This window comes from Pseudomonas sp. T8, assembly GCF_024610635.1.
Lineage (GTDB): Bacteria > Pseudomonadota > Gammaproteobacteria > Pseudomonadales > Pseudomonadaceae > Aquipseudomonas > Aquipseudomonas chlororaphis_I.
The window spans coordinates 4,725,058-4,837,475 of sequence record NZ_CP102374.1; the positions used below are offsets into that span (position 1 = coordinate 4,725,058).

The 112,418-nt window shown below is 64.1% G+C and carries 103 protein-coding genes and 1 riboswitch (2 of these 104 only partly in view); of the genes, 47 read left to right on the top strand and 56 right to left on the bottom strand.

The features are described 5' to 3' along the window. The 6 genes from metW to NRG23_RS21305 all read right to left on the bottom strand — a co-directional run. Positions 1–55: the start of a methionine biosynthesis protein MetW gene (gene metW / locus NRG23_RS21280; RefSeq protein WP_007921185.1), read on the bottom strand. It extends 566 nt beyond the left edge of the window; the window shows 55 of its 621 coding nt (coding positions 1–55); it begins with the start codon at positions 53–55; its stop codon lies off the left edge, out of view. A gap of 7 nt (positions 56–62) precedes the next feature. Then, positions 63–1,202 carry a homoserine O-acetyltransferase gene (locus tag NRG23_RS21285; protein WP_009051317.1) on the bottom strand — a complete coding sequence of 380 codons (1,140 nt, stop codon included), beginning with the start codon at positions 1,200–1,202 and terminating at the stop codon, positions 63–65. A 173-nt stretch (positions 1,203–1,375) separates the two neighbouring features. Next, the gene (locus tag NRG23_RS21290; RefSeq protein ID WP_028683556.1) at positions 1,376–1,669 is read right to left on the bottom strand and encodes a DUF167 domain-containing protein; all 294 of its coding nucleotides are present in this window, start codon (positions 1,667–1,669) and stop codon (positions 1,376–1,378) included. Between the two features lie 13 nt (positions 1,670–1,682). Next, a complete protein-coding gene (locus NRG23_RS21295; RefSeq protein WP_009051315.1) occupies positions 1,683–2,273 on the bottom strand; it encodes a YggT family protein in 591 nt (196 codons plus the stop codon). Positions 2,274–2,283: 10 nt separating this feature from the next. Further along, positions 2,284–3,102, bottom strand: coding sequence for a pyrroline-5-carboxylate reductase (proC, locus tag NRG23_RS21300; protein WP_257372021.1), 819 nt, complete (start codon positions 3,100–3,102; stop codon positions 2,284–2,286). 34 nt (positions 3,103–3,136) lie between these two features. Beyond that, entirely contained in the window at positions 3,137–3,835 is a 699-nt protein-coding gene (locus tag NRG23_RS21305; RefSeq protein WP_009051313.1) for a YggS family pyridoxal phosphate-dependent enzyme, read from the bottom strand. Positions 3,836–3,892: 57 nt separating this feature from the next. On the opposite strand from NRG23_RS21305, the gene NRG23_RS21310 reads away from it, so the two are divergent. Then, a complete protein-coding gene (locus NRG23_RS21310) occupies positions 3,893–4,927 on the top strand; it encodes a type IV pilus twitching motility protein PilT (protein WP_053270126.1) in 1,035 nt (344 codons plus the stop codon). 82 nt (positions 4,928–5,009) lie between these two features. Here the strand turns inward: NRG23_RS21310 and NRG23_RS21315 are convergent, their stop codons facing one another. Further along, on the bottom strand, positions 5,010–5,642 hold the full coding sequence (locus tag NRG23_RS21315; protein ID WP_009046022.1) for a C40 family peptidase: 633 nt from the start codon (positions 5,640–5,642) through the stop codon (positions 5,010–5,012). A 250-nt stretch (positions 5,643–5,892) separates the two neighbouring features. Here NRG23_RS21315 and NRG23_RS21320 point away from each other — a divergent pair, with 250 nt between their 5' ends. Continuing rightward, positions 5,893–6,312: a TM2 domain-containing protein gene (locus tag NRG23_RS21320; RefSeq protein WP_009051311.1), complete on the top strand. Its 420-nt coding sequence runs from the start codon at positions 5,893–5,895 to the stop codon at positions 6,310–6,312. Positions 6,313–6,417: 105 nt separating this feature from the next. Here the strand turns inward: NRG23_RS21320 and NRG23_RS21325 are convergent, their stop codons facing one another. The 7 genes from NRG23_RS21325 to gshB all read right to left on the bottom strand — a co-directional run bounded on the left by NRG23_RS21325 (position 6,418) and on the right by gshB (position 12,568). Next, positions 6,418–7,689, bottom strand: coding sequence for a dihydroorotase (locus tag NRG23_RS21325; RefSeq protein WP_028683559.1), 1,272 nt, complete (start codon positions 7,687–7,689; stop codon positions 6,418–6,420). Beyond that, a complete protein-coding gene (locus NRG23_RS21330; RefSeq protein WP_007929978.1) occupies positions 7,686–8,690 on the bottom strand; it encodes an aspartate carbamoyltransferase catalytic subunit in 1,005 nt (334 codons plus the stop codon). Before NRG23_RS21330 ends, NRG23_RS21325 begins: the two co-directional genes overlap by 4 nt. Before the next feature lie 26 nt (positions 8,691–8,716). Then, positions 8,717–9,223 carry a bifunctional pyr operon transcriptional regulator/uracil phosphoribosyltransferase PyrR gene (gene pyrR / locus NRG23_RS21335; RefSeq protein WP_053270124.1) on the bottom strand — a complete coding sequence of 169 codons (507 nt, stop codon included), beginning with the start codon at positions 9,221–9,223 and terminating at the stop codon, positions 8,717–8,719. 121 nt (positions 9,224–9,344) lie between these two features. After that, positions 9,345–9,782 (bottom strand): Holliday junction resolvase RuvX, encoded by a 438-nt coding sequence (ruvX, locus tag NRG23_RS21340; protein ID WP_009046019.1) that lies wholly within the window; start codon positions 9,780–9,782, stop codon positions 9,345–9,347. Beyond that, the gene (locus NRG23_RS21345) at positions 9,782–10,351 is read right to left on the bottom strand and encodes a YqgE/AlgH family protein (RefSeq protein WP_007929972.1); all 570 of its coding nucleotides are present in this window, start codon (positions 10,349–10,351) and stop codon (positions 9,782–9,784) included. The genes ruvX and NRG23_RS21345 overlap by 1 nt, the downstream gene beginning before the upstream one ends. Positions 10,352–10,543: 192 nt before the next feature. Next, the gene (locus NRG23_RS21350) at positions 10,544–11,443 is read right to left on the bottom strand and encodes an energy transducer TonB (RefSeq protein WP_007929970.1); all 900 of its coding nucleotides are present in this window, start codon (positions 11,441–11,443) and stop codon (positions 10,544–10,546) included. Positions 11,444–11,593: 150 nt separating this feature from the next. After that, entirely contained in the window at positions 11,594–12,568 is a 975-nt protein-coding gene (gene gshB, locus NRG23_RS21355; protein ID WP_007929968.1) for a glutathione synthase, read from the bottom strand. 236 nt (positions 12,569–12,804) lie between these two features. Here gshB and pilG point away from each other — a divergent pair, with 236 nt between their 5' ends. The 6 genes from pilG to NRG23_RS21385 all read left to right on the top strand — a co-directional run bounded on the left by pilG (position 12,805) and on the right by NRG23_RS21385 (position 22,766). Further along, positions 12,805–13,212 carry a twitching motility response regulator PilG gene (gene pilG / locus NRG23_RS21360; protein WP_016704855.1) on the top strand — a complete coding sequence of 136 codons (408 nt, stop codon included), beginning with the start codon at positions 12,805–12,807 and terminating at the stop codon, positions 13,210–13,212. A gap of 43 nt (positions 13,213–13,255) precedes the next feature. Continuing rightward, complete coding sequence (gene pilH, locus NRG23_RS21365; protein ID WP_007929961.1) at positions 13,256–13,621, top strand: twitching motility response regulator PilH; 366 nt, start codon at positions 13,256–13,258, stop codon at positions 13,619–13,621. An 11-nt stretch (positions 13,622–13,632) separates the two neighbouring features. Then, on the top strand, positions 13,633–14,172 hold the full coding sequence (locus NRG23_RS21370) for a chemotaxis protein CheW (protein WP_124314458.1): 540 nt from the start codon (positions 13,633–13,635) through the stop codon (positions 14,170–14,172). 97 nt (positions 14,173–14,269) lie between these two features. Further along, positions 14,270–16,333, top strand: coding sequence for a methyl-accepting chemotaxis protein (locus NRG23_RS21375; protein WP_009051306.1), 2,064 nt, complete (start codon positions 14,270–14,272; stop codon positions 16,331–16,333). Positions 16,334–16,363: 30 nt separating this feature from the next. Beyond that, on the top strand, positions 16,364–22,318 hold the full coding sequence (locus NRG23_RS21380) for an Hpt domain-containing protein (protein WP_257372030.1): 5,955 nt from the start codon (positions 16,364–16,366) through the stop codon (positions 22,316–22,318). Beyond that, entirely contained in the window at positions 22,311–22,766 is a 456-nt protein-coding gene (locus NRG23_RS21385) for a chemotaxis protein CheW (RefSeq protein WP_009046013.1), read from the top strand. Before NRG23_RS21380 ends, NRG23_RS21385 begins: the two co-directional genes overlap by 8 nt. Before the next feature lie 195 nt (positions 22,767–22,961). On the opposite strand, the gene NRG23_RS21390 is transcribed toward NRG23_RS21385, so the two are convergent. Then, on the bottom strand, positions 22,962–24,263 hold the full coding sequence (locus NRG23_RS21390) for an IS4 family transposase (RefSeq protein WP_080577987.1): 1,302 nt from the start codon (positions 24,261–24,263) through the stop codon (positions 22,962–22,964). Positions 24,264–25,032: 769 nt separating this feature from the next. Here NRG23_RS21390 and NRG23_RS21395 point away from each other — a divergent pair. The 10 genes from NRG23_RS21395 to madM all read left to right on the top strand — a co-directional run bounded on the left by NRG23_RS21395 (position 25,033) and on the right by madM (position 32,743). Continuing rightward, positions 25,033–25,293, top strand: a complete 261-nt coding sequence (locus tag NRG23_RS21395) for a hypothetical protein (RefSeq protein ID WP_103331450.1) — start codon at positions 25,033–25,035, stop codon at positions 25,291–25,293. A 147-nt stretch (positions 25,294–25,440) separates the two neighbouring features. Beyond that, positions 25,441–27,117, top strand: a complete 1,677-nt coding sequence (gene mdcA / locus NRG23_RS21400) for a malonate decarboxylase subunit alpha (protein WP_257372031.1) — start codon at positions 25,441–25,443, stop codon at positions 27,115–27,117. Next, positions 27,118–27,993, top strand: a complete 876-nt coding sequence (locus tag NRG23_RS21405; RefSeq protein WP_101283824.1) for a triphosphoribosyl-dephospho-CoA synthase — start codon at positions 27,118–27,120, stop codon at positions 27,991–27,993. It begins immediately after the preceding gene. After that, positions 27,993–28,292 carry a malonate decarboxylase subunit delta gene (locus NRG23_RS21410; RefSeq protein ID WP_007932573.1) on the top strand — a complete coding sequence of 100 codons (300 nt, stop codon included), beginning with the start codon at positions 27,993–27,995 and terminating at the stop codon, positions 28,290–28,292. The genes NRG23_RS21405 and NRG23_RS21410 overlap by 1 nt, the downstream gene beginning before the upstream one ends. After that, on the top strand, positions 28,285–29,133 hold the full coding sequence (locus NRG23_RS21415; protein ID WP_257372032.1) for a biotin-independent malonate decarboxylase subunit beta: 849 nt from the start codon (positions 28,285–28,287) through the stop codon (positions 29,131–29,133). Before NRG23_RS21410 ends, NRG23_RS21415 begins: the two co-directional genes overlap by 8 nt. Continuing rightward, entirely contained in the window at positions 29,133–29,936 is an 804-nt protein-coding gene (gene mdcE / locus NRG23_RS21420) for a biotin-independent malonate decarboxylase subunit gamma (RefSeq protein WP_373922232.1), read from the top strand. The genes NRG23_RS21415 and mdcE overlap by 1 nt, the downstream gene beginning before the upstream one ends. Before the next feature lie 5 nt (positions 29,937–29,941). After that, a complete protein-coding gene (locus NRG23_RS21425; RefSeq protein WP_257372033.1) occupies positions 29,942–30,562 on the top strand; it encodes a malonate decarboxylase holo-ACP synthase in 621 nt (206 codons plus the stop codon). Then, on the top strand, positions 30,559–31,494 hold the full coding sequence (gene mdcH, locus NRG23_RS21430; protein WP_257372034.1) for a malonate decarboxylase subunit epsilon: 936 nt from the start codon (positions 30,559–30,561) through the stop codon (positions 31,492–31,494). Before NRG23_RS21425 ends, mdcH begins: the two co-directional genes overlap by 4 nt. Positions 31,495–31,560: 66 nt before the next feature. Further along, entirely contained in the window at positions 31,561–31,977 is a 417-nt protein-coding gene (gene madL, locus NRG23_RS21435) for a malonate transporter subunit MadL (RefSeq protein WP_028684174.1), read from the top strand. Between the two features lies 1 nt (position 31,978). Then, entirely contained in the window at positions 31,979–32,743 is a 765-nt protein-coding gene (gene madM / locus NRG23_RS21440; RefSeq protein ID WP_009051296.1) for a malonate transporter subunit MadM, read from the top strand. Positions 32,744–32,844: 101 nt separating this feature from the next. On the opposite strand, the gene NRG23_RS21445 is transcribed toward madM, so the two are convergent. Next, positions 32,845–33,762 (bottom strand): LysR substrate-binding domain-containing protein, encoded by a 918-nt coding sequence (locus NRG23_RS21445; protein ID WP_009051295.1) that lies wholly within the window; start codon positions 33,760–33,762, stop codon positions 32,845–32,847. Between the two features lie 154 nt (positions 33,763–33,916). Here NRG23_RS21445 and NRG23_RS21450 point away from each other — a divergent pair, with 154 nt between their 5' ends. After that, positions 33,917–34,534, top strand: a complete 618-nt coding sequence (locus NRG23_RS21450; protein ID WP_009046003.1) for a hemolysin III family protein — start codon at positions 33,917–33,919, stop codon at positions 34,532–34,534. 116 nt (positions 34,535–34,650) lie between these two features. On the opposite strand, the gene NRG23_RS21455 is transcribed toward NRG23_RS21450, so the two are convergent. Then, on the bottom strand, positions 34,651–35,565 hold the full coding sequence (locus tag NRG23_RS21455) for a LysR family transcriptional regulator (protein WP_009051293.1): 915 nt from the start codon (positions 35,563–35,565) through the stop codon (positions 34,651–34,653). Between the two features lie 106 nt (positions 35,566–35,671). Between NRG23_RS21455 and NRG23_RS21460 the strand changes: the two genes are divergently transcribed. The 3 genes from NRG23_RS21460 to NRG23_RS21470 are packed head-to-tail and all read left to right on the top strand — an operon-like array spanning position 35,672 to position 38,221. Then, entirely contained in the window at positions 35,672–36,913 is a 1,242-nt protein-coding gene (locus NRG23_RS21460; protein ID WP_101283818.1) for a D-amino acid dehydrogenase, read from the top strand. 27 nt (positions 36,914–36,940) lie between these two features. Continuing rightward, positions 36,941–37,291, top strand: a complete 351-nt coding sequence (locus NRG23_RS21465; protein WP_009051291.1) for a RidA family protein — start codon at positions 36,941–36,943, stop codon at positions 37,289–37,291. Positions 37,292–37,318: 27 nt separating this feature from the next. After that, positions 37,319–38,221, top strand: coding sequence for a transporter substrate-binding domain-containing protein (locus NRG23_RS21470; RefSeq protein ID WP_009051290.1), 903 nt, complete (start codon positions 37,319–37,321; stop codon positions 38,219–38,221). Positions 38,222–38,328: 107 nt separating this feature from the next. Here the strand turns inward: NRG23_RS21470 and NRG23_RS21475 are convergent, their stop codons facing one another. Both NRG23_RS21475 and NRG23_RS21480 read right to left on the bottom strand, forming a co-directional pair. After that, the gene (locus tag NRG23_RS21475; protein WP_009051289.1) at positions 38,329–39,048 is read right to left on the bottom strand and encodes a 16S rRNA (uracil(1498)-N(3))-methyltransferase; all 720 of its coding nucleotides are present in this window, start codon (positions 39,046–39,048) and stop codon (positions 38,329–38,331) included. Between the two features lie 98 nt (positions 39,049–39,146). Then, a complete protein-coding gene (locus NRG23_RS21480) occupies positions 39,147–40,553 on the bottom strand; it encodes an adenosylmethionine--8-amino-7-oxononanoate transaminase (RefSeq protein ID WP_009051288.1) in 1,407 nt (468 codons plus the stop codon). A gap of 280 nt (positions 40,554–40,833) precedes the next feature. Here NRG23_RS21480 and NRG23_RS21485 point away from each other — a divergent pair, with 280 nt between their 5' ends. Together NRG23_RS21485 and NRG23_RS21490 are read left to right on the top strand one after the other, a co-directional pair. Beyond that, positions 40,834–41,385, top strand: a complete 552-nt coding sequence (locus NRG23_RS21485; protein WP_009051287.1) for a cytochrome b — start codon at positions 40,834–40,836, stop codon at positions 41,383–41,385. Between the two features lie 32 nt (positions 41,386–41,417). Further along, entirely contained in the window at positions 41,418–42,014 is a 597-nt protein-coding gene (locus NRG23_RS21490) for a YceI family protein (protein ID WP_009051286.1), read from the top strand. A gap of 180 nt (positions 42,015–42,194) precedes the next feature. On the opposite strand, the gene NRG23_RS21495 is transcribed toward NRG23_RS21490, so the two are convergent. The 5 genes from NRG23_RS21495 to ahcY all read right to left on the bottom strand — a co-directional run bounded on the left by NRG23_RS21495 (position 42,195) and on the right by ahcY (position 48,763). Beyond that, a complete protein-coding gene (locus tag NRG23_RS21495; protein WP_016704246.1) occupies positions 42,195–44,057 on the bottom strand; it encodes a DEAD/DEAH box helicase in 1,863 nt (620 codons plus the stop codon). A 225-nt stretch (positions 44,058–44,282) separates the two neighbouring features. Then, complete coding sequence (locus NRG23_RS21500) at positions 44,283–45,098, bottom strand: ABC transporter substrate-binding protein (protein WP_038636132.1); 816 nt, start codon at positions 45,096–45,098, stop codon at positions 44,283–44,285. A gap of 55 nt (positions 45,099–45,153) precedes the next feature. After that, positions 45,154–46,236, bottom strand: coding sequence for a hypothetical protein (locus NRG23_RS21505; RefSeq protein ID WP_096375682.1), 1,083 nt, complete (start codon positions 46,234–46,236; stop codon positions 45,154–45,156). A gap of 82 nt (positions 46,237–46,318) precedes the next feature. Continuing rightward, a complete protein-coding gene (gene metF, locus NRG23_RS21510) occupies positions 46,319–47,164 on the bottom strand; it encodes a methylenetetrahydrofolate reductase [NAD(P)H] (RefSeq protein WP_009051282.1) in 846 nt (281 codons plus the stop codon). A 189-nt stretch (positions 47,165–47,353) separates the two neighbouring features. Further along, complete coding sequence (gene ahcY, locus NRG23_RS21515; RefSeq protein WP_009045993.1) at positions 47,354–48,763, bottom strand: adenosylhomocysteinase; 1,410 nt, start codon at positions 48,761–48,763, stop codon at positions 47,354–47,356. Positions 48,764–48,785: 22 nt separating this feature from the next. Then, a riboswitch (S-adenosyl-L-homocysteine riboswitch) is annotated at positions 48,786–48,892 on the bottom strand. Between the two features lie 193 nt (positions 48,893–49,085). On the opposite strand from ahcY, the gene NRG23_RS21520 reads away from it, so the two are divergent. Continuing rightward, positions 49,086–49,490, top strand: coding sequence for an acyl-CoA thioesterase (locus tag NRG23_RS21520; protein ID WP_007932525.1), 405 nt, complete (start codon positions 49,086–49,088; stop codon positions 49,488–49,490). A 138-nt stretch (positions 49,491–49,628) separates the two neighbouring features. Here the strand turns inward: NRG23_RS21520 and NRG23_RS21525 are convergent, their stop codons facing one another. Both NRG23_RS21525 and NRG23_RS21530 read right to left on the bottom strand, forming a co-directional pair. Then, positions 49,629–50,888, bottom strand: coding sequence for a sodium:proton antiporter (locus NRG23_RS21525; RefSeq protein ID WP_009051281.1), 1,260 nt, complete (start codon positions 50,886–50,888; stop codon positions 49,629–49,631). 176 nt (positions 50,889–51,064) lie between these two features. Beyond that, positions 51,065–52,234: an MFS transporter gene (locus tag NRG23_RS21530; protein ID WP_009051280.1), complete on the bottom strand. Its 1,170-nt coding sequence runs from the start codon at positions 52,232–52,234 to the stop codon at positions 51,065–51,067. A 209-nt stretch (positions 52,235–52,443) separates the two neighbouring features. On the opposite strand from NRG23_RS21530, the gene NRG23_RS21535 reads away from it, so the two are divergent. Both NRG23_RS21535 and NRG23_RS21540 read left to right on the top strand, forming a co-directional pair. Then, on the top strand, positions 52,444–53,277 hold the full coding sequence (locus tag NRG23_RS21535) for an EamA family transporter (protein ID WP_038575137.1): 834 nt from the start codon (positions 52,444–52,446) through the stop codon (positions 53,275–53,277). 36 nt (positions 53,278–53,313) lie between these two features. After that, positions 53,314–53,700: an MAPEG family protein gene (locus NRG23_RS21540; protein WP_009051278.1), complete on the top strand. Its 387-nt coding sequence runs from the start codon at positions 53,314–53,316 to the stop codon at positions 53,698–53,700. 159 nt (positions 53,701–53,859) lie between these two features. Here the strand turns inward: NRG23_RS21540 and NRG23_RS21545 are convergent, their stop codons facing one another. Further along, positions 53,860–55,035, bottom strand: a complete 1,176-nt coding sequence (locus tag NRG23_RS21545) for a murein transglycosylase A (RefSeq protein WP_016704239.1) — start codon at positions 55,033–55,035, stop codon at positions 53,860–53,862. A 128-nt stretch (positions 55,036–55,163) separates the two neighbouring features. Here NRG23_RS21545 and NRG23_RS21550 point away from each other — a divergent pair, with 128 nt between their 5' ends. Next, entirely contained in the window at positions 55,164–55,613 is a 450-nt protein-coding gene (locus tag NRG23_RS21550) for a cytochrome c (protein ID WP_009051276.1), read from the top strand. A 52-nt stretch (positions 55,614–55,665) separates the two neighbouring features. Here the strand turns inward: NRG23_RS21550 and NRG23_RS21555 are convergent, their stop codons facing one another. The 4 genes from NRG23_RS21555 to NRG23_RS21570 form a co-directional block, all read right to left on the bottom strand. Then, positions 55,666–56,061 carry a DUF1090 domain-containing protein gene (locus NRG23_RS21555; protein ID WP_009051275.1) on the bottom strand — a complete coding sequence of 132 codons (396 nt, stop codon included), beginning with the start codon at positions 56,059–56,061 and terminating at the stop codon, positions 55,666–55,668. A 97-nt stretch (positions 56,062–56,158) separates the two neighbouring features. After that, on the bottom strand, positions 56,159–57,847 hold the full coding sequence (gene ligB, locus NRG23_RS21560) for an NAD-dependent DNA ligase LigB (protein WP_257372035.1): 1,689 nt from the start codon (positions 57,845–57,847) through the stop codon (positions 56,159–56,161). A 246-nt stretch (positions 57,848–58,093) separates the two neighbouring features. Beyond that, the gene (metK, locus tag NRG23_RS21565; RefSeq protein ID WP_009051273.1) at positions 58,094–59,284 is read right to left on the bottom strand and encodes a methionine adenosyltransferase; all 1,191 of its coding nucleotides are present in this window, start codon (positions 59,282–59,284) and stop codon (positions 58,094–58,096) included. A gap of 19 nt (positions 59,285–59,303) precedes the next feature. Beyond that, positions 59,304–60,299 carry a metalloregulator ArsR/SmtB family transcription factor gene (locus NRG23_RS21570; RefSeq protein WP_009051272.1) on the bottom strand — a complete coding sequence of 332 codons (996 nt, stop codon included), beginning with the start codon at positions 60,297–60,299 and terminating at the stop codon, positions 59,304–59,306. A gap of 272 nt (positions 60,300–60,571) precedes the next feature. Here NRG23_RS21570 and tkt point away from each other — a divergent pair, with 272 nt between their 5' ends. The 6 genes from tkt to fba all read left to right on the top strand — a co-directional run bounded on the left by tkt (position 60,572) and on the right by fba (position 66,938). Then, positions 60,572–62,569: a transketolase gene (gene tkt, locus NRG23_RS21575; RefSeq protein WP_103331612.1), complete on the top strand. Its 1,998-nt coding sequence runs from the start codon at positions 60,572–60,574 to the stop codon at positions 62,567–62,569. 147 nt (positions 62,570–62,716) lie between these two features. Beyond that, entirely contained in the window at positions 62,717–63,772 is a 1,056-nt protein-coding gene (gene epd, locus NRG23_RS21580; RefSeq protein WP_009051270.1) for an erythrose-4-phosphate dehydrogenase, read from the top strand. A 42-nt stretch (positions 63,773–63,814) separates the two neighbouring features. Next, positions 63,815–64,978, top strand: a complete 1,164-nt coding sequence (locus NRG23_RS21585) for a phosphoglycerate kinase (RefSeq protein WP_257372036.1) — start codon at positions 63,815–63,817, stop codon at positions 64,976–64,978. A 31-nt stretch (positions 64,979–65,009) separates the two neighbouring features. Beyond that, on the top strand, positions 65,010–65,228 hold the full coding sequence (locus NRG23_RS21590) for a hypothetical protein (RefSeq protein ID WP_257372037.1): 219 nt from the start codon (positions 65,010–65,012) through the stop codon (positions 65,226–65,228). A 60-nt stretch (positions 65,229–65,288) separates the two neighbouring features. Further along, the gene (locus NRG23_RS21595; protein WP_007922315.1) at positions 65,289–65,618 is read left to right on the top strand and encodes an MliC family protein; all 330 of its coding nucleotides are present in this window, start codon (positions 65,289–65,291) and stop codon (positions 65,616–65,618) included. Between the two features lie 255 nt (positions 65,619–65,873). Beyond that, positions 65,874–66,938, top strand: a complete 1,065-nt coding sequence (gene fba / locus NRG23_RS21600; RefSeq protein WP_003229012.1) for a class II fructose-bisphosphate aldolase — start codon at positions 65,874–65,876, stop codon at positions 66,936–66,938. Positions 66,939–67,100: 162 nt separating this feature from the next. On the opposite strand, the gene NRG23_RS21605 is transcribed toward fba, so the two are convergent. Next, a complete protein-coding gene (locus NRG23_RS21605) occupies positions 67,101–67,772 on the bottom strand; it encodes a polysaccharide lyase family 7 protein (RefSeq protein WP_009051268.1) in 672 nt (223 codons plus the stop codon). 319 nt (positions 67,773–68,091) lie between these two features. On the opposite strand from NRG23_RS21605, the gene NRG23_RS21610 reads away from it, so the two are divergent. The 3 genes from NRG23_RS21610 to NRG23_RS21620 are packed head-to-tail and all read left to right on the top strand — an operon-like array spanning position 68,092 to position 71,087. Continuing rightward, positions 68,092–70,215, top strand: coding sequence for a bifunctional diguanylate cyclase/phosphodiesterase (locus NRG23_RS21610; RefSeq protein WP_016704233.1), 2,124 nt, complete (start codon positions 68,092–68,094; stop codon positions 70,213–70,215). A gap of 42 nt (positions 70,216–70,257) precedes the next feature. Continuing rightward, on the top strand, positions 70,258–70,770 hold the full coding sequence (locus NRG23_RS21615) for a M48 family metallopeptidase (protein WP_016704232.1): 513 nt from the start codon (positions 70,258–70,260) through the stop codon (positions 70,768–70,770). Positions 70,771–70,790: 20 nt separating this feature from the next. Next, a complete protein-coding gene (locus tag NRG23_RS21620) occupies positions 70,791–71,087 on the top strand; it encodes a helix-turn-helix domain-containing protein (RefSeq protein ID WP_016704231.1) in 297 nt (98 codons plus the stop codon). 76 nt (positions 71,088–71,163) lie between these two features. Here NRG23_RS21620 and NRG23_RS21625 read toward each other — a convergent pair whose 3' ends face one another. Further along, on the bottom strand, positions 71,164–71,616 hold the full coding sequence (locus NRG23_RS21625) for a GNAT family N-acetyltransferase (protein WP_016704230.1): 453 nt from the start codon (positions 71,614–71,616) through the stop codon (positions 71,164–71,166). A gap of 273 nt (positions 71,617–71,889) precedes the next feature. Between NRG23_RS21625 and NRG23_RS21630 the strand changes: the two genes are divergently transcribed. After that, positions 71,890–72,627, top strand: coding sequence for an ABC transporter substrate-binding protein (locus NRG23_RS21630; protein WP_257372038.1), 738 nt, complete (start codon positions 71,890–71,892; stop codon positions 72,625–72,627). A gap of 90 nt (positions 72,628–72,717) precedes the next feature. Here NRG23_RS21630 and yccS read toward each other — a convergent pair whose 3' ends face one another. The 9 genes from yccS to betI all read right to left on the bottom strand — a co-directional run bounded on the left by yccS (position 72,718) and on the right by betI (position 86,939). Continuing rightward, a complete protein-coding gene (gene yccS / locus NRG23_RS21635; protein ID WP_038636158.1) occupies positions 72,718–74,892 on the bottom strand; it encodes a YccS family putative transporter in 2,175 nt (724 codons plus the stop codon). 242 nt (positions 74,893–75,134) lie between these two features. Next, complete coding sequence (locus NRG23_RS21640; RefSeq protein WP_009051261.1) at positions 75,135–76,313, bottom strand: NAD(P)/FAD-dependent oxidoreductase; 1,179 nt, start codon at positions 76,311–76,313, stop codon at positions 75,135–75,137. Between the two features lie 144 nt (positions 76,314–76,457). Next, positions 76,458–77,795 carry an ATP-dependent RNA helicase DbpA gene (gene dbpA, locus NRG23_RS21645; protein ID WP_231999354.1) on the bottom strand — a complete coding sequence of 446 codons (1,338 nt, stop codon included), beginning with the start codon at positions 77,793–77,795 and terminating at the stop codon, positions 76,458–76,460. Positions 77,796–78,075: 280 nt separating this feature from the next. Beyond that, complete coding sequence (mdtD, locus tag NRG23_RS21650) at positions 78,076–79,503, bottom strand: multidrug transporter subunit MdtD (RefSeq protein WP_110177500.1); 1,428 nt, start codon at positions 79,501–79,503, stop codon at positions 78,076–78,078. A gap of 209 nt (positions 79,504–79,712) precedes the next feature. Further along, the gene (locus tag NRG23_RS21655; protein WP_103331615.1) at positions 79,713–81,050 is read right to left on the bottom strand and encodes a TldD/PmbA family protein; all 1,338 of its coding nucleotides are present in this window, start codon (positions 81,048–81,050) and stop codon (positions 79,713–79,715) included. Next, positions 81,050–82,492 carry a TldD/PmbA family protein gene (locus NRG23_RS21660; RefSeq protein ID WP_009051257.1) on the bottom strand — a complete coding sequence of 481 codons (1,443 nt, stop codon included), beginning with the start codon at positions 82,490–82,492 and terminating at the stop codon, positions 81,050–81,052. The genes NRG23_RS21655 and NRG23_RS21660 overlap by 1 nt, the downstream gene beginning before the upstream one ends. A gap of 396 nt (positions 82,493–82,888) precedes the next feature. Further along, positions 82,889–84,592: a choline dehydrogenase gene (gene betA, locus NRG23_RS21665; RefSeq protein WP_016704223.1), complete on the bottom strand. Its 1,704-nt coding sequence runs from the start codon at positions 84,590–84,592 to the stop codon at positions 82,889–82,891. A gap of 167 nt (positions 84,593–84,759) precedes the next feature. Further along, positions 84,760–86,232 (bottom strand): betaine-aldehyde dehydrogenase, encoded by a 1,473-nt coding sequence (betB, locus tag NRG23_RS21670; protein WP_041984879.1) that lies wholly within the window; start codon positions 86,230–86,232, stop codon positions 84,760–84,762. A gap of 113 nt (positions 86,233–86,345) precedes the next feature. After that, the gene (betI, locus tag NRG23_RS21675; RefSeq protein WP_009051253.1) at positions 86,346–86,939 is read right to left on the bottom strand and encodes a transcriptional regulator BetI; all 594 of its coding nucleotides are present in this window, start codon (positions 86,937–86,939) and stop codon (positions 86,346–86,348) included. 481 nt (positions 86,940–87,420) lie between these two features. On the opposite strand from betI, the gene NRG23_RS21680 reads away from it, so the two are divergent. Next, on the top strand, positions 87,421–89,361 hold the full coding sequence (locus tag NRG23_RS21680) for a BCCT family transporter (protein WP_231999355.1): 1,941 nt from the start codon (positions 87,421–87,423) through the stop codon (positions 89,359–89,361). A 283-nt stretch (positions 89,362–89,644) separates the two neighbouring features. Here NRG23_RS21680 and choV read toward each other — a convergent pair whose 3' ends face one another. The 3 genes from choV to NRG23_RS21695 form a co-directional block, all read right to left on the bottom strand. Beyond that, positions 89,645–90,823 (bottom strand): choline ABC transporter ATP-binding protein, encoded by a 1,179-nt coding sequence (choV, locus tag NRG23_RS21685; RefSeq protein ID WP_038636170.1) that lies wholly within the window; start codon positions 90,821–90,823, stop codon positions 89,645–89,647. Continuing rightward, on the bottom strand, positions 90,820–91,665 hold the full coding sequence (choW, locus tag NRG23_RS21690) for a choline ABC transporter permease subunit (protein WP_007925985.1): 846 nt from the start codon (positions 91,663–91,665) through the stop codon (positions 90,820–90,822). The genes choV and choW overlap by 4 nt, the downstream gene beginning before the upstream one ends. A gap of 70 nt (positions 91,666–91,735) precedes the next feature. Further along, positions 91,736–92,692, bottom strand: coding sequence for a choline ABC transporter substrate-binding protein (locus tag NRG23_RS21695; RefSeq protein ID WP_009051250.1), 957 nt, complete (start codon positions 92,690–92,692; stop codon positions 91,736–91,738). A 426-nt stretch (positions 92,693–93,118) separates the two neighbouring features. Here NRG23_RS21695 and NRG23_RS21700 point away from each other — a divergent pair, with 426 nt between their 5' ends. Both NRG23_RS21700 and NRG23_RS21705 read left to right on the top strand, forming a co-directional pair. Then, on the top strand, positions 93,119–94,495 hold the full coding sequence (locus NRG23_RS21700) for an L-serine ammonia-lyase (RefSeq protein ID WP_009051249.1): 1,377 nt from the start codon (positions 93,119–93,121) through the stop codon (positions 94,493–94,495). Positions 94,496–95,066: 571 nt separating this feature from the next. After that, positions 95,067–96,161 carry a GlxA family transcriptional regulator gene (locus NRG23_RS21705; protein WP_009045963.1) on the top strand — a complete coding sequence of 365 codons (1,095 nt, stop codon included), beginning with the start codon at positions 95,067–95,069 and terminating at the stop codon, positions 96,159–96,161. Here NRG23_RS21705 and aac(6') read toward each other — a convergent pair whose 3' ends face one another. The 7 genes from aac(6') to choX form a co-directional block, all read right to left on the bottom strand. Continuing rightward, positions 96,162–96,608: an aminoglycoside 6'-N-acetyltransferase gene (gene aac(6'), locus NRG23_RS21710; RefSeq protein WP_110177496.1), complete on the bottom strand. Its 447-nt coding sequence runs from the start codon at positions 96,606–96,608 to the stop codon at positions 96,162–96,164. 62 nt (positions 96,609–96,670) lie between these two features. Continuing rightward, the gene (locus NRG23_RS21715) at positions 96,671–96,931 is read right to left on the bottom strand and encodes a hypothetical protein (protein ID WP_007925996.1); all 261 of its coding nucleotides are present in this window, start codon (positions 96,929–96,931) and stop codon (positions 96,671–96,673) included. A 359-nt stretch (positions 96,932–97,290) separates the two neighbouring features. Then, positions 97,291–98,454 (bottom strand): gamma-butyrobetaine dioxygenase, encoded by a 1,164-nt coding sequence (locus NRG23_RS21720; RefSeq protein ID WP_110177494.1) that lies wholly within the window; start codon positions 98,452–98,454, stop codon positions 97,291–97,293. 165 nt (positions 98,455–98,619) lie between these two features. Continuing rightward, complete coding sequence (locus tag NRG23_RS21725; RefSeq protein WP_103331619.1) at positions 98,620–99,096, bottom strand: thioesterase family protein; 477 nt, start codon at positions 99,094–99,096, stop codon at positions 98,620–98,622. Between the two features lie 144 nt (positions 99,097–99,240). After that, entirely contained in the window at positions 99,241–100,206 is a 966-nt protein-coding gene (locus NRG23_RS21730; RefSeq protein ID WP_110177492.1) for an L-carnitine dehydrogenase, read from the bottom strand. 198 nt (positions 100,207–100,404) lie between these two features. Beyond that, the gene (locus NRG23_RS21735) at positions 100,405–101,292 is read right to left on the bottom strand and encodes a 3-keto-5-aminohexanoate cleavage protein (RefSeq protein WP_009051243.1); all 888 of its coding nucleotides are present in this window, start codon (positions 101,290–101,292) and stop codon (positions 100,405–100,407) included. Between the two features lie 73 nt (positions 101,293–101,365). Beyond that, the gene (gene choX / locus NRG23_RS21740) at positions 101,366–102,310 is read right to left on the bottom strand and encodes a choline ABC transporter substrate-binding protein (protein ID WP_101283795.1); all 945 of its coding nucleotides are present in this window, start codon (positions 102,308–102,310) and stop codon (positions 101,366–101,368) included. A gap of 193 nt (positions 102,311–102,503) precedes the next feature. Between choX and NRG23_RS21745 the strand changes: the two genes are divergently transcribed. Further along, the gene (locus NRG23_RS21745) at positions 102,504–103,451 is read left to right on the top strand and encodes a GlxA family transcriptional regulator (RefSeq protein ID WP_016704212.1); all 948 of its coding nucleotides are present in this window, start codon (positions 102,504–102,506) and stop codon (positions 103,449–103,451) included. Positions 103,452–103,549: 98 nt separating this feature from the next. Here NRG23_RS21745 and NRG23_RS21750 read toward each other — a convergent pair whose 3' ends face one another. The 4 genes from NRG23_RS21750 to NRG23_RS21765 all read right to left on the bottom strand — a co-directional run bounded on the left by NRG23_RS21750 (position 103,550) and on the right by NRG23_RS21765 (position 105,193). Then, entirely contained in the window at positions 103,550–103,966 is a 417-nt protein-coding gene (locus tag NRG23_RS21750) for a DUF3010 family protein (protein ID WP_038636180.1), read from the bottom strand. A 33-nt stretch (positions 103,967–103,999) separates the two neighbouring features. Next, positions 104,000–104,368, bottom strand: coding sequence for a helix-turn-helix domain-containing protein (locus NRG23_RS21755; protein ID WP_110177490.1), 369 nt, complete (start codon positions 104,366–104,368; stop codon positions 104,000–104,002). Then, positions 104,307–104,561, bottom strand: a complete 255-nt coding sequence (locus NRG23_RS21760) for a type II toxin-antitoxin system RelE/ParE family toxin (RefSeq protein WP_009051238.1) — start codon at positions 104,559–104,561, stop codon at positions 104,307–104,309. The genes NRG23_RS21755 and NRG23_RS21760 overlap by 62 nt, the downstream gene beginning before the upstream one ends. 230 nt (positions 104,562–104,791) lie before the next feature. Further along, positions 104,792–105,193: a lysozyme inhibitor LprI family protein gene (locus tag NRG23_RS21765; protein WP_009051237.1), complete on the bottom strand. Its 402-nt coding sequence runs from the start codon at positions 105,191–105,193 to the stop codon at positions 104,792–104,794. 227 nt (positions 105,194–105,420) lie between these two features. On the opposite strand from NRG23_RS21765, the gene NRG23_RS21770 reads away from it, so the two are divergent. From NRG23_RS21770 to NRG23_RS21790, 5 genes are all read left to right on the top strand, one after another. Then, a complete protein-coding gene (locus NRG23_RS21770; protein WP_007926352.1) occupies positions 105,421–106,398 on the top strand; it encodes a dipeptidase in 978 nt (325 codons plus the stop codon). A 162-nt stretch (positions 106,399–106,560) separates the two neighbouring features. Then, positions 106,561–107,091, top strand: a complete 531-nt coding sequence (locus NRG23_RS21775; RefSeq protein ID WP_003228980.1) for a DUF5943 domain-containing protein — start codon at positions 106,561–106,563, stop codon at positions 107,089–107,091. A 15-nt stretch (positions 107,092–107,106) separates the two neighbouring features. Beyond that, positions 107,107–109,167, top strand: coding sequence for a dimethylglycine demethylation protein DgcA (gene dgcA / locus NRG23_RS21780; RefSeq protein WP_038575195.1), 2,061 nt, complete (start codon positions 107,107–107,109; stop codon positions 109,165–109,167). 163 nt (positions 109,168–109,330) lie between these two features. Then, positions 109,331–111,280, top strand: a complete 1,950-nt coding sequence (dgcB, locus tag NRG23_RS21785; protein WP_016704210.1) for a dimethylglycine demethylation protein DgcB — start codon at positions 109,331–109,333, stop codon at positions 111,278–111,280. Then, positions 111,280–112,418: the 5' portion of an electron transfer flavoprotein subunit alpha/FixB family protein gene (locus tag NRG23_RS21790; protein WP_257372039.1), read on the top strand. Its footprint extends 82 nt past the window's final position; 1,139 of the gene's 1,221 nt are visible here — the first part of the coding sequence; it begins with the start codon at positions 111,280–111,282; its stop codon lies off the right edge, out of view. The genes dgcB and NRG23_RS21790 overlap by 1 nt, the downstream gene beginning before the upstream one ends.

Here is a 112,418-nt window from a genome sequence, read left to right on the forward strand (position 1 = left end):
GCACGCGGCTGCCGGCGGGGATCCATTCCTGGATGATTTCCAGATCAGCTCTCATGGCTTGTTCACACCGTAATTCGGTTCATGTAATTACCGAACGCCTGCAAGTAGCGCGGGATCGGAATCAGGAAGGCGTCGTGGCCCTGTGGCGCATCGATTTCCAGGTAGCTGACGTCCTTGCGCGCGGCCATCAGGGCGTCCACCAGCTCCCGCGAGCGGGCCGGGGAGAAGCGCCAGTCGGTGGTGAAGGACATCACGCAGAATTTGGCCTTGGCGCCTTCGAAGGTTTTCGCCAGGTTATCGTCGAAGTTCGCCGCCGGATCGAAGTAATCCAGGGCCTTGGTCATCAGCAGATAGGTGTTGGCGTCGAACCGCCCGGAGAACTCCTCGCCCTGATAACGCAGGTAGCTTTCGACCTGGAACTCGACGCTGTGGAAGTCGTAGTTGAGCTTTTCGCTCTTCAGGCCACGGCCGAATTTCTCGCCCATGGAGTCGTCGGACAGGTAGGTGATGTGCCCGACCATCCGCGCCAGCATCAGCCCGCGCTTGGGGATCACGCCCTGTTCCTGGAACGAACCGCCGTGGAATTCGGGGTCGGTGAGGATGGCCTGGCGCGCCACTTCGTTGAAGGCGATGTTCTGCGCCGACAGCTTGGGCGCCGAGGCGATGGCCAGGCAATGGCGCACCCGGTCCGGGTAGGTGATGGTCCATTGCAGGGCCTGCATGCCGCCCAGGCTGCCGCCGATCACGGCGGCCCACTGGTGGATGCCGATCCGGTCGGCCAGGCGTGCCTGGCTGTGCACCCAGTCTTCCACGGTCAGCACCGGGAAATCGGCGCCGAACGGCTTGCCGGTGTCCGGGTTGATGCTGCTCGGGCCGGTGGAGCCGTTGCAGCCGCCGAGGTTGTTCAGGCTGACGACGAAGAACTTGTTGGTGTCGATCGGTTTGCCCGGGCCGATGCAGCTGTCCCACCAGCCCGGCTTGCGGTCGTCGGGGCTGTGGTAGCCGGCGGCGTGATGGTGGCCGGACAGGGCGTGGCAGATCAGCACGGCATTGCTCGCCGTGGCGTTCAGCTGGCCGTAGGTCTCAAAGATCAGATCATAGGCTGGCAGGGAGCGACCGCAGGCCAGGGCCAGGGGCTCGCTGAAGTGCGCCACTTGCGGCGTCACCAGACCAACGGAATCGGCGGGAAAGGCAGTTGGCATCGACCCTGCTCTCGTTTAAATGAGGCGTAAGTCTAAAGACCGCTGCCCCCAGCGGCAAGCAAAGGCCGGGGCTGATTTCATTGCATTGCCAAGCGGGCCATTTATCGCGAGCAAGCTCGCTCCTACAGGGGCTGCGGTGACCTTGTAGGAGCGAGCTTGCTCGCGAAACAGGCTCAGGTCTGGCGCGTCAGGCCAGGCAGATCCGGCAGCTTCTTCGGCGCGTTGATCCGCACCCGTTTCTGCCGGTTCAGCTCGCCGCTGATCAGGCTGACCTGGCTCTTGGACACGCCGAACGCCTTGGCCAGGAACGCCATCAGGTAGGCGTTGGCCTTGCCCTCCACTGGCGGCGCGGTGAGGCGGATCTTCAGGCGCTCGCCATGCAGCCCGGCGAAGTCATCGCTACGGGCCGCAGGTTGCAGGTGACACTCCAGGATCAGGTCGTCGCCGTCCCAGCGAAAGTAGCTCATCACAGAGGCCGGGTCAGATCAGCAGGCGCAGGATTTCCGGCATCATGGTCATCGCTGCCAGGTTGTTGATCACCAGCATGTCGATCAGCTTGAGCACCATGAACGCCAGGATCGGCGAGATATCCAGGCCGCCCATGCTCGGCAGGATGCGGCGGAACGGCGCCAGGGCCGGCTCGCAGATCTGGTTGACCAGTTCGGCGCCCGGGTTATGGCTGCCCGGGGCGACCCAGGAAAGGATCACGCTGATAATCAGGGCGAAGAAGAAAATCTTCATGAACAGCGCAGTCACGCCAATGATCGACCAGATCAGCAGTTGCACCGGGTTGCCGGTGGTGCCGTAGGTCAGCAGCAGGGTCAGGGCCATCAGCAGCAGTTGCACGACGATCGCCAGGATCAGCGACGACATGTCCAGGCCGAACAGGCTCGGGATGACCCGGCGCATCGGCTTGAGCAGCGGCTGGGTGGCGCGCACGGCGAACTGGCACAGCGGGTTGTAGAAGTCGGCGCGTACCAGTTGCAGCACGAAGCGCAGCAGCACGATCAGCAGGTACAGGCTGCCCAGGGTTTGCAGCACGTACACCGCCGCAGTGTTCAATCCAATCATCATTGGCTCCTTATTGGCCCAGTTGTTCGGCCATCTCGGCCGAGCGGTGCGCGGCGGCACCCAATGCTTTTTCCACCAGGGCTTCGAAGCCGCTGGCCTGGAACGACTTGATCGCCGCTTCCGTGGTACCGGCCGGCGAGGTCACGCGGCGGCGCAGTTCGGCCGCGTCGATGTCACTGGATACCGCCATGTGCGCCGCGCCCAGCGCGGTCTGCAGGGTCAGTTGCCGGGCGGTTTCCCGTGGCAGGCCGAGCTTCTCGCCGGCGGCGGTCATGGCTTCGATCAGCAGGAAGAAATACGCCGGGCCGCTGCCGGACACCGCGGTCACCGCGTCCAGTTGCTGCTCCTGTTCCAGCCACAGGACGATGCCCACGGCCGACAGCAGCTCTTGCGCCTGCTGGCGTTGCTCCGCACTCACCGCGGCGGTGGCGTACAGGCCGCTGGCGCCCTGGCGCAGCAGGGCCGGGGTGTTGGGCATGCAACGCACGATCGGTTGCTCGCCGAGCCATTTGTTCATGCTGGCGCAGGTGATGCCGGCGGCGATGGACACGATCAGCTGGTGCGGCTTCAGGCTGGGGCGCAGGGCTTCGCACACAGCCTTCATGGCCTGTGGCTTGACCGCCAGCACCACCACGTCGACGCCGTCGATGGCTTCGGCGTTGTCGGCGAACAGTTCAATGCCGTGCTCGGCCTGGACCTTGGCGCGGGTTTCGGCGCCCGGGTCGCTGGCGCGGATCTGGCTGGCGTCCAGGCCCTTGGCGCGCAGGCCGCCGATCAGGCTGGCAGCCATGTTGCCGGCGCCGATAAAGGCGATACGAGTCTTGCTCATGACAGGTCCTTATTCAGAGGTGGGGCCGCCACGGTCATGGCTGGCCATAATCGCGAGCGCCAAACAGGGCGGTACCGATACGCACCCAGGTGGCGCCTTGGGCGATGGCCGCTTCGAGGTCGTGGCTCATGCCCATGGAAAGTGTGTCGGTTGGCAGGTCCAGGCTGGCGTGCAGGTTTTCGTTCAGGCGGCGTACGGCCGCGAAGGCGGCGTCCTGGGCGGCACGATCTTCGGTCGGCTCGGGAATCGCCATCAGCCCGCGCAGTTTCAGGCGCGGCAAGGCGCCGATGGCGCTGGCCAGGGCGGGCAGGTCGGCCGGCGTGCAGCCAGACTTGCTGGCCTCGCCGCTGACATTGACCTGAATGCAGATGTTCAACGGCGGCAAGTCGGCCGGGCGTTGCTCGGACAGGCGTTGAGCGATTTTCAAGCGATCCACGGAATGCACCCAGGCGAAGTTCTCGGCGATAGCTCGCGTCTTGTTCGACTGAATGGGGCCGATGAAGTGCCAACTCAAGGGCAGGTCGCCGAGTTCCGCCTGTTTGCCCAGGGCTTCCTGCAGGTAGTTCTCGCCGAAGTCGCGCAGGCCGGCGGCATAGGCTTCACGCAGCGCCGCGGCGGGCTTGGTCTTGCTCACGGCCAGCAGATGGATACTGCTTTCGTCACGTTGCGAGGCCTGCGCCGCGGCACGGATCCGTGCGCTAACCAGGGCGATGTTGTCTGCTATCGTGGACATTCGATGTACGCCAGCGGGTCTTGGGTTCGCGGCATTCTACTGGAATTGGGGAACGCTATGGATATCACTGAGTTGCTGGCCTTCAGCGTCAAACAGGGCGCTTCGGACCTGCACCTCTCGGCCGGTTTGCCGCCGATGATTCGCATCGACGGCGATATTCGCCGGATCAACCTGCCGGTGCTGGAGGCGCAACAGGTGCACGAGCTGATCCTGGCCAGCATGACGGACCCGCAGCGGGCCGAGTTCAAGGCCGCGCTGGAGATCGACTTTTCCTTCGCGGTGCCGGGCCTGGCGCGCTTTCGGGTCAATGCCTTCAACCATCAGCGCGGCGCTGGCGCGGTCTTTCGCAGCATTCCGGCCAAGGTGCCGAGCCTGGACGAACTGGGCATGGGCGAGGTGTTTCGCCGCATCAGCGAAGTGCCCCGCGGCCTGGTACTGGTGACCGGACCGACCGGTTCGGGCAAGTCGACCACCCTGGCGGCGATGATCGATCACCTGAACCAGAGCCGGCACCAGCACATCCTCACCATCGAGGACCCCATCGAGTTCATCCACGAATCGAAGAAGTGCCTGATCAACCAGCGCGAGGTGCATCGCGACACCCACAGCTTCTCCACGGCGCTGCGTTCGGCCCTGCGCGAGGACCCGGATGTGATCCTGGTCGGCGAGATGCGCGACCTGGAAACCATTCGCCTGGCGTTGACCGCCGCGGAGACCGGGCATCTGGTGTTCGGTACCCTGCACACCACCTCGGCGGCGAAAACCGTGGACCGGGTGGTGGATGTGTTTCCGGCCGAGGAGAAGGCGATGGTCCGCTCCATGCTCTCTGAATCGCTGCAGGCGGTGATTTCCCAGGCGCTGGTGAAGCGGATCGGCGGAGGCCGGGTAGCGGCCCACGAGATCATGCTGGGCAGCGCGGCGATCCGTAACCTGATCCGCGAGGACAAGGTGGCGCAGATGTATTCGGCGATCCAGACCGGCGGGGCGCAGGGGATGCAGACCCTGGACATGAGCCTGAAGGCGCTGGTGGATGCCGGGCTGGTCAGCCGGGAGCACGCCCGGGAGAAGGCGCGGGCGCCGGAGAGTATTTGAGGGGGAGAGGTATCGGGGCGGCAAATGCAATCGCGAGCCATCGAGCATGGCTGCTCGATGGCTCGCGATCAGGGAAAGCGGATCAGCGCTGGACGATGCGCAGGGTGTTCTGCTCTTTTGGCAGGACCCGCTTGGCCACTACGTAGTTCTTGTCCCAGTACGGCTTCTTCAGGGTATCGATGGTCACCGACTTGCCGCGGCGCGGCGCGTGGATGAAACGATCGTTGCCCAGGTAGATGGCGACGTGGTTGACCCGGCGGCTCTTGAGGTTGAAGAACAGCAGGTCGCCAGGCTTGAGGTCCTTGCGCTCGACTTTCTGCCCGTGGCCGCTGGCCATAGCATTGGAGGTGCGCGGCAGATCGACGGCGGCGACGTCGTTGAACGCGTATTTCACCAGGCCGCTGCAGTCGAAGCCTTTGCTTGGGCTGCTGCCGCCCCAACGGTAAGGGGTACCCAGTACGTTGACGGCACGGCTGAGCACGGTGCTGCTCTGCTTGGCCGCCATCTGCGGCACCGGCTTGCTGCTGACGCTGCTCAGGTGGGTCGGGCGTTTGACCGACAGCTTGTTCTTGGAGCTGTTCTTGCTGACTTGGGTAACGTGGGCTTTTGGAGTGAAGCCGTTCACGTTGGGAAGACGTTGCTCACGATTGGTGGCGTGGGCGGCCAGTGGCATCAATAGGCAAATGGTTAGCCATGTCTTGAAAAATGGACGCATTAGGCAAGGCTCATATGGGTTAGCGCGCAACTTTATAACAGCTTTTTTGTCACTTCTCAGGCCGTTGGTCGATTCAACCTGGAGGTCAAATTCGCTGAAGAGGCGGCAAATTGACGCAATTGTCCGACAGAAGTCAGGCAGTACAAGGGTTTCACGGCAGCGACCTTAACATTTGCCACACGTCGGCTGCCTGTAAAAAAGTCACAAAGAATTAAAGAAAATTTATCTATTGCGTGGAACGAGGTACTCAATGAACACCTATCGCCCGGACGGTTCGACCCATGACACCCACAGCAAGGTGATCGGTTACCTGTTGTGGATTTTCGGTTTTACCGGCTCTCACCGCTTCTATTACGGCAAGCCGATTACCGGAACTATCTGGTTCTTCACCCTGGGCTTGCTGGGCATCGGCTGGCTGATCGACCTGTTCCTGATCCCGGCCATGGACCGTGAGGCCGACCTGCGTTTTACCCCGGGACCGATCGAGTACAGCGTCGCCTGGATCCTGCTGACCTTTCTCGGGATCTTTGGCGTGCACCGTATGTATCAGGGCAAATGGATCAGCGGCCTGCTGTACCTGCTGACTGGCGGGGTGTTCTTTCTGGGGGTCTTGTACGACTTCTGGACACTGAACGACCAGGTGTCGTTGCGTAACGCGCAGCGGCGTTGAATGCAGGAGCGCTATCGCGAGCAGGCTCGCTCCTACAGAAGAAGTACGGCGCCCATGTGGCCTGTGCCGTACCTGTAGGAGCGAGCTTGCTCGCGATCATGGCCGTCAGCCCTTGTGGCTGATCCGCCCATCCACCAGGGTGTAGCGCACCACGCCCGGCAGGCTATGGCCGAGGAACGGGCAGTTCTCGCCTTTCGACAGCCAGTGTTCGCCGGCCACGGTGGACGTGCTCGGGTCGAACAGTACCAGGTCCGCCGGAGCGCCCACCGCCAGCTTGCCGGCTGGCAGGCGCAGGGCGTCGGCCGGGCCGCTGCTCAGGCGTGCCAGCAGGGTCGGCAGGTCGAGCAGGCCGTCTTCCACCAGGGTCATGGCCAGCGGCAGCAGCAGCTCGACGCTGCTGATGCCCGGCTCGGTAGCCCCGAAAGGTGCCAGCTTGGCATCGCGTTCATGGGGCTGGTGATGGCTGGAAATGGCCTGGACCACCCCGGACTTCACTGCTTCACGCAGGCCTTCGCGGTCGGCGCGCGAGCGCAGCGGTGGCTGTACGTGATAGAGGCTGGAGAAGTCGATCAGCGCGTCGTCGGTGAGGATCAGCTGGTACAGCGCCACATCGGCGGTCACCGGCAGGCCACGGGCCTGGGCCTGGGCGATCAGGGCCACACCGCGGGCACTGGTCAGCTGGCTGAAGTGGGCGCGCACGCCGCTTTGCTCCACCAGCAGCAGGTCACGGGCCAGGGCCACGGTTTCCGCGGTTTCCGGAATGCCCGGCAGGCCGAGGAAGCTGGCGGTGGCGCCTTCGTGGGCCAGGCCGCCTTCGGCCAGGTCGCGGTCCTGGGAGTGGAAAATCACCGTCAGGTCGAAGGTTGCCGCGTATTCCAGCGCCCGGCACAGGGTGCGGGCGCTGCGGAAGCCCTCCAGGCCGTTGCCGAAGGCCACGCAGCCGGCATCGCGCAGGGCGATCAGCTCGGCCAGCTGTTCGCCGTCCAGGCCTTTGCTCAGGGCGCCGATCGGGAACACCTTGGTATTGCCGGCTTCGCGGGCGCGATCGAGGATCAGCTCGGCCACCGCCGAGGTGTCCAGCACCGGCTTGGTGCGCGGCGGGCAGCACAGGCTGGTGACGCCACCGGCCGCGGCGGCGCGGGTTTCGCTGGCGATGGTGCCTTTGCGGCTGTAGCCCGGCTCGCGCAGGGAGACGTTCAGGTCCACCAGCCCGGGCGCGGCCACCAGGCCCTTGGCGTCGAGGCTTTCAACCGCGCTGAAACCGGCGGGCGCGGCGCCGATGGCGACGATCTTGCCGGCTTCCAGATGGATATCGCTGACTTGATCCAGGCCGCTGCTTGGATCGATGACACGGGCGCCGAGAATGCTGAGCTTCACTGGGCGTTCTCCTGCTCGAATTGTCGCTGGGCGGTCTGCCCGCTCATGGCCATGGACAGTACGGCCATGCGTACCGCGATGCCGTAGGTCACCTGGTTGAGGATCACCGAGTGCGGACCGTCGGCCACCGCCGATTCGATCTCCACGCCGCGGTTGATCGGCCCCGGGTGCATGACGATGGCGTCCGGCTTGGCGCCGGCCAGGCGCGCGGTGGTCAGGCCGAACAGGCGGTAGAACTCGCCCTCGCTCGGCAGCAGGCCGCCCTGCATGCGCTCACGCTGCAGGCGCAGCATGATCACCACGTCGACGTCTTTCAGGCCTTCGGCCATGTCGGTGTAGACCTTCACCCCGTATTGCTCGATGCCGATCGGCAGCAGGGTCTTGGGCGCGATCACGCGGATGTCCGGGCAACCCAGGGTTTTCAGGGCCAGCATGTTCGAGCGCGCCACCCGCGAGTGCAGGATGTCGCCGACGATGGCCACCGAGAGGTTTTCGAAGCCGCCCTTGTGCCGACGGATGGTGAGCATGTCGAGCATGCCCTGGGTTGGGTGGGCGTGGCGGCCGTCGCCGCCGTTGATGATCGCTACCTGCGGGCACACATGTTCGGCGATGAAGTGCGCGGCGCCGGAGTCGCCGTGGCGCACGACGAACATGTCGGCGGCCATGGCTTCGAGGTTGCGCAGGGTATCGAGCAGGGTTTCACCCTTGCTGGCCGAGGAGGTGGACACGTTGAGCGTGATCACGTCCGCCGACAGGCGCTGGGCCGCCAGTTCGAAGGTGGTGCGGGTGCGGGTGGAGTTTTCGAAGAACACGTTGCACACGGTCTTGCCGCGCAGCAAAGGGACTTTCTTCACCGCCCGGGCGCCGACTTCGAGGAAGGAGTCGGCGGTGTCGAGGATTTCCGTCAGCAGCTCGCGACGCAGACCGTCGAGCGAGAGGAAATGGCGCAGCTGGCCCTGATCGTTGAGCTGCAGCGGGCGCTTGGCGTCTAGAGGCGTCATCGCAATGGACTCTTTAGAGGGGCGAATTAAAGGGCGAGGTCTTGAAGCTCGAGTTGAAGCGGCGCAGGACCGGACAATTTTACCCGCTCGTGGGCGGCCAGCGACAGGGTGGCGCCGACCACGTTCGGGCGAATCGGCAGCTCGGCGGCGTCCAGGTCCAGCAGGCAGACCAGGGTCACGCTGGCCGGGCGGCCATAGTCGAACAGCTCGTTGAGGGCGGCGCGGATAGTGCGGCCGCTCATCAGCACGTCGTCGATCAGGATCAGGTGCTGGCCTTCGATCTCGAACGGCAGCTCGGAAGGGCGCACCTGCGGGTGCAGGCCGTTCTGGCTGAAGTCGTCGCGGTAGAAGGACACGTCCAGGGTGCCCAGCGGCGCGTTGCTGCCCAGTTCCGCGAGCAGGGCCTGGGCGACCCAGACGCCGCCGGTACGGATGCCGATATAGCGGGGCTCGCTGATGGCGCGTTGTTCCAGGTGGGCGGTGAGACGCACGGCCATCTGGCTGATCAGTTCGGCGGGATTGGGCAGGCTCATGATTGCTCCTTCGTGGGCCCGCGCCTGGTTGCGTGCAGCGAGGCGCAGGGTCTTACGGCTGGTGTTGTGGCCAGGAGGCGCGTGGCCGGGGGGTGGCCACGCATCTTCAGGATTCGGCGTTTCAGTTGTTCAACAGCGCTGCGTTTTCGTCGAGCCAGCCTTGCAGCAGCAGGGCGGCGGCGATGGCGTCGACCGGGTTGTCGCGGTAACTGCCTTTCTGGCCGCCCCGGGCCAGGCGTTCGCCCTTGGCCTCGAAAGTGGTCAGGCGTTCGTCATGGGTATAGAAGGGCAGGTTGTAGCGGCCATTGAGGCGCCGGGCGAATTTCTCGGCGCGCACGCACATCTCGCTCGGGGTGCCGTCCATGTTCAATGGCAGGCCGACCACCACCGCGTCCGGCTTCCATTCCTTGATCAGGGCTTCGACCTGGTTCCAGTCCGGTACGCCGTTCTGCGCCTTCAGGGTGCACAGCTCGCGGGCCTGGCCGGTGATGGCCTGGCCAACCGCCACGCCAATCTGCTTGGTGCCGTAGTCGAACCCGAGGATCAGTCGCAGGGCCATCAGGCGTGGCCCGCCTGGCTGGTCAGCAGGGCGAGGTTGATGCCCAGGTGCTTGGCCGCCGCTTCCAGGCGCAGCTCGCTGCTGGTGTTGAACAGGATGTCGGCGTCGAACGGGCAGGTCAGCCAGGCGTTGTCCGCCAGCTCGGCTTCCAGCTGCCCGGCTTCCCAGCCGGCATAACCGAGGGCGATCAGGCTTTTGGCCGGGCCGACGCCATCGGCGATGGCGAACAGCACGTCCTGGGACGTCGACAGCGACAGGCCATCCAGCTCGACCGTGGCCTGGAAGGTCGGGCCGCTGGGATGCAGGACAAAACCGCGATCGGTCTGCACCGGGCCACCGATGAAGATCGGCACATGCTGGCAGAGCGCTGGCGGGTCGATCTCGGGGCGCAATTGCTCGAGGATGTCGGCGAGGTTCAGGTCCTGCGGACGATTGACCACCAACCCCATGGCGCCATTGGCATTGTGCTCGACGATGTAGGTCAAGGTGTGCGCAAAGTTCGGGTCGGCCATGTGCGGCATGGCGATCAGGAAGTGATGCTTGAGGTAGCTGGGGCTGACGTTTTTCATGAGCGCTAGTGTGGCGGTGGAGGGGCGAACTGACAAGCTGGGGATGCGCGGCACCGGGCATTTTGGTCGGCCTTTTGCAGCTGTGTCGGCATCGGGTCCATCGCGAGCAAGCTCGCTCCTACAGGTATTGCCCCGTCCCTGTAGGAGCGAGCTTGCTCGCGATAAGGCTGGGCGGATGGCTTCGCCCTGGAATCAGTTGCTGGACAGCCTGTCGCCGCGGGCGAACTTCCAGGTGCGGATGATCTCCAGCCGGTCGATATCCGACAGGTCGCCGGTAAAGGGCGCGAAGGGCGCCGCCAGGCGCACGATGCGCTGGGCCGCCTGGTCCAGCAGCGGCTGGCCGGAGGACTCCAGCACCAGCACTTCGTACAGCGAGCCGTCGCGGTTGATCGAGACCATCAGCCGCAGGTTGCCGTAGATCTGCTTGCGCCGGGCTTCTTCCGGGTAGTTGAGGTTGCCGATGCGCTCGACCTTCTTGCGCCACTCGTCCTTGTACCAGGCGCCCTTGTCGCGCATGGTCGAGGCCGCGCTCAGGCGGTGGATGCGCGGGCGCTTGGCGTACAGCTGCTGCTCCTGGGCCAGTTCGGCCTCCAGGCTGGCGATGTCGCTGGACAGCTGCTCGCTGTCGAACGTCGGCACGGGAACCTTGGGTTTGGCCTCGGTCTTGACCTCTTCACGCTTGGTGACGGTCTTTTTCGGTTTCGGCGCGGTGGTGGCGACCGCGGCCTTGGGTGCGGCTTCCTTGACTTCGGTCTTGGCTGGAGGCGGCGGGGTGACCTTGTTGACTTTGTTTTCCTGGAACGGCGCCACTTCGGTGGTCTTCGGGATCGCCTTCTTGTCCAGGGTGCCGCTGCCTTGCTGGTTTTCCTGGGCAAGGAAATCGGCCTTCTTCGGCTTGGTCTCGCTCTTGAAGGTGGCCAGGGTGATTTCCAGGGTCTTGCTGATCTGCTTGGGTTCGGCGAAGGAGAAACCCAGGCCGAGAATCAGCGCGATGTGCAGCAGGGCGGCCAGGAACAGGGTAAATCCCAGGCGATCGGCCGGGCGCACGCCGCTGTGGGCCAGCTCGGGGGGCAGATCGGAAGGGAGAGCCATCAGCGGTTCACAACAGTCATCAGCGGTTCAACATCACAAAAAACTTCACAAGACCAACATTGCGGGTTTCACAGGCGGCGCATGATAACGCAATGTTGGTTTCAAGCCGTAAGCCTCGAGCTTCAAGCGACAAGCTGCATGCGACAGCCGTCAAGCTTGTGGCTTGCGGCTCGCAGCTTGCAGCTTCTTCTCGATGGCATCCATCAGCATTGCGCCGATATTGGTGCCGAAGGCGTTGTCGATCTCGCGGATGCAGGTCGGGCTGGTGACGTTGATTTCGGTCAGGTGCTCACCGATCACGTCGAGCCCCACGAACAGCAGGCCTTTCTCGCGCAGGGTCGGGCCGACCTGTGCGGCGATCCAGCGATCTTTCTCGGTCAGCGGCCGGGCTTCGCCACGGCCACCGGCGGCGAGGTTGCCACGGGTTTCACCCTGGGCGGGAATCCGCGCCAGGCAATAATCCACAGGTTCGCCGTCGATCATCAGGATGCGTTTGTCGCCATCGACGATGGCCGGCAGATACTCCTGGATCATGATCTGCTGCTTGCCATGCTGGGTCAGGGTTTCGAGGATCACCGAGAGGTTCGGGTGGCCGGCGGTGTGCCGGAAGATCGACGAGCCGCCCATGCCGTCCAGCGGCTTGAGGATCACGTCACCGTGATGGTCGGCGAATTCGCGCAACACGTCCGGGCGACGGCTGACGATGGTCGGCGGGGTGCACTGCGGGAACAGGGTGGCGAACAGCTTTTCATTGCAGTCGCGCAGGCTCTGCGGCTTGTTGACCACCAGCACGCCGTCGCGCTCGGCCTGCTCCAGCAGGTAGGTGGAGTAGACGAACTCCATGTCGAACGGCGGGTCCTTGCGCATCAGGATCACGTCCAGTTCGCTCAGGGCGCTGTCGGTCTCGGCCTCCAGCTCGAACCACTTGTGCGGGTCGGCGAACACCTTCAGCGGACGCATCCGCGCCCGGGCCACGCCACCGGTCGCCTGGTACAGGTCCCGCTGTTCCATATAGAACAGGGTCCAGCCGCGTTCCTGGGCGGCCAGCAGCATGGCCAGCGAGCTGTCCTTCTTATAGGAGATGCTGGCGATAGGGTCCATGACAATCCCGACGCGAACGCTCATGGGCGGTTTCCTCGAAAATTAGTGGGCGCAATGGCTTGAAAAAGTGGCGTCAGAGTGGCGCTCGGGCGGTTCCCGGTCAAGGAAAAACCACCGCGCCGGTCGGCCGATAGATTGCATGGGGAGAGTATGCTAAAAAGGCTCGCATGCCGTGCTCAGGCCTTGAACATCAAGGGCTTGAGGCACTGGCTACCAGTACGGGCAGAAAATCGATTCGCTGTGGCGATGGTAGAGCAGATATGGAACAGCAATCCAGCGCCCTCAAGGTGATGGTGATCGATGATTCGAAGACGATTCGCCGCACGGCCGAAACGTTGCTGAAGAATGTGGGTTGTGAAGTCATTACCGCGGTCGACGGTTTCGAGGCGCTGGCCAAGATCGCCGACCACCACCCGGACATCATCTTCGTCGACATCATGATGCCGCGGCTCGATGGCTATCAGACCTGCGCGCTGATCAAGAACAACAGCGCGTTCAAGTCCACGCCGGTGATTATGCTGTCCTCTAAGGACGGCCTGTTCGACAAGGCCAAGGGTCGCATCGTCGGCTCTGACCAGTTTTTGACCAAGCCTTTCAGCAAGGAAGAGCTGCTGAGCGCGATCAAGGCCCATGTGCCGGGGTTCGCCGCAGTAGAACAAGCACATTGAGGTCCGGCCAGCGGGCCGCACGCCTATTCGTATGGGGAAGACCATGGCTCGTATTCTGATCGTCGATGACTCGCCGACTGAAATGTACAAACTGACCGGCATGCTGGAAAAGCACGGCCATGAAGTCCTGAAGGCCGAAAACGGCGCCGACGGCGTGGCCCTGGCGCGCCAGGAAAAGCCCGACGCGGTCTTGATGGACATCGTCATGCCCGGCCTCAATGGCTTCCAGGCCACCCGTCAGTTGACCAAGGACGCGGAAACCAGCCATATCCCGGTGATCATCATCACCACCAAGGATCAGGAAACCGACAAGGTCTGGGGCACTCGCCAGGGCGCCAAGGATTACCTGACCAAGCCGGTCGACGAAGACACCCTGATCAAGACCCTGAACAGCGTCCTGGCCGGCTGACCGCCCGCGCCATGGCCGAGTCGCAAACCGCCTTCGAACTGCTGCTCGAGATCGACCAGCGCTGCCGCCTGCTGGCGGCCGATTTGCCCTCCCAGGAAACCCGCCAGCACGGCTGGAGCGGTATCGGCTTTCGCATCGGCGAGCATTGGTATGTGGCGCCGATGGGGGAAGTCAGCGAAGTCCTGCACGAGCCCCGTTACACCCTGCTGCCCGGGGTCAAGCCCTGGGTCAAGGGCGTGGCCAACCTGCGCGGACGGCTACTGCCGATCATGGACCTGTGCGGCTTCTTCGGTCATGAGCTGTCGGCGCTGCGCAAGCAGCGGCGGGTGCTGGTGGTCGAGCACAAGGAAGTGTTCGCCGGCTTGATGGTGGACGAAGTGGCCGGGATGCAGCATTTCGAGCAGAGCAGCCTGAAGATGGCTGCCAGCGGTAGCGAACAGGGCTCCATCACGCCGTACCTGCGCGGGTATTTCCCCTGCGAGCAGGTCTGGTGGGTATTCAGTCCCTTCGCCCTGGCGCAGTCGCCGGGGTTCCTGGATGTGGCGCTGTAGGCGCGAGACCTGCTCGCGATGAATAGTGCGCGATGAACCTGCAGAACCGCGCCGTCCATTGCGCGGGCAACAGAACAACCGGAATTCAGGTGTGCAGATGCTAAAAGCCAACCCAGGCAAGCCAATGGAAGGATCGCGCAGCCGCTCGCAGATCATCGTGCTGTTCATCGCCCTGATCGTGTTCATCATGCTGCTGTTCGCCAACTTCGCTTACCTCAACACCCAGGCCACTTACGACAAGCAGTACATCGGCCACGCCGGCGAGCTGCGGGTGCTGTCCCAGCGCATCGCCAAGAACGCCACGGAAGCTGCGGCGGGCAAGGCCGCGGCCTTCAAGCTGCTGGGCGATGCGCGCAACGATTTCGCCCAGCGCTGGGGCTACCTGAAAAAAGGCGACCCGGCCACCGGGCTGCCCGCCGCGCCGGTGGCGGTGCGTAAGGAAATGCATGCGGTGCAGCAGGACTGGGACAAGCTGCTGCACAACGCCGACGCGATCCTCGCCAGCGAACAGACCGTGCTGTCTTTGCATCAAGTGGCCGCGACCCTGGCGGAAACCGTGCCGCAGTTGCAGGTCGAGTATGAAAAGGTCGTGGAAATCCTCCTGCAGCGTGGCGCTCCGGCCGCCCAGGTGGCCATGGCGCAGCGCCAGTCGCTGCTCGCCGAGCGCATTCTCGGCGCGGTAAATACCGTGCTGGCCGGCGACGAGAACGCGGTGCAGGCCGCCGATGCCTTTGGCCGTGACGCGGCGCGCTTCGGCCAGGTGCTGAGCGGCATGCTCCAGGGCAACCCGACCCTGAAGATCAGCCAGGTCGAGGACCGCGATGCGCGGGCGCGCCTGACCGAGATCAGCGAGCTGTTCCAGTTCGTCTCCGGCTCGGTGGACGAAATTCTTGAAACCTCTCCCGAGCTGTTCCAGGTCCGCGAATCGGCGAGCAATATCTTCAGCCTGTCGCAGACCCTGCTCGATGAAGCCTCGCACCTGGCCATCGGCTTCGAGAACCTGGCCGGTGGTCGTTCGCTGGACACCATCGGCGGTTATGTCCTGGGCCTGGCGGCGCTGGCCTCGATCATCCTGATCGGCCTGGTGATGGTGCGGGAAACCAATCGCCAGTTGCACGAGACCGCGGAGAAGAACGAGCGCAACCAGAACGCGATCATGCGCCTGCTGGACGAGATCGAGGACCTGGCCGACGGCGACCTCACCGTGACCGCCTCGGTCACCGAGGACTTCACCGGCACCATCGCCGACTCGATCAACTATTCCGTGGATCAGTTGCGCGACCTGGTGGCGACCATCAACCTCACCGCCGGCCAGGTCGCCGGCGCGGTGCAGGAAACCCAGGCCACCGCCATGCAACTGGCCGAAGCCTCGGAGCATCAGGCCCAGCAGATTTCCGAAGCCTCCACCGCGATCAACGAAATGGCCCAGTCCATCGACCAGGTGTCGGCCAACGCCGCCGAGTCCTCGGCGGTGGCCGAGCGTTCGGTGGAGATCGCCAACAAGGGCAACGAGGTGGTGCACAACACCATCCACGGCATGGACAACATTCGCGAGCAGATCCAGGACACCGCCAAGCGCATCAAGCGCCTGGGCGAGTCTTCCCAGGAAATTGGCGACATTGTCAGCCTGATCGATGACATTGCCGACCAGACCAATATCCTCGCGCTCAACGCGGCGATCCAGGCTTCCATGGCCGGGGATGCCGGGCGCGGCTTCGCGGTGGTGGCCGATGAGGTGCAGCGCCTGGCGGAACGTTCTTCGGCGGCGACCCGACAGATCGAGACCCTGGTGCGGGCGATCCAGACCGACACCAACGAGGCGGTGATCTCCATGGAGCAGACCACCTCGGAAGTGGTGCGTGGCGCCCGGCTGGCGCAGGATGCCGGGGTGGCCCTGGAAGAAATCGAAGGCGTCTCCAAGACCCTGGCGGCGCTGATCCAGAGCATCTCCAACGCCGCCCAGCAGCAGACTTCGTCGGCCGGACAGATATCCTTGACCATGAACGTGATCCAGCAGATTACTTCACAGACTTCGTCCGGCTCGACCGCGACGGCCGAAAGCATCGGCAACCTGGCGAAAATGGCCAGCCAGCTGCGGCGCTCGGTGTCCGGTTTCACCTTGCCGGCCAGTCGCGAGCAGACGCCGCGGGAAAACCGCTGAGGCCGGAGCACGACTTTGATGGGAATGGTAATGGGTGATCGGCACGACTATGTGGCCCTGGAATGGGTCAAGGGCGAAATTGCCGAAACGCTGAAGCAGGCCCACCAGGCGCTCGATCACCTGGTCGACGAGCCGCAGGCGGTGGAAGCCCTCGACCAGTGCCTGGACTGCATCCACCAGGTCCACGGCAGCCTGCAGATGGTCGAGTTCTATGGCGCGGCGCTGCTCGCCGAAGAAATGGAAGCCCTGACCCTGGCCCTGCGCGAATACCGCGTGGCCCAGCGCGACGAGGCGATCTACCTGCTGCGCCAAGCCATCAGCCAGTTGCCGCAGTACCTCGACCGGGTGCAAAGCGCGCGCCGCGACCTGCCGCTGGTGGTCTTGCCGCTGCTCAACGACCTGCGCAGCGCCCGGGGCGAAGGCCTGCTGAGCGAAACCAGCCTGTTCAGCCCGCAACTGCCGGACCTGCCGGCGCTGGACGAGGCGACGCTGAACCGCCTGGCGCCCCCCGACCTGACCATCCTGCTGCGCAAGTTGCGGCACATGCTGCAAACCGCGCTGGTCGACCTGCTGCGCGAACAGGATGTGAAAAACAGCCTGGGCTACATGGCCAAGGTCTTCGAGCGCCTCCAGGTGTTGTGCCAGAACGCCCCGCTGGGGCCCTTGTGGCAGATCGCCCTGGCCCTGGTGGAAGGCATGGGCAGCGGGGCGATCGCCAACAGCCCGGCGGTGCGCAGCCTGCTCAAGGATGCCGACCGCGAGCTCAAGCGCCTCTATGAACAGGGCATCGCCGGAATCAACCAGCCAGCCCCCGAAGAATTGCTCAAAAGCCTGTTGTTTTACATCGCCAAGGCCCGCTATCCCACCGCGCAGATGCAGACCATGAAAGACGCTTACGGACTCGATGACGCTTTGCCCGACAATGCGCTGGTCGACCAGGAACGGGCCCGCATGGCCGGCCCCGACCGCGACGCCATGCGCTCGGTGCTGTCGGCCCTGTGCGAGGAACTGGTGCGGGTCAAGGAGCGCCTGGACCTGTTCGTGCGCAGCGACCGCCAGCACGCGTCGGACCTGGACAGCCTGCTGGCGCCTCTGCGGCAGATCGCCGACACCCTGGCGGTGCTGGGTTTCGGCCAGCCGCGCAAGGTCATCATCGACCAGCTGGCGGTGGTGCTGAGCCTGGCCCAGGGCCAGCGCGAACCGAATGACGCGGTGCTGATGGATGTGGCCGGGGCGCTGCTTTATGTGGAGGCGACCCTGGCCGGCATGGTCGGCCCGGCCGAACCCGAGAGCCGCGAAGAGAGCCGCCTGCCGACCACCGACCTGACCCAGATCCACCAACTGGTGATCAAGGAGGCGCGGATCTGCCTGCAGCAGGCCAAGGACCTGATCGTCGACTACATCGACGCCGGTTGGGACCGCGAGCACTTGCAGGCGCTGCCGGAGCTGCTGACCCAGGTGCGTGGCGCTTTGGCGATGATCCCCCTGAGCCGGGCTGCGGGCCTGCTGGAAGCCTGCATCGGCTTCGTGCGTGAACACCTGCTGCTGGACCCGCGCCAGCCCGGCTGGCAGCAGCTGGACAATCTGGCCGACGTGATCACCAGCATCGAGTATTACCTGGAGCGCCTGAGCGACGATCACCAGGCGCCGGGGGAAAAGATTCTCGACGTGGCCGAGCAGGGCCTGGCGGCGCTGGGCTATGTGCCACAAAAGCAGGCACCGGACGAGTGGGTAGCGAGCGAACAGGTGCCGCTGCTCAGCGATGTGCTCAGCCCCAACGAAGCCCTGGTGATGCAGGACCTGCAGGAGCTGGACAACCCGGAAGTGGTGCAGTCCCTGGCCGATGTGCTGGCCAGCCCGGTCTCGGCGCTCAACCCGCCGGCGCTGGACACACCGGGTAGCCTGTTGCCGCCGCCGGGCGATGAAGCGCCGGTGGACGACGAGCTGCGTGAAGTCTTCCTCGAAGAGGCCGACGAAGTACTCGACGTGCTGCGCGAGTACCTGCCGCGCTGGGCCGCCGACCCTCACGGCAAGGCGGCGCTGGGCGAAATCCGCCGGGCCTTCCATACCCTCAAGGGCAGCGGGCGGATGGTCCGCGCGCTGGTGCTGGGCGAACTGGCCTGGGCCGTGGAAAACCTGCTCAACCGTGTCCTGGAACACAGCGTGGAGCCAGGGCCGCAGGTGCGGCAATTGCTCGAAGAGGTGTTGCAGCTGCTGCCGGAGCTGGTCGCCGAGTTCGCGGCCCAGGCCCAGCGCCAGCGCGACGATGTCGATCGCCTGGCTGCCCGGGCGCACGCCCTGGCCAAGGGCGAAACGGCGTCGGTAGACGAGCCGGAGGACGGGCTCGATCCGCAGTTGCTGGAGATCTTCCGCAACGAGGCCGAAACCCATCTGGAGAGCATCAAGCGCTTTCTCGAGCAAGCTGCCGAGCACTTGCCCTTGCAGGCCAGCGACGAATTGCAGCGCGCCTTGCACACCCTCAAGGGCAGCGCCTACATGGCCGGCGTGCTGCCGATCGCCGAGCTGGCGGCGCCGCTGGACCTGCTGGCCCGGGAATACCGCGCGCACCTGATGGCCCTGGACCTGGACGAAGTCGAGCTGCTGCTGGAAGCCGAAGGCCTGTTTCGCCGTGGCCTGCAACAGCTGGGCAGCGACCCGCTGGCACCCATCGAAGGCGCCGCCGACCTGATCGAACGGGTCAGGGCGCTGACCGCCGAGCGCCTGGAAACCCTGCTCAACGCGCCCAATACCGGGCTGCGGGTCAAGCGCGATGCGCAATTGATCAGCAGCTTCCTGGCCCAGGGCATGGACATCCTGCTGGATGCCGAAAACCTGCTGCGCCGCTGGCAGCAGCACCCGGGCGAGCGCCAGGAACTCAGTGCGCTGCTGGACGAACTGACCACCCTCGGCGAAGGCGCGCACCTGGCGGACCTGCAGCCGATGGACGAGCTGTGCGAGGCGCTGCTGGACCTGTACGGCGCCGTGGAAGAAAGCAGCCTGGCGGTCGGCGAGCGGTTTTTCCATGAGGCGGAAAACGCCCACGAAGCCCTGATCAACATGCTCGACGAACTGGCCGCCGGCCAGGAAATCAGCCCGCAACCGGCCATGGTCCGGGCCTTGCGCGAATTGCTCGAGGAAAGCCTCGACCCGTCGGCCATGGGCCTGATCCGCAGCGATGGCAGCCGCACCCTGAGCATCACCGATCTGGCCAGCGCCACCGCCAAGATGGAGCAGGAAGCGCCGATCGAGGTGGAGGGACCGGACGATGAAATCGTGGCGATCTTCCTCGAAGAGGCGGTGGATATTCTCGAAAGCGCCGGCCAGGCCTTGCAGCGCTGGCTGGCCGACCCGGACAACGGCGCGCCGCTGTCTTCCCTGCAACGCGACCTGCATACCCTCAAGGGCGGCGCGCGCATGGCCGAAGTCGGCCCGGTGGGCGACCTGGCCCAGGAACTGGAAAACCTCTACGAAGGCCTGGTGGATCGCCGTTACCAGCATGGCGAGGCCCTGGTCGACCTGCTGCAACGCAGCCATGAGCAACTGGCGCTGCTGTTGCAGCAGTTGCAGGCGCAGCAAGCGCTGAGCGATCCGAAGGCGTTGATCGAGGCAATCCGCGGTTTTCGCCAGCGCAGCGGGGTCACCACTGAAATGCCCGAGGCGGCGGTGGCCGACGATTCTGCGGCCCACGATCCGGAGCTGCTGGAGATCTTCCTCGAAGAAGGCTTCGACATTCTCGACAGTTCGGGCGCGGCGCTGACGCGCTGGCAGGCCGAGCCGACGAGCCGTCAGGAAGTGGAAACCCTGCTGCGCGACCTGCACACCCTCAAGGGCGGCGCGCGCATGGTGGAGATCGCACCGATCGGCGACCTGGCCCATGAACTGGAATTTCTCTACGAAGGCCTGTCCGCGGGCCTGTTGCAAGCGACCCCGGCGTTGTTCGGCCTGTTGCAGAAAAGCCAGGACCGGCTGGCGCAGATGCTCGACGCCGCCCGTGCCGAACAACCGATCAAACCGGCCGACAGCCTGATCGAGGCGATTCGCGGCTTCACCCATCCGACCCAGGCCGAAGCGCCGCCTCTGCTGCTGCCCGACCTTAGCCCACCGAGCAAACCCGAGCCGCCAGTGGTACCGGCGGAAGCCGTGGTGGCCGGGGATATGGTCAAGGTCTCGGCCGAGTTGCTCGATGATCTGGTCAACCTGGCCGGGGAAACCTCGATCTTCCGTGGGCGCATCGAGCAGCAGGTCAACGATGCGCGGGTGGCCCTGAGCGAAATGGAAACCACCATCGAGCGTATTCGCGACCAGTTGCGCCGCCTGGACACCGAAACCCAGGGGCGGATCCTCAGTCGCCAGCAGGTCGAGGCCGAGCGCCTGGGGTACGAGGAATTCGACCCGCTGGAGATGGACCGCCATTCGCAGTTGCAGCAACTGTCGCGGGCCTTGTTCGAGTCGGCGTCCGACCTGCTCGACCTCAAGGAAACCCTCGACCGGCGCAACCAGGACGCGGAAAACCTGTTGCAGCAGCAGGGGCGGGTCAATACCGAGCTGCAGGAAGGCCTGATGCGCACGCGCATGGTGCCGTTCGAGCGCCTGGTGCCGCGGCTCAAGCGCATCGTCCGCCAGGTGGCCGAGGAGCTGGGCAAGGACGTGTCATTCAGCGTCGGCAACGCCGAGGGTGAGATGGACCGTAACGTGCTGGAACGCATGGTCGCGCCCCTGGAACACATGCTGCGCAACGCCGTCGACCATGGCCTGGAGTCCGCCGAAGTGCGGCGCGCCGCGGGCAAGCCGGAGCAGGGGCGGATCACCCTGGACCTGTCCCACGAAGGCGGCGATATCGTCTTCGACATGCGCGACGACGGCGCCGGGGTGCCGCTGGAGGCGGTGCGGCGCAAGGCGATCAAGCGTGGCCTGCTCGCCCCCCATGTCGAGATCAGCGACCGCGATGTGCTGCAGTTCATCATGCAGCCGGGGTTTTCCACGGCGGAAAAAATCACCCAGATTTCCGGGCGCGGGGTGGGCATGGACGTGGTCCATGAAGAGGTGCGCCAGCTCGGCGGCTCGATGACCATCGACTCGATCCCGGGGCAGGGCGTGCATTTCCGCATTCGCCTGCCGTTCACCCTGTCGGTCAACCGGGCGCTGATGGTGCAGTGCCTGGAGGAGCAGTACGCGATCCCGCTGAACACCATCGAGGGCATCGTCCGGGTGCTGCCCAACGAACTGGAAGGCTACTACCAGCTCGACCCGCCCCATTACCAATACGCCGGCCAGCGTTATGAGCTGTGCTACCTCGGCGAGCTGCTGCACACCGTGGCTCGGCCGAAACTGCTGGGGCAGAGCCTGCCGCTGCCGGTGCTGCTGGTGCATTACAACGAACATCGGATCGCTGTGCAGGTGGATGCCATGGCCGGCAGCCGGGAGATCGTGGTCAAGAGCCTGGGGCCGCAGTTCGCGGCGGTGCAGGGGCTGTCCGGCGCGACCATCCTCGGCGATGGCCGGGTGGTGTTGATCCTCGATCTGCTGGCGCATATCCGCGCCCTGCAAACGCGTTTGCCGGTGCCACGCATGGCGGTCGGCGATGAAGTGAGCCCCGAGGTCGAACCGCTGCGGCCGAGGCTGGTGCTGGTGGTCGACGACTCGGTGACGGTGCGCAAGGTTACCAGCCGCCTGTTGGAACGCCACGGCATGAACGTGTTGACTGCCAAGGACGGGGTCGACGCCATGGCGCTGCTGCAGGAGCACACCCCGGACCTGATGCTGCTGGACATCGAAATGCCACGCATGGACGGCTTCGAGGTGGCGATGCAGGTGCGCGCCGACCCGCGCCTGCAACAGCTGCCGATCATCATGATCACCTCGCGAACCGGCCAGAAACACCGCGACCGGGCCATGGCCATCGGCGTCAACGACTACCTCGGCAAGCCTTACCAGGAGTCGGTGCTGCTGGAGAGCATCGCCCAGTGGAGCAGACCCCATGCATGACTACCGCGCCAGCTTCCTCACCGGACTGCTGCTGCCCCTGGCCGACCGCACCCTGATCCTGCCCAACGTCGCGGTGGCCGAACTGATCGACTACCAGCGCGGCGAACCCGCCAGCGACGCGCCGCCCTGGTACCTGCGCTCCGTGGCCTGGCGCGACCGCCAACTGCCGCTGATCAGCTTCGAGGCTGCCTGCGGGCAGCCCCTCGCCATCGGCGAACGCGCCCGCATCGTGGTGCTCAACACCCTGGGCGGCCGTGAGCGCCTGAAGTTCATCGCCCTGGTGATCCAGGGCATCCCGCGCTCCTGCCGGCTCGACAGCCAGCTGAGCTACGTCGACGTGCCGCTGTGCCGGCTGGAAAAGGCTGCGGTGCAGGTGGGGGAGCAGGTGGCGAAGATTCCGGATCTGTTGGGGTTGGAGGAGATGCTGGTGAAGGCGGGGTTGTCTTAGGCCCTGTCGAGCGGCTTGATCGTTCCCGGAAAGGGACCTATCGGTCCCTATTTGGGACTGATGGGGCGCCACTGATCTGTAGGAGCGAGGCTTGCCCGCGATGGCGTCCGTGCTGGCGCTGCATTTTTTGGACGGTGTACATATCCGTTTCTGCGGTCACGGCTACTTAGGGTTCCGCCCTTACGGCCATCCCTTTCAAGGTCTTTTCGTTTTGGCAGCCTTGATGACCCTGTCTGTTGAAACGTGGGCATGTACCGCCGTCCCTTGAACCCATGTCCTGGGCTTGGGTACCTTGGGGCCTCGTTGGCTTTTGGCGACTTGCTTGGGTTGAATGTTCTTGGCTAATTCCAACAAGCGCTGGGCCAGTTTTTCCATTGAGACGATCGGTAGATATTCGACGGGCAGAGCGATCTGCATGCCCTCATATCCAGCTCTGACCTGGATCGCCAAGTGATAGATCGAAGCCTCCCAGCCCTCAGGCTGAGTCTCTCGATGAGCGTGTTCGACGCTGCGCTTGAGCAAGGCCAGTACGTTGTACGCCAGCACGGCAGTGGTGAATCCAAGCAAGGCAGCTCGTGGACTGCCGAGAGATTCAATTTCACTTTCCAGAATGGCTTCCAGTCGCTGGAACATCCCTTCAATACTCCAACGACGGCGATAGAAGTCCGCGATCTGCGGTGCGCTGATGCTCTCGGGCAGGTTGCTCCAGAACATCAAACTGCGGTCACCTGAGTCGTTTGGTGAATGGAGCGTCAACTCGATGCGTCGCCACTGATGCCCCCCTCTTACCTCAATGCTTTGTTCACGCACCGTACCTGTTGCAACAGGCAAAGATGCTTGCCACTCGCCCTCTTGAATCAGGCGCGGGTGCTTGGCCTGCTGGCGAATGACAAATGACGTTTTCACTTGTTCACAGGCCTCCATTACAGGAAGCGTGCAGTAGAGCCGATCAGCGATCCAAACCTGGTTCGTCTTGGCATCGGCCAGTAGCGGCAACACGCAGACTCGCTCGCTTGCGTAGGCGTCTTCGCAGGGTTGCAGGTCAATGACCTGATCCAGGTCGGGATCGTAGACCACGACCGAGAATCCGGGACGAGCCGCTCCGCGCTCGTGCCGTAGTGCTCCAAGGCGCTTTTCGGTGGACGCCAGGTGGCTGCCGTCTACCACCCGAACCTGCCAATCGGGCAGCATGGCTGAGCCCCCCAACTCCTTGATCGTCGGAGTCAGGCGCTGCGCGCAACCTGTGACCAAGGCGCGCAACAGAGCCGGTTCGGTACGGCTGACCTTGTCGTAAAGGGCCGCCAGGCTAACCGGAAGATCCTCCAGCTGCTTGGCCGCGGCATGTAATGACGGCTTCAAGCCCAATGAAACAAGGGACATGAGCTTAACGATGGTTGAGAACAGCAATTCGCGGGAGTACTGCCGTTGCCGGTGTTCTTCGAAAACCTGATCGACCCACTCCGGCGCAATGGCTTGCTCCAAGGCAAGTTTGGCCATCACGCTGGCAGGTGCTTTTTTCTCGAATCGCGCTAGTACATCGGCCCACATCGTTCGGGTCTTCCTGACTGAATTTCAGCGGATTTTACCCAAGACCTTGAAAGGGATGGCCCTTACGGCGGGTCACTTTTGGCAAACGCCCCAAAAGTAACCAAAAGGTCTTGCCCCTGCGTACGGCCTTCGCTGCGCTCAGGTTCCCTCGCTCCGGTGTCCATCAGGGGGCATCGACTCCGGTCGGCTTCGCTTCGACCTCCATACGATGTCCTCGACTGCGTCGAGGGGCGCTGCGCGCCATCCCCCTGATGAACACCTCCGCTCGGCCTCCCGATGGGGCGGGTGGATCAAGATCAAAAACCAAAGCCAAAGCCAAACGCGACCTGCCGGTCGACGCGAAACCCTGTAGCCGCTGCCGAGCCTGCGAGGCTGCGATCGACTGCGCAGCAGGCGCAGGGTTTTGAGACCGCTGGAGGACCTTCGGTCCTATCGCAGCCTCGCCATGGCTCGGCAGCGGCTACACGGGGGCTGGGGTATTAACAGAGATTTCAGTCGTAGAGAGTGGCAACAGTTTCCCGATTGCTGGGAGGCATATCAGGCTCCATAGTCCGGGCTGTCACCGACGCATCGGTGGCCGATCTTAGCCGGTCGAATTTGTTCACGGACCTATAGACGTCTCCAAAGACGGGGCTGTCTTTTCTCACTTACGGTCGTGCACAGACAAGTATGGAACTGCTGTTTAACCTGTTTCTCGACCGGCCAAGGAGCTAGACCCATGACTGAGTTCATCCCGCTACACAGCAATCTCACCACCACTCCAGTGCTCTACCTCAACCCCAACGCCCCGGCATCCGACCTGCACGGTTGTGCCGTCCAGCGCCTCAAGACCACCCGCGACCTGATGCACAGCCTCAACTGCCTGAGCCTCAAAGGCGTTCACGACCAGGACCTGCATCACATCGTCAATGCGGCCCATCTGCTGTTGCAGGATGGCTGCGATGCGTTGGATGCATTGCAGTGGCGGCTCGAAGGTTAAGCGCAAGGTTGTTTATGGGGCGTGGGTGGGAAGGCCTGCGCCCCTGATCATTACCCTCACCGTAACGATCCACCGCTCTGCTTGATTGATGCCTTGCATCCTCCGTTCCTAAGGTAGCTGCCACGACAGCGAACCCGTGGAGTGAGCATGACAACAACAATATCCCCCGACTCGCGCTGGACGCGGCGGCGCGCTGAAAAGCAGCGGCGTCTCGAGCAGGTGCGGGGTCTCGCCGATGGCGCGGTGTTGCCCACCGACAAGATAGTCGCGGCGCTGGAGGCGTTGATCCTGCCCGGCGACCGTGTGGTGCTGGAGGGCAACAACCAGAAGCAGGCGGACTTCCTGTCCCGCTCCCTGGCCAAGGCCGACCCGGGCCGCTTGCATGATCTGCACATGATCATGCCCAGCGTCGGCCGCTCGGAGCACCTGGACCTGTTCGAACGCGGCATCGCCCGCAAACTCGACTTCTCTTTCGCCGGCACCCAGAGCCTGCGCATCAGCCAGTTGCTGGAAGATGGCCTGCTGGAAATCGGCGCTATCCACACCTACATCGAGCTCTATGCGCGGCTGGTGGTGGACCTGATCCCCAACGTGGTGCTTTCGGCCGGCTTTATGGCCGACCGCGCGGGCAATATCTACACCGGGCCAAGCACCGAGGACACCCCGGCGCTGATCGAACCGGCGGCGTTCAGCGATGGCATCGTCATCGTCCAGGTCAACCAGTTGGTGGACGACGTCAGCGAGCTGCCGCGGGTGGATATCCCGGCGTCCTGGGTCGATTTCGTGGTGGTGGCCGACAAGCCGTTCTACATCGAGCCACTGTTCACCCGCGACCCGCGCCATATCAAGCCGGTGCACGTGCTGATGGCGATGATGGCGATCCGCGGCATCTATGAAAAACACAAGGTCCAGTCGCTGAACCACGGCATCGGTTTCAACACCGCGGCCATCGAGCTGATCCTGCCGACCTACGGCGAATCCCTGGGCCTGAAAGGCAAGATCTGCCGCAACTGGACCCTCAACCCCCATCCGACCCTGATCCCGGCCATCGAAAGCGGCTGGGTGGAAAGTGTGCATTGCTTCGGTACCGAACTGGGCATGGAAAACTACATCGCCGCGCGGCCGGATGTGTTCTTCACCGGGCGCGACGGCTCGTTGCGCTCCAACCGGTTGTTCTGCCAGCTGGCCGGGCAATACGCGGTGGACCTGTTTATCGGCGCCACCCTGCAGGTCGATGGCGATGGCCATTCCTCCACCGTGACCCGCGGCCGACTGGCCGGTTTCGGCGGTGCGCCGAACATGGGCCACGACCCGCGCGGCCGGCGCCACGGCACCCCGGCCTGGCTGGATATGCGCCAGGATCAGAGCGACGCGCCGGCGGCCATGCTCGAACGTGGCAAGAAGCTGGTGGTGCAGATGGTCGAGACCTTCCAGGAAGGCGGCAAACCCACCTTTGTCGAAACCCTCGACGCCGTGGAAGTGGCACGCAAGAGCGGCATGCCCCTGGCGCCGATCATGATCTACGGCGACGACGTCACCCACCTGCTGACCGAGGAGGGCATCGCCTACCTGTACAAGGCGCGTTCCCTGGAAGAGCGCCAGGCGATGATCGCGGCGGTGGCCGGGGTGACCGCCATCGGCCTGCGCCACAACCCGAAAGACACCGCGCGCATGCGCCGCGAAGGCCTGATCGCCCTGCCCGAAGACCTCGGCATCCGCCGCACCGACGCCAGCCGCGAGCTGCTGGCGGCAAAAAGCGTCGCCGATCTGGTGGAGTGGTCGGGTGGCCTGTACAACCCGCCCGCCAAGTTCAGGAGCTGGTAAATGCACGCCTTCAACCTGCAAAGCAAACCCCTGAGCCTGGCCGAGCGCCTGGCGGACCTGGCGGTGGACGTGCTGATCGACGAGGCTGACCTGTCGCCGAAACCAGCCCTGGTCGACCGTCGTGGTAACGGCGCCCACAGCGACCTGCACCTGGGCTTGATGCATGCCTCGGCGCTGTCGCTGTGGCCAGCCTTCAAGGAAATGGCCGAAGCCGCCAGCGAGTTCGGCATGGTCGGCCTGCCCCTGCGCGAGGCCCTGGGCTGCATTGGCCGTGAAGGCGAAGCGGCGATGCTCGCTACCACCAACGGGGTGAACACCCATCGTGGCGCGATCTGGGCCCTGGGCCTGTTGGTGGCCGCCGCCGCGCTGGAACCTCAAGCCAACACGGCAGGCGCCCTGTGCCTGCGGGCCGCGCGCCTGGCGCTGCTGGACGATCGTTACGCGCCGCGGCCCCTCAGCCACGGCGCGCAAGTGGCGCTGCGCTATGGCGTGCGTGGCGCTCGGGAAGAAGCCCAGTTGGGCTTTCCGGCTGTGCTGCAACGGGGCCTGCCGCAACTCGAACGCAGCCGGGCCCAGGGGCATGGCGAACAGAACGCCCGGCTCGATGCGCTGCTGGCGATCATGACCGGCCTGGCCGACACCTGCGTGCTCTATCGCGCTGGCGAGGCGGGCCTGCAGGCGATGCAACAGGGCGCCCAGGCGGTGCTCGATTCCGGTGGCAGTGCCAGCCTGGCCGGGCGTCGCCGCCTGCATGAGCTGGACCAGTGCCTGCTGGCCTTGAATGCCTCGCCCGGTGGCGCCGCGGACTTGCTCGCGGCCTGCCTGCTGATCGACCGGATCGCCTCCGGCGCCGCCTTTATCCAGGGAGCAGTGTGATGGAAACCTTGTCTTTCGAATTTCCCGCCGGGCAACCCGCCCGGGGCCGGGCGCTGGTGGGCTGTGTCGGCTCCGGCGACCTGGAAGTGCTGCTCGAACCCGGGCAACCCGGCAAGCTGAGCATTCAGGTGCAGACCTCGGTCAACGGTAGCGCGTCGCGCTGGCAGCATCTGTTCGAGCGCATGTTCGACGGCCAGACACCGCCGGCCCTGAGCATCGATATCCATGATTTTGGCGCCACCCCCGGCGTGGTGCGTTTGCGCCTGGAGCAGGGTTTCGAGGAGATCGGCCATGACTGACAGCGCCCGTTTGCTCAACAAACACAGCTTCGTCGAACTCGGCGCCCGGCAGCGGGCCAAGGCCTTGCTGGACGCTGGCAGCTTTCGCGAATTGCTCGATCCGTTCCAGCGCGTCATGTCGCCGTGGCTGGCCCGCCAGGGTGTGGTGCCCCAGGCCGATGACGGCGTGGTGATCGCCAAGGGCCGCATCGACGGCCTGCCGGTGGTGATCGCCGCCATCGAAGGCGCGTTCCAGGGCGGCAGCCTCGGCGAGGTCGGTGGGGCGAAGATTGCCGGCGCCCTGGAACTGGCGGCCGAAGACAACCGCAAGGGCGTGCCTACCCGCGCCGTGCTGTTGCTGGAAACCGGCGGCGTACGCCTGCAGGAAGCCAACCTCGGGCTGGCGGCGATCGCCGACATTCACGCGGCCATCGTCGACCTGCGCCAGTACCAGCCGGTGATAGGCATTGTGGCCGGCAGCGTCGGCTGTTTTGGCGGCATGTCGATTGCCGCCGGGCTGTGCAGTTACCTGCTGGTGACCCAGGAGGCGCGGCTGGGCCTCAACGGCCCGCAGGTGATCGAGCAGGAAGCCGGCCTCGAGGAATACGACTCCCGCGACCGGCCCTTTATCTGGAGCCTGACCGGCGGCGAGCAGCGTTTCGCCAGCGGCCTGGCGGACCGTTATGTGGCCGACGACGTGGCGCAGATCCGCCAACAGGTCGGCGAACTGCTGGCCCAGGGGTTGCCCGACGAGCAGCGCAGCCGCCAGGCCGAGCTGTACCTGCAACGCCTGGCCCGGCTGGACAGCCATCCACAGATCGATCCGACGACGGTTCGCCAGCTGTACCGAGGAGACCACTGATGAGTGCTTATTCCCTGCGGGGCCTGCATTGGTTCACGGCCCTGAGCGCGGGCGCTGTCCCGGTCGCGGGTTTGCCCGCCTCGTTGAAAGTGGCGGATGCCACCCTGGAGCAGCAGCCGGTGCGCTTTATCGCCGTGGTCGCCGACCCGGCCAACCCTTTTGTGCGCGCCCGCAACGGTGAGGTCGGCCTGCTGGAGGGTTGGGGCCTGGCCAAGGCGGTGGACGAGGCGATCGAGGCCGACCGCGAGCAGAGCGTCAAGCGTGGGCTGATCGCCATAGTCGATGTGCCGAGCCAGGCCTATGGGCGTCGCGAAGAAGCCCTGGGCATTCATCAGGCCCTGGCCGCGGCCGCCGACAGTTATGCCCGGGCCCGGCTGGCCGGGCATCCGGTGATCGGCCTGCTGGTGGGCAAGGCCATGTCCGGGGCCTTCCTGGCCCACGGTTACCAGGCCAACCGCCTGATCGCCCTGCGCGATCCGGGGGTGATGGTGCACGCCATGGGCAAGGTGTCGGCGGCGCGGGTCACCCTGCGCAGTGTCGAGGAACTGGAGGCCCTGGCGGCCAGCGTGCCGCCCATGGCCTATGACATCGACAACTATGCCAGCCTCGGCCTGCTCTGGGAGACGCTCTCGGTCAGCCAGATCGAACAGCCGACCACCGACGATCTGGCCCAGGTGCGGCAATGCCTGAGCCAGGCGATTGCCGATGCGCGCACCCATGGCCGCGATCTGTCGGGCCGCCTGGGGGCCAGCAATCGCGGCGCTTCCAGCCGGGTCCGCCAGCTGTTGCGCGAGCAGTGGTGAGCGCCATGACCAGCGCCTTGCTGCCCCATGACCTGCTGTGGGGCCTGCCCCCGCAACAGTTGCCCGCCGATGCCCCGGCCTGGGCGGTGACGGCCATGGCTGCCGGGCAACCGGTGGTGGTGCGTCGAGCGGTGGCCGCGGCCGGGCAGGTGGCGGTGGGCGTGCGTGGGCGGCTGCGCGAGCAGCGCTACGGGACGCTGATGGCGGTGGCGGCCATCGAGCGCCGGGTGCGGCCGGAAGAGCTGCGTTATGTCGAGTCGGAGCGGGCCTGGCCAGCGCTCCAGGCACTGGCCCGGTTGCGTGAACCTTTGGATGCCCTTGGCCTCGCCTGGGGTGTCAGCGGCAGCGCCGGTTTTGAACTGGCCAGCGGCGTGCCGGCGCTGCATCGGCAGAGCGACCTGGACCTGATCCTGCGCACTGCGCAGCCCATGGACCGGGCCCAGGCCCGCGCGTTGTTGGCTCTGCTCGACGCCGCCGTTTGCCCGGTGGACCTGCAATTGCAGACGCCCAACGGCGCCGTGGCTCTGCGCGAGTGGGCCGGGACTTCGGCGCGGGTGCTGCTGAAAAGCGCCAGTGGCGCGCGTCTGGTCAGCGATCCGTGGCAGGCCCTGGAGCCGGTGGCGTGAGCAGCCTACTGGTGTTTCCAGGCCAGGGCGCGCAGCAGCCGGGAATGTTGCATCGCCTGCCGCCCAGCGCCCTGGCGGACGCCTGCCTGCGACAGGCCAGCGAAGTCCTGGGCGAGGATGCCCTGGCCCTGGATTCGCCCCAGGCCCTGGCGAGTACCCGGGCGGTGCAGCTGTGCCTGCTGATCGCCGGCGTGGCCAATGCCCGGGTGCTGCTGGAAAATGGACCGGGCGCGGATTACGTGGCGGGCCTGTCGATTGGCGCCTATCCCGCCGCGGTGGTGGCCGGGGCCCTGGATTTTGGCGATGCGCTGCGTCTGGTCAGCCTGCGCGGCGAGCTGATGCAGCAGGCCTATCCACAGGGTTATGGCATGACCGCGATCATCGGCCTGGAGCTGGCGACGGTGGAGGCCTTGCTGGCCCGGGTGCACAGCCCGGACAACCCGGTGTACCTGGCCAATATCAATGCCGATAGCCAGGTGGTGATCGCCGGCAGCGATGCCGCCATGGCCCAGGTCGCCGAGCTGGCCCGGAGTTGCGGTGTCGGGGTGGCCAAGCGCCTGGCGGTCAGCGTGCCGTCCCATTGCCCGCTGCTGGAGCAGCCGGCCCAGGTCCTGGCCGTGGCCTTCTCCAGGGTGACGCTGCAGCCGCCGCGCCTGGGTTACCTGAGCGGCAGCTGCGCGCGGCCGCTGCGCACGCCAGAGCAGTTGCGCGACGACCTGGCCTTCAACATGTGCCGGGTGGTGGATTGGCGCGGCACCGTGCAAAGCGCCTACGAGCGCGGCGTGCGGCTACAGATCGAACTGCCGCCCGGCGCGGTGTTGACCGCTCTGGCGCGCCGGGTGTTCGAGCAAGGCACCGTGATTGCCTGCGACGGTGCCCGACTCGACACCCTGCAAGCGCTGTTGCGTGAGGAGGGAAACCGCCAACCCTAGACACCGACTCAAGCTGGCGAAGCACAAGAACAACAACTTCGACGATGCACTTTGAGGACTACAACAATGATTATTTACGGTGTGGCGCTGCTGGCGATCTGTACGCTGGCAGGGGTGATTATCGGTGACATGCTCGGCGTCCTGCTGGGGGTGAAATCCAACGTCGGCGGTGTGGGCATCGCCATGATCCTGCTGATCTGCGCGCGGCTGTGGATGCACAGGCACGGTGGCATGACCAAGGACTGCGAGATGGGCGTCGGCTTCTGGGGCGCCATGTACATCCCGGTGGTGGTGGCCATGGCCGCGCAACAGAACGTGGTGACCGCCCTGCACGGCGGCCCGGTGGCGGTACTGGCGGCCATCGGTTCGGTGCTGCTCTGTGGTGGCACCATCGCCCTGATCAGCCGCACCAACAAAGGCGAACCGTTGCCGGACGAACCGGACAGTGTCGCCCCTGGCGCCGCTGCGGCAGGGGGACGCTGATATGTGGGATCTGATCGAGAAAGGCCTGGAACACAACGGCCTGGTCACCGCCTTCGCCTTCGTCGGCGTGATCATGTGGGTCTCGGTGCTGCTGTCCAAGCGCCTGACGTTCGGCCGGGTACACGGTTCGGCCATCGCCATCGTCATCGGCCTTGTGCTGGCCTGGGTCGGCGGCACCATCACCGGTGGGCAAAAGGGCCTGGCGGACCTGGCGCTGTTTTCCGGCATCGGCCTGATGGGCGGCGCCATGCTGCGGGACTTCGCGATTGTCGCCACGGCCTTCGAAGTGCAGGCCACCGAGGCGCGCAAGGCCGGGATGATCGGCGCCATCGCGCTGTTTCTCGGCACGGTGCTGCCGTTCATTGTCGGCGCGAGCATCGCCTGGGCCTTCGGCTATCGCGATGCGGTGAGCATGACCACCATCGGCGCCGGCGCGGTGACCTACATTGTCGGCCCGGTGACCGGGGCGGCGATCGGCGCCAGTTCCGATGTGGTGGCGCTGTCCATCGCCACGGGGCTGATCAAGGCGATCCTGGTGATGGTCGGCACGCCCATGGCGGCGCGCTGGATGGGCCTGGACAACCCGCGTTCGGCGATGGTCTTCGGTGGCCTGGCCGGCACCGTCAGCGGGGTGACCGCGGGCCTGGCGGCGACCGACCGGCGCCTGGTGCCCTACGGCGCGCTGACCGCGACCTTCCATACCGGGCTGGGTTGCCTGCTCGGGCCTTCGTTGCTGTTCTTCATCGTGCGCGGGTTGGTGGGGTAGGGCGGCTGGCCTCATCGCGAGCAAGCTCGCTCCTACAGGTACGGTGTGATCCCCTGTAGGAGCGAGCTTGCTCGCGATAGCGTTCTTGTAAACACCGTGCGTTATGTGTCCTGCCGGTTGGCATACATCCGGCACTCCGCCAGCAGCGCCAGCAGGTTCGGGTCGCGCTCCTTGGCCTTGAGGAATACCACGCCGATATGCTGTTGCAGCCGGTAGCGCGCCTGCAGCGGAATCAGTTTCACGCGGTTTTCGTACACCGCGGCAATCCTTCCCGGCAGCAGGGCATAGCCCACCCCCGAGCTGACCATGCTCAGCAGGGTGAAGATGTCGTTGACCTGCATCGCCACCTTCGGCTCGAACCCCGCCTGCTTGAACACCCGCACGCCGTCCTGATGGGTGGCAAAGCCCTGGGTCAGGGTGATGAAGGTCGCGTCGCGCACATCGCTGAGGTCGACTTCCGCCTGCTGGGCGAACGGCGAATCGGCCGGCGTGGCGAGGAAGATGTCGTCGGAAAACAGCGGGATCTGCTCGCAGTCCGGGTCACTGACGCTGTCGTCCAGCGATACCAGGATCGCGTCGACTTCCATGTTCTTCAGCTTGTACAACAGGTCGATGTTGGAACCGAGGATCAGGTCGATATTCAGCTCGCTGCGGCGCAGTTTCAGGCCCATGATCAGCTGCGGCACGGTCTTCACCGTCAATGAATACAGGGAGCCGAGCTTGAAGCGCTCCGCCGAGAACCCGGCGGCTTCGCGGGTCAGGCGCACGCTTTCGAGCACGTCCTGGATCAGCTTCTGTGCCCGTTCTTCGAGGACGAAGGCGCTCTCCAGCGGCGTCAGGTTGCGCCCTTCATGCTTGAACAGCGGGCAGCGCAGGGCGCTTTCCAGGGAGTGAATGGCCCGGTGCACGCTGACATTGCTGGTCTGCAACTCGGCGGCGGCACGCGCCAGGTTGCCGGTGCGCATGAACGCCAGAAACACTTCGAGCTTTTTCAGGGTCAACTCTTCATCGATCAGCATGATGGGCGCTCTTATTCGAATGCTCCGATTGTGCCTGCCGGGTCATGACTTGGCTGGAGGTTTTTTCGTCCATAGCTTTATTCGCAAACATTGCGCTTTCAGGCTATAGGCCTGAGCCTTGCGCAGATTTTCCGCCTTGGGAGGTGAGTGACACATGTATCACGGGGAAAGACTCAACGCCTGGACGCATCTGGTGGGAGCGATTGCGGCACTGGTCGGGGGGATCTGGCTGCTGGTGCTGGCCAGCCTCGACGGCAGCCCGTGGAAAATCGTCAGCGTGGCGATCTACGGCTTCACCTTGCTGGTGCTGTACAGCGCCTCGACGGTGTACCACAGCGTGCGCGGGCGGGCGAAAAGCATCATGCAGAAGGTCGATCACTTCTCGATCTACCTGCTGATCGCCGGCAGCTATACGCCGTTCTGCCTGGTGACCCTGCGCGGGCCCTGGGGCTGGACGCTGTTCGGGATCGTCTGGGGGCTGGCGCTGATCGGCATCCTGCAGGAGATCAAGCCGCGCTCCGAGGCGCGCATCCTGTCCATCGTGATCTACGCGGTGATGGGCTGGATCGTGCTGGTGGCGGTCAAGCCGCTGCTGGCGGCCCTGGGCCCCGCCGGCTTCGCCTGGCTGGCCTCGGGCGGGGTGCTCTACACCGTCGGCATCATCTTCTTCGCCCTCGACAGCCGTTTGCGCCACGCCCACGGGATCTGGCACCTGTTCGTGATCGCCGGCAGTTTGCTGCACTTTGTGGCGATCTTTTTCTACGTGTTGTGACGGGCGACCGCGTTATCGTTCATCGCGAGCAAGCTCGCTCCTACAGGTACGAGGTGCTTCTGTAGGAGCAGCCGGTCGACGCTCGATTGCTCGCGACAAGGCCCGGTAGGGCCGCCTCAATCCCCGGTCATCAACCGATCCAGCTGCTCCTGCGCCCGGCCGCCGAAGATCTCCAGCAGGCTGCTCAAGGTGTGGGGCAGGGCCTCCGCCGCGCGGGTCACGGCATACAGGGTGATCGGCAGCGCCGGGGTCAGCGGGCGAATCGCGGTGCTGGCGGGGGAGGCGCCTAGGGCGGTGAAGGGGTCGATCACCGCCAGCCCGGCCCCGGATTCGACCATGGCCCGGGCCAGGGAGTAGGTCTGCACGGCAATGCTGACCCGGGGCGCCGGCTCCACGGCTTTCAGGTAACCGTCGAGTTTCGCCGCCAGCGGGTCGGCGCTGGACAGGCCGATCAAGGGCGCCCCCGCCAATTCCATCAACGGCAGCGGCGTGCCCCTGGCCGCCTGGGGCCAGTAATCCAGCGGCGCCAGCGCCACCAGCACCCCACTGGCCAGGGCCTGTGCGGTCAGCCCCGGATGATCCGGGCGCTGCAGGGTCAGGGCTACATCGATCTCGCGCATCAGCAGGTTCTGTACCAGCTCGCGGCTGTGGGCGCTGGACAGCTCGCAGACGATGTCCGGGTAGCGCCGGGTCCACTGGTTGATGGCCGGCGGCAGCAAGGACAGGGCCAGCGCCGGCGTGGCGCCGATCCGCAGGCTGTGGCCCGGCTCGCGGCGCAGGCTCTGGGCCAGGCGTCGCACCCCTTGCAGGCTTTCGCTGACCTTGTCGACTTCGCGCTCCAGCTCCAGGGCTTCCGGGGTGGCCTGCAACTTGCCCTTGACCCGCAGGAACAGCGGGAACCCCAACTGCTGCTCGGCGTGCTGCAAGACCTTGGTCACCGCCGGCTGGGAGACGTGCAGCAGTTGCGCCGCGCCGCTGATCGAGCCGGTCTGGCGGATGGCCTGGAAAATCTCGATATGGCGCAGTCGCATGATGATTCCATAACCTTTGTTTATGGGTGGTCCATCTTTATTCATTGTCCCGGGCCTGTCACCTGGTCCTAACCTGAAGCCCGCTCAACAAGGTTTAAGGACTGACATGGCACAGCGGGTTTGCATCATCGGCGGCGGGGTCATCGGCCTGGCCAGCGCCTACGCCCTGGTTCGCGAGGGGTTCGACGTCAGCCTGGTGGAGGCGCGCGAATCCTTCGCCAGCCAGACCAGCTTCGCCAATGGCGGCCAGCTGTCGTACCGCTACGTGGCGCCGCTGGCCGATGCCGGCGTGCCCTGGCAGGCGCTGGGCTGGATGCTGCGGGGCGATTCGCCGCTGAAGCTGCGCCCGCGCCTGGACCCGGCGCAGTGGCGCTGGATGGCCGGGTTCCTGGCGGCCTGCCGTGGTTCGGTCAACCGGCGCAACGGCGCTCACCTGCTGCGCCTGGCGCTGTTGAGCCAGGCCACCTTGCAGCGCTGGCGCGAGGAGGATCGGCTCGAGGGTTTTCACTGGCGGCGTAACGGCAAGCTGGTGACCTTTCGCGAAACCGCCAGTTTCGAGCATGCCCGCCACGGCCTGGTCGATCCGCGCCAGCAGCAGGTGCTGTCCGCTGGCGAATGCGCACAACTGGAGCCGACCCTCGGCGGCGCGCCCTTTGTCGGCGGCATCTTCACTCCGGACGAAGAGGTGGCCGACTGTCACGCCTTCTGCCAGCAACTGGTGGCGCGGCTGCAGGCTTCCGGTCGCTGCCAGCTGCTGACGGGGCGCCAGGTCACCGGTATTCGTCAGGCGGGCGGCCAGGTGCAGGCCATCGAGCTGGGCGCCGAGGTGCTGGCGGTGGATCAACTGATACTCGCCGCCGGCCATCGCAGTGGCGAGCTGGCGCTGCCCGGGCTGAAGCTGCCGCTGTATCCACTCAAGGGCTACAGCCTCAGCGTGCCGATCGGCGCGGGGCACCGGGCGCCGGAGATCAGCATCACCGACTACAACCGCAAGATCGTCTACGCACGGATCGGCCAGCAGCTGCGGGTGGCGGCGATGGTCGATATCGTCGGTTTCGACCCGTCCCTGGACCCCAAGCGCCTGGCCCTGATGCAGCGCCAGGCCCGGGAAACCTTCGCCAATGCCGGCGACTACGATGCCGCCATCGAGTGGGCCGGCATGCGCCCGGCGACCCCCAGCGGCGTACCGCTGATTGGCGCCACCGGTTACCGCAACCTGTGGCTCAACCTCGGCCACGGCGCCCTGGGGTTCACCCTGGCCTGTGGCAGCGGGCGGCTGTTGGCCGAGCTGATCGGCCAGCGCCGTCCTTCCATCGACATGCAGGGCCTCGCGCCCCATGCCGCCTGATTTCTTCCGCGTACAAGGAGTTGTCCCATGACCATCCAGCGTCTCCACAGCAATGACCGCCTCAGCGCTGTCGTGAGCTTTGCCGATCTGCTGTTCCTGTCCGGCCAGGTGCCGGGCCCGGCCACCGATGCCGCCGGCCAGACCCGCGAAGTGCTGGCGAAGATCGACGCCCTGCTGGCCGAGGCCGGCAGCGACAAGGATCATCTGCTCAGTGCGACCCTCTACCTGAAAGACATCCAGCAGGACTTTGCCGCGGTGAACGAGGTCTGGTCGGCCTGGCTGTCCCCGGGCCAGGCGCCGAGCCGCACCACCGTGCAGGCCGCGCTGGCGCGTCCGGAAATCCTGGTGGAAATCACTGTCATCGCGGTTCGCCGCTAACGCCTTCACCCACAACGGAGAATAACAATGCAAAAAATCACGTTGCTCGGCTGCACCCTGGGCTTGTTGCTCGGCTCCCCGCTGTACGCCAGCGAGGCGCCGCTGACCGGCACCCTGGGCAAGATCGCCAATGCCGGCAGTATTACCCTGGGTTATCGCGATGCGTCGGTGCCGTTTTCCTACGTGGGTGACAACAGCGGCAAACCCATGGGCTACTCGGTGGACCTGGCGAGCAAGGTCGTCGAGCGCATCCGCGACAAGCTGGCGCTGCCGCAACTGGCGGTGAAGTACAACCTGGTGACGTCGCAGACGCGCATTCCGCTGGTGCAGAACGGCACCGTGGACCTGGAATGCGGCTCCACCGGAGTGACCGCCGAACGGCAGAAGCAGGTGGCGTTTTCCTACGGCTTCATCTACGTCAAAGGCCAGTTGCTGACCGCCAGGGACAGCGGGATCAAGCGTTTCGCCGACCTGCGCGGCAAGAACGTGGTGACCACCGCCGGCACCACCAACGAGCGCTTCCTCAAGAGCTACAACGTCGAGCACAAGATCGACATGTTCGTGATCAGCGCCAAGGACCACGGCGAAGCCTTCCAGATGCTGCAATCGGGTCGCGCCGCGGCGTTCTACATGGACGACGCACTGCTCTACGGCGAACGGGCCAAGGCCCGCGATCCGCACAACTGGGTGGTGGTCGGTGAGGAGCAGTCGCGGGAAATCTACAGCTGCATGGTGCGCAAGGACGATCCGCAGTTCCTGGAACTGGTGAACAGCACCCTGGCGGACCTGTATCGCTCAGGGGAGATCAACGGAATCTACCAGCGCTGGTTCGAACAACCGATTCCACCCAAGGGCCTGAACCTGGAATTTCCGATGACCAGCGAGTTGAAGGCCATCATCGCCAAGCCAGTGAGCGATCCGGTGGAGTGATCGGCCCCTCCGTAGGAGCGAGCTTGCTCGCGATTGGATCGTCCGGACGTGGAAATTACGTTGGCTGAGTCCGTTTTTCGCGAGCAAGCTCGCTCCTACAGAAGGGGTTAGAAGTCGCCCCAGAGTTGCTGCGCCACGGCCAGCGCTACCACCGGCGCGGTTTCGGTGCGCAGCACCCGCGGCCCAAGGCGCGCCGGCAGGAAGCCCGCATCCTGGGCCTGGTCCACTTCGGTGTCGGACAAACCGCCTTCCGGGCCGATCAGGAATGCCAGGGTCGCAGGCTTGGCGTGGCTCACCAGCGGCTCGGCCACCGGGTGCAGCACCAGCTTGAGATCGGCCTGGGTCTGCTTGATCCAGTCGGCCAGCAGCACTGGCGGATGAATCACCGGCACCCGCGAGCGCCCGCATTGTTCGCAGGCGCTGACGGCCACCTGGCGCCAGTGGGCCAGGCGCTTGTCGGCGCGTTCGTCCTTGAGCCGCACTTCGCAGCGCTCGCTGAAGATCGGGGTGATTTCATTCACCCCCAGCTCGGTGGCCTTCTGAATCGCCCAATCCATGCGCTCGCCCCGGGACAGGCCCTGGCCGAGGTGGATCTGCAGCGGCGACTCGACCTGCCCGGCGAAGCTTTCATCGAGCCGGACCACCACGCGTTTCTTGCCGACTTCCAGCAGGGTGCCGCGAAATTCGTTGCCCGAACCGTCGAACAGCTGCAGCGCATCGCCCTCGGCCATGCGCAGCACGCGCCCGATGTAGTGGGCCTGGGCTTCCGGCAGTTCGTGCTCGCCGAGGCTCAGGGGGGCGTCGATAAAGAAGCGGGACAGTCTCATGGTGGTTCTCTGGGGAAAATTCTGGATCGGTGTCAGTCAGTCGGAGCTTTTCGCGAGCAAGCTCGCTCCTACGGAGGGCGGGCTTGCTCGCGCGGTTATCAGCCCGGATCGCGGAAGCCTGGGTGGAAGTCCTTGGGTACCGCCACGCTGACCTTGTCGCTGGTGGCGATATCGATGCCTTCGCTGGCCACCTCGGCGAGGAAGTCGATCTGCTCCGGGGTGATCACGTAGGGCGGCAGGAAATACACCACGCTGCCCAGCGGACGCAGCAGGGCGCCACGCTCCAGGGCGTGCTGGAAGACTTTCAGGCCACGGCGTTCCTGCCACGGGTAGGCGGTCTTGCTGGCCTTGTCCTGGACCATCTCGATGGCCAGCACCATGCCGGTCTGGCGTACTTCCGCGACGTGCGGGTGATCCGCCAGGTGCGCGGTCGAGCTGGCCATGCGCTGGGCCAGCGCCCGGTTGTTCGCGATGACGTTGTCCTGCTCGAAGATATCCAGGGTCGCCAGCGCCGCTGCACAGGCCAGCGGGTTGCCGGTATAGCTGTGGGAGTGGAGGAAGGCGCGCAGGGTCGGGTAGTCGTCGTAGAAGGCGCTGTAGACCTCGTCGGTGGTCAGGCATGCGGCCAGCGGCAGGTAGCCGCCGGTCAGGGCCTTGGACAGGCAGAGGAAGTCCGGGCGGATGCCGGCCTGTTCGCAGGCGAACATCGTGCCGGTGCGGCCGAATCCGACGGCGATCTCATCAAAGATCAGGTGCACGCCGTAGCGGTCGCAGGCCTCGCGCAGCAGCTTGAGGTACACCGGGTGATACATGCGCATGCCGCCGGCGCCCTGGATCAGCGGCTCGACTATCACCGCGGCGAGGGTGGCGTGGTGTTCCGCCAGGGTCTGCTCCATGGCCACGAACATGTTGCGCGAGTGTTCTTCCCAGCTCATGCCTTCGGGGCGCAGGTAGCAATCCGGGCTCGGCACCTTGAGGGTGTCCAGCAGCAGGGCCTTGTAGGTCTCGGTGAACAGCGGCACATCGCCCACCGACATCGCGGCGATGGTTTCGCCGTGGTAGCTGTTGGTCAGGGTGACGAAGCGCTTCTTGTCCTTCTGGCCGCGGTTGAACCAGTAGTGGAAGCTCATCTTCATCGCCACTTCGATGCACGACGAGCCGTTGTCGGCATAGAAGCAGCGGGTCAGGCCTTCGGGGGTCATTTTCACCAGGCGCTCGGACAGCTCGATCACCGGCTGATGGCTGAAGCCGGCGAGGATCACGTGCTCCAGCTGATCGACCTGATCCTTGATGCGCTGGTTGATGCGCGGGTTGGCGTGGCCGAATACGTTGACCCACCAGGAGCTGACCGCGTCGAGGTAGCGCTTGCCTTCGAAGTCCTCCAGCCACACGCCTTCGCCGCGCTTGATCGGGATCAGCGGCAGCTGCTCGTGGTCTTTCATCTGGGTGCAGGGATGCCATAACACCGCGAGATCGCGTTGCATCCACTGGTTGTTGAGGCCCATGTTCAGTCTCCTGGAGGCGGCTCTAAGTACGCGAGCAAACAATCGCGCAAGCCTATGCAATGCCAGGCCGTGTCACAACCCATTGCATGCCTGGAAGGGCGAATTGATCGCGGCCGCAGGACGGTCTGTCACGTTTTCCCCACGTAGACCTTAATGCCTGGTTAATTTAGTGTTCGTAGGATCAACATCGTATTTCTCGATATTTCAAAGCGAAAATTTCCGCTTTAATTCGATAGTTAAATCGATAGTCTTGGGCAGCAGTTCTTACAGGATTTAAGTGATGCAGCTACGTAACTCTTCTTCCCGCTATGGCTGGGTAAGCATTTTCCTGCACTGGAGTGTGGCGCTGGCAGTCTTTGGATTGTTCGCCCTGGGCCTGTGGATGGTCGGCCTGGATTACTACAGTGCCTGGCGCAAAGATGCGCCGGACCTGCACAAAAGCATTGGCTTGACGCTGTTCGCGATCATGTTGCTGCGGGTGCTGTGGCGCTTTGTCAGCCCGCCGCCACCGGCACCGGCCAACCACGGTCGCCTGACGCGCCTGGGCGCTACCTTCGGCCATGCCTTCCTGTATCTCAGTCTGTTCGCTGTGATGATTGCCGGTTACCTGATTTCCACCGCAGACGGTGTCGGGATCCCGGTGTTTGGCCTGTTTGAAATTCCCGCCCTGGTTTCCGGACTGCCGGACCAGGCGGATGTGGCCGGCGAGGTGCATCTGTACCTGGCCTGGGCCCTGGTGATCTTTGCCGGAGTGCATGCTCTGGCCGCTTTGAAACACCACTTTATCGATCGTGACGCGACCCTGGCTCGTATGCTGGGACGCAAAGCCTGATGCTCAACCTCGACTCAAAAGGAATAGAAAGCATGTTGAAAAAGACTCTCGCCGCTCTGGCAATCGGTTCTGCTCTGTTGTCTGCCGGTCAGGCGATGGCCGCTGATTACGTGATCGACAAGGAAGGCCAGCACGCCTTCGTCGACTTCAAGATCAGCCACCTGGGCTACAGCTTCATCACCGGTACCTTCAAGGACCTGGACGGCAAGTTCAGCTTCGACGCGGCCAAGCCTGAAGACGCCAAGATCGAAGTCAATGTGCGCACCGCCAGCGTGTTCACCAACCACGCCGAGCGCGACAAGCACATCGCCAGCAAAGACTTCCTGGACGTGGGCAAGTTCGCTGACGCCAAGTTCGTCTCCACCAGCGTCAAGCCAACCGGCAAGAACGCCGATGGCAAGCAGACTGCCGACGTGACCGGCGACCTGACCCTGCACGGTGTGACCAAGCCGGTCGTGGTCAAGGCGACCTTCCTGGGTGAAGGCAAGGACCCATGGGGCGGCTACCGTGCCGGCTTCGAAGGCACCACCAGCATCAATCGCCAGGATTTCGGCAAGATGATGGACTTGGGCCCGGCCTCCAACAATGTCGACCTGTACATCACCTTCGAAGGTGTGAAAGCGAAGTAATGCTTCGTCTGTAGCCGCTGCCGAGCCCGCGAGGCTGCGACAAGGTCCTCAGGACCTTCATGGCCCTTGAGGCCGGCGACCGGTTCCCGGTCGATCGCAGCCTCGGCAGCGGCTACAGAGGCCATAAAAAAAACGCCCCTGATCGCAAGATCAGGGGCGTTTTTTATTGCCGCGGGTAACTCAGCGATTGCGGGTCAGCAAGGCTGGTTTCTCGCCACGTGGACGGCTTGGCAGTTGATCGAGCTGCTCGGGTGTCGGGAAGCGGTCAGCTTTCGATTCCTTGTGCATGATCTTCGGCTGGTTGCCACGCGGGTTCTGTACCGCCGGTTCCTGACGCGCCTGGTCGTCACGGGCCGGACGACGATTGCGCGACTCTTCGCGACGGGCCTGGCCGTCACGTGGAGCACCGCTGCGTGGGCCGTTGCGCTTGGCAGGTGGCGTGCCGGTGCTGGCGCCATTGCTATTGCGCGGACCGCCGGAGCGCCCCTGGCCGCCGCTGCGTGGCGCATTGCTGTTGGCTGCTGCGCCCTGGCCTGGCGCGCCTGGACGACGACCGCGGCTCTGGTTGTTCTTGTTCTGGTACGGGCTGACGTAGTCGGCGCGGTTGCCGAAGTTGTCCACGTCGTCGTCCAGGAACTCATCCGGGGCGCGGTCGGCGCGTGGCGTCGGCTGGCGCTGTTCGCGGGCCGGGGTGCCTTCGCGAGGCTTCTGCTCACGGGCTGGACGGTCGCCGCGAGCGGCCGGTTTTTCCTTGCCCTTGTCCTTGCCTTTGTCTTTGCGGCCGCCGCCGCCACCACCACCGCCGTTCGGACCGTCGCCACGCGGGCCACGGGAATTGCGCGGGTTACGCACGTCCGGACGCTCGCGCACTTCCGGTTTCTCGGCTTCCACGGCGCTGGCATCGAAGCCCATCAGATCGCCGTCGGGGATCTTCTGCTTGGTCATGCGCTCGATGCTCTTGAGCAGCTTCTCTTCGTCCGGCGCGACCAGCGAGATCGCTTCGCCCGAACGACCGGCACGACCGGTACGGCCAATGCGGTGCACGTAGTCTTCGTCGACGTTCGGCAGTTCGAAGTTGACCACGTGTGGCAGCTGGTCGATGTCCAGGCCACGGGCGGCGATGTCGGTGGCGACCAGGATCCGCACTTCACCGGCCTTGAAGTCGGCCAGGGCCTTGGTGCGGGCGTTCTGGCTCTTGTTGCCGTGGATGGCGACGGCGGTCAGGCCGTGCTTGTCCAGGTACTCGGCCAGGCGGTTGGCGCCGTGCTTGGTACGGGTGAAGACCAGTACCTGTTCCCAGGCGCCAGCGGTGATCAGGTGGGCCAGCAAGGCACGCTTGTGGCTGGCGGCCAGGCGGAACACCCGTTGCTCGATACGCTCGACCGTGGTGTTCGGCGGCGTGACTTCGATGCGCTCGGGGTTGTGCAGCAGCTTGCCGGCCAGGTCCGTGATGTCCTTGGAGAAGGTCGCGGAGAACAGCAGGTTCTGGCGCTTGGCGGGCAGGCGTGCGAGGACTTTCTTCACGTCATGGACGAAGCCCATGTCGAGCATGCGGTCGGCTTCGTCGAGCACGAGGATTTCCACGTGGGACAGGTCGACGCTGCCCTGGCCGGCCAGGTCGAGCAGGCGGCCGGGGCAGGCCACCAGCACGTCGACGCCGCGGGCCATGGCCTGAACCTGTGGGTTCATGCCGACGCCGCCGAAGATGCAGGCACTGACGAACTTCAGGTCGCGGGCATAGACCTTGAAGCTCTCGTGCACTTGCGCGGCCAGTTCGCGGGTTGGGGTCAGGACCAGGACGCGCGGTTGGCGCGGGCCGTGACGCTGGGATTTGTCCGGGTGACCGTTGGGAAACAACCGTTCCAGGATCGGAAGGGCGAAACCGCCGGTTTTACCAGTACCTGTCTGTGCCGCGACCATCAGGTCGCGACCTTGCAACACGGCGGGAATGGCCCGCTGTTGCACCGGAGTAGGCTGGGTGTAGCCGGCGGCTTCGATGGCGCCGACTAAAGCCTCGGAGAGACCGAGGGAAGCAAAGGACATGAGTAATCCTGTTTTAGTGAGGGCTTGGCCCAGAGGGATAGTCTTGCCTGGCGCGAATGGCGTTTAAGAGGACGCAATCCCGTCCGGTCCTGCTGGCTCCTGAAGGCTCATCGGCGAGGGCTCGCGCGGGCCTTGTGGCTGCGCTGTAGCGGTATCGAGAGGCCTTGAACAGGGTCGAGCGTCCGGGCGTGAGCCTGGCGGGAAGGCCGGAGTATAACAGAGCAATCAGCGTGCGCTGCGTTCCTGCTGCTCAACGGTTTTCAGCGGGGCGCCGGGCGGCATTGCGCTTGAGTCGGCCATGGCCGGCGCCGTGCCATAGCGTGCGCTCAGTTCGGCGTAGGCCGGCTCGCGTTTGAAGCGCTTGAGTTCGGCGCCGAAACGCTGCACCAGCAAGTCCATGCCGGCATTGCGCCGTACCGCCAGAAACTGGCTCTGGCGGCTGATGACCACCGGGTTCTCGGTGATCTGCTGGCGAATGTCCAGTTGGTCGAGCAGATGCTGGCCGACCCGCCGATCGGTGATCAGCAGGTCGATGCGGCCGCGCAGCAGCTTGCCGAAGTTGGCTTCGTGGGTCGGCGCCGGCTCGTGCTTGAACAGCGTGGACTCCCTGAAGTCCTGGCTGTACAGATAGCCGGGAGAGGTGCCCACGGTCAGCCCGCGCAAGTCTTCCAGGGTGCGGAACGGAAAGGGCCGGGCGTTGGCATAGAACATCACGAACTCGACGTCCGACAGCGGCTCGCTGGGGTAGAGCAGGCTGCTTTCGCGTTCGTTGCTGTGAAAAATGTCCAGGGCACCGTCGGCCTGGCCCTGTTCGAGCATGGCCAGGCAACGTTTCCAGGGCAGGAACTGCCATTCGACTTCGATCCCCAGGCGCTGGAAGACGATGGCCGTGGTTTCGTAATCCAGCCCCTGGGCCTTGCCCTGTTCCTCATAGACATAAGGGGCCCAGGGCTCGGTGACAATGCGCAGCTTCTCGCCATGGGCGGTGAGGCTCAGGCAAGCACAGATAAAGGCTGTCAGCAGCTGGGCGATGAGGGGCATCGCTGGAGATTACGACGAGAGGTCGCCCAATACCAGAGGCTGTCTAGCTCAAGCCTCAGTCAGCCTTTGTCTCGATCAGATGCAGGTAGATGGCCTTGCGCCGCTGGCCCAGTACCAGGCGAATCACCGGGTGGTTGAACCAGCGCTCGAGTTGATGGCTGTTGAGCGGCTTTTTCAGGCGGCCTTCGGCGTTTTCCCGGGCCTTCTCCCACCAGACCGGGGCGCAGGCCTGGTCGAATTCGTTGGTGTGGCGGTAGCAGCCGTAGAGGATTTCGCGCATGAACTGCCGCTGGTGCCCAGGCAGGGCCAGGGTCACGATCTTGTAGGCCAGGCGTTGCAACGCCGGTGGGCGTGGCAGGGTCGCGGTGACCAGGCGGGTTTCGTCCAGAGCGACGCTACTGGTGGGCGCTGCGCCGTGCTTGTCCAGCCAGGCCTTGATCTTGGCGCGAAACAGCTGCTTGCGGCTCCAGTAGTGATGGATCAGGTCGGGGCATTCGCGAACCTGCTTGGTGCGATAGGCCGCCACCGACAGGCAGAACTCTTCAAGGGTGTAGGCGCCGTTGGCCAGTGGGTACAGCTCGTCCATCAGGGCGATGGAGCGGTCCAGCACATCGGCGTCGGCGCGGTGCAGGCCGATCACGCCGGAGTTCAGCAGCGGCATCTGGTCGTCGGCGAGTTTGCGTTCCTGCAGCAAGCCGGCCAGGGACTGGTAGAGGCCGGACTCCTTGTTGGCGCCGTAGCACATGCCGAAGGCGTTACACAGCAGGGTGCCGGGCTGGACGCGGCGAAACAGCTCCAGCGGCGAGCAGTGAAAAAAGGTATCGGTGTCGATCAGCAGCGCCAGTTCGGACTCTTGCAGCACCTGCTGCATCACCACGTGCTTGGCGCGAAAGTGGTAGCCGTGTGGGGCGATCCAGGCCTGGCGGGTGTTTTCGTCCAGGGGGCGCACGCGCACAGGCAGGTCGCGGTAAGGCGCGGCATTGTCGGTGAAGACCTGGATGTCGAGGGCTTCGCCCGGCGTTTCGCGCAGCCCGGCAAGGGCGCTGGCAATGCTGAACGCGGCTTCCTGGTGATAGGTCGCGGCGCCGTAAACCAGATAGATCAATTGTGGGCGTGCTGCGGTGCTGCCTGTGGACATCTACGGCGATCCTTCGGATGTATTGGGGGTTAAAAAAAAGGCCCTGGATTTCGCCAAGGCCTTTTCTGATGTTGCCGGGCGGTTAACGCGGCAGCTTCAGGTTGTTCCAGACGGCCAGGCTTGGCTCGGCTTGGTTCAGGGTATAGAAATGCAGCCCTGGCGCCCCGCCTTGCAACAAACGTTCACACATTTCGGTGATGACCTGTTCGCCGAACGTCTGAATGCTTTGGCTGTCGTCGCCGTAGGCTTCCAGTTGCTTGCGGATCCAGCGCGGGATTTCCGCGCCGCAGGCGTCGGAGAAACGCGCCAGCTTGCTGTAGTTGGTGATCGGCATGATGCCGGGCACGATCGGGATGTTCACACCCATTTGTTGCACGCGTTCGACGAAGTAGAAATAACTGTCGGCGTTGAAGAAATACTGGGTGATCGCACTGTTGGCGCCGGCGTTGGCCTTGCGCACGAAGTTGTTGAGGTCGTCTTCGAAATTGCGCGCCTGCGGGTGCATTTCCGGATACGCCGCCACTTCGATGTGGAAGTGATCGCCGGTCTCTTCACGAATGAAACTCACCAGGTCGTTGGCGTGACGCAGCTCGCCGCTGGCCATGCCCATGCCCGAAGGCAGGTCGCCGCGCAGGGCGACGATACGGTTGATGCCGGCAGCCTTGTACTGGGTCAGCAGGCCACGCAGGTCGGCCTTGCTGTCACCCACGCAGGACAGGTGCGGTGCGGCCGGGATCTTCACTTCGCTTTCGAGCTGCAGCACGGTGTTCATCGTGCGGTCGCGGGTCGAGCCACCGGCACCGTAGGTGCAGGAGAAGAAGTCGGGGTTGTAGCTGGCCAGCTGGCGGGCAGTGGCAAGCAGTTTTTCATGCCCAGCATCGGTCTTGGTCGGGAAGAACTCGAAGCTGTAGCGACGGTCTTGGGACATGGAGGAAACCTCCAGCTACAAGCTGCAAGCCACAAACTGCAAGAGTAGCGGAGGTGCGCTCAGCTCTTGGGCCTGGAACGGGCTGCTTGAAACTGTTTAAGCAAATAGGGACGAAGCCGAAAGCTTCGAGCGGCAAGCAGGGCTTGTGGCCCTCGCTTGCCGCTTGAAGCTCAAGGCTTGCAACTGCTCTTAGTACCGGTAAGCGTGCGGCTTGAACGGGCCTTCGACGGTCACGCCGATGTAGTCAGCCTGTTGCTTGGTCAGCTGGGTGACCACGCCACCGAAGCCGCGAACCATTTCCAGGGCCACTTCTTCGTCGAGTTTCTTCGGCAGTACTTCAACGGTCAGGCGCTCGGCTTTCTGGGCTGGCGACAGGTCGGCGTACTTCTGGCCGAACAGGAAGATCTGCGCCAGGACCTGGTTGGCGAACGAACCGTCCATGATGCGGCTTGGGTGACCGGTGGCGTTGCCCAGGTTCACCAGGCGGCCTTCGGCCAGCAGGATCAGGTAGTCGTCGTTCTGGGCGTCGAAAGCGCCTGGGCCGGTACGGTGAACCTTGTGCACCTGTGGCTTCACTTCTTCCCATGCCCAGTTCTTGCGCATGAAAGCGGTGTCGATTTCGTTGTCGAAGTGACCGATGTTGCAGACTACGGCGCGCTTTTTCAGGGCCTTGAGCATGTTTGCGTCGCAAACATTGACGTTACCGGTGGTGGTCACGATCAGGTCGATCTTGCCCAGCAGGGCCTTGTCGATGCTCGCCTCGGTACCGGTGTTGATCCCGTCGATGAACGGCGAAACCAGTTCGAAACCGTCCATGCAGGCCTGCATGGCGCAGATCGGGTCGACTTCGGAGACTTTGACGATCATGCCTTCCTGACGCAGGGACTGGGCCGAGCCCTTGCCCACGTCACCGTAGCCGATGACCAGCGCTTGCTTGCCGGACAGCAGGTGGTCGGTACCGCGCTTGATCGCATCGTTCAGGCTGTGACGGCAGCCGTACTTGTTGTCGTTCTTGCTCTTGGTCACCGAGTCGTTGACGTTGATGGCCGGGATCTTCAGCTCGCCCTTGGCCAGCATGTCCAGCAGGCGGTGCACGCCGGTGGTGGTTTCTTCGGTCACGCCGTGGACGCGATCCAGCACCTGCGGGTACTTCTTGTGCAGCAGCTCGGTCAGGTCGCCGCCGTCGTCGAGGATCATGTTGGCGTCCCATGGCTTGCCATCCTTGAGGATGGTCTGCTCCAGGCACCACTCGTACTCTTGCTCGGTCTCGCCTTTCCAGGCGAATACCGGGATGCCGGCGGCGGCGATGGAGGCAGCGGCCTGGTCCTGGGTCGAGAAGATGTTGCAGGACGACCAGCGTACTTCGGCACCCAGGGCAACCAGGGTTTCGATCAGCACGGCAGTCTGGATGGTCATGTGGATGCAGCCGAGAATCTTCGCGCCCTTGAGCGGTTGTTCAGCGGCGTATTTGCGGCGCAGACCCATCAGGGCCGGCATTTCCGATTCGGCGATGATGGTTTCACGACGGCCCCAGGCGGCCAGGGACATGTCGGCGACTTTGTAGTCGGTAAAATCTGCAGGCGTGATGACAGCGCTCATGAAGAGCCTCCATTCGTAAGTATGCGAATGGGCGCCGTTGTGCGTTTAGTGACTGACCGAACCATCACGGCCAGACAACGCCCCATCCGAGCCTGACAGGTCTAGCCTGCTGCAGCGCCCCTCGGACAGGTGGCGGGAAAACGGTATCAGGTGATCGTTACCGTTTTGAAACGGAGGCGATTATAGCTTTCTTTAAGCGGCAAGGTGCAAGCTTCAAGCTGCGAGTAAGAGCAGGCCGCTTTTTACTTGCAGCTTGAAGCTTGAAACTTGAAGCTGGGGGGCACATCCACCGCAATCGCTCAAATACCCCGGAGCCCCTCCCATGAATTTCCACACCCGCAAATGGGTAAAACCCGAAGACCTCAACCCCAACGGCACGCTGTTCGGCGGCAGCCTGTTGCGCTGGATCGACGAAGAAGCGGCGATCTACGCCATCGTCCAGCTGGGCAACCAGCGCGTGGTCACCAAGTACATTTCCGAAATCAACTTTGTCAGCGCCTCGCGCCAGGGCGACATCATCGAGCTGGGCATCACCGCCACCGAATTCGGCCGCACCTCGATCACCCTGACCTGTGAAGTGCGCAACAAGATCACCCGCAAAAGCATCCTCACCGTCGAGAAGATGGTCTTCGTCAACCTGGGCGAGGACGGCCTGCCGGCCCCTCACGGTCGTACCGAGATCAGGTACGTGAAGGACCAGTTCAAGGATGACGAGCCGATCGCCTGAGCCGTCTTCTTGTAGGAGCAGCCGGTCGACGCTTGATTGCTCGCGATCAGGGCTGCCAGGCGACGCGATCTGCTTGAAGCAGTGCGGTGTCTGGACGGGCCGATCGCGAGCAAGCTCGCTCCTACAGGGGGCAGGTTGTCAGTGAGCGTCCTGGGCGGCGGCCGGAGCATCCTTGGTGACATGACGCACCAGTTTGCCGATGGTCAGGCCCTGCAGGAGGATCGACGACAGCACCACGATGTAGGTGATGCTCAGTACCAGGTCGCGCTCCGGGCCCAATGGCAGGGCCAGGGCCAGCGCCACCGAAACCCCGCCGCGCAGGCCGCCCCAGGTCAGTACCCGGATGGTGCCGCGCGGCACGCTGCGCCAGCGGCGTAGCAGGACGATGGCCGGGGCTACGGTGAGCAGGCGCGACAGCACGATCGCCACCGCCAGCAGGCTCGCGGCCAGCAAGTGCAGCCAGTTGAACGGCAGCAGCAACAGCTCCATGCCGATCAGGGCGAACAGCAGGGCGTTGAGCATGTCGTCGAGCAGTTCCCAGAAACCGTCCAGGTAGCGCCGGGTCATGTCGTTCATCGCCAGGTTGCGCCCCAGGTTGCCGATGATCAGGCCTGCCACCACCATCGCGATCGGCGCCGAGACGTGCAGTTCGCTGGCCATCGCCGAGCCGCCGATCACCAGGGCCAGGGTCAGCATCACCTCGATCTGGTGCTGCTCGATGCTCTTGATCATCAGGTACACCAGGTAGCCGATCAGCCCGCCGAACACCACGCCGCCGATGGCCTCATGGGCAAACAGCAGGGCGGTGGCACCGATGGTCGGGGTTTCGCCGAGCTGGGCGATACCCAGCAGCACGGTGAACACCACCACCGCGGTGCCGTCGTTGAACAGCGACTCGCCGACGATGGTGGTTTTCAGTGGCTTGGACGCGTTGGCGGTACGCAGCACGCCGAGCACCGCGATCGGGTCGGTCGGCGAGATCAGGGCGCCGAACAGCAGGCAATAGAGGAAGCTCACGTGCCAGCCGAACAGGCCGAAGATCCAGTAGGCCAGGCTGCCGATGACGAACGTGGCGATCAGCACGCCGACCGTGGCCAACAGGCCGATGGGCCAGCGGTAGCTGCGCAGGTCGTTGAGGTTGACGTGCAAGGCGCCGGCGAACAGCAGGAACGACAGCATCCAGTTCATCAGCAGGTCGCCGAAGTCGATCTGGCCGATCAGCTGTTGTACATGCTCTTCCAGGCCGGGATAGCCGAGGAAGCTCAAGCCTTGCAGCAGCAGGGAAAACAGCAGTGCGGTGACCATCACCCCGATGGTCGGCGGCAGGCCGATGAAGCGGAAGTTGACGTAGGTGAGCAGGGTGGTCAGGCAGATGAAGGCGGCAACGAGTTCAAGCATCCGGAGTCCCTTGGATAGAAAGGTGAAAAGAAAGCCCGAAAACCATCGGGCAAGGGTTGGATGGGCCGCTGGCGGCCCGGGGCACACCGACAAGGAAAGTTCAGATTCTTCTGGCGGTGAGCCGGTCGGTGTGTGGTTCTAGAGGCGATTGTCGGTCAGTCGCGCGCTCGGCGGCCTCAGCCGGATACATTGACCGCGGTCGCCTGGCGACGTTGCAGGTGAATGAACAGCAGCGCGGTCAGCACCGTCAGCCCGCCGACCAGCGCGCCGGTCCACGGCAGGTCGGCCAGGTCGGCGCCGCTGGCGACCACCAGGCCGCCGATCCAGGCGCCGGCGGCGTTACCCAGGTTGAAGGCGCTCTGGTTCAGGGTCGAGCCCAGGTTGGGGGCCTCATGGGCCTGGTCGATGATCAGCAGTTGCAGGATCGGGCACAGGGCGAAGGCGAAAATCCCCCACAGCAGCAAAGTGATCGCCGCCGGGATCAGCAGATGGCTGGTCTGGCTGAACGCGGCCAGTACCAGCACCACGGCCAGCGCCATGGCCACCAGCGACGGCAACAGGCGGCTGTCGGCCAGGCGTCCGCCGAGCATGCTGCCGGCCGTCAGGCCGACACCGAACAGCAGCAACATGATGGTCACGCCATGGGGGCTGACGCCGGTGACGTCCTGCAGGATCGGCGCGATATAGGTGAAGACGCTGAACAGGCTGGTGGACGCCAGCACGCTCATGCCCAGGGCCAGCAGCACGTTGGTCTTGCCCAGGACCTTGAATTCGCTGGCCAGGTTGGCCTTGTCCATGGCGATGTGCCGGGGCAGCCAGAGCCACTGGGCAATGGCGGCGATCACCCCGATCACCGACACCGCCCAGAAGGTCGAGCGCCAGCCGGCGTACTGCCCCAACGCCGTACCCAGCGGCACGCCAAGCACATTGGCCAGGGTCAGGCCGGTGAACATCATGGCGATCGCCTGGGCGCGTTTGTTCGGCGCCACCAGGCTGGCGGCGACCACCGAGCCGATGCCGAAAAACGCGCCGTGGCACAGCGCGGTGATCACCCGTGCGGCCATCAGCGTGGCGTAGTTCGGCGCCAGCGCGCAGAGCACGTTGCCGAGGATGAACATCAGGGTCATGCCCAGCAACGTAGCCTTGCGCGGCATGTTGGCGGTGCCGACGGCGAGGATCGGCGCGCCGAACACCACGCCCAGGGCGTAGCCGGTAATCAGCAGGCCCGCATGGGGAATGCTGACGGACAGGTCGCGGGCGACATCGGGCAGCAGGCCCATGATGACGAATTCAGTGGTGCCGATGCCGAAGGCGGCAACAGCCAGTGCGAGCAAGGCGAGTGGCATGCGAGGATTCTCTGTCTGTAGTCTTGACGCCTTGATCAGGCATACGCATGCCGGCTTTGCTCCTCCATCGGAGCGGGTCCGGCGGATCGGGCAGCAGCAGGAATTATTGGAATAGATATGCGCAACTGAGTGCGGCGTGGTCGGCGTCAGTATAGACAGCCATAGCGCCTAGGTGAATCGATTCTCTTATCGCAAACAGGGAGTGTGAGGTGTTGGCGACAACTCTGGTTCTGGTGGCGGCGCTGCTGCATGCGGCATGGAATACCCTGATCAAGTTCAGCGGCGAGCGTTTATTGGTGGTGGCCTGCATGGACAGTGTCGCCTTGCTGTTCGTGGCGTTGATGCTGGGATTCGTCGCATGGCCGCCGCTGGAGATCTGGCCATGGATCCTGGCCTCGGCGGTTTTCGAATTGCTCTACCGCTACCTGCTGATCCAGGCCTATCGGGTCGGCGACCTGGGCCTGGTCTATCCGCTGATGCGCGGCCTTTCGCCCCTGGTGGTGCTGGCCCTGACCCTGGTCTTCGCCGGCGAGGTGCTCAGCCCCCAGCAGATCCTCGGCATCCTGTTGATCCCTTTCGGCATGCTGTGCCTGCTGTGGCAGGGCGGTGGCGGCGATCGCCTGCCGTGGTCGATGTTGCCGGTGGTGGCGCTGATCGGCCTGTGCATCGGCTGCTACACCTTTATCGACGGCCAGGCATTGCGCCGCTGGTCCCATCCGCTGGATTACCTGGTGTGGGTGACGCTGCTCAGCGCCTGGCCCTTCCCGTTGCTGGCGTTGCTGCGCAAGCGTGCGGCCTTCACTCTGTTCTGGCGCGAGCAATGGCAACTGGGGTTGAGCGTCGGGTTCTGCGTATTGTTCAGCTACGCTCTGGTGCTGTGGGCCATGCAGCTGGGATCGATCGCCGAGGCGGCGGCGCTGCGGGAAGTCAGCGTGATCCTGGTGGTGTTGTTCGGCATGCGTTACCTGAAAGAACCTTTCGGCCGACCTCGGCTCTTAGCTTGTGGGCTGGTGCTGATCGGCATGCTGGTGATGAAGTTCTGACCCCGCTCCCCTCATGACTTTAAAAAGGACTCTGCCATGACCGTCGCTTTCTGGTGTGTATTGATCGCCATCTTCCTGCCTTACCTGTGCAACAGCATCGCCAAGTTCAGCGGGGGCAACTTTGGCCTGCGGCAGAACCATGACCCACGGGCCTATCTCGAGACCCTCGAGGGGTTCGCCCGGCGGGCGCATGCGGCGCAGCTCAACAGTTTTGAAGTGACCCCGGCCTTCGCGGCGGGGGTGATCATTGCCCACATCGCCAACGTCGCCGAACTGGTGACCATCGATGTGCTGGCGGTGCTGTTCATCACCAGCCGCCTGCTGTACATCATCTGCTACCTGGCGGACTGGGCGACCCTGCGGTCGCTGGTGTGGCTCGTCGGTATCGCGCTGATTGCCAGCTTCTTTTTCGTCTCCATTTGACCTGTAGCCGCTGCCGAGCTTGCGAGGCTGCGACCGGGCGCGCAGCGGCCGCAATGGGGGCGTCGCGGTTATCCTGGCCCAACGCACTCTCAGGTTTTGCGCCTGCTACGCAGTCGATCGCAGCCTCGCAAGCTCGGCAGCGGCTACGGGGCTACAGGATTATTTGCTGTCGGTGACTTGAGGCACTTTCGGCAGCGTGGCGCCCTTGGGCCAGAGCATCCAGATCTGGCCCTGCTGCTTCATGTCCCCCGCCAGTTGCCCGGCCGCGTCGCCGGTGCCCCAGAACAGGTCGGCGCGAACCTCGCCGGCGATCGCGCCGCCGGTGTCCTGCGCCGCCACCGGGCGGATCAGGCTACTGCCATCGGGCCGGGTGGTGGAAAGCCACAACAGGCTGCCCAGCGGTATCACCTTGCGGTCCACCGCCACGCTGTAGCCGGACGTCAGCGGTACGTTCAGCGAGCCGCGCGGGCCTTCGTTGCTGTCCGGGTTGCGGTTGAAGAACACGTAGCTGGGGTTGCTGCCCAGCAGTTCCGGGATGCGATTGGGGTTGGCCTTGGCCCAGGCCGCGATGGTGCCCATGGTCACGTCCTCTTTCTTCAGCTCGCCCTGATCCACCAGCCAGCGGCCGATGGGGCGGTAGGGGTGGCCGTTCTGGTCGGCATAACCGATGCGCAACTGGCGCCCGTCTTCCAGCTGGATGCGGCCCGAGCCCTGGATCTGCAGGAATTGCAGGTTCATCGGGTCGGTCAGCCAGGCGATCACCGGCGCCTTGACGCCCTTGGTCTCGATGGTCGCGGCATCGTCGTAGGGTTTCAGCACCCGGCCTTCGAGGCGGCCACGCAGGCGCTTGCCCTTGAGTTCGGGATAAATGCTGTCGAGGGCGACGATGATCATGTCTTCCGGCACGCCGTAGACCGGCACTGACGCGGCCTGGGTCTGGGTCAGGCTGCCCGGGTAGACCGGCTCGTAGTAGCCGGTGATCAGGCCATTGCTGCTGCCGCTGGCTGAGCGCAGGCCGTAGACGTCCAGGTGTTCCTTGAGGAAGCTGCGGACATCGAGGGCGGTGAGCGGCACGTTGGCCGCGGTCGCGCAGGTCGGGCCCCACACCGGGTCGGCTTTCAGCCGGGTGCAGGCGCTGCGCCAGGAACCGAAGCCGGCCAGCAGGTCGTCGTCGGACACAGTGGGCAAGGCTTCCCAGCTGGCGCTGGTATAGGTGGCGATAGCGTGGGGCTGGGGTGGCTTGCCGACTTCGCCGCCATTGCATCCGGCCAGCAGGATCGCGGTCGGCAAGGCCCAGGCCAGGTGTCGACGCCACAGTTTGAAACGGGTGTTCATTGGGTAATTCCTTTGTGGCTTGCCTGGGCGCATGGCAACTTCAGGCAATCCATATTGTTAATAGGGCTATTGGTCTTTGCCGGACAGGCGAGGATACTGGCGGCCGTTTCCCGTGACCCGAAGCCACCATGACGCTTAAAAGACTCTCTGTTGTATTGCTGGCCTGCCTGACGTTGTCCGCCTGCGGCGGTGTCGATCCGAACTCCCCGCTGGGTCAGCGCAAGGCGATCTTCAAACAGATGCTCAAGACCGGTGAGGACCTGGGCGGCATGCTCCGTGGACGTATCCCGTTCGACGGCCCGCGTTTTACCGAAGGCGCGATCAAGCTGGACAACCTGTCCCGCGAACCCTGGAAGCACTTCCCGCAGGTCAAGGAGCAGGAGCACACCAGCGCGACTGACGATGTCTGGCAGAAGCAGGCACGTTTCCAGGAACTGGCCCGTGCCCTCGAGGCGGCCACCGGTGAATTGGTGATCGCCAGCAAGGTCCAGCCGTACAAGGCCAGCAATTTGGGGCCGGCGGTGCAGAAAGTCGAAGATGCCTGCAGTGCCTGCCATAAAGAGTTTCGCGATCACTGATCCCGTTGCCTGAGGTGGCTGCGGCAGGCACATCTGCCGCAGCGGCTCGAGTTTACTTGTCCAGTTCGTCGAGGGCTTCCTGCAATTCCTTGCGGGACTCGGCCAGCTTGTCCTTGCGCTTGTTGATCTTCTCGGCGTCGCCTTTTTTCATGGCCTTGTCCAGGTCGGTCTGGCGTCGGCTGACCTCGTGCTTGGCTTCCAGCACCTTGTTTTCGCGTTCCTTTTTCAGCGAGGCGTCGGTGCAGTTCGCGGTGGCTTCGCTCAGGGCTTTTTCCAGGCCGGCCTGTTGCTCGCTGTTGCCATGGGCCTTGGCCTGTTCGATCTGGGTGCTGATGGCCTGGCGCTTGGCGGCGCAGCCGGTGAGTTCCGGGGCCTGTTCGGCGGCCATCAGGGCTGGGGTTGTCAGGCTGAACGCGGCGAAGAGGGTGAGCGGTGCAAGAAATTTCATAAAGGCTCCATGTGAAAAGATGAATAGCAGGAGTGGGGCGATGGGCTGTTTGAGCCATCTGCGTCCCCGGGGTTCAACGCCGCCGGTTGTAAAGGCTTCAGAAGCCTTCGATTCCGGCGGCACGTAATTCTTCAATCAAGGCCAGGACCTGCGGATCGCGGAAAAAGGCGCTCAACTGAGCGGCGCGTCCCGGGCCTATAGCGCTTTGGGCCTGCCATTGTTCGGTGGTTATGGCCGCCAACACCGCCCAGTCATCCTCGAGCCTGGCGTTGCCGGTCGGTGGCAGCCCAAGGGCTTTGAGCCAGCGCTGAAACGGCTGCTGGCGGGCGCTGTGCAGGCTGCCCAGCAAACGCGCGATGCTGCGTTCGCCAAGGCCGGTAATGTTAGCAAGCTCTGCAGGATCGAGGGTCAACCAATCGACCAGCCCGTTGATCAGCCCTGCGTCCAGCAGCTTCTCCCAGGTGCCGGTGCCCACATGGGGCAGGTCCAGCCCGGACTTGCCGCTCAGCCAGGTCAGGCGCGCGAGGAACTGGCTCCTGCAGCCGGGCAGGGGCTGCAAGCAGCTGAGCGCATGGAAGGCCGAGGCGTCCGGGACTTGCAGCGGAACACGCTGGGGCGCGCGCAGCACCACGCTGTCCAGGCGCGGGATGGTCAGGCCGGCGAGGCTGATCGATACCTGATCGCCAGGGCGGATATCCAGTTCTTGCCAGCGCGGTAGCGATCCGACGCTGACCCGCCTGATCTGCCGGTCGTCGAGCTGGACCGGCTCCAGTTCGAGCATCGGGGTGATCCGGCCGGTGCGACCGATCTTGAAGTCGACCTTGCGCACCCTGGCCAGGGCCTGGGCGAACGGGTACTTCCACGCGGCGATCCAGTAGGGCGCCTTGGCCTGCCAGCGTTGCGCTTCCGGGCGCCGGCTCTGGCGCAGGACGATGCCATCGCTGGCGAAGGGCAGGGTCGAGCGATACCAGTGCGCTCGCCAGTGCTGGACCTCGGCGAACGTACTGACGCGCTGGCTGTATTCGCTGCTGTGGGGAAAACCCAGGGCCTTGAGACCGTCCAGGCGCTGCGCCAGGGTGCTCGGGCCTTGGGGCCAGTCCCAGACGAACAGGCCGATCTGGCTGGCTTGCTGGGGGGCCAGCTGGTTGCGCGCCAATAGGCCGGCGACCTGGCCGCGAGCATTCAGGCTGCCGGCCTTGGCCTGTATGTGATCGTGCTGGCGCCAATAGAGCTCGCCCTGTAGCAGCAGGTCCCGAGGCTCGGGCAGGTGTTTGGGGATGGCGCTTATCAGTTGCGCGGGCCTGGTCCAGTCCTGGCCCTGAAGGCCATCCCCACGGCTGATGGCTTGCTGGAAGCGTCCCTGGCGATAGATCAGGGTCACGGCCACGCCGTCGATCTTGGGCTGTACCCAGACCTCCTCGCGCCCGGCGAACCACCGGCGTACGGCGCTTTCATCGGCCAGTTTCTCCACACCGGTATGGGGAATGGGGTGCGGGACAGTGCCGCGTGCGGTGCGTAGCGGGTTGGCGAGCTCCGCGACGACGGTGGGGAAGCAGTTTTGCCAATGTTCGAGCCGGGCGCGGGACTGGTCGTAGAGTTCGTCAGTCACCGGCGACAGGCCTTCGCGGTGGTAGCTGTCGTCCCAGCGGTTGATGTGCTGTTGCAGGGTGGCCGTTTCGGCTTGCGCCTGGGCGGGTGTCCAGTCGGGGCACGGGCTGGCGACGCTCGGCAGGGCGATGGCGCTCAGAAGGAGGCCGGCCATGGGCAGCGCTCTGTAGTTGGGCATGGGGAGCATCCTTGCTCGGGGGAGTCAGGTTGCAGGCTAGAGGGGTGGGCGGGAGGGAGAAAGGGCGTATGGGTTGCCGGGTATTTCGCGGGCTGGTTTGACGATGGGCCGGTTTTTTCGCGAGCCAGCTTGTACCCGCAGGAATCAGGCTTGCTCCCGTAAGCGGCCCTGCAAATCATGAAACCTTCAGCCACAAAAAAGCCCCGCAAGGCGAACCGTGCGGGGCTTGGGTAAGTGCTGCCGGGATTACAGGCTGGCAGCGGCGCGCAGGGCTTCGGCGCGGTCGGTCTTTTCCCAGGTGAAGGTGGTGAAGGTGTCATCACCCACGGTCTTGGTTTGCGGGGTACGGCCGAAGTGGCCGTAGGCCGCGGTCTCGCGGTACATCGGGTGCAGCAGGTCGAGCATGGTGGTGATCGCGTAAGGGCGCAGGTCGAAGATTTCGCGGACCAGCTTGATGATCTTGTCGTCGCTGATCTTGCCGGTGCCGAAGGTGTTCAGCGAGATCGAAGTCGGTTGCGCCACGCCGATGGCGTAGGACACCTGGATCTCGCAGCGCTCGGCCAGGCCGGCGGCAACGATGTTCTTGGCCACGTAACGACCGGCGTAGGCGGCCGAACGGTCGACCTTCGATGGGTCCTTGCCGGAGAATGCGCCGCCGCCGTGACGGGCCATGCCGCCGTAGCTGTCGACGATGATCTTGCGACCGGTCAGGCCGCAGTCGCCGACCGGGCCGCCGATGATGAACTGGCCAGTCGGGTTGATGTGGAACTGGGTGTCCTTGGACAGCAGTTCGGCCGGCAGCACGTGCTTGACGATCAGTTCCATCACGCCTTCGCGCAGGTCTTTGTACGACACGTCAGGGTTGTGCTGGGTCGACAGGACCACGGCGTCGATGCCGACTACCTTGCCGCCTTCGTAGCGGCAGGTGACCTGGGACTTTGCATCCGGACGCAGCCAAGGCAGCAGGCCGGACTTGCGGGCTTCGGCTTGGCGCTGAACCAGTTGGTGCGAGAAGGTGATCGGGGCCGGCATCAGTACGTCGGTTTCGTTGCTGGCGTAGCCGAACATCAGGCCCTGGTCGCCGGCGCCCTGGTCTTCAGGCTTGGCACGGTCGACACCCTGGTTGATGTCGGGGGACTGCTTGCCAATGATGTTCATCACGCCGCAGGTCGCGCCGTCGAAACCGACGTCGGAGCTGGTGTAGCCGATGTCGGTGATCACGTCACGAACGATCTGCTCCAGGTCAACCCAGGCCGAGGTGGTGACTTCGCCGGCGACGATGGCCACACCGGTCTTGACCAGGGTTTCCACCGCTACGCGGGCGTGCTTGTCCTGGGCAATGATGGCGTCCAGCACCGCATCGGAAATCTGGTCGGCGATTTTGTCCGGATGCCCTTCAGACACGGACTCGGAGGTGAAAAGGGAGTATTCGCTCATCTCGACGGTTTCCTAAAATTTACCGATGGTGAGTGTCGCCAGCCGGTCGCTGAAAGTGGCGGACCTGGATCTGGAAACCATTACGTAAACCTACATACAGACTTTCTCCGGGAACCAGTCCCGCAGCGGTGGCCCAGCGGGCCAGGTCGTCCTGGTCAAACCCCAGCCAGAGATCACCGCAGGCCTCCCTGGCCCAACTCTGGTTGTGGCTGCACAACTCTGTCACTAACAGGCTGCCGCCCGGTTGCAGCAAGCCGGCCAGGCGCTTCAGCGCATCGGCCGGCGCGGCGAAATGGTGCAGGACCATGTTCAGCACCACGCAATCGGCCGTCAGGCTCACGCCATTCAATGCATCGGCCAGTTGCAGGCTGACGTTAGCCAGCGTTTCGCGTTCACAGACCTGGCGTGCCAGTTCGAGCATGGCCGGGCTGTTGTCCAGCGCGGTCACCCGGGTGAAGCGGTGGGCCAGTTCCGGCAGGAAGCTGCCATCCCCGGGGCCGACTTCGATCGCCGTGGCGGTGTCCGTGAAGTTCAGTTTGTCGAGCAGTGCCAGCACGCTTTCGCGGTACTGGGGCAGTCCTGCGATCAGGTCCTGCTGGGCGCGAAACTTCTCCGCGACCCGTGAGAAAAAGTCCTGGCTGGCGGCCGCCCGCTGGCGGTGCACCAGGCCGATACGCGATTGCACTTCGCCGGGCAGCGTCAGGTTATCCACTTCATCCAGCAGGGCGGCGTGCAGCCGGCCGCCCAGCAGTTCGGTGTGGGGCAGGGCGCGCCGGTAGAAGATCGCGTTGCCTTCGCGGCGGGTCGCCACCAGCTCGGCCTGGGCCAGCACCTTCAGGTGGTGGCTCATGCCGGACTGGCCAATGGCGAAGATCTGCGCCAGTTCCAGTACGCCGAACGAGTCGTTGGCCAGCGCGCGCAATACATTCAGCCGCAGCGGATCGCCGCCGGCCTTGCACAGGGCCGCCAGCTCATCGCAGTCATCATGGCTAATGGAGGGCGCGCGTAAATTCATAAGGCCAGCAGTCTAGTGACGCACCCCCAACCTCGCAAGACCAATATCAAAAAGTTTTGATATTGCTCGATAGATGGCACTTAACGGAGGTCGTGATGTTCTACAGACGAACTGCGGAATGGTTTCATCAGGCGATTGCCCCTTTATCGACCGGAAAAACGCGCCAGAGTCATTATCTGTCATTGCCCCCGGCCTACCGCTGAGGGAAAATGCACGCCTTTTTCCGATTCGTTTTATCCAACTCGACTTAGATAACCCCCAGGAGATCAGCGATGCCAAGCCGTCGTGAGCGTGCCAACGCCATTCGTGCCCTCAGCATGGATGCCGTGCAAAAAGCCAACAGCGGCCATCCCGGTGCCCCTATGGGTATGGCGGATATCGCCGAGGTACTTTGGCGTGACTACCTGAAGCACAACCCGAGCAATCCATCCTTCGCCGACCGTGACCGCTTCGTGCTGTCCAACGGCCACGGCTCGATGCTGATCTACTCGCTGCTGCACCTGACTGGCTACGACGTCACCATCGACGACCTGAAGAGCTTCCGCCAGCTGCACAGCCGCACCCCGGGCCACCCGGAGTTCGGCTACACCCCGGGCGTCGAGACCACTACCGGCCCGCTGGGCCAAGGCCTGGCCAACGCCGTGGGCTTCGCCCTGGCGGAAAAGGTCCTGGCGGCGCAGTTCAACCGTCCCGGCCACAACGTCGTCGACCACCACACCTACGTGTTCCTGGGCGATGGCTGCATGATGGAAGGCATTTCCCATGAAGTCGCGTCCCTGGCCGGCACCCTGGGCCTGGGCAAGCTGATCGCCTTCTACGATGACAACGGCATCTCCATCGACGGCGAAGTCGAAGGCTGGTTCACCGACGACACGCCAAAGCGTTTCGAAGCCTACAACTGGCAGGTGATCCGCAACGTCGACGGTCACGACCCTGAAGAGATCAAGACCGCGATCGACACCGCGCGCAAAAGCGAGCAGCCGACCCTGATCTGCTGCAAGACCACCATCGGTTTCGGTTCGCCGAACAAGCAAGGCAAGGAAGACTGCCACGGCGCGCCACTGGGTGCCGAGGAAATCGCCCTGACCCGCGCCGCGCTGAAGTGGAACCACGGCCCGTTCGAAATCCCGGCCGACATCTACGCCGAGTGGGATGCCAAGGAAACCGGTCGCGCCGTCGAAGCCGAGTGGGACCAGCGTTTCTCCGCCTACTCCGCCGAATTCCCTGAGCTGGCCAACGAGCTGGTGCGTCGCCTGAGCGGTGACCTGCCGGCCGACTTCTCCGAGAAGGCCGATGCCTACATCGCCGAAGTCGCGGCCAAGGGCGAAACCATCGCCAGCCGTAAAGCCAGCCAGAACGCCTTGAACGCGTTCGGCCCGCTGCTGCCGGAATTCCTCGGCGGTTCGGCCGACCTGGCCGGTTCCAACCTGACCCTGTGGAAAGGCTGCAAGGGCGTCAGCGCCGAAGACGCCAGCGGCAACTACATGTACTACGGCGTTCGCGAGTTCGGCATGACCGCCATCATGAACGGCGTGGCCCTGCACGGTGGCCTGGTGCCTTACGGCGCGACCTTCCTGATGTTCATGGAATACGCCCGCAACGCGGTACGCATGTCGGCCCTGATGAAGCAGCGCGTGATCCACGTCTACACCCACGACTCCATCGGTCTGGGCGAAGACGGCCCGACGCACCAGCCGATCGAGCAGATCGCCAGCTTGCGCTGCACCCCGAACCTCGACACCTGGCGTCCAGCCGATGCCGTGGAATCGGCTGTGGCCTGGAAAAGCGCGATCGAGCGCAAGGACGGTCCTTCGGCGCTGATCTTCTCCCGCCAGAACCTGCAGCATCAGACCCGCGATGCCGTGCAGATCGCCGCAATCAGCCGCGGCGGCTACGTGCTCAAGGACTGCGCAGGCGAGCCTGAGCTGATCCTGATCGCCACCGGTTCCGAAGTCGGCCTGGCGGTGCAGGCCTTCGACAAACTGACCGAGCAGGGCCGTAAGGTGCGCGTGGTGTCCATGCCATGCACCAGCGTGTTCGATGCTCAGGACGCCGGTTACAAACAGTCGGTCCTGCCGCTGCAGGTCAGCGCCCGTATCGCCATCGAGGCCGCTCACGCGGACTACTGGTACAAGTACGTCGGCCTGGAAGGTCGCGTCATCGGCATGACCACCTACGGCGAGTCGGCGCCTGCGCCGGCCTTGTTCGAAGAGTTCGGTTTCACCCTGGAGAACATCCTGGGTCAGGCTGAAGAGCTGCTGGAAGACTAAGTCCGCCAGTCGCGTTGTCTGCTGTTCTTCGCGGGCAAGCCTCGTTCCTACAGATCATCACGATCCCGTAGGCGCGAGGCTTGCCCGCGATGACAATGGAGCTGGCAACACGACAGTGATGGATTCACCCCGGTAATCGAGAACCCCATGCCTCAACCGCGTCCCTATAAAGTTGCACTCAACGGCTACGGCCGGATCGGTCGTTGTGTCTTGCGTGCCCTGTTCGAACGGGGGGCTGCGGCCGGGTTCGAGATTGTCGCGATCAACGACCTGGCCGACATGGCCAGCGTGGAATACCTGACACGCTTCGACTCCACCCACGGCCGGTTTCCCGGCGAGGTGAAGGTCGATGGCGATTGTCTGCATATCAATGGCAACTGCGTGAAGGTCCTGCGCAGTGCCACCCCCGAAGGCATCGATTGGGCGTCCCTGGGCGTCGACCTGGTGCTCGAATGTTCCGGCGCCTATCACACCCGTGAAGACGGCCAGCGCTTTCTCGACGCCGGCGCGCCGCGGGTGCTGTTTTCCCAGCCGATGGCCAGCGAGGCGGATGTCGACGCCACCATCGTCTACGGCGTCAACCAGGACTGCCTGACCGGCGCCGAGCTGCTGGTGTCCAACGCATCCTGCACCACCAACTGCGGCGTGCCGCTGTTGCGCCTGCTGGACCAGGCCATCGGTCTGGAATATGTGTCGATCACCACCATCCACTCGGCGATGAACGACCAGCCGGTGATCGACGCCTATCACCACGAAGACCTGCGCCGCACCCGTTCGGCGTTCCAGTCGGTGATCCCGGTGTCCACTGGTCTGGCGCGTGGCATCGAGCGGCTGCTGCCGGAACTTGCCGGGCGAATTCAGGCCAAAGCTGTGCGCGTGCCGACCGTCAACGTGTCTTGCCTCGACATCACGATGCAGACCGTGAGCGATACCGACACCGGCGAAGTCAACCGGATCCTGCGCGAGGCCGCCACCAGCGGTCCGCTCAAGGGCCTGTTGGCCTACACCGAGTTGCCGCACGCCAGTTGTGATTTCAACCATGATCCGCATTCGGCGATCGTCGATGCCAGCCAGACCCGTGTTTCCGGCCCGCGGCTGGTGAACATCCTGGCCTGGTTCGACAACGAATGGGGTTTTGCCAACCGAATGCTGGATGTTGCAGGACACTATCTGCAAGCCGCTGCACCCAAAGCTGTCTCTTAACTTCCCGTTTCCAAAAAAACAGTAACCCAGGAATTGCGACCCATGACCGTGTTGAAGATGTCCGACCTCGATCTGCAAGGTAAGCGCGTACTGATCCGCGAAGACCTCAACGTCCCAGTCAAGGACGGTGTTGTCACCAGCGATGCGCGTATCCTGGCTTCGCTGCCGACCATCAAGCTGGCCCTGGAAAAAGGCGCGGCCGTGATGGTCTGCTCGCACCTCGGTCGTCCGACCGAAGGCGAGTTCTCCGCCGAGAACAGCCTCAAGCCAGTGGCCGACTACCTGAGCCGTGCCCTGGGTCGCGAAGTACCGCTGGTGGCCGACTACCTGGGCGGCGTCGACGTCAAGGCCGGCGACATCGTGCTGTTCGAGAACGTGCGCTTCAACAAGGGCGAGAAAAAGAACGCCGACGAGCTGGCCCAGCAATACGCCGCCCTGTGCGACGTGTTCGTGATGGACGCCTTCGGCACCGCGCACCGCGCCGAGGGTTCGACCCACGGCGTGGCCAAGTTCGCCAAGGTCGCCGCTGCCGGTCCGCTGCTGGCCGCCGAGCTGGAAGCACTGGGCAAGGCTCTGGGCGCCCCGGCCAAGCCGATGGCCGCTATCGTTGCCGGCTCCAAGGTGTCGACCAAGCTCGACGTGCTCAACAGCCTGAGCCAGATCTGCGACCAGCTGATCGTCGGCGGCGGCATCGCCAACACCTTCCTCGCCGCTGCCGGTCACCCGGTCGGCAAGTCGCTGTACGAGCCGGACCTGCTGGATACCGCTCGCGCCATCGCCGCCAAGGTCAGCGTGCCGCTGCCAGTGGACGTGGTAGTGGCCAAGGAGTTTGCCGAAAGCGCGACCGCCACCGTCAAGCTGATTGCCGAGGTGACCGCCGACGACATGATCCTGGACATCGGCCCGCAGACCGCGGCGAACTTCGCCGAGCTGCTGAAATCGTCCAAGACCATCCTGTGGAACGGTCCGGTCGGTGTGTTCGAATTCGACCAGTTCGGTAACGGCACCAAGGTGCTGGCCCAGGCCATCGCGGAAAGTGCGGCGTTCTCCATCGCTGGCGGCGGCGACACCCTGGCGGCCATCGATAAATATGGCGTGGCCGAGCAAATCTCCTACATTTCTACCGGCGGTGGCGCTTTCCTCGAATTCGTCGAGGGCAAGGTGCTGCCGGCGGTCGAAGTCCTGGAAAGCCGGGCCAAAGCCTGAAGTCCCAATGGCCAGGCAAAGGAGTGTTCATATGGTCAAGACGTTACCGCTGTTGATCGTTGCGGGCTTGCTGGCCGGTTGCGGCAGCCAGCCTCCCCAGCCGGAGCCCGAGTCGGGAGAGCCGGAGAAAGGCTGCTATCAGGCCGACTGGCAGGCCGAGACCGCGCCTGTGATCAACAAGCGCATGGGACCCGATGGTCTGGACAAGTACGAGACTCCAGCCAAGGCCAAGGAACATGGTTGCCCTTGACGGGTCTGATTCGATAACGCGCTGTGCTGGCGGCCGTGGGCCGTCAGCCGAGGAACACCGATGAAAGGCTTTATCGCCGTGGCTGCGCTGGGATTGCTGGCAGGTTGCGCCAACTTCGACCTGTTCAAGCCGGCCGAGACGGACAACTGGACGACCTGGGTGTGCGACAGCCAGGCGCAAGTGGTCTGGCGCTACACCGACAGCAGTCGCAAGGAAGTCGATGTGCGGCTGGGCGGGGCCGACCAGGTCTATCGCCTGAAGCTGGAGCCGAGCGGTTCCGGTTCGCTGTACAGCAACGACATGCTGGCGTTTCACGAAAAAGGTGACGAAGGCCTGGTTTACTGGGTCGCCACCAACGATTTGATCGGTCGCGGCTGTAAAGCGCCGTAGGCCGGGAGCCGATGCTGAACCGGTAGGAGCGAAGCTTGCTCGCGATAGCGATCCAACCGTCAACAGAGATGTTGAATGTGATGACCCTGATCGCGAGCAAGCTTCGCTCCTACAGAGAGAGGCGCGACTCTTGAGATTGATGCAGTAACGAATCGGCAGGCCGGGCTGACCCCCGATCTGCAATCACTTGAATAGCAGCCGCCGCTACGGCAGGCTTGCACGATTAACGACCCTCGACCGGGAGAGATACACACAATGGCACTCATCAGCATGCGCCAGATGCTGGACCACGCAGCCGAATTCGGCTACGGCGTTCCAGCCTTCAACGTCAACAACCTTGAACAGATGCGCGCCATCATGGAAGCAGCTGACAAGACTGACTCTCCGGTGATCGTCCAGGCTTCGGCCGGTGCCCGCAAATACGCCGGCGCGCCTTTCCTGCGCCACCTGATCCTGGCGGCGATCGAAGAATTCCCGCACATCCCGGTGTGCATGCACCAGGACCACGGCACCAGCCCTGACGTCTGCCAGCGTTCGATCCAGCTGGGCTTCTCCTCGGTCATGATGGACGGCTCCCTCGGCGAAGACGGCAAGACCCCGACCGACTACGAATACAACGTTCGCGTGACCCAGCAGACCGTGGCCATGGCTCACGCCTGCGGCGTTTCGGTAGAAGGCGAGCTGGGCTGCCTGGGTTCCCTGGAAACCGGCATGGCCGGTGAAGAAGACGGCATCGGCGCCGAAGGCGTGCTGGACCACAGCCAGATGCTGACCGACCCGGAAGAAGCCGCGGACTTCGTCAAGAAGACCCAGGTCGACGCCCTGGCCATCGCCATCGGTACCAGCCACGGTGCCTACAAGTTCACCAAGCCGCCTACCGGCGACGTGCTGGCGATCGACCGCATCAAAGAGATCCACAAGCGCATCCCCAACACCCACCTGGTGATGCACGGTTCGTCTTCGGTTCCGCAAGAGTGGCTGGCGATCATCAACCAGTACGGCGGCGACATCAAGGAAACCTACGGCGTGCCGGTTGAAGAAATCGTCGAAGGCATCAAGTACGGCGTGCGCAAGGTCAACATCGACACCGACCTGCGCCTGGCGTCCACCGGTGCGATGCGTCGCCTGATGGCCACCAACCCGAGCGAGTTCGACCCGCGCAAGTTCTTCGGCGCCACCGTAACCGCCATGCGCGACGTGTGCATCGCCCGTTACGAAGCCTTCGGCACCGCCGGCAACGCTTCGAAGATCAAGCCGATCTCCCTGGAAGCGATGTTCCAGCGTTACCTCAAAGGTGAGCTGAACGCCAAGGTCAACTAAGCCTTAGCGTTTCACGAAAAAGCCCGCAGCGATGCGGGCTTTTTTGTGCCCGGTTTTCCGAACCTGGTAGGAGCGAGGCTTGCCCGCGATAGCGGTCTGCCTGGTGACATCCATGGCGAATGTCAGGCCCTCATCGCGGGCAAGCCTCGCTCCTACGGAAGATCAGGTTTCGTTGTGATCGATATCCAGCTTGTAGAAGGTCACCTTGCCGCCTTCGGTGGTGTAGCCGGTGTTGTCCTGCACGTACACCCCGGCCTTGAAGTACAGCGGCTTGTCGCGCCAGGTGCTGCTGATCTGGGTGTCCCATTGGTAGCCCGCGGCGCTGACGCCCAGCGCGCCCCCGGGGCTGAGGTGGATCAGGTAGGAGAACTCGCGGTCCAGCGGCACGTTCTCGGCGACGATGATCACCCGGCTATCGGCATCGTCCGGATGCATGCGGACCTTGGCGACGATGTTGCCGCTCTGGGTGGTGGTCTTGTACTGGTACTCGACCTTCACCAGCGGCTTGGTGCTGTTGTAGGCGTGGATCTGGCCGATGACGATCTTGCCCGTGGACGGCACCTGGTTCACCGCCAGGGTGGCGTAGAGCAGGTTGTCGGCTTCCGGGTAGGTCCAGTTCTTCAGGGTGCCGTTGGCGTAGGTTTCACGCAGCTCGCTGCGCGGGTAGATGGCGTTGGCGGTGCGGGAGCCGGTGACGGGCGACCAGAAGAACAGGGTGCCGGTGTCGGAATGGAAATACTGGTCCTTGAAGCCATCCACCAGTTTGGGGGTGTCGATGGTCGCCGGTGGACTGCCTTCGGGAATGCTCAGATTCCAGGTTGCGAGGTCGATCATAGTCAAAGCTTCCCGATTTGGTGCCGGATGAAAAGCCGACAAAGGCTTTAGCCTGCGCTTTTGAAGGCGGTCTTTATAAGCGTAGAAGCTGCTTTTGTTAATGCCCGTCCGGCGGATAATTGGCGTCAACCATCTGTCGAAAAACCGCCGCCACCGCTTTCAGCGCCTATGGGGTTGACCGTTAGTCGGGTGCCTGGGGCTTTGGCTAAATGCTGGCGCTGTGACAGCTTCTGCTTTGCGGGTTCCGGGTCTAGAGTGAAGGCTCAGTTTTTGTCCGGTCTTCTTCGCAGGCCGGCCCTACACAGACAAGAGAAGCAGCATGGAATGCGCGCAAACTCGGCCAGGTGAAGCCAGCTCGGTCTTACTGATTGTTGATGATTACCCCGAAAACCTGCTCAGCATGCGCGCACTCTTGCAGCGCCACGACTGGCAGGTCATGACCGCCGCCTCGGGCGTCGAGGCCCTGGGTCTGTTACTGGAACACGACATCGATCTGGTGTTGCTGGATGTGCAGATGCCGGAAATGGACGGTTTCGAAGTCGCCCGCCTGATGCGCGGCAGCCAGCGAACCCGCCTGACCCCGATCATTTTCCTGACCGCCAACGAGCAGTCCAAGGACGCCGTGATCAAGGGCTACGCCAGCGGTGCGGTGGATTACCTGTTCAAGCCGTTCGACCCGCAGATCCTCAAGCCCAAGGTCCAGGCGTTGCTGGAGCAGCAGCGCAACCGCCGTGCGCTGCAGCGCCTGAGCCACGACCTGGAGAACGCCCGGGCCTTCAACGCCTCGGTGCTGGAAAACGCCGCGGAAGGGATTCTGGTGGTGGATGAAGGCGGGATCGTCCGTTTCGCCAACCCGGCGATCTCGCGTTTGCTCGACGCTCCGGTGAGCGAGCTGGAGGGCTCGGCGCTGCTCGACTATCTGCAAAAACCCCATGTGCCGCAGTGGGCCGAATCCGAGCTGTATGCCTGCTATCGCAAGGGCGAGACCTACCGCCTGCACGACGCCACGCTGCGTACCCTGCCGGGCCAGCAGGTGTCGGTGGCGTTGTCCTGCGCGCCGTTGCCGAGCGAACAGAAGGCGATGGTGGTGACCCTGCTCGACATGTCGGAAGTCCGCCACCTGCACCAGCAACTGGAATACCAGGCGGTGACCGATCCGCTGACTGGCCTGCTCAACCGGCGCGGCTTCTACCAGACCGTGGAAAGCGTGTTGCTGCGCAGCGAGCGCTCGGACAAGTCGCTGGTGCTGCTGTACCTGGACCTGGATGGTTTCAAGCGGGTCAACGATTCCCTGGGGCACGACGCGGGGGACCGGGTGCTGCGCTGGGTGTCCGAGCAGATGAAAGCCTGCCTGCGCTCCTTCGACATCCTGGCGCGCATGGGCGGCGACGAGTTCACCGCCTTGCTGGAACTGGAGTTTCCGGAACAGGCGGCGAAGATTTCCGAGAAGCTCATCGAACGGATATCCATCTGTCAGCAGATCGACGGCCTGGATGTTGCCCTGGGGGCCAGCATCGGCATCGCCATCTACCCCGATTGCGGCTCCAACCTGGATGGCCTGATGCGCGCGGCGGACATCGCCATGTACGAGTCCAAGCGTGCCGGGCGCCAGCAATACCGTTACTACGACCACGAAATGAACGGCCGCGCCCGTTCGCGACTGATGCTCGAGGAAAGTGTGCGCAGCGCGGTCGAGCGCAAGGAGTTCAACCTGGTGTACCAGCCCCAGGTGGCGATTGCCGACGGGCGCCTGCGCGGTTTCGAAGCCTTGTTGCGCTGGCGGCATCCGAGCGTCGGCGATGTGCCGCCGGGGTTGTTTCTGCCGCTGCTGGAGGAAGCGCGGCTGATCAGTCGCCTGGGCAGCTGGATCTACCAGCAGAGTACGAGCCAGCGGGCGTCCTGGAAAACCCTGTTCGCCGAGCAGACCGTGCTCGCCGTGAGCTTGAGCGGCACCCAGTTCGCCATGCCGAACCTGGCCACCGAACTGCGCCAGGTCCTGGAACGTCATGGTCTGGAGCCTTGGCAACTGGAAGTCGAGATTACGGAAAGCGCCTTGACCCAGAACCTCGATGAGTCGCGCAAGCAACTGCGCCTGTTACGCAGCCTCGGGGTGCGGGTGGCGCTGGACGACTTCGGTTCGGGCGACTGTTCGTTGGCTCATCTGCGGGACCTGGAGCTCGATACCCTCAAGCTCGACCGCCACCTGATCGCCAGGTTGCCGGATTCGACGCGGGATGCGGCGCTGGCGCGCTGCGTGATCGACCTGTGCAAGGCGTTCGGTGTGCTGGTGATCGCCGAAGGCGTGGAAACCCTGGAACAGTACCGCTGGCTGCAGGCCAACGGCTGTGAGTACGTGCAGGGTTTCCTGGTGGCGCGGCCGTTGATCGCCGCGGATGCCGAGCGCTTTGCCGAGCCCTTCGACTGGAGCGCGTTGCCGGGTTGAATTCGCTACACTGGCGGCCTTTCGTGATTGCGTTGCCGCCCCATGACCGCGTTGAAATACCTCCAGGCCTATCCCGCCACCCTGCAAGAACAAGTGCGCCAGCTGATCGCACAAGGGCGGCTGGGCGACTACCTGAGCCAGCGTTACCCCGGCAAGCACGGGGTGCAGAGCGACAAGGCGCTGTACGGCTATGCCCTGGAGTTGAAGCAGGAGTACCTGCGCAATGCCCCGGCCATCGACAAGGTGCTGTTCGACAACCGCCTGGACCTGACGCACCGCGCCCTGGGCCTGCACACTACGATCTCGCGGGTCCAGGGCGGCAAGCTCAAGGCCAAGAAGGAAATCCGCATCGCCTCGCTGTTCAAGGAAGCGGCGCCGGAGTTCCTGCGCATGATCGTTGTCCACGAGCTGGCGCACTTCAAGGAAAGCGAGCACAACAAGGCCTTCTACAAGCTCTGCGAGCATATGCTGCCGGGCTATCACCAACTGGAATTCGACCTGCGGGTCTACCTGACCTGGCGCGAGCTGCAAGCGCGCCCGGGCGGGGCCGAGTGACCCTGGGCAAGGAGCGGGCGATGGACGTGAGCAAGACCAAGAGCAGTTTTTACCGCCGGCTGTACGTGGCCTACCTGATCGACAGCGGCCTGGCCAGCAACGTCCCGGCCCTGACCGAGGCGACCGGCATGCCGCGGCGTACGGCGCAGGACACCATCGCCGCCCTGGCGGATCTGGACATCGTCTGTGAGTTCGAACAGCAGGACGGTGCGCGCAATCATGCCGGCAGCTATCGGATCAAAAACTGGGGCGCGATCGACAAGGGCTGGATCGAGGCGAATCTGTCGCGGATCAAGGCGGTGCTGGAGTATCCCTGAGGGAGCCCGGCAGCCCATCGATGTGTATGCGAGCCTGCTAGCCCTTGTAGGAGCCAGCAGGCTCGCGATCGCGATATCAGCTGCGGCGCATGCCGATATGCGGGATATCGTCTTCCAGGTACTCCTCGCCCACGACGTTGAAGCCGTAGCGCCCGTAATACCCCTGCAAATGCGCCTGGGCCGACAGATAGATCGGCGTGTGCGGCCAGTGTTTCTGCGCCTGTTTCAGGGCGTGCTCCATCAGTTCATGGCCCAGCCCCTTGCCCCGGGCTTGCGGGGCAATCACTACGCGGCCGATGACCACGTCGCCACCCTGGGAGACCGGGTCGAGCAGGCGCAGGTAAGCCACCAACTGGTCATCGTCCCAGGCCATCAGATGGCAGGTGTCGCCTTCCAGGTCCTGGCCATCGACTTCCTGGTAAGCGCATTTCTGCTCGACCACGAAGACTTCGGTACGCAACCGCAGGATCGCGTACAACTGCTCCTTGCCCAGATCGGTGTGGTGTTTGCAGACCCATTCGATTGTCATCGTTTCATCCTTTGGAAAGCTGTGCCCGGATGTTAAGCGCCTGGCGGGTGGCTTGTCTTGCCTGGCGGCGCAGTGGCAATTCTGTGAGGCAGGTCAAAATGCCATCATCGCGTTGGTTCGTGGCTGGCTTCTTTGTGTAATCTGCGCTGAAGCGCCGTGCAGTGGCGCCCATAAGCTACTGTTAGGAGCTGGATCGCGGCCGTCCACCGGCCGGAGAACCTCGAGTCTGGGCAAAAACACGCAGGGCTGTCCGCCCGCTAAGGATCTTTTAGCATGCTGCGATTGCATCGAGCTTTTGCTTTGATCGGATTGCTGTTGCTGGGCCAGAGCGCTTATGCGGAAAAATTGCGATTGGTGGCCGACGCCTGGCCGCCCTTCACGGATGCGACGCTGGTCAACGGCGGGCTGGCCACCGACATCGTCAGCACCGCGCTGGCCCGGGCCGGTTACGCCAGCGAGTTCGAACAGGTGCCCTGGGCGCGGGCCCTGCTCGGCGTCGGCGAGGGCCGTTACGACGTGCTGGTGAATGCCTGGTTCAATGAGGCCCGCACCCAGCTGGGGCAGTTCTCCTCGGAGTACCTGGTCAATCGGGTGCGTTTCATCCGGCGCAAGGATACCCCCGTCGAATACACCAACCTCAAGCAATTGCACCAGTACCCCATCGCCGTGGTGCGTGGTTATGCCTACTCGCCCGATTTCGACAGCGATCCGGAGCTGCAGAAGGTCCTGGTGCACAACTTCGCGATGGCGGTGCGCATGCTGGCGGCCGACCGGGTCAAGCTGACCCTGGAAGACGAATACGTCGCCCGCTATTACCTGGCGCGGGAGTCGCCACGGGTACGCAATGCAGTGGAGTTCCTGCCCAACTCCCTGAGCGAGAACGGCCTGCATATCCTGGTCAGCCTGAAGAACCCCGAGCATGAGCAGATCGTGGCGAAGTTCGACCGGGAGATCGAGGCGATGAAAGCCGACGGCAGCTACGACCGCTTGCTGCGCCAGCACGGGATGTAAGGGGGGCAGCGGCAAGCTTTGAGCTACAAGCTGCAAGCAAGGCAATTTGCACCCGTCTTGCAGCTTGTAGCTTGCAACTTGCAGCTGCTCTTAGGCTGCCTTGATCAGGTGCGCCGCCAGGGTCCGCAAGGGGCCCAGTTGGCGGCAGATCAGCGCCAGCTGGGTCTGCACCAGCCGCTGGCCTTCATCGATCTCGTCCGGCATCTGCTCCAGCTCGTTGGCCAGGGCTTCTTCGGTATCGCTCTGGATCGCCACCGGCTGCTTGCTTGCCAGGCCCTGGGCAATTTCATCGATGCTGCTGGCCAGGCTGACCCCGGCCCCATCGATCAGGTGCTCGCGGACTTCCGTCGGCAACTGGGTTTCCCGGTGCGCGCCGAGGCCGGAGAGGTAGCTGAGCAAGGTGTGCGACAGCACCAGGAAACGAAAGCCGACGTCCGCTTCCTTACGGAAGTGCCCAGGCTCCATCAGCATGTTGGCCAGGGTGGTGGACAGCGCCGCGTCGGCGTTATGGGCATTGCGCCGGGCCAGGCGGTACGCCAGGTCGTCGCTCTTGCCGGCCGCGTACTGCTGCATGATCTGCCGCAGGTAGATGCTGTTGCAGGTCAGGGTATTGGCCAGCACTTTGTTCAGGCGTCGGCCCTGCCAGTCCGGCAGGAACAGGAACACCGCCAGGCCGGCGATCAGGCTGCCCAGCAGGGTATCGAACAGGCGCGGCAGCAACAGCCCGTAGCCGTCGCCCACCTGGTTGAAGCAGAACAGCACCATGATGGTGATGGCGGCGGTGGCCAGGGTGTAGCGAGTGGTGCGGTTGGTAAAGAACACCACCCCGGCGGCGATGGCGAACAGCGACTGCACCAGCGGGCTGGGGAACAGGTCGAACAGCGCCCAGGCGACGACCAGGCCGATGGCGGTGCCGATGATCCGCTGGCCCAGCTTGCGTCGCGTGGCGCCGTAGTTCGGCTGGCAGACGAACAGGGTAGTGAGGATGATCCAGTAGCCCTGGGATGGGTGGATCAGGTGCACCATGCCGTAGCCGATGCTCAGGGCCAGGGGCAGGCGCAGGGCGTGGCGAAACAGCAGCGATGTCGGGGTCAGCTGGGTGCGCAGGCGGGTCCAGACGTCCTTGAGGTTGCGCGGCGAACGGTCCAGCAGGCTGCTGTCGGTGGCGTCGGCCAGGGCGTCGGGGTTGCTGGCGTCGCTGAGCAGGCGGTCGAGGGTGCCGAGGTTGGCGGCCAGCGCCCGCAGCGAACGCAGCAGGCCGCGCCAGGCCGGGTTGCTCTGGATGCGCAGGTGTTCCAGGGAGGCGTGCAGGTCGCTCAGGGCCTCGGCGAAGCTGGCGTCGTAGACGAAGGGCTGGCGCAGCTGGATGGATTCGCCCAGGGCCCGGCAGGCCTTGCCTTGCTGGCGCAGCAGGCGCTGGCAGCGGAACAGCACGTCGCTGTGGAAGAACGCATCGGCCAGGGCGTTGTAGGGGTAGTGGGACGAGCTGGCGCGTTCGTGGATGTCCTGGGCGAGGAAATACAGCTTCAGGTAGCGGCTGACTTTCGAGCCCGGCCGGCCGTTGCCGACCCGATGCAGGATGATTTCCTTGGCGGCGTTCAGGGCCGCCACCACCCGGCCGTTCTGCTGCGCCAGTTCCAGCCGGCGCGCTTCCACATCCAGCTGGCGAATCGGTTCGAACAGCGACGACTTGAGCTTGAGGTAATAGCCCAGCTCGCGGAACAGGCGCGCCAGGCTCTGCTGCACCGGCTGGTTGGAAAACATCGCCTGCCACAGCACCGACAGCAGGCCGTACCAGGCAGCGCCGGCCACCAGCAGCAGCGGTTCGTGCCAGAAGTCGGTGACGGCGCCGCCGCGCTGGTCCACGCCGATCATGGTGTAGACCGACAGGATCAGGGTCGCCGAGGCGATCGCCCCGTAACGTTCGCCCAGGGCGCCGAGCATGGTCAGGCCAAAGCTGGCCAGCGCCAGGGCGATGACGAAGATCCAGGGGTAGGGGAACAACAGTTCGACGGAAAGGGCGGCGACGCTGAAGCACACCAGGGTCACGGCCAGGGCATTGATCCGGCCTTGCCAGCTGTCGTCGGTCTCGGCCAGGGCGCTGGCGATAATCCCCAGGAACAACGGGATCAGCAAAGCCATTTCGTCCTGGTACCAGCACAGCGCCATGCTCCCGGTCAGAGCGATGAACACGCGCACGCTGTAGCTGAATTTATCCAGCGCCCAAAGGCGCCGCAGTGACTGACGAAAGCTGGTCGATGACATGAAGTGAGAAAGCCTTCCGGGGCGATGCCGCTAAATTGAGCCAGTATTGACGCCCGCGCAATGGGGTCGTCACATCCGCCAGCAAATTCTGTTCCTGCTGATGTTCATCGGTACCTGTAGCCGCTGCCGAAGGCTGCGATCGACCCGAAGGGGCGCAGCGATCTGGCGTCCTCCGAGGTCCTGCGGACCTATCGCAGCCTGCGGCAGCGGCTACAGGGATCGGGTGAGCGCCAGGAAGCGGATCAGACGTACTGCGCGGCCGCGTAACCCGAGGCCCAGGCCCACTGGAAGTTGAAGCCGCCCAGGTGGCCGGTGACGTCCAGCACCTCGCCGATGAAATACAGCCCCGGGCTCTTCAGCGATTCCATGGTCTTGGACGACACCTCGCGGGTGTCGACGCCGCCCAGGGTCACCTCGGCGGTGCGATAACCCTCGGTGCCGGCGGGCACCAGTTGCCAGCTCGCCAGCTTGCTGGCGATGTCCGCCAGCTCGGCGTGGGTGTACTGCTTCATCGGCTTGGAGACGAACCAGCTGTCGGCCAGCAGGCCGGCCATCTTCTTGGTGAAGATCTCGCCGAGCAGGGTCTTGAGCTCGCTGTTGGGACGCTCGGCCTGCTGCTGTTGCAGCCAGCCCGGTACGTCGTGGTCCGGCAGCAGGTTGATCTCCAGCGTGTCGCCGGGTTGCCAGTACGAGGAAATCTGCAGGATCGCCGGGCCGCTCAGGCCGCGGTGGGTGAACAGGATGTTCTCGCGGAAACTCATGTCGTTGCAGCTCACCAGGCAGTCCACCGAGGTGCCGGACAGCTCGCCGCACAGCTCCTTGAGCTGGTCGGTGATGGTGAACGGCACCAGGCCCGCGCGGGTCGGCAGCAGCTCGTGGCCGAACTGCTTGGCGACCTGATAACCGAAGCCGGTGGCGCCCAGGGTCGGAATCGACAGGCCGCCGGTGGCGATCACCAGGGATTCGCACTGGAGCTGGCCGAGGGTGGTTTCCAGCAGGTAGCCGGCGTCGAGCTTCTCGATCTGCTGGATCGAGGTGTCCAGGTGCAGCTGCACGCCGACCTGGTCGCACTCGTCGAGCAGCATGCCGAGGATGTCGCTGGACTTGTTGTCGCAGAACAGCTGGCCGAGCTTTTTCTCGTGGTACGGCACGCCGTGCTTGGCCACCAGGCCGATGAAATCCCACTGGGTGTAGCGGGCCAGGGCCGACTTGCAGAAGTGCGGGTTCTGCGAGAGGAAGTTGCCGGGCTCGGTGTACATGTTGGTGAAGTTGCAGCGCCCACCGCCGGACATGAGGATCTTCTTGCCGGCCTTGTTGGCATGGTCCAGCAGCATCACCTGGCGGCCACGACCGGCCGCGGTCAGCGCGCACATCAACCCTGCGGCGCCAGCGCCAATGATCACGACTTCGGTAGAGCGCAAAACGGTGTCCTCAATAGGGGCGAACGATCCTGTAGCCGCTGCCGCAGGCTGCGATAAGGCCGAAGGCCTTCAGCGATCTCAAGATCCCGCGCCCCTTCGGGGCGATCGCAGCCTGCGGCAGCGGCTACAGGTTAAGCGGTGGTTTTACAGGATGCGCACGCGCAGCGAGCGGCCCTTGATCTTGCCGCTGTTCAGGCGTTGCAGGGCCTGCTTGGCGATGCCGCGGTCCACGGCGACATAGGCCTGGAAGTCGAAAATCGCGATCTTGCCGACCTGGGTGCCGGGGATGCCGGCTTCACCGGTCAGGGCGCCGAGGATATCGCCCGGGCGCACTTTGTCCTTGCGCCCGGCGCCGATGCACAGGGTGCTCATGGCCGGCAGCAGCGGGCCGCCGCCCTGGGATTTCAGGCTGTCGATCTGTTCCCAGTTCAAGGGTGACTTCTGCAACTGCTCGATGGCCTGGGCGCGGTGCGCTTCGGACGGCGCCACCAGGCTGACCGCCAGGCCCTTCTCACCGGCGCGGCCGGTGCGGCCGACGCGGTGGATGTGAATCTCCGAATCCCGCGCCAGCTCGACGTTGATCACCATGTCCAGGGCATCGATGTCCAGGCCGCGGGCGGCCACATCGGTGGCCACCAGCACCGAGGTGCTGCGGTTGGCGAACATCGCCAATACCTGGTCGCGGTCGCGCTGTTCCAGGTCGCCGTGCAGGCCCACCGCGGACATGCCCTTGGCGGTCAGGTGGTCGACGGTTTCCTGGACCTGCTGCTTGGTGAAGCAGAAGGCCACGCAGGATTGCGGGCGGAAGTGGTTCAGCACCTTGACCACCGCGTCGATGCGCTCTTCCGGCGAGATCTCGTAGAAGCGCTGCTCGATCTGGCTGTCGGCGTGCAGGGCTTCGGCCTTCACCTGCTGCGGGTCGCGCATGAACTTCGAGGCCAGCTGCTTGATGCCCACCGGGTAAGTGGCGGAGAACAGCAGGGTCTGCCGGCGCTCGGGGGTGTAGGCGATGATTTCTTCGATCGGGTCGTAGAAGCCCATGTCCAGCATGCGGTCGGCTTCGTCGAGGACCAGGGTGTTGAGACCGTCGAGTTTCAGCGAACCCTTGCGCAGGTGCTGGGACAGGCGGCCCGGGGTGCCGACGATGATGTGCGCGCCGTGCTCCAGCGAGGCGATCTGCGGGCCGAAGGACACGCCGCCGCAAAGGGTCAGGACCTTGATGTTGTCTTCGGCGCGGGCCAGGCGACGGATTTCCTTGGCCACCTGGTCGGCCAGCTCGCGGGTCGGGCAGATCACCAGGGCCTGGCAACCGAAGTAGCGCGGATTGATCGGGTTCAGCAGGCCGATGCCGAACGCGGCGGTCTTGCCGCTGCCGGTCTTGGCCTGGGCGATCAGGTCCATCCCCTTGAGGATCACCGGCAAGCTTTGCGCCTGGACCGGCGTCATCTGGGCATAACCGAGTGAGTCGAGGTTAGCCAGCATGGCGGCGGACAGCGGCAAAGTATTAAAAGCGGTGGCAATGGTGGTCACGGGACGGGCCTGCAAAACAAAATGTCGCGCAGTGTATCAGTCCCGCTCCCTTTACCTGCAATTTCTGGACGAAAAGTAGCCAGAACTCCCACAGGTCCCACGAATCCTGTAGGAGCGAGCTTGCTCGCGAAAAAAACTCCAGGGTAGCGCGAGGTACCTGACCTAGCGCGTTGCCTTGACGCTCATCGCGAGCAATCGAACGTCGACCGGCTGCTCCTACCGAAGAGGGAGATCAGTGCTCGATATGCTCCTGGACCTTCTTCGCCCGCCGGCCGTCCTTGGGCGACAGCTGCAGGAAGATCGCCGCCGCCAGCATCGCCATGATCCCCACCGTGAGGAAGGTCAGCTGGAAGGCGCCGAGCACGGTGTTCACGCCATCGTTGCCGACTTCGGCGGTGAAGCCGCCGAGCAGCGCGCCGGCGCAGGCCACCCCCAGGCTCAGGGACAGTTGCGCCACCACCGACAGCAGGCTGTTGCCGCTGCTGGCGGAGGCGTCGTCGAGGTCGATCAGGGTCACGGTGTTCATCGCCGTGAACTGCAGCGAGTTGATCGCCCCCAGCACCGCCAGCATGCCCAGCAGCAGCGGGTAGGGCGTCTGTTCCGTGACCAGGCCCATGCTGGCGAGCATGATCCCCAGCGCCAGGGTGTTGCCGGTGAGGACGATGCGGTAGCCCAGGTGTTCGATCAGCGGACGGGCGATGGACTTGGCCAGCATCGCCGCGGCGGCCAGCGGCAGCATGCTCATCCCGGCCTGGGACGGTGAATAACCGAGGGCCACTTGCAGCAGCAGCGGCACCAGGAACGGCAGGGCACCGCTGCCGAGGCGGGCGAACAGGTTGCCGAGGATGCCCACGGCGAAGGTCCGCACCTTGAACAGCGAAGGCGCGAACAGCGGATTGTCGACGTGCCCGGCCCGCAGCCAGTACGCCGCGAGGCAGGCCAGGCCGCCGAACAGCAGCAACATCACCCGCAGGTGCGGCAGGTGCAGTTCGCCCAGGCCTTCCATGGCGATGGTGATCAGCACCATCGCCGCGCCGAACAGCAAAAAGCCCAGGCCGTCGAAACGCGTGCGTTCGCTGCCGCGCAGGTCGGGAATGAACTTCCAGACGGCATAACAGCCGATCACGCCCACCGGTAGGTTGATCAGGAAGATCCAGTGCCAGGTCAGGTACTGCACCATCCAGCCGCCCATGGTCGGGCCGATCAGCGGGCCAAGCAGCCCGGGAATGGTGATGAAGCCCATGATCCGCACCAGTTCCGAACGCGGGTAGGCGCGCAGCACCACCAATCGGCCGACGGGCAGCATCAGGGCACCGCCCAGGCCCTGGATCACCCGGGCGCCGACCAGCAGGCTAAGGGAGTTGGACAGGGCACAGAGCAGCGAGCCGATGCTGAACAACAGGATGGCGCCGAAGAAAATCTTGCGGGTGCCGAAGCGGTCGGCGATCCAGCCGGAGGCCGGGATCAGCAGCGCCACGGTGAGCATGTAGGCGATGACTACGCCCTGCATGCGCAATGGGTCTTCCGCCAGGTCGCGGGCCATGGCCGGCAGGGCGGTGTTGAGGATGGTCCCGTCGAGGGATTGCATGAAGAAGGCGATGGCCACCACCCAGGGCAGCCAGCGGGCGGTGTTGGCGTCAAGCTCGGCACGGTTGGGCATGGGACCTCTTTCTTGTTGTGAGCACGCCCCCTGTAGGAGCGAAGCTTGCTCGCGATAGCGGTGTGACATTCAACATCGATGCCGAAGACCAACCGTTATCGTGAGCAATCGAGCATCGGCCGGTTACCCCAGCGACCGCATCGCGGGCAAGCCTCGCTCCTACAGAGGCATGGTTCTCCTGCTGGGGCGAAGTTTGCCCGCGACAGCGGTTACAAGGTCAACGTCAGCCGGCTCACCAGTGCGCCCGGCAGTTGCGCCGAGGCGGTCTGGCGCTGGCTGTAGGTACTGGCCGACAGCAGCAGCTCGCGCTCCTGGGTCAGGCCTTCCAGGTGCGAACCCAGCAGGCTGTAGACGCTGTCATCGAAACGCATGGTGCTGACTGGCGCCTGGATCTCGCCGTTCTCCACCCAGAAGGTGGCGAAGCGGGTCATGCCGGTCAGGCGCGCCGCCGGCTGGTCCGAGTAGTTCAGGTACCACAGGTTGCTGATGTACAGGCCGGTGCCCAGTTGCTGGAGAATGTCCTGCTGCGACAACTGCCCGGGCGCCATGTTCAATGCGCTGGGGTATTCGCCGCTGCCGGCGCCGTTGGTGGCCAGGCTGTATTCGGCGGCGCTGCGCGAGTTGATCAACTGCCCTTGGGCGACGCCGCCGGCGATCAGCGACAGGTCGCTGCGCGGGTAGCCTTCATCGGAAAACGCCGGGCTCAACGAGCCGGTGACCTGCTCGTCCAGCGACACCAGGGGGCTCAGGCGGGCATCGCCGGCATAGAGCTTTTGCAGCGGGCTGTGCTTACTGGCGATGGATTGGGCGGAAAACCCGCCCCAGCTCAGCATGCCCATGATTTCCTCCAGGGCCGCCGGCGCCAGGTAGGCGCGATACTGCCCGGGCGCCAGGGTGCGCAGCGGTCGGCCGAGAAACGCCAGCTGTTCCCGGGCCTGCTGGAAGCGCTGGGCAAAACCCTGGCTGCTCCATTCGTGCCCGGCGTAGCTGGCTTTGACGGCCTGGCCGTTCTCGTGGAACAGGCTGAAGTCGAAGTTGAAGCTGTTGGCCTGATGCCAGCCAAAGGCTCCCGAGGAACTGGCAAAACCCCGGCTGATCGGGCCGGCCGCGTAGAACCCCACCAGGTCCAGCCCGGCGGCGGCCTGGCCGATTTCGGCCACCACCTGCTCGCTGCTGGGCAGCGGGTGCTCCTGCACATTGTGGGTGTTCCAGGCGTCGTGGTTGAGCAGCAGGTACGGGTCCTGAGGCAGCAGCGGCAAGGTCTCGCGCAACTGTTGCAGGCCTTCGGCCAGGCGCTGGATGTCGACCTGCGGGTCGCCGGCGAGGGTGATGCTGAGGTCGGCATGGCGCCCGTCGTCGATCAGCTTGAAGCCGAGGCTGGCCTGCTGCACTTGCCCGGCCTGGCGCACCTTGGCGTGGTTGAAGCGGATGAACTGCGAAGACTCGGCGGCGTAGCTCAGGGTGAACTGCTCAGGCTCGCGCACGGCGTCGCGCAGCCAGTCCACCAGGGCCTTGAACTGCTCGGCCTGATTCAGGGACGTACTCATCAGGCGTCTCCTCCAAATACATCGACATTGCTGAAAACACAGGCCGGCGAGGCATGGCCGACGCGGATCACCTGGTTCGGTTCGCCCTTGCCGCAGTTCGGCGTGCCCAGGACCTTGAAGGTGCTGGCGTCGCCGACGGCGCTGAGGCTCTTCCAGAACTGCGCGGAAATCGCCCGGTAGTTGGGGTTTTTCACCACGCCCTTGAGTTCGCCGTTCTCGATCAACTGGCCCCATTCACAGCCGAACTGGAACTTGTTGCGCGCATCGTCGATGGACCAGGAACGGTTGGTGGACATCAGGATGCCGTTCTCGATGCCGCCGATCAGCTGCGCCAGCGGCTGGTCGCCGGGCTCGATATTGAGGTTGGCCATGCGGTCGATGGGCGGGCGGTTCCAGCTGCAGGCGCGGCTGTTGGCGACACCGTCGAGGCCGGCGCGAAATTGCGAGAGCGCGCCGCCCAGTGGGCGCAACAGCAGGCCCTGCTTGATCAGGAACTGCTTGCTGGCGGCCGTGCCGTCGTCGTCATGGCCGTAGCTGGCCAACTGCTCGGGAATGTCCGGGTCGAAGGTCACGTTGAGCAGGCTGGAGCCATATTGCAGGCTGCCGAAATCGCTGCTTTTCACGAAGCTGGTGCCGGCGTAATTGCGCTCGTCGCCGAGGATGCGGTCCAGCTCCAGCGGGTGGCCGATGGACTCGTGGATCTGCAGCATCATCTGGTCCGGCATCAGCAACAGGTCGCGTGGGCCTTGCGGCGTATTGGGCGCCAGCAGCAGTTGCAGCGCCTGGTCGGCGACCTGGGCGCCGGCACCGATCAGGCCGCAGCGGCTGATCACGTCGGCGCCGCCCTGCTGGCCGAAGTTCTCGCGGCCCAGGCTGCGGGTCTGGCTGTCATTGCCGTCGTAGGCGGTGACGTCCATGCCCGGGTAGACGAAACGCTGGGCCTGACGCAGTTCGGCGCCGGCGCTGTTGAGGTAGATCTGCTCGACGTGGGTGAGGCCGAGGCTGACCTGCCAGTTCACCAGGCGCTCGTCCTTGGGCACGGCCGCGGACTCGTCGCCGAGCAGCTGGTAGCAGTCGCTCAGGGACGGGAAGGGCTGCTCGAGGTTAGGCGAGAAGTAATCGGCGCGGTCGCTGGACACCGCCTGTTCGCGCAGGTCGAGCAGGGCGTGGGCGGCGATCAGCCGGGCCTGTTGCTCGGCCCGTTGCAGGGCGGCCTGCAGACCGTTTTGCGACAGGTCGTTGGTGGCGGCGTAGGCCTCGACGCCATTGACCCGCACGGTGAGCATCGCACCTTCGTCGCGGCTCAGGCTCGGCGGCTCCGCGACGTTCTTGCGCACCGACAGGTACTGGCCGGATTCGCGCACGTAACGCAGGGAAAAGAATTCGGCGCCCGTGCGCAAGGCAGCGAAGCGCTGCTTGAGCTGGGGGTGGAAATCGAACATGTGAGGAACCTCCATGTGAACAGTCCGGCTGTTGCAGGCCTTATCGAGAGCAAGCGAGCGTCGGGCCAGGGTTTTTCTGTAGGAGCAGCCGGTCGACGCTCGATTGCTCGCGATAAAGCCCGAAGGGCTTTGAAGCCAGGTCGGAAAAGGTGCTGGGGAATGCTGCGAGCGCCTAGATTAGGCCGGTGCGGTGGGCGGTATCAAGCGGGGAGGCGCAGGGAAATGTTGGAGAACTGTAGTCGTTGCTAAGGTCTGTGATTCGGCAATCGGGTTCTTGCCTGGTGAATCGGGGTGGCTGGTTTACGTCGGCTGCGCCGCCGATCGCAGCCTGCGGCAGCGGCTACAGGCCGGATACAGCAAAACGGCGCCGATCGTTGCGATCGGCGCCGTTCGACGTTACTGCGCGGTAGCGCTCACTTCACGTACCGGCTTGCCACGTACCGGGGCATCGCCCGCCACGTAGTAGGCCGCCTTGCTGCGTGGCAGAGGCTGACGGCCACGGATCTTGTCGGCGATTTTCTCGGCCATCATGATCGTCGGCGCGTTCAGGTTGCCGGTGGTGATGATCGGCATGATCGAGGCATCGACCACTCGCAGACCCTGCATGCCATGCACGCGACCCTGGCCATCGACCACGGCCATTTCGTCGGTGCCCATCTTGCACGAGCAGGATGGGTGGAACGCGGTTTCGGCGTGCTCGCGGATGAATTTATCCAGTTGCTCGTCGGTCTGCACTTCGATGCCCGGGCTGATTTCGCGGCCGCGGAAGGCGTCCAGTGCCGGCTGTTGCATGATTTCCCGGGTCAGGCGGATGCCGTCGCGGAATTCCTGCCAGTCCTGCTCGGTGGCCATGTAGTTGAACAGGATGCTCGGGTAGTCGCGTGGGTTCTTCGACTTGAGCTGGATCCGGCCGCGGCTTGGCGAACGCATGGATCCCATGTGTGCCTGGAAGCCGTGTTCCTGTACGCCGTTGCTGCCGTTGTAGTTAATCGCCACCGGCAGGAAGTGGTACTGGATGTTCGGCCATTCGAACTCTTCGCGAGTGCGGATGAAACCGCCCGCTTCGAACTGGTTGCTGGCGCCGATGCCGGTGCCATTGAACAGCCATTCGGCACCGATGGCCGGCTGGTTGTACCAGAGCAGCGACGGGTACAGCGAGACCGGCTGGGTGCAGGCGTACTGCAGGTACAGCTCCAGGTGGTCTTGCAGGTTTTCGCCGACGCCCGGCAGGTCGTGGACCACCGGGATGTCCAGGCTTTCCAGCAGCTTGGCCGGGCCGACGCCGGAGCGTTGCAGGATCTGTGGCGAGGCGATGGCGCCGGAGCACAGCAGCACTTCCTTGCGGGCACGGGCTTCGACGCGCTCTTCGGCGGAGCCGACCAGGTAACGCACGCCAACGGCACGCTTGCCTTCGAACAGGATCTTGTCGGTCAGGGCGTGGGTGACGATGCTCAGGGTCGAACGCTTTTTCGCCACGTCGAGGTAGCCGCGGGCGGTGCTGGCGCGACGGCCTTTAGGCGTCACGGTGCGGTCCATCGGACCGAAACCTTCCTGCTGGTAGCCGTTGAGGTCTTCGGTACGCGGGTAACCGGCTTGCACGCCGGCTTCGACCATGGCGTGGAACAGCGGGTTGTTGCCGGCTTTCGGCGTGGTCACGCTGACCGGGCCGTCGCCACCGTGGTAGTCGTTCGGGCCGATGTCGCGGGTTTCCGCCTTGCGGAAATACGGCAGGCAGTCCAGGTAGGTCCAGTCTTCCAGGCCTGGCAGTTTTGCCCAGCCGTCGTAGTCCATGGCGTTGCCGCGGATGTAGCACATGCCGTTGATCAGCGAGGAACCGCCCAGGCCCTTGCCGCGGCCGCATTCCATCCGGCGACCGTTCATGTGTGGCTCTGGGTCGGTCTCGTAGGCCCAGTTGTAGCGACGGCCTTGCAGCGGGAATGCCAGGGCTGCCGGCATCTGCGTGCGGAAGTCGAAACGGTAGTCCGGGCCGCCGGCTTCGAGCAGCAGCACGGTGACGCCTTCGTCTTCAGTCAGACGGGTCGCCAGGGTGTTACCGGCGGAGCCGGCACCGATGATGATGTAATCGTATTCTTGGGACATTGAATGCACCCTCTTTGGAGTTGGTCAGGTCTGGCCATGGCGAGTGCTGCGCACTCGATCGCGGGCAAGCTCCGCTCCTACAGGAGATTTGCGTGCTTCTGTAGGAGCAGGGGGGACGCCTAGTTCTTGCCCGCGAAGGCGGCCTCGCAGGCGAAGCGAATTTCGCCTTAGAACACCGAGGCGTAGTCGCCCAGCTCGACCTGTACCGATTTGATGCGGGTGAAGTTGTTCAGCGAGCTGATGCCGTTCTCACGGCCAACACCCGACTGCTTGTAGCCACCGACCGGCATCTTGGCGTCGGATTCGCCCCAGGCGTTGATCCAGCAGATACCGGCTTCGAGCTGATGAATCACGCGGTGCGCGCGGTTCAGGTCGCGGGTTACCACACCGGCGGCCAGGCCGAAGTCGGTGTCGTTGGCGCGACGGATCACTTCTTCTTCGGTTTCGTAGGTCAGGATGCTCATCACCGGGCCGAAGATTTCTTCGCGAACGATGGTCATCTCGTCGGTGCAGTCGGTGAACACGGTCGGTGCCACGAATGCGCCTTTGGCGAATGCGCCGTCGGTCAGGCGTTCGCCGCCGCACAGCAGGCGGGCGCCTTCTTCCTTGCCCTTGGCGATGTAGCCCAGCACGCTTTCCATGTGGGCGAAGCTGACCAGCGGGCCGAAGTTGGTGTTTTCGTCTTCCGGGCTGCCAACGCGAATGCGCGCGACGCGCTCGACGATCTTGGCTTCGAAAGCGGCTTTCAGGTGGCTCGGTACGAAGACACGGGTACCGTTGGTGCAGACCTGGCCGGAGCTGTAGAAGTTGGCCATCATCGCGGTGTCGGCGGCGCGATCCAGATCGGCGTCGTCGAAGATGATCAGCGGCGACTTGCCGCCCAGTTCCATGGTCACGTCTTTCAGCGAGGAGCTGGAAGCGCTGGCCATGACCTTCTTGCCGGTGTCGGTGCCGCCGGTGAAGGAGACTTTCTCGATGCGCGGGTGTTCGGTCAGCCAGGTGCCGACTTCGCGACCGCTACCGGTCAGGACGTTGAACACGCCAGCCGGAACGCCGGCTTCGGTGTAGATCTCGGCCAGTTTCAGGGTGGTCAGCGAGGTGACTTCGCTTGGCTTGAAGATCATCGCGTTACCGGCCGCCAGGGCTGGCGCGGATTTCCACAGGGCGATCTGGATCGGGTAGTTCCACGCGCCGATACCGGCCACGACGCCCAGCGGCTCGCGACGGGTGTAGACGAACGAAGTGGTGCGCAGCGGGATCTGCTCGCCTTCGATGGCCGGTACCAGGCCCGCGTAGTATTCCAGCACGTCGGCGCCGGTGACGATGTCGACATACTTGGTTTCGGAGTAGGCCTTGCCGGTGTCCAGGGTTTCCAGGGCAGCCAGTTCATCGTTGCGCTCGCGCAGGATATCCACGGCGCGACGCAGGATGCGCGAACGCTCCATGGCGGTCATCGCGGCCCAGATCTTCTGGCCTTTCTCGGCGCTGACGACAGCGCGCTCGACGTCTTCCTTGGTCGCACGTTGCACTTGAGCGAGGACTTCACCGTTGGCCGGGTTGATGGCGTCGAAGGTGGCGTCGCTGCCGGCGTCGGTGTAGCCGCCGTCAATGTAGAGTTTTTGCAGTTCGAAACGGGCCATGTTGATAGTCCTCGCAAGTGCATAAGTGGTTGGCGTTCACCACTGGGCGCGCCGTGTAGCCTGGGCGCGCTGGTCAGTGGCAGTTCAGGGGGCCGAGCGTCTTGTAATGTGCTCTAGCGCTCCTGCTTAGCCAGTTGGAAATCCATGTATTCGTAAGCGATCCGGTGCGCCTGCTCGGTGTCGAAAGAGTCTCCCGACAGCGCGCCGCGCAACCACAAACCGTCGATCAGGGCTGCCAGGCCTCGCGCTGCGCTGCGTGCATCATCCAGCGGCAGGACGCGGCGGAACTGGCAGCACAGGTTGGAATACAGGCGGTGATCGTTGATCCGCTGCAACCTGTGCAAAGACGGGTGGTGCATGCTGGTGGCCCAGAAGGCCAGCCAGGTTTTCATTGCCGGGCCATTGACCTGGCTGGCGTCGAAGTTGCCTTCGATGATCACCTGGAGGTGCGCCCGCGGGCTCTTGTCCTCCAGCGCCTGACGGCGCGCGGTGACGTTCTCGCTGAGGACACTCATCAGATACTGCGCCGTGGCGGCGATCAGGCCGTTCTTGTCCTGAAAGTAGTGACTGATGATGCCGTTCGAGACACCGGCCAAACGGGCGATCAGCGCAATGCTGGCGTCCCCCATCCCGACCTGATCGACCGCCAGCAACGTGGCTTCGATCAACTGCTGGCGGCGGATGGGTTGCATACCGACCTTGGGCATCTTGCACATCTCCTTAGGCCTGCTGGCAGTCGTAAAACGGCTACCGGCGTGAGGGCCAGTCTATTTTGTTTTGATTGAACGTTCAATCAACAAAGAATAAGATCTGCGACAAATCGTCGCTGCCTCCAGGTCCTTCCTGCGTGTAGATGGCGGAAAAGCGACCTCCGAAAAAGCCTGAAACCCAAGCAGGGCATAGCGTGAGCCAGCGAGGACGGATGTGTTGAATGGGCAAGACGCTTAAGGCCAGGTGACGAACTGCACGTTTGCACTCGGCCTTCGACGCTGGTTCTCAACGCAACTCCTGCAGGTTCGGGCTTTTTCGGGGTGTCTTTATATCACCCGTCGGTCGGCTGCCAACTAACCGATTGGTCGGGTGCCGTGTTGCCTTGTGTTCTTCTCTCGCACTGCCTGGAGCATCTGTGCCATGAGTTCTGCCTCTCTTATAAAGACCCCACCGGAAAAGGTGCGGGTCAACGGTTGGGTGTTCTACACCTCTACCGCGCTGATCCTGTTGCTGACCGCCATTCTGATCATCGCCCCGCAAGAGGCCGGCAGACTGCTTGGCATTGCCCAGGCCTGGTTGTCCCGCAGCTTCGGCTGGTACTACATGGTGGTGATCGCCGCCTATCTGGTATTCGTCGTCGGCCTGGCGTTTTCCTCCTACGGCAAGCTCAAGCTGGGGACCAAGCAAGACACCCCGGATTTCAGCTATGGCGCCTGGGCCGGCATGCTGTTCTCGTCCGGTATCGGTATCTCGCTGCTGTACTTCGGCGCTTCCGAACCGCTGGACCATTACTTCAACCCGCCTGAAGGCGTAGCGGGCAGCAACCAGGCCGCGCGCCAGGCGCTGCAGCTGACTTTCCTGCACTGGGGCCTGCACGGCTGGGCGATCTACGCCCTGGTCGGCCTGGCCGTGGCCTACTTTGCCTACCGCCACAACCAGCCGCTGGCGCTGCGTTCGGCGTTGTACCCACTGGTGGGCGAGCGCTGGGTCAAGGGCGCGGCCGGTCATGCGGTGGATGGTTTCGGCATGTTCGTGACCCTGCTGGGCCTGGTGACCAACCTGGGCATCGGTTCGATGCAGGTGTCTTCCGGCCTGGAAAACCTGTTCGGCATGGAACACAGCAACACCAACCTGCTGATCGTGATCATCGTCATGAGCACCGTGGCCACCATCGCTGCGGTATCGGGTGTGGAAAACGGCATCCGCCGCCTGTCCAACCTGAACATCGTGCTGTTCAGCGGCCTGCTGATCTTCGTGCTGCTGTTTGGTCCGACCCTGCACCTGCTCAACGGTTTCGTGCAAAACGTCGGCGATTACCTCAACGGTGTGGTGCTCAAGACCTTCGACCTCTATGTGTACGAAGGCGACAACGCCAAGTCCGACCGCTGGCTGGGCCTGTGGACCCTGTTCTACTGGGCGTGGTGGATTTCCTGGGCGCCATTCGTCGGCATGTTCATCGCGCGTATTTCCCGTGGCCGTACCGTGCGCGAGCTGGTGGCGGGCGTGCTGCTGATTCCGCTGGGCTTCACCCTGGCCTGGCTGTCGGTGTTCGGTAACTCGGCCCTGGACCTGGTGATGAACCATGGTGCGGTGGAGCTGGGCAAGACGGCGCTGGAACAGCCATCCATGGCGATCTACCAGCTGCTGGACCATTACCCGGCGTCGAAGATTGTCATCGGCGTGTCGATTTTCGTCGGCTTCGTGCTGTTCCTGACCCCGGCCGACTCCGGCGCGGTGATGATGGCCAACCTGTCCTGCAAGGGCGGCAACGTCGACGAAGACGCCCCGCACTGGCTGCGGATCTTCTGGTCGGTGGTGATCACCCTGGTGACCGTCGGCCTGCTGTTCGCCGGTAACTTCGAAGCCATGCAGACCATGGTGGTGCTGGCCGGCCTGCCGTTCTCGGTGGTGCTGGTGTGCTTCATGTTCGGCCTGCACAAGGCCATGCGCCAGGACACGCAGATCGAACAGGAGCAAGCGGAACTGGCGGCCCGTGGTCGTCGTGGTTTCAGCGAGCGCCTGACCCAGCTGGACCTGCAGCCGACCCAGGCGGTGGTCCAGCGTTTCATGGACAAGCACGTGACGCCGGCACTGGAAGAAGCCGCTACCCAGCTGCGCAACCAGGGCCTGGATGTGCAAACCCTGCTGGGCAAGTCCAAGCGCTGCATGGGCGTGCGGATCGAGATGGAAGAGGGCAACCCTTTCGTCTATGAAGTGAGCCTGGACGGCTATCTGGCGGCGCCGAGCGAATCGGCCGATGCGCCGGAAGAGCGTGCGCGCTACTACCGCGCCGAGGTCTACCTGCACAACGGCAGCCAGGAATACGACCTGATGGGCTTCACTCAGGAGCAGATCACCCGTGACGTGCTCGATCAGTTCGAAAGCCATCGGCAGCTCCTTGGCCGGGTCTACAGCTAAGAGGTCGCGGTGTAGCCCTGTTACACCGCGTCGCCTTCATCGCGGGCAATCGAGCGTCGACCGGCCGCTCCTACAGAAGACGCACACGCATGCCTCTGTAGGAGCGAGCGGGCGGCGATCCGACTTGCCCGCGAAGCGATGTACCTGGTTCCCCGCAACATCAGCAACGCCCCCATCGCCAGCAAGCGGGCTCCTGCAACAGGGGGCGATCCTACTGAAGACTTTCCCGATAAAACAAAAACGCCGCGATCAATGTCGCGGCGTTTTTGTTTACGTGTCGCTGTTACCCCAGGTTCTTGCCGAGCAGCGCGTGGTAGAGCTCGCTGTCGCCAAGGATCCCCACCACCTTGTTGTTGTCGTGCAGCACCAGCTTGTTGCCGGTCTGGTAGCGGATCTGCAGCGCATCGCGCATGCCGATGCTGGAGTCCACCAGGGTCGGCTTGCGGCCCAGGCCTTCCACCGCCTGGCCCGGGATCCAGTTCTGCAGGTCGAGGCTGGCGCCGTTCTGGCGTGCGCCCTTGATGGTGTTGCCCTCGGCCAGGTCGAGCCAGGAGTCGCCACCCGGATCCAGGCACACGGAGCCGTTGATGCGCTTGCAGTTGTCCAGGGTGCGCATCAGGCTGCGACCGCAGAGCACGTTGAGCGGGTTGGTATGGGCGACGAAGGTGCGCACATAGTCGTCCGCCGGGTTCAGCACGATCTCTTCCGGCTTGCTGTACTGGATGATCCGGCCGTCTTTCATGATGGCGATGCGGCTGCCCAGTTTCAGGGCTTCGTCGAGGTCATGGCTGACGAACACGATGGTCTTGCTCAGCTTGCGTTGCAGTTCCAGCAGTTCGTCCTGCAGGCCCTGGCGGATCAGCGGATCGAGGGCGGAGAAAGGTTCATCCATCAGCAGGATGTCGGCGTCCATCGCCAGGGCGCGGGCCAGGCCGACACGCTGCTGCATACCGCCGGACAATTCGTCGGGCTTCTTGTTGCGCCACTGGGTCAGTCCCACCAGCTCGAGTTTCTCGTCCACCAGCTTGCGCCGTTCCTTTTCCGGCCGGCCCTGCATCTCCAGGCCGAAGCTGATGTTCTCGCGAACGGTCAGCCAGGGCATCAGGGCGAACTTCTGGAACACCATGGCGATGCGCTTGGTGCGCATCATCTTCAGTTCCGCCGGGGTGCAGGAAGCGATGTCGATCTGCCTGCCGTCATGCTCGACGAACAGCTTGCCGCGGCTGACGGTGTTGAGGCCGTTGATGCAGCGCAGCAGGCTCGACTTGCCGGAACCGGAGAGGCCCATCAGCACGCAGATTTCGCCTTTCTCGATGTCCAGGCTGGCCTTTTCCACACCGACGATCTGGCCGGTCTTTTTCAGGATCTCGTTGCGGCTCATGCCCTGATCCAGCAGCTTGAGCGCCTCGCGTGGATCCTTGGAGAAGATAACGTCGACGTTATCGAAGCGGATTATGCTCATGCGTCACCCCCTACTTTGGCTTCGGGTTGTTTGCAGATACGGTCGAGCATGATCGCCAGCAGTACGATTGCCAGGCCTGCTTCGAAGCCCAGGGCGATATCGGCGGTGTTCAGTGCGTTGACCACGGGTTTGCCCAGGCCGTCGGCGCCCACCAGGGCTGCGATCACCACCATCGACAACGACAGCATGATGCACTGGGTGATGCCGGCAGCGATGCTCGGCATGGCGTGGGGCAGCTCGATACGCGACAACAGTTGACGGCGCGAGCAGCCAAAGGCCTTGCCGGCGTCCATCAACTCTTGTGGTACATCGCGGATGCCCAGGTAGGTCAGGCGGATCGGCGCGGCAATGGCGAACACCACCGTGGAGATCAGGCCCGGCACAACGCCCAGACCGAACAGGGTCAGGGTAGGAATGAGGTAAACGAAGGTCGGTACGGTCTGCATCAGATCGAGCACCGGACGCATCATGGTGTAGAACATCGGCTTGTGCGCGGCGACGATGCCCAACGGCACGCCAATGAGCACGCAGACCAGGGTGGCGAACAGCACCTGGGCCAGGGTTTCCATGGTTTCCTGCCAGTAACCCAGATTGAGAATCAGCAGGAAGGACAGCACGACAAAGGCCGTCAGGCCCCATTTGCGTTGAATGATGTGCGCCAGCAAGGCAATCAGGCCGATCAAGGCCAGCGGGTTGAACCAGGTCAGCGCAAACGTCACGCCGTGGATCATCGTTTCCAGGGTCGATGCGATCGCATCGAATGTGTTGGCGCCGTGTTGCGTCAACCATTCAACGAAGGCAGCGATGTACTGGCCTAAAGGGATTTTCTGATCAATGAGCATGGTATTGAACGTCCGCATGCAAGGAATAAACAGCCCGGGCGGGCGAACCCACCCGGCGTAAGCGACCTACTTAATTAGCAGCTTGCGCAAGCTTGGCTTTCACGGCCTCCAGGCCTGGTTTTCCGTCAATGGTGGTCACGCCAGCGAGCCAGGTATCGAGTACCTCGGGGTTTTTCTTCAGCCAGGCCTTGGCGGCCGCCTCGGGCTTCATCTTGTCGTCCAGGACGTTACCCATCAGGGTGCTTTCCATATTCAGGGTGAACGACAGATTCTTCAGCAACTGACCAACGTTGCTGCATTCCTCGGCGTAGCCCTTGCGGGTGTTGGTGTAGATGGTCGCCTGGCCGTAGTTGGGGCCGAAGAACTCGTCGCCGCCGGTCAGGTACTTCATCTTGAAACGGGTGTTCATCGGGTGCGGTTCCCAGCCCAGGAACACCACCGCGGTGCTGCGCCGTTGCGCGCGCTCGACCTGGGACAGCATGCCCGCCTCGCTGGACTCGACCACCTTGAAGCCGGCGTCTTTCAGGCCGAAGGCGTTCTTGTCGATCATGCTCTGGATCATGCGGTTGCCGTCGTTACCCGGCTCGATACCGTAGATCTTGCCGTCCAGTTCTTTCTTGAACTTGGCGATGTCGGCGAAATCCTTCAGGCCCTTGTTGTACAGCTCTTCCGGGACCGCCAGGGTGTACTTGGCGTTCTCCAGGTTGGCGCGGATGGTTTCCACAGTGCCGGCATCGCGATAGGGCTTGATGTCGTTTTCCATGGTCGGCATCCAGTTGCCGAGGAACACGTCCATGTTCTTGCCGTCGGCCAGGGACTTGTAGGTCACCGGCACGGAAATCATCGTGGTCTTGGTCTTGTAGCCAAGTGCCTCGAGAACCACGCTGGTGGTCGCGGTGGTGACGGTGATGTCGGTCCAGCCGACATCGGAGAAGTTTACGGTGCTGCATTGCGCCGGTTCTGCGGCGTGCGCCAGAAGCGGCAGACTCAGCATGGCGGCCAACAACAACGACGGGGAACCTTTCATGGGATGGACTCCTGGGTGTTTTCTGGCGGTGTGTCTGACCGCACTTATAAGTGTTGCGGTTGGGGCGAGTGGGACAGCTCTACCACAGTGCCTTGCAATCGAGTCGAGACTGATCATGTACCAGTGAAAATCTGACGCCTACAGGGTGCGTCGTATCCAGTACAGGGAGGGTCGCATCCAGTGTCGGTAAGGTCGCTTACAGCTTTTTTCAGCACTTTTTGCCCATCTGAACCGCAAAAAAACGGCCAGAACCGGAGGTCGGCGGGCCACGGCGTTGGTGGGCATGAGTGAGTCGGTGTGAGACGTCGAACGACACTGCAAAAGCCTGATGATGCGCGTATCTCGGCGGATTACTGCTTGAGCGTAGCAGCTTCGCCACCGGGCGTTTGGGCGCCCGGCGTGTGCTCATCGAGGAGTTTCGCAGTAATGGCTATCAGTGTTTTCGACCTGTTCAAAATCGGCATCGGCCCCTCCAGTTCCCACACCGTCGGGCCCATGCGCGCCGCGGTGCTGTTCGTCCAGGCGCTGCGGGAAAAAGACCTGCTGGAGCAGGTGCGCCGCATCGAGGTAAGGCTCTACGGTTCGCTGTCGGCCACCGGCATCGGGCACGGCAGCGACAACGCGGTAATCATGGGGCTGATGGGCGAATGGCCGGATGCGATCGATCCGTCGCAGATCGGCGGTCGCATCGAGACCCTGCGCGAAACCAATACCCTGCTGCTCGACAACCGCCTGCCGATCCCCTTCGTCTGGGCGCGCGACATGCTGCTGCTCGACGAGAACCTGCCGTTCCACCCCAACGCCATGACCCTGGTGGCCGAAGGCGAGTCCGGGGAGCTGCACCGCGATACCTATTATTCCGTGGGCGGCGGTTTTGTCGTCGACGAGGCCCAGGCCAGCAGCGGCGTGGTGGACCTGGATCGCACCGAATTGCCTTACGACTTCTCCAGCGCCGTGGAGCTGCTGAGCCTGTGCCAGAAGCACAACCTGCGGGTGGCCGAACTGATGATGGCCAACGAGAAGGTCTGGCGTTCGGAGGAGGAGATCCGCGCGGGCCTGATGAAGCTCTGGCAGGCCATGCAGGATTGCGTCGAGCAGGGCCTCAAGCATGAAGGCATCCTGCCCGGCGGGCTCAATGTGCGACGCCGCGCGGCCAAGCTGCACCGCAGCCTGCAGGAATTGAACAAACCCAATGTGATCGGCTCGACCCTGAGCGCCATGGAGTGGGTCAACCTGTATGCCCTGGCGGTCAATGAAGAGAACGCCGCCGGCGGGCGCATGGTGACGGCGCCGACCAACGGCGCGGCGGGGATCATTCCGGCGGTGCTGCATTATTTCATGCGCTTCAGCGAGGATGTCACCGACGCCAACGTGGTGGACTTTTTCCTCGGCGCGGCGGCGGTGGGGATCCTTTGCAAGAAGAACGCCTCGATCTCCGGTGCCGAAGTCGGTTGCCAGGGCGAGGTGGGTTCTGCCTGCGCCATGGCTGCCGCCGGTCTGGCGGAGATTCTCGGGGCGTCGCCGGAGCAGCTGTGCAACGCCGCGGAAATCGGCCTGGAGCATAACCTCGGCCTGACCTGCGACCCGGTCGGCGGCCTGGTGCAGGTGCCGTGCATCGAGCGCAACGCGATTGCCGCGGTGAAGGCTATCAATGCCGCGCAAATGGCCCTGCGCGGCGACGGCCAGCACTTCATTTCCCTGGACCGGGTGATCCGCACCATGCGCGATACCGGCGCCGATATGCATGACAAATACAAGGAGACATCGCGCGGCGGGTTGGCGGTCAGCGCTGTGGAGTGTTGAGGGCTTAAACAGTGGGGCCGCTGCGCGGTCCATCGCGAGCAAGCTCGCTCCTACAAGGTGCCGCGTTCTCCTGTAGGAGCGAGCTTGCTCGCGATGACGCCCGGTATTTCACCACCATCCACAAGCAGAATTCACCCACCTCAATGGCAATGTTCTGCTCATAAATTGAACACCCCGCGACGCCCTCGCCACCTTTTGGAGCGTCGCAAACAGGTAAGTCCAAGGGCTCATCGGTCAGGTTTTTCACTCACCTCGGCTGAGCGCCCGCCTGTGCTTGCGGTGACACTCTTTTCCCGGGACGTTTCTCGCCGTTCCCACAAGTGCTACCGATTTGCTCACAGCCACCGGCCCAGGGCCCTCCACGGCCGATTCGGCACTGATAACCCGCACATTGCGCACGGCTTATATAGACGCATCGCGACGTCGTTTTCAGGAGTTATTGAATGGCCATTCAATTTTAGGCATGGCAATTGCTCTGTCATCACAAAGCCCGTCTCCCACGTGAGAATGATGGCAATAACAAGAGCCTCCGCCTGAGGCCATCACCTGCTTTGTGTGAGGAGATACCGCGATGACGACGTTCAACTCCGGGGCTCAACCCCAGAACCGTGCGCCTCAATCCATCGGCTTTTTGCTGCTGGACAATTTCACGCTGATTTCCCTGGCCTCCGCGGTCGAGCCGCTGCGCATGGCCAACCAGTTGTCCGGTCGCGAGCTGTATCGCTGGACCACCCTCAGCGTCGACGGCGGCCAGGTCTGGGCCAGTGATGGCCTGCAGATCACCCCCGACGCCTCCATGCACAAAGCCCCCGCCCTGGACACTGTGATCGTCTGCGGCGGCATCGGCATCCAGCGCACCGTGACCCGCGAGCATGTGTCCTGGCTGCAAAGCCAGGCGCGCCAGTCCCGCCGTCTCGGCGCGGTCTGCACCGGCAGTTGGGCCCTGGCCTGCGCCGGCCTGCTCGACGGTTTCGATTGCAGCGTGCACTGGGAATGCCTGGCCTCGATGCAGGAAGCTTTCCCGCGGGTGGCCATGAGCACTCGCTTGTTCACCCTCGACCGCAACCGCTTCACCAGCTCCGGCGGCACCGCGCCGCTGGACATGATGCTGCACCTGATCAGCCGCGATCACGGCCGTGAACTGTCGGCGGCGATCTCGGAAATGTTCGTCTACGAACGCATCCGCAACGAGCAGGATCACCAGCGCGTGCCGCTCAAGCACATGCTCGGCACCAACCAGCCGAAGTTGCAGGAAATCGTCGCGCTGATGGAAGCCAACCTGGAAGAGCCGATCGACCTCGACGAACTGGCGGTCTATGTCTCGGTATCGCGGCGCCAGCTGGAGCGGCTGTTCCAGAAATACCTGCACTGCTCGCCATCGCGCTACTACCTGAAGCTGCGGCTGATCCGCGCCCGCCAGCTGCTCAAGCAGACGCCGATGTCGATCATCGAAGTGGCCTCGGTCTGCGGTTTCGTCTCCACGCCGCACTTCTCCAAGTGCTACCGCGAGTACTTCGGCATTCCACCGCGTGACGAACGCGTAGGATCCAACACCGCTCAACAGGTGGCGATGATGCCGATTCCGCAGGCGCTGGTGCTGGCTGGCCCGATGTCCTCGCTGAGCCAGGCGCGCAACGAATCGACCTTCGCCAGCGTCAGGCTGTAATCACAGGCTTTTCCTGAAGTACACGACGCGCTCGGTTTCCTCGAAACCGAGCGCCTTGTGCACGGTCTGGCTCAACAGGTTTTCCAGGCCGGTATCCGAAGCCATTTCCACGCAGCCCTGGTCCCGTCCCCATTGGGCGACGGCTTCTATCAGTTGTTCGGCAATGCCCTGGCGCCGCTGTTCGGCGCTGACGTACAACCCCTCCAGAAACACCACCGGCGAATGCTCGGTGCCGTTGACGTAGTCGCGCCGCAACGAAGCTTCGGCCAATCCCACTGGCTGGCCCTCGGCGGTATAAGCGAGCAGGTTGATATAGCGCTGCGGGTCGTCCAGCAAGCTGGCGATTTCCTCCAGGTGTTCCTCGGCCGGGCAGTCGGGCCACAGCGCCTGGCGCAATGACAGCCAGCCCGATCGATGGGCTGACTGGCAGGGTTCGATTCGAATCATGGGGGCGGTTCCTTGGTGTGCAAGTACCGCACTCTACGCCGCGATCCGCTCCCGGCGAAGGCTCAGGCGCGGCTGTTCTGGAACTGGGCCAGGGCCGGCAACAGCTGTTTGTCGATGGCCTGGCGCACGGCCGGCAGGATGGTCGCATTGCCGGTGAGCATCTGCTCGACCATGCCCTTGAGGGCCTTGGCCCGGGCATCGCTCAAGCCGCGCACCGCGCACTCGCAGGCCTGGTCGGCCGTGGCGCCGGCTGGCATTTCAAAACCCAGGGCCCTCAGTTGGCCGAGCAGGTCGTCCTGGTCAATCAGATCCGCGTGCATCATGACTCTTATCCTTGTTCAGGGAGCGTGGTCGTGAGCCGATTCTGGTAGCCGTCCGGACAGTCGGCAAGGGCGAATTGTCGCAATGGCCGGGATGCCTATGAACAGGTCGTTTTCGGCTAACTTGGCTTGAGGGCGACTGGGCACACTGGATTCCAGCTCGGTCATCGAAGGTTTGGTCACCCTCGTGTCGGCTCCTCAGAAAACCTCCTCTGCCCCGATCCTGTCACGGCTTGATCGGGGTCTTTTTTTGTCTGGAAAAAATGCGCCGCCTGGGAGATTTTTTCGCGAGCAAGCTCGCTCCTACAGGAAACTGCGCGTACCTGTAGGAGCGAGCTTGCTCGCGATAGAACCGACGCGGTCTAGCGCTGCAACACCAGGATTCGCGACAGCAACTCGTCGCGATCGATGTAGCACCCCTGGAAATGTCGCGCGCCGCTGGCGGGGTCGAAGGCGTTGCGCGCGTGCAGGGTGCGGCGGTTGTCGAAGCACCACAGTTCGCCGGGGTTGAGGCGCTGGATCAGGCGAAAGCGCGGCTCGCGGGTCATGGCGATAAAACGTCGATAGGCGCGGTACAGCCGGGGCATCTCGTCCACCGAGGCTTCGAACGGCCCGCGCAGGAAGTTGGCCATGCGGATCTCCGCGACGTCGCCCACTGCATCCAGGGCGATCACTGGCGCCAGGCAGCGGTAGTCGCTGTGGCGGTCCTTGTTGCGAAACTCCACGGGGATCTCGCACAACGCGCGAAATGCCTCGGGGTCTTCGCGGCGCAAGGCGTCGGCGATGGCAAAACCATCGACAAAAATGCTTTCGCCACCTTCGGCGTTGTTCACCAGGCAATGCAGGAACTGCAGGCCCGGTTGCAGCTCGCGGGTCGGCAGGTCGGTGTGCAGCGGCAGGTTGAAGGCGGTGTAGGCGTTGCTGTCGGCGTCGGCCTTGGACTGTACGTTGAACAGCACGCCGAAATTGCTCTCGCGGATAAAGGCAATACGCTTGGCGACCTGGGCCAGCGACCCCGGTTCGGTGGGCACGCCGCGGACCTGCGTCAGGCCGATATCGCGCACCGCCAGCAGCCATTGCAGCAGCGCCTGCGGGTCCTCCATCAGCGCCTGGTATTCGAATACCGGCAGTTGCAGCCGGCTGTCCCACAGCTGGCTTTGCGGCCGGCGCGCACGGCGCTCGGCGCGGCTTTCATCGTCGTAGGCGTGGGCCCGCAGCCAGCCCGGGTCGAAGCGGCTGAGGTGGCCGTCCTGCCAGGCGATGCTCAGGCAGCCCTGGGCGTCGATCCTGCTGGACGCCGGGGCCAGGTCTTCGGCGACGTCGACTATCTCCAGCACCTGCTCGCGGGTGACGCTGTAGACGCAGTGCGGGCAGGGGCAGTTGTCGCGCAGCCACTGATGATGAAAGGGGCTCGAGCGACCGTCGGCCCACTGCACCTGAACACGGTCCGCCAGGGCTTGTACGGCGGTCAACGCGCTGATCAACGGGTAACTGCGGAAGTCGGCAAAAGCGGTGGAGGTATTCACGGTGCAGTCCTTTTTTAGGCTCTGTACGAAAAGTGGCTGCGCTCGGTCATGCTGCGTTAAAAACAGGCTCGGAATGCTCATGTAGGCCCCTACACTCCGCTTCCTCGCCTGTTTTTGCCTTGCCTGACCTTCGCTCGCCGACTTTTCGTACAGACCCAGGGGTGGTTATTTTTCCGGCGGCAAGGCAATCACCCGGCCGATCCAGGCAGGGGCGGGCAGGTCGGCCTGCTCGGCGGCGATGGCTCGCAACCTGTTCAGCACCGGCTCGCTGAACGGCGCCGAACGCGGGCCGGCGAGGTCTACGTGGAGCAGCATCTGCTCGTTGCCGGCCAGTTCCAGGTCGCCACCGACCTTGTGCAGGCTGTGGTACAGGTGCAGGCGCTTGCGGTCGTGGCCGATGATTTGGGTGCGCACTTCGACCTCGGTATCGAGCTTCACTTCATGCAGGTAATTGAGGTGCAGCTCCAGGGTGAACAGCGAGTTGCCGCTGGCTTCGCGGTGGTTGCTGTCCATGCCCAGCTGGTCCATCAGGGCGTCGGTGGCGTAGCTGAAAATCAGCAGGTAGAAGGCGTCCCGCAGGTGGCCGTTGTAATCGACCCAGTCGGGGCTGATGCGGGTGGTGTAGGTGGTGAGTGCAGGCATGTCATGGGCTCACGAAAATGGCGGGCTGAACCTGTAGCCGCTGCCGCAGGCTGCGATAAGGCTCGAAGAGCCTTCCGAGGGCCGCATGAGCGCGTCTCCTTCGGAGCCGATCGCAGCCTGCGGCAGCGGCTACAGGGATGGGGGTTATTCGCTGAAGCTCATGCCGTGCTTGGCCTTGGTGGTTTTCACCGCGTCGAGCACGGCGAGCAGGCAGTCATCACGATAGCGCTCCAGCGCCGAAATGCTGTGTGTGCCGAGCTGCTCGGCAGTGCCTTCGACCACGTCGTCGATCAGCTTGTCGGTCAGTTCCGGGGCCGGCAGGTAGGTCCACGGCAGCTGCAGGGCCGGGCCGAACTGGGCCATGAAGTGCCGCATGCCGGCATCGCCCCCGGCCAGGGTGTAGGTCAGGAAGGTACCCATGAACGACCAGCGCAGGCCGGCGCCGAAGCGGATCGCGTCGTCGATTTCGCCGGTGGTGGCGACGCCGTCGTTGACCAGGTGCAGGGCCTCGCGCCACAGCGCCTCCAAAAGACGGTCGGCGATAAAACCCGGGACTTCCTTGCGTACATGCAGCGGGCGCATGCCGAGGGATTCATAGATCTTAATCGCCGCCTGCACGGCTTCTGGCGCGGTGTTCTTGCCGCCGACCACTTCCACCAGCGGCAGCAGGTACACCGGGTTGAACGGGTGGCCGACCACGCAGCGTTGCGGGTGGGTGGAACTCTCGTAGAACTCGCTCGGCAGCAGGCCGGAGGTGCTGGAGCCGATCAGCGCATCGGGCTTGGCCGCGGCGCTGATCCTGGCGTGCAGCTCGAGTTTCAGTTCCAGGCGTTCCGGGGCGCTTTCCTGGATGAAGTCGGCGTCTTTCACGCACTCCTCGATGGTCGCGACAAAGCGCAGGCGATCCTGCGAAGCGCCCGGTGCCAGGCCCTGTTTTTCCAGGGCACCCCAGGCATTGGCCACGCGCTTGCGCAGGGCCGCCTCGGCGCCGGGCGCCGGATCCCAGGCCACCACGTCCAGGCCGTGGGCGAGGGCGCGCGCTACCCAGCCGCTGCCGATGACACCGCTGCCCAGGGCAGCGAAGGTTTTGATCTCGGTGATAAAGCTCATGACAGGTTTCCTGAAAGTCAAAAGTGAACATATCTGTAGCCGCTGCCGAGCAACGCGAGGCTGCGTGCGGCTGCGCAGCAGTCGTAAGGCCGGTCGGCGCGGTGGATCAGGTAACTCGTGGTCGCCCTTGTGGCGGCTGCGTTGCAGCCGTGCGCAGCCTCGCGGGCTCGGCAGCGGCTACAGGCAACCGCCTTCGGGTCAGCCGCGCTTGCTCAGGCCCATCTTGGCCCGGCCCTCGGCCGGGGTCAGGACGCGGGCGCCGAGGCGGCTGAGGATCTCGCTGGCGCGTTCCACCAACTGGCCGTTGGTCGCCAGCACGCCCTTGTCCAGCCACAGGTTGTCCTCCAGGCCGACCCGCACGTTGCCGCCCAGCAGCACCGCCTGCGCGGCCATCGGCATCTGCATGCGGCCGATACCGAAACCGGCCCAGACCGCGCCCGCCGGCAGGTTGTCGACCATGGCCTTCATGGTGGTGGTGTCGGCCGGCGCGCCCCAGGGAATGCCCAGGCACAGCTGGAACAGCGGGTCGTCCAGCAGGCCTTCCTTGATCATCTGCTTGGCGAACCACAGGTGGCCGGTGTCGAAGATTTCCAGCTCGGCCTTCACCCCCAGCTCCTGGATGCGCTTGGCGCCGGCGCGCAGTTGCGCCGGGGTGGACACGTAAATGGTGTCGCCGTCGCCGAAGTTCAGGGTGCCGCAGTCCAGGGTGCAGATTTCCGGCAGCAGCTCCTCGACGTGGGCCAGGCGGGTCAGCGGGCCGACCAGGTCGGTATTGGGGCCGAACTCCATCGGGTTTTCGCCGGCGCCGATCTCCAGGTCGCCGCCCATGCCGGCGGTGAGGTTGACGATGATGTCGACGTCCGCTTCGCGGATACGCTCCATCACCTCCCGGTACAGCGCGACGTCGCGGCTGAACTTGCCGGTTTGCGGGTTGCGCACGTGGCAGTGGACCACGGTGGCGCCGGCCTTGGCCGCTTCCACCGCGGCGGCGGCAATCTGTTTCGGGGTGACCGGCACGTGGGGGCTCTTGGCGGTCGTGTCGCCAGCACCGGTGAGTGCGCAGGTGATGATGACGTCGTGGTTCATGGTGCGGGTTCCTTACAGGCGTGGTGAGTCGCTGCGCAGCCGTTTGGCGCTGCGCAGAGGGAGTTCGGGGTGGTTATTGGCTGGTCAGTTTCAGGTTGCCGGCGGCCGGCTTGCCATCGAAGGTGGTGACCCCTTCGAGCCAGCGCGCCTTGTCCTGCGGATGGTCGGCCAGCCATTGCCTGGCCGACTCCAGGGCGTCCTTGTGGTCGAGCAGAGGCTGCATCATGCGGCTCTCGTCCTCGGCGCTGAACGTCAGGTTGCTCAGCAGCCGGCTGACGTTCGGGCACTGTTCGGCATAGGCCGGCGCGGTAACGGTCCACACCGTGGCCATGCCTTCGTTCGGGCCCAGGGCATCGTCGCTGCCGGTGAGGTAGGTCATCTGCACGTTGACGTTCATCGGGTGCGGCGCCCAGCCGAAGAACACCACGGCTTCCTTGCGTCGTACCGCGCGATCCACCGCCGCCAGCATGCCGGCCTCGCTGGATTCGACCAGCTGGAATTTGCCCAGGCCGAACTGGTTCTTGGTGATCATCGCCTTGATCTGGGTATTGGCGCCCGAGCCGGGCTCGATGCCGTAGATCTTGCCGCCCAGCTCTTTCTCGAACTTGGCGATGTCGGCGAAGGTCTTCAGGCCCTTGTCCGCCAGGTAGGTGGGCACGGCGAGGGTGGCGCGGGCGTCCTTGAGGCTGGGCTCGGCCAGCACCTTGACCTGCTTGGCGTCGACGAACGGGGTGATGGTCTGGGTCATCAGCGGGTTCCAGTAGCCGAGGAACAGGTCCAGGCGCTGGTCGCGGATGCCGGCGAAAATGATCTGCTGCGAGGCGCTGGTCTGCTTGGTCTTGTAGCCGAGGCCGTCGAGCAGAACCTGGGCCATGGCGCTGGTGGCGATCACGTCGGTCCAGTTGACCACGCCGAGGCGCACGTTCTGGCAGCTGGCGGCGTCGGCGGCCATGGCGCCGGAGCTGAGAAAGACGGTACCGCTGAGTGCAAGGACGCAACTGCTGATCAGTCGTTTCATGAAGGTTTCCTCGGCAGGTCGTTATTGTCGGTCCCGGCGTCTATGTGCGCCGGTGATGCCACGTTACGCAGCCGGCGGGCGCTGAAAACGCACAGCGGCGACCGGCTCTTGCACTGCAGCGACCTTCGTCTTGAACCCGGCGTGGAAACGGCGTATCACAGTGGCCACGCTGCCCGTCATCCGAGTGCGTTCCATGTCCCAGGATTTCTATTTCTTGCTGATGCCGGGCTTCTCGGCCATCGGGTTCATCTCGGCCATTGAGCCGCTGCGGGTGGCCAATCGCTTTCGCGGCGAGCTGTATCGCTGGCATGTGCTGAGCGCCGATGGCGGCGCGGTATTGGCGAGCAACGGCATGTCGGTCAACGCCGATGCGGCGCTGGAGCCGTTGAAGAAGGGCGCGACCCTGTTGGTGGTGGCTGGCTTCGAGCCACTGAAGTTCGTCACCCCGGCGCTGGTGCACTGGTTGCGCCGCCTGGATGTGGAGGGCGTGACCCTGGGCGGCATCGACACCGGCAGCGTGGTCCTGGCCGAAGCCGGGCTGCTCGAAGGCCACCGCGTGACCCTGCACTGGGAAGCGATCGAGGCGTTCAAGGAGTCCTATCCGCAGCTCAGCGTGACCCAGGAGTTGTTCGAGATCGACCGGCGGCGCATCACTTCGGCCGGCGGCACCGCGTCCATCGACATGATGCTCGACCTGATCGGCCAGGCCCACGGCCCGGAGCTGGCGATCCAGGTCAGCGAACAGTTCGTGCTCGGGCGCATCCGCCCGCGCAAGGACCACCAGCGCATGGAAGTCGCCACCCGCTACGGTATCCGCAACAAGAAACTGGTGCAGGTGATCGGCGAGATGGAGCAACACAGCGAGCCGCCCCTGAGCACCCTGCAACTGGCCGAGTCGATCAAGGTCACCCGACGCCAGCTCGAACGCTTGTTCCGCCTGCACCTGAACGACACCCCGAGCAACTTCTACCTGGGGCTGCGCCTGGAAAAGGCCCGGCAACTGCTGCGCCAGACCGACATGAGCGTGCTGGAAGTCAGCATCGCCTGCGGCTTCGAGTCACCCTCGTATTTCACCCGCAGCTATCGCGCGCGTTTTGCCCAGTGCCCGCGGGAAGACCGGCGCCAAAGCCTGAAGGCCTGAGCGACCTGATCCTGTAGGAGCGAAGCTTGCTCGCGATGCAGGCAACGCGCAGCGTCAGACAAACCGCCATCGCGGGCAAGCCTCGCTCCTACGCAGGGTTATTTTTTCAGCAGCGCCGCACACGCGGTCTTGTACGCCTCATGCTGATACTTGTTCAGCGTCGCCGGCAGGTCGAAGTTGTGCTTTTTGTTCTGCGCATTGATGGTCTGCGGCGATAGCAGGGTCACCTCGCAGTTGTCCAGCAGCTGGAACACGCCTTCGATCTTGAAGGTGGTCGGGCCGCCGGCGAATTCGCCTTTTTTACTGCGTTTCTTGATGGCAATGCGGCTGATGCCGTTGTCGCGGACGAAGGCAGCGACCTGGGTGGCGAAGGCTTTGACGTTGGTGGCCTCGTCATCGTCGTCCAGGGCGATTTTCTTGCAGGCGTTGGCCAGGTGCTGCACCGTGCCGTCTTGCAGGGTGGCCATGGCGAAGATGGCTTCGCTGCCTTTGATTTCGATGCCGCAGATGCTCATGGAAAGACCTTTTCTCGGTGAATGGCGTGCAGCTTACAGTTCCAGCTGGTCGGCGCGAATGCCAAAGGCCGCGGCGATCTTCTCGCGGGTGGCGCGCCGGGGCTTGGCGACGCTTTCCTGCTGGGCGAAGGCCGACTGGGAAATGCCCAGGCGCCTGGCGACCTCGTCCTGGGTCAGGTGCAGGTGTTCGCGCCAGGCGCGGATCGGCGTGGCGCCGTCAACGATGCGGCTGACCACGTCATGGGGGATCAGGTCCGGCTCCTGCTGTTGCGCCACATAGTGCGCATAAGGGATCACCACGAACGCCGGCTTGCCGTCCGTGCCATTGATGATCTGGATGTCAGTAGGTGCGTTCGTCACGTTTCTTGACCTCTTGGATACTGACCACTCGGATAGCGCCATCCCAGTCGAACAGGATTCGATAGTTGCCCACTCGCAGGCGGTAGGCATAGGTGTGGCCGCTGAGTGCCTTGACGTTGCCGGTATCGGGCATGTCGCCGAGCAAGGTCACCGCATCGCGGATCTGTACCTGATGGGCGCTGTGCAATCGCAGCAGTTGTTTGACGGCCTTACGGGTCCACAGGATGCTGTTCATGAACGAATATAAGCCTTTTATAAGATTAAGCAATCTTTGCTTATATTCGCCTGCGGGCCAAGGCGAGAACCTTGTCCAGGTATTGCTCATGGCTTGTTACAGCTGGGGGGAGGGGAAGGTCAGGGGATTTTCGCGAGCAAGCTCGCTCCTACAGGCGTTGCGCCATACCTGTAGGAGCGAGCTTGCTCGCGATGACGTCATGACGGTTGCCGCAGAGGCATCGGTCGGGCCTATTCCTGCCCGATCGACTCCAGAAACTCCGACCGCTCATCGCTCATGCGCGCCAGGCAATCGGCCTGGGCAATGGCGTAGGCCTTGCTGCCGGGTTTGGCGGGGAAGGTGTCGATGGCGCAGTCGGCGTCGCGCTGTTTCTGCCACAGCTGCTGGGCGTTCTGGACCTTGGCGGTGATGTCGGCCAGCTGCGCCTTGTCGCTGCCGTATTGCGTGCCCAGGCGTTCGAGCAGGCCCTGCAGGTTGTCGCTCAGCAGTTGCTCGGCGGTGGTTTTGTTGAAAGTGGCGCATTCCAGAGTCTGTTGGTCCTGTTCGACGCTGTCGCACGGGGAGTTGTCGGCTTCTTCAGCCGCCTGTGCGCCAGTCGCCAGCAGTGCCAAAGCCAGGAAGATCGATTTCATTGCGTCGCAGCCCCCTCTAATCCAGTGATGCGGCGGATTCTGGCCCATGCGCATGACAAAGAACAGATGGGGCAAGGGACGCCTGGCAGACCCTTTGTCGCGGATTGACGCTTTCGGCAATTCCCCTGTCGTTTTTGCACCCGGCTGCCCGGGCACCGAGGCATATGCTGACCCCAAAGCGCCGGCAGACGATTCGGCGCATGAATTGCCAATAAGGGGACTGCCTGATGAGCCCAGCCGAATTGCACGCCGACAGCATCGTTATCGACGGGCTGATCATTGCCAAGTGGAACCGTGAGCTGTTCGAAGACATGCGTAAAGGCGGCCTGACCGCGGCCAACTGCACCGTGTCGGTGTGGGAGGGCTTCCAGGCCACGGTCAACAACATTGCCTCCAGCCAGAAGCTGATCCGCGAGAACAGCGACCTGGTGATGCCGGTGCGCACCACCGCCGACATCCGCAAGGCGAAGGAGCTGGGCAAGACCGGCATCCTTTTCGGCTTCCAGAATGCCCACGCCTACGAAGACCAGATCGGCTACGTCGAGGTGTTCAAGCAGCTGGGCGTGGGTATCGTGCAGATGTGCTACAACACCCAGAATCTGGTGGGTACCGGCTGCTACGAGCGCGACGGCGGCCTGTCGGGCTTCGGTCGCGAGATCGTCGCCGAGATGAACCGCGTCGGCGTCATGTGCGACCTGTCCCACGTCGGCTCCAAGACCAGCGAGGAAGTCATCCTCGAATCGAAGAAACCGGTCTGCTATTCCCACTGCCTGCCGTCGGGCCTCAAGGAGCACCCGCGCAACAAGTCCGATGAAGAACTGAAATTCATCGCCGACCACGGTGGTTTCGTCGGCGTGACCATGTTCGCGCCGTTCCTGGCCAAGGGCATCGATTCGACCATCGACGACTACGCCGAAGCCATCGAATACACCATGAACATCGTCGGCGAAGACGCCATCGGCATCGGCACCGACTTCACCCAGGGCCATGGCCAGGACTTCTTCGAATACCTGACCCACGACAAGGGCTACGCCCGTCGCCTGACCAACTTCGGCAAGATCATCAACCCGCTGGGCATCCGCACCGTGGGCGAGTTCCCCAACCTCACCGAGACCCTGCTCAAGCGCGGTCACTCCGAGCGTGTGGTGCGCAAGATCATGGGCGAGAACTGGGTCAACGTCCTCAAGGACGTCTGGGGCGAATAACGCCAACCTTCCACTGCACACACCAGTAGCCGCTGCCGAAGGCTGCGATCGGCTCCGAAGGAGACGCGTTCTTGCGGTCCTCGGAAGGCTCTTCGAGCCTTATCGCAGCCTTCGACGGCGGCTACAGATGCACCAATCCAAAGAATTCTGGAGTTTTTACCCATGGCCAAGATCGCCCCGCAACTGCCCATCGAAGTCGACAGCGAAACCGGTGTCTGGACCTCCGACGCCCTGCCGATGCTGTACGTGCCGCGTCACTTCTTCGTCAACAACCACATGGGCATCGAGGAAGTGCTGGGCGCCGAGGCCTATGCCGAGATCCTCTACAAGGCCGGCTACAAGTCCGCCTGGCACTGGTGCGAAAAAGAAGCCGAATGCCACGGCCTGGAAGGCGTCGCGGTGTTCGAGCACTACATGAAGCGCCTGTCGCAGCGCGGCTGGGGCCTGTTCAAGATCCAGGACATCGACCTCGACAAGGGCACCGCCAGCGTCAAGCTCGAACACTCGGCCTTCGTCTATGTGTACGGCAAGGTCGGGCGCAAGGTCGACTACATGTTCACCGGCTGGTTCGCCGGCGCCATGGACCAGATTCTGGCCGCCCGCGGTAGCAAGATCCGCACCGTCGCCGAACAGGTCTACGGCGGTTCCGAAGAAGGCCACGACGATGGCCTGTTCACCGTCAAGCCGTTGTAAGCGGAGTTAAGAAAAATGGCTTTCGAAGCGATGTTCCAGCCGATCCAGATCGGCAAACTGACCATCCGCAACCGGGTGCTCAGCACCGCGCACGCCGAGGTCTACGCCACCGACGGCGGCATGACCACCGACCGCTACGTGAAGTATTACGAAGAGAAAGCCAAGGGCGGTATCGGCCTGGCGATCTGTGGCGGCTCGTCCGTGGTGGCCATCGACAGCCCGCAGGAATGGTGGAGCTCGGTGAACCTGTCCACCGACCGCATCATTCCGCACTTCCAGAACCTGGCCGACGCCATGCACAAGCATGGTGCCAAGATCATGATCCAGATTACCCACATGGGCCGCCGCTCGCGCTGGGACGGTTTCAACTGGCCGACCCTGATGTCGCCGTCGGGCATCCGCGAACCGGTGCACCGCGCCACCTGCAAGACCATCGAGCCGGAAGAGATCTGGCGGGTGATCGGCAACTACGCCCAGGCCGCGCGCCGGGCCAAGGCCGGCGGCCTGGACGGCGTCGAGCTGTCCGCCGTGCACCAGCACATGATCGACCAGTTCTGGAGCCCGCGGGTCAACAAGCGGACCGACGAATGGGGCGGCAGCTTCGAAGGCCGGATGAAGTTCGGCCTGGAAGTGCTCAAGGCAGTGCGCGCCGAAGTCGGCGACGATTTCTGCGTGGGCATGCGTATCTGCGGTGACGAGTTCCACCCGGACGGCCTGTCCCATGAGGACATGAAGCAGATCGCCAAGTATTACGACGACACCGGCATGCTCGATTTCATCGGCGTCGTGGGTTCGGGTTGCGACACCCACAACACCCTGGCCAACGTGATTCCGAACATGAGTTATCCACCGGAGCCGTTCCTGCACCTGGCTGCCGGGATCAAGGAAGTGGTCAAGGTTCCGGTGCTGCATGCGCAGAACATCAAGGACCCGAACCAGGCTACCCGTATCCTGGAAGGCGGTTACGTCGACATGGTCGGCATGACCCGCGCGCACATTGCCGACCCGCACCTGATCGCCAAGATCAAGATGGGCCAGATCGATCAGATCAAGCAGTGCGTGGGCGCCAACTACTGCATCGACCGCCAGTACCAGGGCCTGGACGTGCTGTGCATCCAGAACGCTGCGACCTCCCGTGAATACCTGGGCGTGCCGCACATCATCGAGAAATCCACCGGGCCGAAACGCAAGGTGGTGGTGGTCGGTGCCGGCCCTGCCGGCATGGAATCGGCACGGGTGGCGGCCGAACGGGGCCATGACGTGACCCTGTTCGAGAAGAAAGAGGCCATCGGCGGGCAGATCACCACCGCCGCGAAAGCGCCGCAACGCGACCAGATCGCCGGTATCACCCGCTGGTACCAGCTGGAGCTGGCACGGCTGAAGGTCGACCTGCGCCTGGGCACCGCAGCCGATGCCGAGACCATCCTCGACCTGCGTCCGGACATCGTGGTGCTGGCCGTCGGCGGGCATCCGTTCCTCGAGCAGAACGAGCACTGGGGCGCCGCCGAAGGGCTGGTGGTCAGCAGCTGGGACGTGCTCGACGGCAAGGTCGCGCCGGGCAAGAACGTGCTGGTCTACGACACCATTTGCGAGTTCACCGGCATGTCGGTGGCCGACTTCCTCGCCGACAAGGGCAGCCAGGTCGAGATCGTCACCGACGACATCAAGCCGGGCGTGGCCATCGGCGGTACGTCCTTCCCGACCTACTACCGCAGCATGTACCCCAAAGAAGTGATCATGACCGGCGACATGATGCTGGAAAAGGTCTACCGCGAAGGCGACAAGCTGGTGGCGGTGCTGGAGAACGAATACACCGGCGCCAAAGAGGAGCGGGTGGTCGACCAGGTAGTGGTGGAGAACGGCGTGCGGCCTGACGAAGCGATCTACTACGCGCTCAAGGAAGGTTCGCGCAACAAGGGCCAGGTCGACGTCGAAGCGCTGTTCGCGATCAAGCCACAGCCTTCGTTGAGCCAGGCGGGCGACGGTTATCTGCTGTTCCGCATCGGTGACTGCGTGGCGCAGCGCAACACCCACGCGGCCATCTATGACGCCCTGCGGATCTGCAAGGATTTCTAAGCGCTTGTGGATAACCCTGTAGGAGCGAGGCTTGCCCGCGAAAGCAATGGATCTGCCGACATCCACGGTGAATGTCAGCACGTCTTCGCGGGCAAGCCTCGCTCCTACAGAGGACGAGCAAGTCATCCAGGTAGTTAAGCCCGAGGTCTTTGGGAGCTCCACCATGTTGAACACCCTTCTTCCCATCCTGCTGTTCGCAGCCATCGGCCTGGCTGTCCTGGGCGCGTTGCGGCGGGTGGCCATGTGGCGCCGGGGCCGTGCGTCCAAGGTCGACCTGATCGGCGGCCTGCTGGCCATGCCCAAGCGCTACATGGTCGACCTGCACCATGTGGTGGCGCGGGACAAATACATCGCCAACACCCACGTGGCCACGGCCGGTGGCGCGGTGGCGTCCATCGTGCTGGCGATTCTGGTGCACGGTTTCGGCCTGCATAACCGCATCCTCGGCTACGCCTTGCTGCTGATGTCGGCGGTGATGTTCGTCGGCGCGATCTTCGTCTACCTGCGCCGCCGCAACCCGCCGGCGCGCCTGTCGAAAGGCCCGTGGATGCGCCTGCCGAAAAGCCTGCTGGCGTTCTCGGCGTCGTTCTTCCTGGTGACCCTGCCGGTGGCCGGGATCCTCCCGGAAAACTTCGGTGGCTGGGTACTGGCGGTGATCCTCGGCATCGGTGTGTTGTGGGGCGTGTCCGAGCTGTTTTTCGGCATGACCTGGGGCGGCCCGATGAAGCACGCCTTCGCCGGTGCCCTGCATTTGGCCTGGCACCGCCGCGCCGAACGCTTCGGTGGCGGCCGTTCCACCGGCCTCAAGCCGCTGGACCTGGAAGACCCGAATGCGCCGCTGGGCGTGGAAAAACCCAAGGATTTCACCTGGAACCAATTGCTGGGCTTCGACGCCTGCGTGCAGTGCGGTAAATGCGAAGCCGCGTGCCCGGCCTTTGCCGCCGGCCAGCCGCTGAACCCGAAAAAGCTGATCCAGGACATGGTGGTTGGCCTGGCGGGCGGTACTGACGCCAAGTTCGCTGGCAGCCCGTATCCGGGTAAACCGATTGGCGAACACAGCGGCAATCCGCACCAGCCGATCGTCAACGGCCTGGTGGACGCCGAGACCCTGTGGTCCTGCACCACTTGCCGCGCTTGCGTCGAGGAATGCCCGATGATGATCGAGCACGTCGATGCCATCGTCGACATGCGCCGTCACCTGACCCTGGAGAAGGGCGCCACCCCGAACAAGGGCGCCGAAGTCCTGGAAAACCTGATCGCCACCGACAACCCGGGCGGTTTTGCCCCGGGCGGGCGGATGAACTGGGCGGCGGACCTCAACCTGGCGCTGCTGGGCGAGAAGAAGACCACCGACGTGCTGTTCTGGGTTGGCGACGGTGCGTTCGACATGCGCAACCAGCGCACCCTGCGCGCCTTCGTCAAAGTGCTGAAAGCGGCCAAGGTCGACTTCGCGGTACTCGGCCTGGAAGAGCGCGACAGCGGCGACGTGGCCCGGCGCCTGGGCGACGAGGCGACCTTCCAGCTGCTGGCCAAGCGCAATATCCAGACCCTGGCCAAGTACAGCTTCAAGCGCATCGTCACCTGCGACCCCCACAGTTTCCATGTGCTGAAAAACGAATACGGCGCCCTCGGTGGCGACTACGTGGTGCAGCACCACAGCACCTACATGGCCGAGCTGATTACCGCTGGTGCCCTGAATCTGGGCCAGCACAAAGGCAACAGCGTGACCTATCACGACCCGTGCTACCTGGGCCGCTACAACGGCGAGTACGAGGCGCCGCGGGAAGTGCTGCGGGCGCTGGGGATCGAGGTCAAGGAAATGCAACGTTCCGGTTTCCGCTCGCGCTGCTGCGGCGGTGGCGGCGGCGCGCCGATCACCGACATCCCGGGCAAGCAGCGGATCCCCGACATGCGCATGGACGACATCCGCGAAACCGGCGCCGAGCTGGTGGCCGTGGGTTGTCCACAATGCACCGCGATGCTCGAAGGCGTGGTCGAACCACGACCGCTGATCAAGGACATTGCCGAACTGGTGGCCGACGCCTTGCTGGAAGACGCCGCGCCCGGCAAGCCGGCGACCCCGGCCAAACGTGAACCTGCGGAGGCCCACTGATGAGCGACATTATCCGCCGCGACCCGCGGGCCGAATGGATCGCCCGTAACCGCCTGCACCCGCTGCACGCGGCCCTGCAGCCGGCGCAGCACAGCTGGATGGGGCCCAACGGCATCATCCGCAAGAACCCCCATGGGGTCGGTTTCATCGGCCCCAACGGCATCAAGCGCATCGACCGCAGCGGCGCCCAGCAGGGCGGGGCGGTCAAGCGCAGTGCTGCGGTCGAAGTCCAGCTGCCGTTGCATCAGGTGGCGCAGCCGGCGTTCTACATCAGCGTGGTGCCGGACATGGTCGGCGGCCGCCTGAGCAGCCACGACCGCGACTTGCTGGGCCTGGCCCATCAGTTGGCCGGCAAGGACGGCGCGGTGCTGGCGGTGGTGTTCGGCGAGCACAAGGAAAACGCCTTCGCCACGGCCGGCGTCGACCGCCTGCTGGTGCTGGAAGGCAACGAATTCAGCGGTTATGCACCGGAACAACGGGTCCAGGGCCTGCGGGCTGTGGATAACCAGTTCGGCCCGCGTCACTGGCTGCTGCCCGACAGCCGTACCGGTGGCGGCGAACTGGGCCGACGCTTTGCCGCGGCCCTGGGCGAACGCCCGGCCACGCGGGTCTGGCAGGTCAAGGACGAGCAGTGCATCGGCCGTGCCGGTGCCGGCTTGCAGGACCTGGCCCGGCCGCTGGCACGCTTGATCCTGGCCGCCGCCGAATGCGCCGAGCCGGTCAGCGAAACCCGCCACGAAGCCCTGCCGGTGGAGTTATCCACAACGGTGGCGCGCAGCCTGGCGCGGATCGAAGACCTGGGCGCGGTGGCGGTGGACCCGGCGGCGATTCCCATGGCCGAGGCCGAATTCATTTTCTCCGGCGGCAACGGGGTCAAGGACTGGGAGCTTTTCCACAGGACCGCCGCGGCCCTGGGCGCCACCGAAGGCGCGTCGCGGGTGGCGGTGGACGACGGTTTCATGGCCCGCGACCGTCAGGTCGGCGCCTCGGGCACCTGGGTTACCGCCCGGGTGTACGTGGCGGTGGGGATTTCCGGGGCGATCCAGCACCTGCAGGGCATCGGTGCCTGCGACAAGGTGGTGGCGATCAACCTCGATCCGGGCTGCGACATGATCAAACGCGCCGACCTGTCGGTGAT

What these genes read in the sequence shown, in the direction of transcription:
- NRG23_RS21285 (WP_009051317.1), bottom strand. Translation starts at nt 1,202, where the DNA reads ATGCCAACTGCCTTTCCCGCCGATTCCGTTGGTCTGGTGACGCCGCAA.
- NRG23_RS21290 (WP_028683556.1), bottom strand. Translation starts at nt 1,669, where the DNA reads ATGAGCTACTTTCGCTGGGACGGCGACGACCTGATCCTGGAGTGTCAC.
- NRG23_RS21295 (WP_009051315.1), bottom strand. Translation starts at nt 2,273, where the DNA reads ATGATTGGATTGAACACTGCGGCGGTGTACGTGCTGCAAACCCTGGGC.
- proC (WP_257372021.1), bottom strand. Translation starts at nt 3,102, where the DNA reads ATGAGCAAGACTCGTATCGCCTTTATCGGCGCCGGCAACATGGCTGCC.
- NRG23_RS21305 (WP_009051313.1), bottom strand. Translation starts at nt 3,835, where the DNA reads ATGTCCACGATAGCAGACAACATCGCCCTGGTTAGCGCACGGATCCGT.
- NRG23_RS21310 (WP_053270126.1), top strand. Translation starts at nt 3,893, where the DNA reads ATGGATATCACTGAGTTGCTGGCCTTCAGCGTCAAACAGGGCGCTTCG.
- NRG23_RS21315 (WP_009046022.1), bottom strand. Translation starts at nt 5,642, where the DNA reads ATGCGTCCATTTTTCAAGACATGGCTAACCATTTGCCTATTGATGCCA.
- NRG23_RS21320 (WP_009051311.1), top strand. Translation starts at nt 5,893, where the DNA reads ATGAACACCTATCGCCCGGACGGTTCGACCCATGACACCCACAGCAAG.
- NRG23_RS21330 (WP_007929978.1), bottom strand. Translation starts at nt 8,690, where the DNA reads ATGACGCCTCTAGACGCCAAGCGCCCGCTGCAGCTCAACGATCAGGGC.
- pyrR (WP_053270124.1), bottom strand. Translation starts at nt 9,223, where the DNA reads ATGAGCCTGCCCAATCCCGCCGAACTGATCAGCCAGATGGCCGTGCGT.
- ruvX (WP_009046019.1), bottom strand. Translation starts at nt 9,782, where the DNA reads ATGGCCCTGCGACTGATCCTCGGGTTCGACTACGGCACCAAGCAGATT.
- NRG23_RS21345 (WP_007929972.1), bottom strand. Translation starts at nt 10,351, where the DNA reads ATGAAAAACGTCAGCCCCAGCTACCTCAAGCATCACTTCCTGATCGCC.
- NRG23_RS21350 (WP_007929970.1), bottom strand. Translation starts at nt 11,443, where the DNA reads ATGGCTCTCCCTTCCGATCTGCCCCCCGAGCTGGCCCACAGCGGCGTG.
- gshB (WP_007929968.1), bottom strand. Translation starts at nt 12,568, where the DNA reads ATGAGCGTTCGCGTCGGGATTGTCATGGACCCTATCGCCAGCATCTCC.
- pilG (WP_016704855.1), top strand. Translation starts at nt 12,805, where the DNA reads ATGGAACAGCAATCCAGCGCCCTCAAGGTGATGGTGATCGATGATTCG.
- pilH (WP_007929961.1), top strand. Translation starts at nt 13,256, where the DNA reads ATGGCTCGTATTCTGATCGTCGATGACTCGCCGACTGAAATGTACAAA.
- NRG23_RS21370 (WP_124314458.1), top strand. Translation starts at nt 13,633, where the DNA reads ATGGCCGAGTCGCAAACCGCCTTCGAACTGCTGCTCGAGATCGACCAG.
- NRG23_RS21375 (WP_009051306.1), top strand. Translation starts at nt 14,270, where the DNA reads ATGCTAAAAGCCAACCCAGGCAAGCCAATGGAAGGATCGCGCAGCCGC.
- NRG23_RS21380 (WP_257372030.1), top strand. Translation starts at nt 16,364, where the DNA reads ATGGGTGATCGGCACGACTATGTGGCCCTGGAATGGGTCAAGGGCGAA.
- NRG23_RS21385 (WP_009046013.1), top strand. Translation starts at nt 22,311, where the DNA reads ATGCATGACTACCGCGCCAGCTTCCTCACCGGACTGCTGCTGCCCCTG.
- NRG23_RS21390 (WP_080577987.1), bottom strand. Translation starts at nt 24,263, where the DNA reads ATGGCCAAACTTGCCTTGGAGCAAGCCATTGCGCCGGAGTGGGTCGAT.
- NRG23_RS21395 (WP_103331450.1), top strand. Translation starts at nt 25,033, where the DNA reads ATGACTGAGTTCATCCCGCTACACAGCAATCTCACCACCACTCCAGTG.
- mdcA (WP_257372031.1), top strand. Translation starts at nt 25,441, where the DNA reads ATGACAACAACAATATCCCCCGACTCGCGCTGGACGCGGCGGCGCGCT.
- NRG23_RS21405 (WP_101283824.1), top strand. Translation starts at nt 27,118, where the DNA reads ATGCACGCCTTCAACCTGCAAAGCAAACCCCTGAGCCTGGCCGAGCGC.
- NRG23_RS21410 (WP_007932573.1), top strand. Translation starts at nt 27,993, where the DNA reads ATGGAAACCTTGTCTTTCGAATTTCCCGCCGGGCAACCCGCCCGGGGC.
- NRG23_RS21415 (WP_257372032.1), top strand. Translation starts at nt 28,285, where the DNA reads ATGACTGACAGCGCCCGTTTGCTCAACAAACACAGCTTCGTCGAACTC.
- mdcE (WP_373922232.1), top strand. Translation starts at nt 29,133, where the DNA reads ATGAGTGCTTATTCCCTGCGGGGCCTGCATTGGTTCACGGCCCTGAGC.
- NRG23_RS21425 (WP_257372033.1), top strand. Translation starts at nt 29,942, where the DNA reads ATGACCAGCGCCTTGCTGCCCCATGACCTGCTGTGGGGCCTGCCCCCG.
- madL (WP_028684174.1), top strand. Translation starts at nt 31,561, where the DNA reads ATGATTATTTACGGTGTGGCGCTGCTGGCGATCTGTACGCTGGCAGGG.
- madM (WP_009051296.1), top strand. Translation starts at nt 31,979, where the DNA reads ATGTGGGATCTGATCGAGAAAGGCCTGGAACACAACGGCCTGGTCACC.
- NRG23_RS21445 (WP_009051295.1), bottom strand. Translation starts at nt 33,762, where the DNA reads ATGCTGATCGATGAAGAGTTGACCCTGAAAAAGCTCGAAGTGTTTCTG.
- NRG23_RS21450 (WP_009046003.1), top strand. Translation starts at nt 33,917, where the DNA reads ATGTATCACGGGGAAAGACTCAACGCCTGGACGCATCTGGTGGGAGCG.
- NRG23_RS21455 (WP_009051293.1), bottom strand. Translation starts at nt 35,565, where the DNA reads ATGCGACTGCGCCATATCGAGATTTTCCAGGCCATCCGCCAGACCGGC.
- NRG23_RS21460 (WP_101283818.1), top strand. Translation starts at nt 35,672, where the DNA reads ATGGCACAGCGGGTTTGCATCATCGGCGGCGGGGTCATCGGCCTGGCC.
- NRG23_RS21465 (WP_009051291.1), top strand. Translation starts at nt 36,941, where the DNA reads ATGACCATCCAGCGTCTCCACAGCAATGACCGCCTCAGCGCTGTCGTG.
- NRG23_RS21470 (WP_009051290.1), top strand. Translation starts at nt 37,319, where the DNA reads ATGCAAAAAATCACGTTGCTCGGCTGCACCCTGGGCTTGTTGCTCGGC.
- NRG23_RS21475 (WP_009051289.1), bottom strand. Translation starts at nt 39,048, where the DNA reads ATGAGACTGTCCCGCTTCTTTATCGACGCCCCCCTGAGCCTCGGCGAG.
- NRG23_RS21480 (WP_009051288.1), bottom strand. Translation starts at nt 40,553, where the DNA reads ATGGGCCTCAACAACCAGTGGATGCAACGCGATCTCGCGGTGTTATGG.
- NRG23_RS21485 (WP_009051287.1), top strand. Translation starts at nt 40,834, where the DNA reads ATGCAGCTACGTAACTCTTCTTCCCGCTATGGCTGGGTAAGCATTTTC.
- NRG23_RS21490 (WP_009051286.1), top strand. Translation starts at nt 41,418, where the DNA reads ATGTTGAAAAAGACTCTCGCCGCTCTGGCAATCGGTTCTGCTCTGTTG.
- NRG23_RS21495 (WP_016704246.1), bottom strand. Translation starts at nt 44,057, where the DNA reads ATGTCCTTTGCTTCCCTCGGTCTCTCCGAGGCTTTAGTCGGCGCCATC.
- NRG23_RS21500 (WP_038636132.1), bottom strand. Translation starts at nt 45,098, where the DNA reads ATGCCCCTCATCGCCCAGCTGCTGACAGCCTTTATCTGTGCTTGCCTG.
- NRG23_RS21505 (WP_096375682.1), bottom strand. Translation starts at nt 46,236, where the DNA reads ATGTCCACAGGCAGCACCGCAGCACGCCCACAATTGATCTATCTGGTT.
- metF (WP_009051282.1), bottom strand. Translation starts at nt 47,164, where the DNA reads ATGTCCCAAGACCGTCGCTACAGCTTCGAGTTCTTCCCGACCAAGACC.
- ahcY (WP_009045993.1), bottom strand. Translation starts at nt 48,763, where the DNA reads ATGAGCGCTGTCATCACGCCTGCAGATTTTACCGACTACAAAGTCGCC.
- NRG23_RS21520 (WP_007932525.1), top strand. Translation starts at nt 49,086, where the DNA reads ATGAATTTCCACACCCGCAAATGGGTAAAACCCGAAGACCTCAACCCC.
- NRG23_RS21525 (WP_009051281.1), bottom strand. Translation starts at nt 50,888, where the DNA reads ATGCTTGAACTCGTTGCCGCCTTCATCTGCCTGACCACCCTGCTCACC.
- NRG23_RS21530 (WP_009051280.1), bottom strand. Translation starts at nt 52,234, where the DNA reads ATGCCACTCGCCTTGCTCGCACTGGCTGTTGCCGCCTTCGGCATCGGC.
- NRG23_RS21540 (WP_009051278.1), top strand. Translation starts at nt 53,314, where the DNA reads ATGACCGTCGCTTTCTGGTGTGTATTGATCGCCATCTTCCTGCCTTAC.
- NRG23_RS21545 (WP_016704239.1), bottom strand. Translation starts at nt 55,035, where the DNA reads ATGAACACCCGTTTCAAACTGTGGCGTCGACACCTGGCCTGGGCCTTG.
- NRG23_RS21550 (WP_009051276.1), top strand. Translation starts at nt 55,164, where the DNA reads ATGACGCTTAAAAGACTCTCTGTTGTATTGCTGGCCTGCCTGACGTTG.
- NRG23_RS21555 (WP_009051275.1), bottom strand. Translation starts at nt 56,061, where the DNA reads ATGAAATTTCTTGCACCGCTCACCCTCTTCGCCGCGTTCAGCCTGACA.
- ligB (WP_257372035.1), bottom strand. Translation starts at nt 57,847, where the DNA reads ATGCCCAACTACAGAGCGCTGCCCATGGCCGGCCTCCTTCTGAGCGCC.
- metK (WP_009051273.1), bottom strand. Translation starts at nt 59,284, where the DNA reads ATGAGCGAATACTCCCTTTTCACCTCCGAGTCCGTGTCTGAAGGGCAT.
- NRG23_RS21570 (WP_009051272.1), bottom strand. Translation starts at nt 60,299, where the DNA reads ATGAATTTACGCGCGCCCTCCATTAGCCATGATGACTGCGATGAGCTG.
- tkt (WP_103331612.1), top strand. Translation starts at nt 60,572, where the DNA reads ATGCCAAGCCGTCGTGAGCGTGCCAACGCCATTCGTGCCCTCAGCATG.
- epd (WP_009051270.1), top strand. Translation starts at nt 62,717, where the DNA reads ATGCCTCAACCGCGTCCCTATAAAGTTGCACTCAACGGCTACGGCCGG.
- NRG23_RS21585 (WP_257372036.1), top strand. Translation starts at nt 63,815, where the DNA reads ATGACCGTGTTGAAGATGTCCGACCTCGATCTGCAAGGTAAGCGCGTA.
- NRG23_RS21590 (WP_257372037.1), top strand. Translation starts at nt 65,010, where the DNA reads ATGGTCAAGACGTTACCGCTGTTGATCGTTGCGGGCTTGCTGGCCGGT.
- NRG23_RS21595 (WP_007922315.1), top strand. Translation starts at nt 65,289, where the DNA reads ATGAAAGGCTTTATCGCCGTGGCTGCGCTGGGATTGCTGGCAGGTTGC.
- fba (WP_003229012.1), top strand. Translation starts at nt 65,874, where the DNA reads ATGGCACTCATCAGCATGCGCCAGATGCTGGACCACGCAGCCGAATTC.
- NRG23_RS21605 (WP_009051268.1), bottom strand. Translation starts at nt 67,772, where the DNA reads ATGATCGACCTCGCAACCTGGAATCTGAGCATTCCCGAAGGCAGTCCA.
- NRG23_RS21610 (WP_016704233.1), top strand. Translation starts at nt 68,092, where the DNA reads ATGGAATGCGCGCAAACTCGGCCAGGTGAAGCCAGCTCGGTCTTACTG.
- NRG23_RS21615 (WP_016704232.1), top strand. Translation starts at nt 70,258, where the DNA reads ATGACCGCGTTGAAATACCTCCAGGCCTATCCCGCCACCCTGCAAGAA.
- NRG23_RS21620 (WP_016704231.1), top strand. Translation starts at nt 70,791, where the DNA reads ATGGACGTGAGCAAGACCAAGAGCAGTTTTTACCGCCGGCTGTACGTG.
- NRG23_RS21625 (WP_016704230.1), bottom strand. Translation starts at nt 71,616, where the DNA reads ATGACAATCGAATGGGTCTGCAAACACCACACCGATCTGGGCAAGGAG.
- NRG23_RS21630 (WP_257372038.1), top strand. Translation starts at nt 71,890, where the DNA reads ATGCTGCGATTGCATCGAGCTTTTGCTTTGATCGGATTGCTGTTGCTG.
- yccS (WP_038636158.1), bottom strand. Translation starts at nt 74,892, where the DNA reads ATGTCATCGACCAGCTTTCGTCAGTCACTGCGGCGCCTTTGGGCGCTG.
- dbpA (WP_231999354.1), bottom strand. Translation starts at nt 77,795, where the DNA reads ATGCTGGCTAACCTCGACTCACTCGGTTATGCCCAGATGACGCCGGTC.
- mdtD (WP_110177500.1), bottom strand. Translation starts at nt 79,503, where the DNA reads ATGCCCAACCGTGCCGAGCTTGACGCCAACACCGCCCGCTGGCTGCCC.
- NRG23_RS21655 (WP_103331615.1), bottom strand. Translation starts at nt 81,050, where the DNA reads ATGAGTACGTCCCTGAATCAGGCCGAGCAGTTCAAGGCCCTGGTGGAC.
- NRG23_RS21660 (WP_009051257.1), bottom strand. Translation starts at nt 82,492, where the DNA reads ATGTTCGATTTCCACCCCCAGCTCAAGCAGCGCTTCGCTGCCTTGCGC.
- betA (WP_016704223.1), bottom strand. Translation starts at nt 84,592, where the DNA reads ATGTCCCAAGAATACGATTACATCATCATCGGTGCCGGCTCCGCCGGT.
- betB (WP_041984879.1), bottom strand. Translation starts at nt 86,232, where the DNA reads ATGGCCCGTTTCGAACTGCAAAAACTCTACATTGACGGCGGCTACACC.
- betI (WP_009051253.1), bottom strand. Translation starts at nt 86,939, where the DNA reads ATGCCCAAGGTCGGTATGCAACCCATCCGCCGCCAGCAGTTGATCGAA.
- choV (WP_038636170.1), bottom strand. Translation starts at nt 90,823, where the DNA reads ATGAGCATAATCCGCTTCGATAACGTCGACGTTATCTTCTCCAAGGAT.
- choW (WP_007925985.1), bottom strand. Translation starts at nt 91,665, where the DNA reads ATGCTCATTGATCAGAAAATCCCTTTAGGCCAGTACATCGCTGCCTTC.
- NRG23_RS21695 (WP_009051250.1), bottom strand. Translation starts at nt 92,692, where the DNA reads ATGAAAGGTTCCCCGTCGTTGTTGTTGGCCGCCATGCTGAGTCTGCCG.
- NRG23_RS21700 (WP_009051249.1), top strand. Translation starts at nt 93,119, where the DNA reads ATGGCTATCAGTGTTTTCGACCTGTTCAAAATCGGCATCGGCCCCTCC.
- NRG23_RS21705 (WP_009045963.1), top strand. Translation starts at nt 95,067, where the DNA reads ATGACGACGTTCAACTCCGGGGCTCAACCCCAGAACCGTGCGCCTCAA.
- NRG23_RS21715 (WP_007925996.1), bottom strand. Translation starts at nt 96,931, where the DNA reads ATGATGCACGCGGATCTGATTGACCAGGACGACCTGCTCGGCCAACTG.
- NRG23_RS21725 (WP_103331619.1), bottom strand. Translation starts at nt 99,096, where the DNA reads ATGCCTGCACTCACCACCTACACCACCCGCATCAGCCCCGACTGGGTC.
- NRG23_RS21730 (WP_110177492.1), bottom strand. Translation starts at nt 100,206, where the DNA reads ATGAGCTTTATCACCGAGATCAAAACCTTCGCTGCCCTGGGCAGCGGT.
- NRG23_RS21735 (WP_009051243.1), bottom strand. Translation starts at nt 101,292, where the DNA reads ATGAACCACGACGTCATCATCACCTGCGCACTCACCGGTGCTGGCGAC.
- choX (WP_101283795.1), bottom strand. Translation starts at nt 102,310, where the DNA reads ATGAAACGACTGATCAGCAGTTGCGTCCTTGCACTCAGCGGTACCGTC.
- NRG23_RS21745 (WP_016704212.1), top strand. Translation starts at nt 102,504, where the DNA reads ATGTCCCAGGATTTCTATTTCTTGCTGATGCCGGGCTTCTCGGCCATC.
- NRG23_RS21750 (WP_038636180.1), bottom strand. Translation starts at nt 103,966, where the DNA reads ATGAGCATCTGCGGCATCGAAATCAAAGGCAGCGAAGCCATCTTCGCC.
- NRG23_RS21755 (WP_110177490.1), bottom strand. Translation starts at nt 104,368, where the DNA reads ATGGCGCTATCCGAGTGGTCAGTATCCAAGAGGTCAAGAAACGTGACG.
- NRG23_RS21760 (WP_009051238.1), bottom strand. Translation starts at nt 104,561, where the DNA reads ATGAACAGCATCCTGTGGACCCGTAAGGCCGTCAAACAACTGCTGCGA.
- NRG23_RS21765 (WP_009051237.1), bottom strand. Translation starts at nt 105,193, where the DNA reads ATGAAATCGATCTTCCTGGCTTTGGCACTGCTGGCGACTGGCGCACAG.
- NRG23_RS21770 (WP_007926352.1), top strand. Translation starts at nt 105,421, where the DNA reads ATGAGCCCAGCCGAATTGCACGCCGACAGCATCGTTATCGACGGGCTG.
- NRG23_RS21775 (WP_003228980.1), top strand. Translation starts at nt 106,561, where the DNA reads ATGGCCAAGATCGCCCCGCAACTGCCCATCGAAGTCGACAGCGAAACC.
- dgcA (WP_038575195.1), top strand. Translation starts at nt 107,107, where the DNA reads ATGGCTTTCGAAGCGATGTTCCAGCCGATCCAGATCGGCAAACTGACC.
- dgcB (WP_016704210.1), top strand. Translation starts at nt 109,331, where the DNA reads ATGTTGAACACCCTTCTTCCCATCCTGCTGTTCGCAGCCATCGGCCTG.